This is a genomic window from Nitrospira sp. Kam-Ns4a (assembly GCF_965152595.1).
Genome location: NZ_OZ224218.1, coordinates 292,501 through 404,808 on the forward strand (window position 1 = coordinate 292,501; position 112,308 = coordinate 404,808).

Annotated in this window: 108 protein-coding genes, 2 tRNA genes, 1 pseudogene and 3 riboswitches (2 of these 114 cut by a window edge); of the genes and pseudogenes, 28 read left to right on the forward strand and 83 right to left on the reverse strand. The window is 68.1% G+C overall.

Translation table 11 applies throughout. The features are described from left to right. Positions 1-683: the 3' portion of a molybdopterin-dependent oxidoreductase gene (locus ACWHYQ_RS01455; RefSeq protein WP_447973992.1), read on the forward strand. Its footprint begins 361 nt before the window's first position; only the last 683 of its 1,044 coding nucleotides appear in the window; the start codon falls outside the window, past its left edge; it ends in the stop codon at positions 681-683. Between the two features lie 18 nt (positions 684-701). Here ACWHYQ_RS01455 and ACWHYQ_RS01460 read toward each other — a convergent pair whose 3' ends face one another. The 9 genes from ACWHYQ_RS01460 to ACWHYQ_RS01500 form a co-directional block, all read right to left on the reverse strand. Beyond that, entirely contained in the window at positions 702-1,082 is a 381-nt protein-coding gene (locus ACWHYQ_RS01460; RefSeq protein ID WP_447973993.1) for a hypothetical protein, read from the reverse strand. Beyond that, positions 1,079-1,444: a hypothetical protein gene (locus ACWHYQ_RS01465; RefSeq protein WP_447973994.1), complete on the reverse strand. Its 366-nt coding sequence runs from the start codon at positions 1,442-1,444 to the stop codon at positions 1,079-1,081. Before ACWHYQ_RS01465 ends, ACWHYQ_RS01460 begins: the two co-directional genes overlap by 4 nt. 65 nt (positions 1,445-1,509) lie before the next feature. Beyond that, positions 1,510-2,097 carry a hypothetical protein gene (locus ACWHYQ_RS01470; RefSeq protein WP_447973995.1) on the reverse strand — a complete coding sequence of 196 codons (588 nt, stop codon included), beginning with the start codon at positions 2,095-2,097 and terminating at the stop codon, positions 1,510-1,512. 241 nt (positions 2,098-2,338) lie between these two features. After that, entirely contained in the window at positions 2,339-3,442 is a 1,104-nt protein-coding gene (locus ACWHYQ_RS01475; protein WP_447973996.1) for a radical SAM protein, read from the reverse strand. A 29-nt stretch (positions 3,443-3,471) separates the two neighbouring features. Further along, positions 3,472-5,235: an aspartate--tRNA ligase gene (aspS, locus tag ACWHYQ_RS01480; protein WP_447973997.1), complete on the reverse strand. Its 1,764-nt coding sequence runs from the start codon at positions 5,233-5,235 to the stop codon at positions 3,472-3,474. Then, positions 5,232-6,152 carry a pseudouridine synthase gene (locus ACWHYQ_RS01485; protein ID WP_447973998.1) on the reverse strand — a complete coding sequence of 307 codons (921 nt, stop codon included), beginning with the start codon at positions 6,150-6,152 and terminating at the stop codon, positions 5,232-5,234. The genes aspS and ACWHYQ_RS01485 overlap by 4 nt, the downstream gene beginning before the upstream one ends. Before the next feature lie 25 nt (positions 6,153-6,177). After that, complete coding sequence (guaA, locus tag ACWHYQ_RS01490; protein WP_447973999.1) at positions 6,178-7,734, reverse strand: glutamine-hydrolyzing GMP synthase; 1,557 nt, start codon at positions 7,732-7,734, stop codon at positions 6,178-6,180. 93 nt (positions 7,735-7,827) lie between these two features. After that, positions 7,828-9,294 carry an IMP dehydrogenase gene (gene guaB / locus ACWHYQ_RS01495; protein ID WP_447974000.1) on the reverse strand — a complete coding sequence of 489 codons (1,467 nt, stop codon included), beginning with the start codon at positions 9,292-9,294 and terminating at the stop codon, positions 7,828-7,830. A gap of 93 nt (positions 9,295-9,387) precedes the next feature. Next, positions 9,388-12,351, reverse strand: coding sequence for a 6-bladed beta-propeller (locus tag ACWHYQ_RS01500; RefSeq protein ID WP_447974001.1), 2,964 nt, complete (start codon positions 12,349-12,351; stop codon positions 9,388-9,390). 175 nt (positions 12,352-12,526) lie between these two features. Between ACWHYQ_RS01500 and ACWHYQ_RS01505 the strand changes: the two genes are divergently transcribed. Next, positions 12,527-13,486 (forward strand): 2-hydroxyacid dehydrogenase, encoded by a 960-nt coding sequence (locus tag ACWHYQ_RS01505; protein WP_447974002.1) that lies wholly within the window; start codon positions 12,527-12,529, stop codon positions 13,484-13,486. A 93-nt stretch (positions 13,487-13,579) separates the two neighbouring features. Here the strand turns inward: ACWHYQ_RS01505 and ACWHYQ_RS01510 are convergent, their stop codons facing one another. The 3 genes from ACWHYQ_RS01510 to ACWHYQ_RS01520 form a co-directional block, all read right to left on the reverse strand. Further along, on the reverse strand, positions 13,580-14,395 hold the full coding sequence (locus ACWHYQ_RS01510) for an ExeA family protein (protein WP_447974003.1): 816 nt from the start codon (positions 14,393-14,395) through the stop codon (positions 13,580-13,582). Positions 14,396-14,411: 16 nt separating this feature from the next. Then, positions 14,412-16,334 carry a tetratricopeptide repeat protein gene (locus ACWHYQ_RS01515; RefSeq protein WP_447974004.1) on the reverse strand — a complete coding sequence of 641 codons (1,923 nt, stop codon included), beginning with the start codon at positions 16,332-16,334 and terminating at the stop codon, positions 14,412-14,414. Between the two features lie 172 nt (positions 16,335-16,506). Beyond that, on the reverse strand, positions 16,507-16,722 hold the full coding sequence (locus tag ACWHYQ_RS01520) for a cold shock domain-containing protein (RefSeq protein ID WP_447974005.1): 216 nt from the start codon (positions 16,720-16,722) through the stop codon (positions 16,507-16,509). Between the two features lie 275 nt (positions 16,723-16,997). Between ACWHYQ_RS01520 and lptF the strand changes: the two genes are divergently transcribed. The 5 genes from lptF to lpxD all read left to right on the forward strand — a co-directional run bounded on the left by lptF (position 16,998) and on the right by lpxD (position 22,092). Then, entirely contained in the window at positions 16,998-18,137 is a 1,140-nt protein-coding gene (gene lptF, locus ACWHYQ_RS01525; protein WP_447974006.1) for an LPS export ABC transporter permease LptF, read from the forward strand. 5 nt (positions 18,138-18,142) lie between these two features. After that, positions 18,143-19,234, forward strand: a complete 1,092-nt coding sequence (gene lptG, locus ACWHYQ_RS01530) for an LPS export ABC transporter permease LptG (RefSeq protein WP_447974007.1) — start codon at positions 18,143-18,145, stop codon at positions 19,232-19,234. A 158-nt stretch (positions 19,235-19,392) separates the two neighbouring features. Next, positions 19,393-20,646, forward strand: a complete 1,254-nt coding sequence (fabF, locus tag ACWHYQ_RS01535) for a beta-ketoacyl-ACP synthase II (protein ID WP_447974008.1) — start codon at positions 19,393-19,395, stop codon at positions 20,644-20,646. Positions 20,647-20,690: 44 nt separating this feature from the next. Then, on the forward strand, positions 20,691-20,999 hold the full coding sequence (locus tag ACWHYQ_RS01540; RefSeq protein WP_447974009.1) for an acyl carrier protein: 309 nt from the start codon (positions 20,691-20,693) through the stop codon (positions 20,997-20,999). A gap of 7 nt (positions 21,000-21,006) precedes the next feature. After that, positions 21,007-22,092: a UDP-3-O-(3-hydroxymyristoyl)glucosamine N-acyltransferase gene (gene lpxD / locus ACWHYQ_RS01545; RefSeq protein WP_447974010.1), complete on the forward strand. Its 1,086-nt coding sequence runs from the start codon at positions 21,007-21,009 to the stop codon at positions 22,090-22,092. 38 nt (positions 22,093-22,130) lie between these two features. On the opposite strand, the gene ACWHYQ_RS01550 is transcribed toward lpxD, so the two are convergent. The 38 genes from ACWHYQ_RS01550 to ACWHYQ_RS01735 all read right to left on the reverse strand — a co-directional run bounded on the left by ACWHYQ_RS01550 (position 22,131) and on the right by ACWHYQ_RS01735 (position 63,167). Next, positions 22,131-22,667 (reverse strand): hypothetical protein, encoded by a 537-nt coding sequence (locus ACWHYQ_RS01550; RefSeq protein WP_447974011.1) that lies wholly within the window; start codon positions 22,665-22,667, stop codon positions 22,131-22,133. 30 nt (positions 22,668-22,697) lie between these two features. Then, entirely contained in the window at positions 22,698-22,913 is a 216-nt protein-coding gene (locus ACWHYQ_RS01555; RefSeq protein WP_447975503.1) for a DNA gyrase inhibitor YacG, read from the reverse strand. Between the two features lie 481 nt (positions 22,914-23,394). After that, on the reverse strand, positions 23,395-24,207 hold the full coding sequence (locus ACWHYQ_RS01560; RefSeq protein WP_447974012.1) for a hypothetical protein: 813 nt from the start codon (positions 24,205-24,207) through the stop codon (positions 23,395-23,397). Between the two features lie 22 nt (positions 24,208-24,229). Next, a complete protein-coding gene (locus ACWHYQ_RS01565) occupies positions 24,230-25,234 on the reverse strand; it encodes a response regulator (RefSeq protein WP_447974013.1) in 1,005 nt (334 codons plus the stop codon). A gap of 19 nt (positions 25,235-25,253) precedes the next feature. Continuing rightward, complete coding sequence (locus ACWHYQ_RS01570; RefSeq protein WP_447974014.1) at positions 25,254-25,706, reverse strand: chemotaxis protein CheW; 453 nt, start codon at positions 25,704-25,706, stop codon at positions 25,254-25,256. Next, on the reverse strand, positions 25,675-26,388 hold the full coding sequence (locus ACWHYQ_RS01575) for a chemotaxis protein CheW (RefSeq protein WP_447974015.1): 714 nt from the start codon (positions 26,386-26,388) through the stop codon (positions 25,675-25,677). Before ACWHYQ_RS01575 ends, ACWHYQ_RS01570 begins: the two co-directional genes overlap by 32 nt. Before the next feature lie 46 nt (positions 26,389-26,434). Continuing rightward, a complete protein-coding gene (locus ACWHYQ_RS01580; protein ID WP_447974016.1) occupies positions 26,435-29,284 on the reverse strand; it encodes a hybrid sensor histidine kinase/response regulator in 2,850 nt (949 codons plus the stop codon). 16 nt (positions 29,285-29,300) lie between these two features. After that, the gene (locus ACWHYQ_RS01585; RefSeq protein WP_447974017.1) at positions 29,301-31,172 is read right to left on the reverse strand and encodes a HAMP domain-containing methyl-accepting chemotaxis protein; all 1,872 of its coding nucleotides are present in this window, start codon (positions 31,170-31,172) and stop codon (positions 29,301-29,303) included. Between the two features lie 41 nt (positions 31,173-31,213). Next, complete coding sequence (locus ACWHYQ_RS01590) at positions 31,214-31,699, reverse strand: chemotaxis protein CheW (protein ID WP_447974018.1); 486 nt, start codon at positions 31,697-31,699, stop codon at positions 31,214-31,216. 36 nt (positions 31,700-31,735) lie between these two features. Further along, entirely contained in the window at positions 31,736-32,098 is a 363-nt protein-coding gene (locus ACWHYQ_RS01595; protein ID WP_447974019.1) for a response regulator transcription factor, read from the reverse strand. 42 nt (positions 32,099-32,140) lie between these two features. Beyond that, the gene (locus ACWHYQ_RS01600; RefSeq protein WP_447974020.1) at positions 32,141-32,872 is read right to left on the reverse strand and encodes a Tll0287-like domain-containing protein; all 732 of its coding nucleotides are present in this window, start codon (positions 32,870-32,872) and stop codon (positions 32,141-32,143) included. Positions 32,873-33,125: 253 nt separating this feature from the next. Then, a complete protein-coding gene (gene cobD / locus ACWHYQ_RS01605; RefSeq protein ID WP_447974021.1) occupies positions 33,126-34,244 on the reverse strand; it encodes a threonine-phosphate decarboxylase CobD in 1,119 nt (372 codons plus the stop codon). Continuing rightward, complete coding sequence (gene cbiB / locus ACWHYQ_RS01610; protein ID WP_447975504.1) at positions 34,238-35,197, reverse strand: adenosylcobinamide-phosphate synthase CbiB; 960 nt, start codon at positions 35,195-35,197, stop codon at positions 34,238-34,240. The genes cobD and cbiB overlap by 7 nt, the downstream gene beginning before the upstream one ends. Continuing rightward, entirely contained in the window at positions 35,188-35,994 is an 807-nt protein-coding gene (locus ACWHYQ_RS01615) for an adenosylcobinamide-GDP ribazoletransferase (protein WP_447974022.1), read from the reverse strand. The genes cbiB and ACWHYQ_RS01615 overlap by 10 nt, the downstream gene beginning before the upstream one ends. A gap of 24 nt (positions 35,995-36,018) precedes the next feature. Further along, positions 36,019-37,083 (reverse strand): nicotinate-nucleotide--dimethylbenzimidazole phosphoribosyltransferase, encoded by a 1,065-nt coding sequence (gene cobT / locus ACWHYQ_RS01620; RefSeq protein ID WP_447974023.1) that lies wholly within the window; start codon positions 37,081-37,083, stop codon positions 36,019-36,021. A gap of 44 nt (positions 37,084-37,127) precedes the next feature. Further along, the gene (gene cobU / locus ACWHYQ_RS01625) at positions 37,128-37,727 is read right to left on the reverse strand and encodes a bifunctional adenosylcobinamide kinase/adenosylcobinamide-phosphate guanylyltransferase (protein WP_447974024.1); all 600 of its coding nucleotides are present in this window, start codon (positions 37,725-37,727) and stop codon (positions 37,128-37,130) included. Positions 37,728-37,761: 34 nt separating this feature from the next. Then, positions 37,762-38,349, reverse strand: coding sequence for a cob(I)yrinic acid a,c-diamide adenosyltransferase (locus tag ACWHYQ_RS01630; RefSeq protein ID WP_447974025.1), 588 nt, complete (start codon positions 38,347-38,349; stop codon positions 37,762-37,764). Positions 38,350-38,372: 23 nt separating this feature from the next. After that, entirely contained in the window at positions 38,373-38,552 is a 180-nt protein-coding gene (locus ACWHYQ_RS01635) for a cysteine-rich CWC family protein (RefSeq protein WP_447974026.1), read from the reverse strand. Further along, the gene (gene cobO / locus ACWHYQ_RS01640) at positions 38,552-39,148 is read right to left on the reverse strand and encodes a cob(I)yrinic acid a,c-diamide adenosyltransferase (RefSeq protein WP_447974027.1); all 597 of its coding nucleotides are present in this window, start codon (positions 39,146-39,148) and stop codon (positions 38,552-38,554) included. Before cobO ends, ACWHYQ_RS01635 begins: the two co-directional genes overlap by 1 nt. A 73-nt stretch (positions 39,149-39,221) precedes the next feature. Continuing rightward, positions 39,222-39,938, reverse strand: a complete 717-nt coding sequence (locus ACWHYQ_RS01645) for a hypothetical protein (protein WP_447975622.1) — start codon at positions 39,936-39,938, stop codon at positions 39,222-39,224. Continuing rightward, positions 39,872-40,996, reverse strand: a complete 1,125-nt coding sequence (locus ACWHYQ_RS01650) for an ATP-binding protein (protein WP_447974028.1) — start codon at positions 40,994-40,996, stop codon at positions 39,872-39,874. The genes ACWHYQ_RS01645 and ACWHYQ_RS01650 overlap by 67 nt, the downstream gene beginning before the upstream one ends. Continuing rightward, on the reverse strand, positions 40,996-44,814 hold the full coding sequence (gene cobN, locus ACWHYQ_RS01655) for a cobaltochelatase subunit CobN (RefSeq protein WP_447974029.1): 3,819 nt from the start codon (positions 44,812-44,814) through the stop codon (positions 40,996-40,998). Before cobN ends, ACWHYQ_RS01650 begins: the two co-directional genes overlap by 1 nt. Before the next feature lie 25 nt (positions 44,815-44,839). Then, a complete protein-coding gene (gene bluB / locus ACWHYQ_RS01660) occupies positions 44,840-45,547 on the reverse strand; it encodes a 5,6-dimethylbenzimidazole synthase (RefSeq protein ID WP_447974030.1) in 708 nt (235 codons plus the stop codon). Positions 45,548-45,581: 34 nt separating this feature from the next. Then, on the reverse strand, positions 45,582-47,117 hold the full coding sequence (locus ACWHYQ_RS01665) for a cobyric acid synthase (RefSeq protein ID WP_447974031.1): 1,536 nt from the start codon (positions 47,115-47,117) through the stop codon (positions 45,582-45,584). 2 nt (positions 47,118-47,119) lie between these two features. After that, positions 47,120-49,069, reverse strand: coding sequence for a precorrin-3B C(17)-methyltransferase (gene cobJ, locus ACWHYQ_RS01670; RefSeq protein ID WP_447974032.1), 1,950 nt, complete (start codon positions 49,067-49,069; stop codon positions 47,120-47,122). After that, on the reverse strand, positions 49,063-49,737 hold the full coding sequence (locus ACWHYQ_RS01675; protein ID WP_447974033.1) for a precorrin-8X methylmutase: 675 nt from the start codon (positions 49,735-49,737) through the stop codon (positions 49,063-49,065). The genes cobJ and ACWHYQ_RS01675 overlap by 7 nt, the downstream gene beginning before the upstream one ends. Positions 49,738-49,741: 4 nt before the next feature. Further along, positions 49,742-50,548 carry a precorrin-4 C(11)-methyltransferase gene (gene cobM, locus ACWHYQ_RS01680; protein ID WP_447974034.1) on the reverse strand — a complete coding sequence of 269 codons (807 nt, stop codon included), beginning with the start codon at positions 50,546-50,548 and terminating at the stop codon, positions 49,742-49,744. Beyond that, positions 50,545-51,303: a precorrin-2 C(20)-methyltransferase gene (gene cobI, locus ACWHYQ_RS01685; RefSeq protein ID WP_447974035.1), complete on the reverse strand. Its 759-nt coding sequence runs from the start codon at positions 51,301-51,303 to the stop codon at positions 50,545-50,547. The genes cobM and cobI overlap by 4 nt, the downstream gene beginning before the upstream one ends. Beyond that, positions 51,290-52,567 (reverse strand): precorrin-6y C5,15-methyltransferase (decarboxylating) subunit CbiE, encoded by a 1,278-nt coding sequence (gene cbiE, locus ACWHYQ_RS01690; RefSeq protein ID WP_447974036.1) that lies wholly within the window; start codon positions 52,565-52,567, stop codon positions 51,290-51,292. Before cbiE ends, cobI begins: the two co-directional genes overlap by 14 nt. Before the next feature lie 15 nt (positions 52,568-52,582). After that, positions 52,583-53,695: a cobalt-precorrin-5B (C(1))-methyltransferase gene (locus ACWHYQ_RS01695; RefSeq protein WP_447974037.1), complete on the reverse strand. Its 1,113-nt coding sequence runs from the start codon at positions 53,693-53,695 to the stop codon at positions 52,583-52,585. Between the two features lie 35 nt (positions 53,696-53,730). Next, entirely contained in the window at positions 53,731-54,693 is a 963-nt protein-coding gene (locus tag ACWHYQ_RS01700) for a sirohydrochlorin chelatase (RefSeq protein WP_447974038.1), read from the reverse strand. 25 nt (positions 54,694-54,718) lie between these two features. Beyond that, positions 54,719-56,119, reverse strand: a complete 1,401-nt coding sequence (locus ACWHYQ_RS01705; RefSeq protein WP_447974039.1) for a cobyrinate a,c-diamide synthase — start codon at positions 56,117-56,119, stop codon at positions 54,719-54,721. Positions 56,120-56,233: 114 nt separating this feature from the next. Next, a riboswitch (cobalamin riboswitch) is annotated at positions 56,234-56,421 on the reverse strand. A gap of 97 nt (positions 56,422-56,518) precedes the next feature. Continuing rightward, a complete protein-coding gene (locus ACWHYQ_RS01710) occupies positions 56,519-57,328 on the reverse strand; it encodes an ABC transporter ATP-binding protein (RefSeq protein ID WP_447974040.1) in 810 nt (269 codons plus the stop codon). 9 nt (positions 57,329-57,337) lie between these two features. Further along, positions 57,338-58,372, reverse strand: a complete 1,035-nt coding sequence (locus ACWHYQ_RS01715) for a FecCD family ABC transporter permease (protein WP_447974041.1) — start codon at positions 58,370-58,372, stop codon at positions 57,338-57,340. After that, positions 58,369-59,277, reverse strand: a complete 909-nt coding sequence (locus tag ACWHYQ_RS01720) for an ABC transporter substrate-binding protein (protein ID WP_447974042.1) — start codon at positions 59,275-59,277, stop codon at positions 58,369-58,371. The genes ACWHYQ_RS01715 and ACWHYQ_RS01720 overlap by 4 nt, the downstream gene beginning before the upstream one ends. Before the next feature lie 30 nt (positions 59,278-59,307). Continuing rightward, the gene (locus ACWHYQ_RS01725; protein WP_447974043.1) at positions 59,308-59,889 is read right to left on the reverse strand and encodes a DUF7676 family protein; all 582 of its coding nucleotides are present in this window, start codon (positions 59,887-59,889) and stop codon (positions 59,308-59,310) included. Between the two features lie 70 nt (positions 59,890-59,959). After that, positions 59,960-61,936, reverse strand: coding sequence for a TonB-dependent receptor plug domain-containing protein (locus tag ACWHYQ_RS01730; protein WP_447974044.1), 1,977 nt, complete (start codon positions 61,934-61,936; stop codon positions 59,960-59,962). A gap of 28 nt (positions 61,937-61,964) precedes the next feature. Then, positions 61,965-62,206: riboswitch (cobalamin riboswitch) on the reverse strand. A gap of 73 nt (positions 62,207-62,279) precedes the next feature. Beyond that, positions 62,280-63,167: an ABC transporter substrate-binding protein gene (locus ACWHYQ_RS01735; RefSeq protein WP_447974045.1), complete on the reverse strand. Its 888-nt coding sequence runs from the start codon at positions 63,165-63,167 to the stop codon at positions 62,280-62,282. Positions 63,168-63,386: 219 nt separating this feature from the next. After that, a riboswitch (cobalamin riboswitch) is annotated at positions 63,387-63,670 on the reverse strand. Between the two features lie 324 nt (positions 63,671-63,994). Between ACWHYQ_RS01735 and ACWHYQ_RS01740 the strand changes: the two genes are divergently transcribed. Both ACWHYQ_RS01740 and ACWHYQ_RS01745 read left to right on the forward strand, forming a co-directional pair. After that, complete coding sequence (locus ACWHYQ_RS01740) at positions 63,995-64,459, forward strand: hypothetical protein (RefSeq protein WP_447974046.1); 465 nt, start codon at positions 63,995-63,997, stop codon at positions 64,457-64,459. A gap of 59 nt (positions 64,460-64,518) precedes the next feature. Further along, positions 64,519-65,304 (forward strand): dolichyl-phosphate beta-glucosyltransferase, encoded by a 786-nt coding sequence (locus ACWHYQ_RS01745; protein ID WP_447974047.1) that lies wholly within the window; start codon positions 64,519-64,521, stop codon positions 65,302-65,304. 149 nt (positions 65,305-65,453) lie between these two features. Here ACWHYQ_RS01745 and ACWHYQ_RS01750 read toward each other — a convergent pair whose 3' ends face one another. Both ACWHYQ_RS01750 and ACWHYQ_RS01755 read right to left on the reverse strand, forming a co-directional pair. Further along, positions 65,454-67,025: a hypothetical protein gene (locus ACWHYQ_RS01750; RefSeq protein ID WP_447974048.1), complete on the reverse strand. Its 1,572-nt coding sequence runs from the start codon at positions 67,023-67,025 to the stop codon at positions 65,454-65,456. Between the two features lie 12 nt (positions 67,026-67,037). Beyond that, positions 67,038-68,750, reverse strand: a complete 1,713-nt coding sequence (locus tag ACWHYQ_RS01755) for a carbamoyltransferase family protein (RefSeq protein WP_447974049.1) — start codon at positions 68,748-68,750, stop codon at positions 67,038-67,040. 281 nt (positions 68,751-69,031) lie between these two features. Here ACWHYQ_RS01755 and ACWHYQ_RS01760 point away from each other — a divergent pair, with 281 nt between their 5' ends. Then, on the forward strand, positions 69,032-70,852 hold the full coding sequence (locus ACWHYQ_RS01760; RefSeq protein ID WP_447974050.1) for a hypothetical protein: 1,821 nt from the start codon (positions 69,032-69,034) through the stop codon (positions 70,850-70,852). A gap of 116 nt (positions 70,853-70,968) precedes the next feature. On the opposite strand, the gene ACWHYQ_RS01765 is transcribed toward ACWHYQ_RS01760, so the two are convergent. The 18 genes from ACWHYQ_RS01765 to xerD all read right to left on the reverse strand — a co-directional run bounded on the left by ACWHYQ_RS01765 (position 70,969) and on the right by xerD (position 87,511). Continuing rightward, positions 70,969-71,379 (reverse strand): c-type cytochrome, encoded by a 411-nt coding sequence (locus ACWHYQ_RS01765; protein ID WP_447974051.1) that lies wholly within the window; start codon positions 71,377-71,379, stop codon positions 70,969-70,971. 155 nt (positions 71,380-71,534) lie between these two features. Then, complete coding sequence (locus ACWHYQ_RS01770; protein WP_447974052.1) at positions 71,535-72,386, reverse strand: purine-nucleoside phosphorylase; 852 nt, start codon at positions 72,384-72,386, stop codon at positions 71,535-71,537. Positions 72,387-72,405: 19 nt separating this feature from the next. Beyond that, complete coding sequence (locus ACWHYQ_RS01775) at positions 72,406-73,338, reverse strand: RodZ domain-containing protein (RefSeq protein ID WP_447974053.1); 933 nt, start codon at positions 73,336-73,338, stop codon at positions 72,406-72,408. 10 nt (positions 73,339-73,348) lie between these two features. After that, the gene (locus ACWHYQ_RS01780; protein WP_447974054.1) at positions 73,349-74,041 is read right to left on the reverse strand and encodes a tetratricopeptide repeat protein; all 693 of its coding nucleotides are present in this window, start codon (positions 74,039-74,041) and stop codon (positions 73,349-73,351) included. Beyond that, on the reverse strand, positions 74,038-74,952 hold the full coding sequence (locus ACWHYQ_RS01785) for a PfkB family carbohydrate kinase (protein ID WP_447974055.1): 915 nt from the start codon (positions 74,950-74,952) through the stop codon (positions 74,038-74,040). Before ACWHYQ_RS01785 ends, ACWHYQ_RS01780 begins: the two co-directional genes overlap by 4 nt. A gap of 2 nt (positions 74,953-74,954) precedes the next feature. After that, positions 74,955-75,854, reverse strand: coding sequence for an S-methyl-5'-thioadenosine phosphorylase (mtnP, locus tag ACWHYQ_RS01790; RefSeq protein WP_447974056.1), 900 nt, complete (start codon positions 75,852-75,854; stop codon positions 74,955-74,957). A gap of 19 nt (positions 75,855-75,873) precedes the next feature. Continuing rightward, a complete protein-coding gene (miaA, locus tag ACWHYQ_RS01795) occupies positions 75,874-76,899 on the reverse strand; it encodes a tRNA (adenosine(37)-N6)-dimethylallyltransferase MiaA (protein WP_447974057.1) in 1,026 nt (341 codons plus the stop codon). A 77-nt stretch (positions 76,900-76,976) separates the two neighbouring features. Beyond that, a complete protein-coding gene (gene mutL, locus ACWHYQ_RS01800; protein ID WP_447974058.1) occupies positions 76,977-78,824 on the reverse strand; it encodes a DNA mismatch repair endonuclease MutL in 1,848 nt (615 codons plus the stop codon). A gap of 107 nt (positions 78,825-78,931) precedes the next feature. Next, positions 78,932-79,744, reverse strand: coding sequence for a tol-pal system protein YbgF (gene ybgF / locus ACWHYQ_RS01805; protein ID WP_447974059.1), 813 nt, complete (start codon positions 79,742-79,744; stop codon positions 78,932-78,934). Between the two features lie 22 nt (positions 79,745-79,766). Further along, entirely contained in the window at positions 79,767-81,443 is a 1,677-nt protein-coding gene (ybgF, locus tag ACWHYQ_RS01810; RefSeq protein ID WP_447974060.1) for a tol-pal system protein YbgF, read from the reverse strand. Between the two features lie 45 nt (positions 81,444-81,488). Next, positions 81,489-82,322 (reverse strand): peptidoglycan-associated lipoprotein Pal, encoded by an 834-nt coding sequence (gene pal / locus ACWHYQ_RS01815; RefSeq protein ID WP_447974061.1) that lies wholly within the window; start codon positions 82,320-82,322, stop codon positions 81,489-81,491. Between the two features lie 63 nt (positions 82,323-82,385). Next, positions 82,386-83,690, reverse strand: a complete 1,305-nt coding sequence (gene tolB, locus ACWHYQ_RS01820; protein WP_447974062.1) for a Tol-Pal system beta propeller repeat protein TolB — start codon at positions 83,688-83,690, stop codon at positions 82,386-82,388. Next, positions 83,687-84,868, reverse strand: a complete 1,182-nt coding sequence (locus tag ACWHYQ_RS01825) for a TonB family protein (protein ID WP_447974063.1) — start codon at positions 84,866-84,868, stop codon at positions 83,687-83,689. Before ACWHYQ_RS01825 ends, tolB begins: the two co-directional genes overlap by 4 nt. Beyond that, entirely contained in the window at positions 84,865-85,314 is a 450-nt protein-coding gene (locus ACWHYQ_RS01830; protein ID WP_447974064.1) for an ExbD/TolR family protein, read from the reverse strand. The genes ACWHYQ_RS01825 and ACWHYQ_RS01830 overlap by 4 nt, the downstream gene beginning before the upstream one ends. Then, complete coding sequence (locus tag ACWHYQ_RS01835) at positions 85,311-86,033, reverse strand: MotA/TolQ/ExbB proton channel family protein (protein ID WP_447974065.1); 723 nt, start codon at positions 86,031-86,033, stop codon at positions 85,311-85,313. The genes ACWHYQ_RS01830 and ACWHYQ_RS01835 overlap by 4 nt, the downstream gene beginning before the upstream one ends. 78 nt (positions 86,034-86,111) lie before the next feature. Further along, positions 86,112-86,190, reverse strand: a tRNA-Asp gene (locus tag ACWHYQ_RS01840). Between the two features lie 166 nt (positions 86,191-86,356). Beyond that, positions 86,357-86,432: transfer RNA gene (locus ACWHYQ_RS01845), tRNA-Val, on the reverse strand. Positions 86,433-86,521: 89 nt separating this feature from the next. After that, positions 86,522-87,511 (reverse strand): site-specific tyrosine recombinase XerD, encoded by a 990-nt coding sequence (gene xerD / locus ACWHYQ_RS01850; protein WP_447974066.1) that lies wholly within the window; start codon positions 87,509-87,511, stop codon positions 86,522-86,524. A gap of 183 nt (positions 87,512-87,694) precedes the next feature. Between xerD and ACWHYQ_RS01855 the strand changes: the two genes are divergently transcribed. Together ACWHYQ_RS01855 and trpS are read left to right on the forward strand one after the other, a co-directional pair. Further along, positions 87,695-89,680: a penicillin-binding protein activator gene (locus ACWHYQ_RS01855; RefSeq protein WP_447974067.1), complete on the forward strand. Its 1,986-nt coding sequence runs from the start codon at positions 87,695-87,697 to the stop codon at positions 89,678-89,680. Between the two features lie 41 nt (positions 89,681-89,721). After that, positions 89,722-90,738, forward strand: coding sequence for a tryptophan--tRNA ligase (trpS, locus tag ACWHYQ_RS01860; RefSeq protein ID WP_447974068.1), 1,017 nt, complete (start codon positions 89,722-89,724; stop codon positions 90,736-90,738). 142 nt (positions 90,739-90,880) lie between these two features. On the opposite strand, the gene ACWHYQ_RS01865 is transcribed toward trpS, so the two are convergent. Continuing rightward, on the reverse strand, positions 90,881-91,153 hold the full coding sequence (locus tag ACWHYQ_RS01865; RefSeq protein ID WP_447974069.1) for a hypothetical protein: 273 nt from the start codon (positions 91,151-91,153) through the stop codon (positions 90,881-90,883). 204 nt (positions 91,154-91,357) lie between these two features. Between ACWHYQ_RS01865 and ACWHYQ_RS01870 the strand changes: the two genes are divergently transcribed. From ACWHYQ_RS01870 to secG, 8 genes are all read left to right on the forward strand, one after another. Next, positions 91,358-91,522, forward strand: a complete 165-nt coding sequence (locus tag ACWHYQ_RS01870) for a hypothetical protein (RefSeq protein ID WP_447974070.1) — start codon at positions 91,358-91,360, stop codon at positions 91,520-91,522. Between the two features lie 112 nt (positions 91,523-91,634). Further along, complete coding sequence (locus ACWHYQ_RS01875; RefSeq protein WP_447974071.1) at positions 91,635-91,790, forward strand: hypothetical protein; 156 nt, start codon at positions 91,635-91,637, stop codon at positions 91,788-91,790. An 83-nt stretch (positions 91,791-91,873) separates the two neighbouring features. Further along, positions 91,874-92,026 (forward strand): hypothetical protein, encoded by a 153-nt coding sequence (locus tag ACWHYQ_RS01880; protein ID WP_447974072.1) that lies wholly within the window; start codon positions 91,874-91,876, stop codon positions 92,024-92,026. After that, positions 92,023-92,178, forward strand: a complete 156-nt coding sequence (locus ACWHYQ_RS01885) for a transposase family protein (protein WP_447974073.1) — start codon at positions 92,023-92,025, stop codon at positions 92,176-92,178. Before ACWHYQ_RS01880 ends, ACWHYQ_RS01885 begins: the two co-directional genes overlap by 4 nt. 228 nt (positions 92,179-92,406) lie before the next feature. Continuing rightward, positions 92,407-93,411, forward strand: a complete 1,005-nt coding sequence (gene gap / locus ACWHYQ_RS01890; RefSeq protein WP_447974074.1) for a type I glyceraldehyde-3-phosphate dehydrogenase — start codon at positions 92,407-92,409, stop codon at positions 93,409-93,411. A gap of 78 nt (positions 93,412-93,489) precedes the next feature. Further along, positions 93,490-94,695, forward strand: coding sequence for a phosphoglycerate kinase (locus ACWHYQ_RS01895; protein WP_447974075.1), 1,206 nt, complete (start codon positions 93,490-93,492; stop codon positions 94,693-94,695). A gap of 44 nt (positions 94,696-94,739) precedes the next feature. Then, positions 94,740-95,510 (forward strand): triose-phosphate isomerase, encoded by a 771-nt coding sequence (gene tpiA / locus ACWHYQ_RS01900; protein WP_447974076.1) that lies wholly within the window; start codon positions 94,740-94,742, stop codon positions 95,508-95,510. 17 nt (positions 95,511-95,527) lie between these two features. Further along, a complete protein-coding gene (gene secG / locus ACWHYQ_RS01905) occupies positions 95,528-95,890 on the forward strand; it encodes a preprotein translocase subunit SecG (protein WP_447974077.1) in 363 nt (120 codons plus the stop codon). 22 nt (positions 95,891-95,912) lie between these two features. On the opposite strand, the gene ACWHYQ_RS01910 is transcribed toward secG, so the two are convergent. After that, positions 95,913-96,827: a branched-chain amino acid transaminase gene (locus ACWHYQ_RS01910; protein ID WP_447974078.1), complete on the reverse strand. Its 915-nt coding sequence runs from the start codon at positions 96,825-96,827 to the stop codon at positions 95,913-95,915. Positions 96,828-96,930: 103 nt separating this feature from the next. After that, positions 96,931-97,398: an Lcl C-terminal domain-containing protein gene (locus ACWHYQ_RS01915; protein WP_447974079.1), complete on the reverse strand. Its 468-nt coding sequence runs from the start codon at positions 97,396-97,398 to the stop codon at positions 96,931-96,933. A gap of 174 nt (positions 97,399-97,572) precedes the next feature. On the opposite strand from ACWHYQ_RS01915, the gene rplU reads away from it, so the two are divergent. Together rplU and rpmA are read left to right on the forward strand one after the other, a co-directional pair. Then, positions 97,573-97,887 (forward strand): 50S ribosomal protein L21, encoded by a 315-nt coding sequence (gene rplU / locus ACWHYQ_RS01920; RefSeq protein ID WP_447974080.1) that lies wholly within the window; start codon positions 97,573-97,575, stop codon positions 97,885-97,887. A 19-nt stretch (positions 97,888-97,906) separates the two neighbouring features. Continuing rightward, entirely contained in the window at positions 97,907-98,170 is a 264-nt protein-coding gene (gene rpmA / locus ACWHYQ_RS01925; protein WP_447974081.1) for a 50S ribosomal protein L27, read from the forward strand. A 30-nt stretch (positions 98,171-98,200) separates the two neighbouring features. Here the strand turns inward: rpmA and ACWHYQ_RS01930 are convergent, their stop codons facing one another. Beyond that, positions 98,201-101,272, reverse strand: coding sequence for an aminotransferase class III-fold pyridoxal phosphate-dependent enzyme (locus ACWHYQ_RS01930; protein ID WP_447975505.1), 3,072 nt, complete (start codon positions 101,270-101,272; stop codon positions 98,201-98,203). Between the two features lie 243 nt (positions 101,273-101,515). Here ACWHYQ_RS01930 and obgE point away from each other — a divergent pair, with 243 nt between their 5' ends. The 6 genes from obgE (at position 101,516) to bioB (ending at position 107,249) form a co-directional block, all read left to right on the forward strand. Next, entirely contained in the window at positions 101,516-102,538 is a 1,023-nt protein-coding gene (gene obgE / locus ACWHYQ_RS01935; RefSeq protein WP_447974082.1) for a GTPase ObgE, read from the forward strand. Then, positions 102,520-103,641, forward strand: a complete 1,122-nt coding sequence (proB, locus tag ACWHYQ_RS01940) for a glutamate 5-kinase (RefSeq protein WP_447974083.1) — start codon at positions 102,520-102,522, stop codon at positions 103,639-103,641. The genes obgE and proB overlap by 19 nt, the downstream gene beginning before the upstream one ends. Before the next feature lie 92 nt (positions 103,642-103,733). Further along, positions 103,734-104,420, forward strand: coding sequence for a nicotinate-nucleotide adenylyltransferase (gene nadD / locus ACWHYQ_RS01945; protein ID WP_447974084.1), 687 nt, complete (start codon positions 103,734-103,736; stop codon positions 104,418-104,420). Positions 104,421-104,436: 16 nt separating this feature from the next. Then, positions 104,437-104,826 (forward strand): ribosome silencing factor, encoded by a 390-nt coding sequence (gene rsfS, locus ACWHYQ_RS01950; protein WP_447975506.1) that lies wholly within the window; start codon positions 104,437-104,439, stop codon positions 104,824-104,826. Positions 104,827-104,829: 3 nt separating this feature from the next. Further along, positions 104,830-106,227 (forward strand): tetratricopeptide repeat protein, encoded by a 1,398-nt coding sequence (locus ACWHYQ_RS01955; RefSeq protein ID WP_447974085.1) that lies wholly within the window; start codon positions 104,830-104,832, stop codon positions 106,225-106,227. A 26-nt stretch (positions 106,228-106,253) separates the two neighbouring features. Next, positions 106,254-107,249, forward strand: a complete 996-nt coding sequence (gene bioB / locus ACWHYQ_RS01960; protein ID WP_447974086.1) for a biotin synthase BioB — start codon at positions 106,254-106,256, stop codon at positions 107,247-107,249. Between the two features lie 215 nt (positions 107,250-107,464). Here the strand turns inward: bioB and ACWHYQ_RS01965 are convergent, their stop codons facing one another. From ACWHYQ_RS01965 to ACWHYQ_RS02005, 9 genes and pseudogenes are all read right to left on the reverse strand, one after another. Continuing rightward, complete coding sequence (locus ACWHYQ_RS01965; RefSeq protein WP_447974087.1) at positions 107,465-108,205, reverse strand: PaeR7I family type II restriction endonuclease; 741 nt, start codon at positions 108,203-108,205, stop codon at positions 107,465-107,467. Between the two features lie 9 nt (positions 108,206-108,214). After that, complete coding sequence (locus ACWHYQ_RS01970; protein WP_447974088.1) at positions 108,215-109,210, reverse strand: DNA-methyltransferase; 996 nt, start codon at positions 109,208-109,210, stop codon at positions 108,215-108,217. An 83-nt stretch (positions 109,211-109,293) separates the two neighbouring features. Beyond that, a complete protein-coding gene (locus ACWHYQ_RS01975) occupies positions 109,294-109,512 on the reverse strand; it encodes a DUF2283 domain-containing protein (RefSeq protein WP_447974089.1) in 219 nt (72 codons plus the stop codon). Next, a complete protein-coding gene (locus tag ACWHYQ_RS01980; RefSeq protein ID WP_447974090.1) occupies positions 109,509-109,751 on the reverse strand; it encodes a hypothetical protein in 243 nt (80 codons plus the stop codon). The genes ACWHYQ_RS01975 and ACWHYQ_RS01980 overlap by 4 nt, the downstream gene beginning before the upstream one ends. 110 nt (positions 109,752-109,861) lie before the next feature. Next, positions 109,862-110,746: a restriction endonuclease gene (locus ACWHYQ_RS01985; RefSeq protein WP_447974091.1), complete on the reverse strand. Its 885-nt coding sequence runs from the start codon at positions 110,744-110,746 to the stop codon at positions 109,862-109,864. Between the two features lie 135 nt (positions 110,747-110,881). Then, positions 110,882-111,166 (reverse strand): tyrosine-type recombinase/integrase, encoded by a 285-nt coding sequence (locus ACWHYQ_RS01990; RefSeq protein WP_447974092.1) that lies wholly within the window; start codon positions 111,164-111,166, stop codon positions 110,882-110,884. 3 nt (positions 111,167-111,169) lie between these two features. Continuing rightward, the gene (locus ACWHYQ_RS01995; RefSeq protein ID WP_447974093.1) at positions 111,170-111,349 is read right to left on the reverse strand and encodes a hypothetical protein; all 180 of its coding nucleotides are present in this window, start codon (positions 111,347-111,349) and stop codon (positions 111,170-111,172) included. A 202-nt stretch (positions 111,350-111,551) separates the two neighbouring features. Then, positions 111,552-111,821 (reverse strand): annotated as a pseudogene (locus tag ACWHYQ_RS02000) (site-specific integrase); the annotation flags it as partial. A gap of 3 nt (positions 111,822-111,824) precedes the next feature. Further along, positions 111,825-112,308: the 3' portion of an FtsX-like permease family protein gene (locus ACWHYQ_RS02005; protein ID WP_447974094.1), read on the reverse strand. It continues 2,117 nt past the right edge of the window; the window shows 484 of its 2,601 coding nt (coding positions 2,118-2,601); the start codon falls outside the window, past its right edge — the gene reads right to left on this strand; its stop codon occupies positions 111,825-111,827.

Genomic DNA, 112,308 nt, shown 5'->3' on the forward strand with positions numbered 1-112,308 from the left:
GGAACGCCCGGTGGCGCGGGATCTCGCTCAAGAAACTGCTCCAGGATGCTGGCGTCGAGGAGGAGACTGCAAGAGACGTGATCTTCCGCGCCGCTGACGGCTACGACGACAGTATCCCCTTTGCCCGCGCCATGCAGGACGACGTCATGCTGGCCTACCTGATGAACGGGGAGAAGCTTCCCAAAGAGCACGGCTTCCCGCTCCGGCTCATCGTCCCCGGTCTCTACGGGATCAAGAACGTCAAGTGGATTACGGAGATCGAGGTCTACAACGGCGACTGGAAAGGGTACTGGCAACGCAAAGGCTGGACCGATGACGGCACCATCAAGATCTTCTCCCGTATTGACAGCCCGGGCCATTACCAGACGCTCACGGGGCCGGAGCACATCTTCCGCGGCATCGCCTTCGGCGGCCCGAACAGCATCGCGACGGTCGAGCTGAGCTTCGACGGCGGCAAGACCTGGGAGCCGGCCGAGCTGGAGCCGCCCATGTCGCCCTATTCCTGGGTCATCTGGAACTACAAGTGGCGCCCGCCCAGGAAGGGGAAGTACCAGGTGGTTGTCCGCGCCACCGACACCAAGGGCCAGTTGCAGATCGCCGAGCTTGTCCGCCCGCAACCCGCCGGCGCCTCCGGCTACCACACGATCATCGCCGACGTAGAGTCCTTGGAGCCTCGCAGCTGACCCAGGGCGGTTGCGCGATCAGGACTCTGGCCTGAACCCGTTGGTGACACAGTAGGTCGGCATCCGCTCGCCGCCGTGCTTCTCCGATTTGTGGGTCCAGGCCCGCAGGATGCCGCGGCCATCGAAGGTCAGGACGTACTCGTCGCACCAGGACCCGGTCGTCATCCAGGTGTTTTGGCCGCCCGGCTCGATGGCGTACACCTCGTAGACCCACACGGATTCCCCCGCCTTGGTGGTTGCGACGAGCCGGGGCACTCCCAGCCGTTGCCTGACCTCTTCCTGGGTCGCCCGTCCCTCGGCGGATTGCAAGTACAGCGTCTCCTCGGCGATGAGCAGCATACAGCCGACAGCGGCTGCGACGGCCGCACCGGCGAGCCCGAGCCGGAGCAGGACACTCATTGGCCATCCATGCCACCCGGAACGCAATAGGTCGGCTGCAACTCGCCGCCATGGTAATAGGACTGATGCGTCCACTCTCGGAGCCTGGCCTGGGCGTCGAAGGTCAGGACGTACTCGTCGCACCACATCCCGCTGGAGGTGATCCGATTGCCCGGCTGCTGCTCCCGAATCTGATAGACCCAGAGCTGCTCGCCCGCCGGACCTACCTTTGTTATCGCCGGCTCTCCAAGGTTCCGTCTGACCTCCTCCTGCGTCGCCCGGCCCTCCGCTGACCGCAAATAGGTCGTCTCCTTGGGCTCGACCAGCGCGCAGGCCCCAAGCCCTGCCACCAAGGCCAACGCGATCCAGCGCCACGGCGCCATACTCGCCTCCGTTGGCGCCCCGTCGGGGTGCGCCAAGCGAGTGGCCAAGCCGCTGGCGGCAGCACCTACTCCACATAGAGGGCAAGCTGCACTCCAAGGAGCAGGAGACCAGCGGGAAGCAGGTAGGGCTTCGCCCTCCACATGATCCGCGGGCTCCCTTCTATGACCAAGCCCGCCGCGATGAAGAAGGAGGTAAGCGCGAACAGCCGGTGTTGAAGATTGACGACATCCATGCCCGGATGGTCCAGGTGCTGGTGGATGAGCAACCCGGCGCCGCCCAGGACTCCGAGCCCCGCGGCTAGATATTTCCAGGCGGGGTGGCCCTCCTCTTCCCGCCGTGGCAAAGCCAGCGTCGCGACGCCCAACGCCACCGGAATCAGCGAGAGCACGTGGTGCTGAATCCACTCGTGCGCCGTTGGCAGCGAGAAGCTTTCGAGAAAGCCGGCGGGGCCGATCGGCCAGGCTTCGAGATCGCTAAAGGTAAAGAGGAAGAGCCCCATCCCGACCCAGGCGGCGCCGATGCCGGCTCGAAACGCCCGGTACCGGCCGGCCGTGAGGCGATCCGCGAGCAGCAAGCCGCCGACCAGCAACACCCCGGCGCCCGCGGCATGGTGCATGAACAGCGAATAGGCGAGGTCCTCCTCCGGATCCATACCGGAGATCGGAAACTGCACAGCCGGCCCCGTGGAATCACGGCCACCGCCATGCTCGTGGTGGTGGCCGCCCACATCCTGCCCTGAGGCAGCACCCTCCGCGCCAACAACGAGCGCCCCTCCCAACAAGAGCCAGCAGGTACACAGAAGCGTGCCGAGAATCTTCACGACACCGACCATAGATCAACCTTTCTCCGGCCTTGCCAAGAGGCCACGAGAGCGTGCCGGGACCGCCGGCCGCTCAGAACCGCAGCAACCAGGGGAGTTCCTCGACGACAGCGCGCAACGAGCCCAGGTTCGCCGGCCGCGCCAGGGCCCTGACGGCCTGCCCAAGCTGCCCGGCCCGGAGGGCCTGGTAGGCGTCGTGGACGGACACGCCGATATATTGCATGACGCTCGAGTCCCGATAGCAGTCAATCATGCATTTCGTGCAGCCATCCCGAACCTTCTGGGATCCGTCGAACTCGTAGATCGAGCACATCGGCTTGTCCCAGTTGTGGCAGCGCCAGAGCTGCAGGTTCCAGTCCAGATAGTAGTACTGGAATCCCCCCAGACAGGGAAACCGCTGGGGCTCGCCTTTCACGAAGCGCTGCATCTCCTCGAGCGACGGGGTCGGATTCACCACCAGGAATCGCTTCTTGAGCCGCTTGACCTTCTCGAATTCCTCGTGGAGCTCCACTTCGGTATAGTTAATCAGCCCCGAGTCCGAAAAGCCCAGGAAGTTCGACCCGAGCTCGCGCAACGGGTAGGAGAACGTCACCGAATTGAACCCCAGGGACTCCAGGAACGCCGGCAGCGCGTCGTAGTCCACGAGCCGGCTCATGGTCACCGAGGCGGTGGTGTGGATCTTCAGCTCCTTGAGCAGCCGGTTGGCCTCCCGGATGCGCTCGCACACCCCGGGCAGCCCGCGGTTGCGCTCATGGGCCTCCTTGGTCGCGGCGTCCACCGAGATGATAAAGCTCGTGAGGCCGGCCGCCACCCAGTCCCGGATGCGCTCCGGCCGCAGCGTACCGCCGTTCGTCACGAGGATCACCTTCATCCCCAGCTCGGCGCCCTGCGCGATGATGGCCCCGATGTCCGGATGCAGCGTCGGTTCGCCCCCGGTCAGGACCAGGTAGCGGACCCCATAGCGGGAGAGGATGGCCAGCGCATCTAGCGCCCCTTGCTGCGGGACGTAGATCCAGTCCTTCTGCGGCAGCTTGTCCAGCGCGAAGTTGCAGAACCCACACTTGGCGTTGCAGGCGTTGTTGAGCGCAAACTGGCAGAACCCGGGCCCGCCCTCTTCAAGCACCAGGCGCAGCGTGCTGCGTCTCTTTGGGACGGCCACGGGAGATCGGGGCACCATGCCGGGCTCCTGGGTTGGGGCGTCGGCGCTCACTCGACCAGATCCAAGCGGATCCGCAGCTCTTTCAACTGATCGGGACTGACCGGCGACGGCGCCTCAGTCATAGGACACTGGGCCTTCTGCGTCTTCGGAAACGCGATCACGTCGCGGATGGAGTCGGCCCCCCCAAGGAGCATGATGAGCCGATCCAGGCCGAAGGCGATCCCGCCGTGCGGCGGTGCGCCGTACTCCAGCGCCTCCAGCAGAAACCCGAACTTGGCCTCCGCCTCCTGCTTGTGGATACCCAGCAGGTCCAGAATCTTGAGCTGGACGTCGCGGCGATGGTTGCGGATGCTGCCGCCGCCGATCTCGTTGCCGTTCAGCACCAGGTCGTAGGCCTTCGCCCGGGCCTTGAGCGGATCGGCGTCGAGCAGCGGCAGGTCTTCGTCGAGTGGCGCGGCGAACGGGTTGTGCATGAAGACGTAGCGCTTCTCGTCAGGATCGTACGCGAGCAGGGGGAACTCGACCACCCAGAGCGGTTTCCAGGCGGCCCGGTCTATCAGGTTCAATTCCTCCCCCAGCAGCAGGCGCAGCCGTCCCAGCACATCGTGGACGACGCCCGGGTGGTCCGCGCCAAAGAGCAGCAGGTCGCCGACCGCCGCCTCCGGCAAAGCCGCGAGCAGCCGCCCCGCGTCCAGAAACTTCGCGATGACCGACTCGAGCTGGCCCTCGCCGGTGACCTTGACCCAGGCGAGCCCCTTGGCGCCAAACTGCTTGGCCGTCTCACCGAGCGCGTCAATCCGGCTCCGGGGGATCGAGGCTCCACCCTTCACGATCAGGGCCTTGACGATCCCGCCCTTCGCGACCGCGTCCTTGAACACCTTGAACTCGCTCGTCGCCGCGAACCCGCTCACATCGTAGAGGGGTAGGTCGAACCGCAGGTCCGGCTTGTCGGTCCCGTACTGCCCGACTGCCTCGGCATAGGTCATCCGGGGAAAGGGGGTGGGCAGCTCGATCCCGGCTACCCGCTTGAAGACCTGCCGGATCATCTCCTCCATCAGCGACATGACGAGGTCGCGGTCGGCGAACGACACCTCCAGGTCAATCTGCGTGAACTCCGGCTGGCGGTCGTTGCGGAGATCCTCATCCCGGAAGCAGCGGGCGATCTGGTAGTACCGGTCCACCCCGCTCACCATGAGGATTTGCTTGAAGAGCTGAGGTGACTGCGGGAGCGCGTAGAAGTTGCCCGGGTTGACGCGGCTGGGCACGAGATAATCCCGCGCGCCTTCCGGCGTGCTCTTCGTGAGTACGGGCGTCTCGATCTCGAGGAACCCGTGGCCGTTGAGGAACGACCGGACCTCCTGCGTCACGTCGTGCCGGAGCTTGAGCAGCCGCTGCATCCGCGGACGCCGGAGATCAAGGTAGCGGTATTTCAGCCGGAGGGCCTCGGTCACCTCGGCTTCGTCCTCCACCAGAAACGGCGGGGTCTTCGCCTCGTTCAGGACCTGGACCTCTCGGACCAGGACCTCGACCTCTCCCGTCGCCAGATTGGGGTTGGCGGATCCCTCAGGACGCAGCGCGACGGTGCCCGTCACCGCGATGACGAATTCGCCACGGAGGGCACGGGCCCCCCGATGCGCCGCGGCACTCACCTCCGGGTTGAAGACGATCTGGGTGAGACCATAGCGGTCCCGCAGGTCCACGAAGATCACGTTCCCGTGGTCGCGGCGGCGCTGGACCCAGCCGGTCAGGGTCACGAGCTGCCCGACGTGGGCGCGCGTGAGCTCGCCGCAATGGTGCGTGCGCCGCATCATGCGTTCCTCCGCACGCGCAGGCGAGGGGCCAGAGGCGAGGGGCGAGGGGAATGTGCGACGATAGGGTCACGCAAGGCCGGCGATTTCACGCCTCTAGCCTCGAGCCTCGTGCCGCGCGCCAGGCGCTCGCGGACCAGGGCCCGCAGAGCGTTGGCCTCCCGGTCGGTCAGGTAGCGGTAGTCCCCGAGCGGGAGATCCCCCAGGACCAGCGGCCCGAACCGCACCCGCGTCAGCTTGATCACCGGATGGCCGATGTGCTCCAGCATCCGCTTGACCTGGTGCTTGCGTCCCTCATGGATCGTGACCTCGAGCCAGGAATTCTGCTCCGCCTTGCGCACCTTTTTCACGACTGCCGGAGCCGTCCGGCCGTCCTCCAGCTCCACTCCCCGCTCCAGCGTCGCGATCTCCTCGTCGGTCAGGATGCCCTTGACCTTCACGAGGTACGTTTTCGGCACGTGATACCGCGGGTGCAGGAGCGCCTGCGCCAGCGCGCCGTTGTTCGTGAGCAGCAGGAGGCCTTCGCTATCGAAATCCAAACGCCCGACCGGGAAGACCCTGAGCTTGACCCCTGCCAGCAGGTCCGCAATCGTCGGCCGGCCGGCCGGGTCGCTGAGCGATGACACGACCCCCTTGGGCTTGTTGAGCATCACGTACACTTCGGGCGGAACGGGCTTGATATGCCGGCCGTCCACCTTCACGTGGTCCCGCTGCGGGTCAATCTTCGAGCCCAGCTTCCGCACGACCCGCCCGTTCACCGTCACCCGGCCGGCCGCGATCATCTCCTCCGCCTGCCGGCGTGACGCCAGCCCCGAGTCGGCGATGGCCTTGTGCAACCGGACGAGATGCCCGTGATGGGTGATGAGTGATGAGTGATGGGGCCCGGACGTCAAGGCTTCCTGTTTTGACCTAGTACGCATCACGCATCACGCATCACTGATCACCCTACTCCCATTCGATCGTGGACGGGGGCTTGGAGCTCAGATCGTAGACCACCCGGTTGACGCCGCGCACCTCGTTGATGATCCGGCCCGAGATCTTGCCAAGCAGCTCGAGGGGCAGCCTCGCCCAGTCGGCCGTCATCCCGTCCAGGCTGGTCACCGCCCGGATCGCGATCACGTGCTCGTACGTGCGCTGATCGCCCATGACCCCGACCGTTCGCACCGGCAGCAGCACCGCGAAGGCCTGCCACAGCTCCCGGTAGAGGCCCGAGGTCCGGATCTCCTGGTCCACGATGGCCTCGGCTTGGCGCAGGATCGCCAGGCGCTCGGCGGTCACTGCGCCCAGGACCCGGATCGCCAGGCCCGGCCCGGGGAACGGCTGCCGCCAGATGACCTCGTCCGGCAGCCCTAGCTCCTTCCCGAGCACGCGCACTTCGTCCTTGAACAGCTCACGCAGGGGCTCGATGAGCTTGAGCCGCATCCGGGTCGGCAGCCCACCGACGTTGTGGTGCGTCTTGATCGTCGCTGAGGGACCCTTGAAGCTCACGCTCTCGATCACGTCTGGGTACAAGGTGCCCTGCACGAGATAGTCCACCATCCCTAGCCGCTTCGCTTCAGCTTCAAAATTCCGGATGAAGAGCCGGCCGATGATCTTGCGCTTCCGCTCCGGATCGGCGACCGACCGGAGGGCCGCCAGGAACTGCGCGGCGCGGTCCAGGACCCGGAGGTTCAGCTTGAGATGGGAGGCGAAGGTCTTGCGGACCTGCTCCACCTCGCCGCTGCGCAGCAGCCCGTTGTCCACGAACACGCAGGTGAGCTGCTTACCCAGTGCACGGTGCGCCAGCGCCGCCGCGACGGAGGAGTCGACACCGCCGCTCAGCGCGCAGATGGCCTGCTTCTCCCCGACCTCGTCTCGGATCGTCCGGACCGCCGTCTCCACATAGGAGGTCATCGTCCAGGTCGGCTGGCAGCCGCAGATGTCAAAGACGAAGTTCCGAAGGATCTTGCCGCCGTCCAGTGTGTGGGTCACTTCCGGATGGAATTGGAGGCAATAGATGCGGCGGCCGCCTCCTACCGATTTCATGGCGGCGACCGGCGAGTTCGCCGTGTGCGCGATCGCGCAGAAGCCCTTGGGCATGCGCTCGATCCGGTCGCCGTGCGACATCCAGACCTGCAGGGAGCGCCCCGACGCGACGCCTTTGAACAGGTCGGATGCGTCGTCCACCACCAGTTCCACGCGCCCGTACTCGCGGCGGGCCGCTCGCGCCACCTCGCCGTCCAGCAGATGGGTCACGAGCTGCATCCCGTAGCAGATCCCCAGGATCGGCAGGCCCGTATCGAGCAGTTGCTTCGGCACGAGCGGCGCCTTCCGGTCGTAGACACTGGCCGGTCCGCCGGACAGCACGATACCCTTGGGGCGGTGCGCGAGGATCGTCGCGAGCGGCGCGGTGCAGGGGAGGATCTGAGAGTAGACCTGCGCTTCGCGGACGCGGCGGGCGATAAGCTGGGTGTACTGGGAACCGAAGTCGAGGATCAGGATGCGATCGTGCCAGAGTTCCATGTCTCAGCCAGTAGCGAACAGCTGGTAGCTAGCAGCCAACTCGTGCGAAAGTCTCTCTCTGCGCTATTCGCTATTCGCTACTCGCTATTCGCGTTACTCCCAGTCAGTTCGGTAGTTCGGCGCCTCTTTGGTGATGATCACGTCGTGCACATGGCCCTCACGTAGGCCGGCCAGCGTCTGCCGAACGAAGCGGGCCTTTTTCTGTAGCTCGGGAATCGTGCGGCAGCCGCAATAGCCCATGCCGGACTTCACCCCGCCGACAAGCTGGTAGATCACACCAGCCAGCGTGCCCTTGTACGGCACCCGGCCCTCGATGCCCTCCGGCACCAGCTTGGACTCCGGCCGGCCCGCCTGGAAGTAGCGATCCTTGCCGCCGCGCTCCATGGCGCCCAGCGAGCCCATGCCCCGGTAGACCTTGTAGGTCCGGCCTTGGAACAGCACCATCTCGCCCGGCGACTCCTCCGTGCCGGCCAAGATGCCGCCAATCATCACCGCCGAGGCCCCAGCCGCCAGCGCCTTGGTGATGTCGCCGGAGAACTTGATGCCCCCGTCCGCGATCACCGGCACATCGGAGCCCGCCAGCGCCGCCGCGCAGTCGGCCACGGCGGTGAGCTGCGGCATCCCCACACCCGCCACCGGGCGCGTCGTGCAAATGGAACCCGGGCCGATCCCGACCTTGACGGCATCCGCTCCGGCTTTCAGGAGGTCGCGGGCCGCCTCAGCCGTGGCGATGTTTCCCGCCATCACGTCCAGTTCCGGATACTTGTGCTTGATGGCCTTGACCGTCTCGATCACGCTCCGGGTGTGCCCGTGCGCAGTGTCCACGACGACGACGTCCACCCCAGCCTTGGCCAGCAGCGGGAGCCGCTGATCGGCGTCGGCTCCGACCCCGACCGCCGCGCCCACGCGGAGCCGACCGTGCTGGTCCTTGCAGGCCTGCGGGTACCGGATCCGCTTCTCGATGTCCTTGATCGTGATCAGTCCCTTCAACTCACCCTTCTTGTTGACCACGGGCAGCTTCTCGATTCGGTACTCGTGCAGGATCTCACGCGCTTTCTCCAGGCTGGTCCCTTCCGGGGCGGTCACGAGCCGGTCCTTCGTCATGACCTGGGAGACCTTCAGGTCCATCCGGCTCTCGAACCGGAGGTCGCGGTTCGTCAAGATCCCGACCAGCTTCCCGTTCTTGGTCACCGGGATGCCGGAGATGCGGTATCGGGCCATCAGCTCGTGGGCGTCCCGGATCGTCTGATCCGGCGAGATCGTGATGGGATCGAGGATCATGCCGCTCTCGGACTTCTTGACCTTGTCCACCTCCGCCGCCTGGTCGGCCGGCGAGAGCACACGGTGGATGATCCCGATGCCCCCCTCGCGGGCCAGGGCGATCGCCAGTCGCGCCTCGGTGACCGTGTCCATGGCTGCGCTCACGATGGGGATGTTGATCGTGACGTTGCGGGAGACCTTAGTGCGGGTATCGGTTTCGTTCGGCAGTACCTCGGACGCCGCCGGCACCAGCAGCACGTCGTCGAAGGTCAACGCCTCCCGCACGTCCTTATCGAGCATCGGTCACCCCCTCAGGATGAAGACCTGCGGCGCGCGAGCATCGCAAGCAGGCGACTCTATCACAGGCGCGTCCGGGAGAACAACCGGCGCCCCCTACGAACCCTGCGGTTGACCGGATTGGTCCGTGAGCGCCGCCGCGGCCTCGGCCTCCTCGCGAAGCCGCTCCTCGCCTTCCTCGGCAGGCATGAACTGCTGGACCCGCATGTTCCCGCTGTCCACGACGAACACGCTGCCCTTCGCGTCCACCGCGATGCCGTAGGGGAAATTGAACTGCCCGTCGCCCGTGCCGAATCCGCCCCACTGGGTGATGAAGTTGCCCTCGCGGTCGAACTTCTGGACCCGGTGGTTGCCCGTGTCCGTCACGTACACGTCCCCGCGGCTGTCCACCGCGATGCCCCAGGGCGAGCGGAGCTGGCCCGCCTCCTGCGCCTGCGGGCTGCTGGCGTGTCCGGGCCCGAGCCCGCCGCCCCACTTGGTGATGAGCTGCGGGAGCACATTCGTGCTCGTGTCGAATTTCTGGACCCGGTGGTTGCCCATGTCCACGACGTAGACCGCGCCGTCCGCCGGATCCACGGCAATCCCGCGCGCGAAGTAGAACTGGCCGTCGTTCGACCCGAAGCTACCCCACGACATGATGTACTCGCCGTTCAGGTCGAACTTCTGGATCCGGAAATTGGCGCTGTCCACCACATAGATGTAGCCGCGCACCCGGTCCACCGCGATGCCCCAGGGCGAGCTGAACTGTCCCTCGCCGTTGCCGCGCGAGCCGAACTTCATGAGGTAGCTGCCGAGCTTGCCGTCGAACTTCTGGATCCGGTGATTGTTCGTATCCACCACGTAGACATCGCCCTTGGCGTCGCACGCGATGCCGGTCGGATTGTGGAAGTTCGCGTTGGCCGACCCGAAGCTGCCCCACAGCAAGATGAACGACCCGTTGTTGTCGAACTTCTGGACGCGGTTGTTGCCATTGTCCACGACGAACAGGCACCCCTGCTGGTCCACGGCAAGCCCGTACATCGGCGCCATGAACTCGCCCCCATGCAGCAACGAGGCCCCGCGGCCCGGCTTGCCCCACTTGGCGACGCAGAGGTATCCGGAGGTGTTGACCAGGATGCTCGCGCTGGCAGGCACCGAGACGTTGTTGCCCGCGTCCTTAAACCAGACATAGACCGTCTTGGGCCCATCGCCCGGGGACAGGGTCACGGGCACGGTCGCGCCAAACTTCTGGGCTGGCGGCACCTCCACCCACCCCGGCGTTCCGGCGGTCGGAGCGACCGGATTCTCGGAGATGTAGTAGGCCGCCACACCCGTATCCATGTCGTTCGCCGAGATCGTTGCGATGACGTCCGGCGAGTTCGTCATGAACGCCCCGTGGTTCAGGACGACGTTCGGGTTCTGCGGCGCGGTCATATCAATCAGGACCGGGATCGCGGAAACTTCCTCGGAGAGTGCGCTCTCCTTGCCGTCCTCGTAGACGGCGCTGAGCGCGTAGTAATACGGCTTGTCGTTGGTCAGGCCGGTGTGCGTGTACGGGCTCGTCACCCCCTCGATGCGGGTGCCACTCTGGACGGTCACCCCCGGCTCGGTGTGGAAGTAGAGATTGTACGAGACAGCCCCCGGGACCTCGAGCCAGCTCAGCGTGACCTCGGTGTCCCCGGCCTTGGCGACCAGGGCTCGCGGCGCCGGCAGTCCTTCCACCTGCTTGGCCGCGGCCTCCTTCTCCTTCTGCAGCTCCTCCTCGGTCGGGACGTACTTGATGACGCGGTTGTTCCCGCTGTCCACGACGTAGACGTTCCCTTCCTTGTCCACTGCGATACCGGAGGGGAAGTTGAGCTGCCCTTCCGTGATACCGCGATTGCCCCAGGCGCAGATGAACGTCCCGTTGCCGTCGAACTTCTGCACGCGGTGGTTGCCCTGATCCACGACGTACACGTTGCCGAGCGCGTCGCAGGCCACGCCCCACGGGGCCTTGAACTGGCCGGGCCCGCTGCCCTCTTTGCCCCACTTGGTTAGGAAGCTGCCGCGCGAGTCGAATTTCTGGACCCGGTTATTCCCCTCGTCCGCGACGAAGATGTTCCCAACGAAATCCACAGCCACCCCGCGCGGGAAGAAGAAGGCCCCGTCGAAGCTGCCGTCGCGCCCCCACTTCATCAGGGGCGTGCCGTCGGCCGCAAACTTCTGGATCCGCGCGTTGCTCGTGTCCGCGACGTAGATGTTGCCGTCCTTGTCCGTCGCGACGCCCCAGGGGACGTCGAACTTGCCCATGTCGGCGCCGCGCCAGGCGAACCCAAACTTGCCCCAGGCCTGCATACAGGTGCCCTCGGCGTCGAACTTCTGCAAGCGGTTATTGCCGCTGTCCGCGACGTACACTTCGCCGTCGGGTCCCGTCGCCAGGCCGCGCGGGTAGTAGAACTGCCCTTCCTCCGAGCTGGGCTCGCCGCCCCACCGGGCCAGGAACGTGCCGTCCTTGTCAAACTTCTGGATCGAGTGGTTGTCCGTATCCGCGACATAGATGTTCCCGTCCTTGTCCAACGCAATGCCGGTCGGCGAGTTGAACTCTCCGTCGTCCACCCCAGCCTTCCCGATGATCTGCGCCACCAGGTACGGCGAGGGGATCGCCATGACCTCCTCGGACTCGGGGCTCTCGCCCTTGGGGGTCACGACGGTCACGACGTAGTGGTAGCAGGTGCCGTTGGCGAGGTCGTCGTGCACGTAGGGGGAGGTCACGCCCTCGATGCAGGTGCCATTCTCCTTCTTCACGCCCTTCTTCGGGTTAAAGTCGGCGGCGCCGGCAATGGGTCTGGTGAGCTCGGAGAACTTGATCTGGACGCCCTTGGAGGTCAGGAAGTAGAGGTTATAGTACATGGCGTCCGGCACCGGATCCCAGGAAATGGTGACCCGGCCGTTGCCCGGCTTGGCGACCACGTTGGCGGGTGCCGGAGGCAGCTCTTCCGCCGCCTCCAGGTCGCCGGCTCCCCATTCGTCGGGGTTGCCCTCGGCCCGCAGCGCCAGACGGGCGCGGCGGTCTGCTTCGTCAGATAGCCAGTCCCTCATCATGTCCCTCATATGGTGATGGAACAGTACGGGAGGAATTCAACAAACAGTCAAGGAGTTAGCAACGCAGTCTAGCAAAGCCGTTTGCGCCAGGTCAAGGCGACGGTGACGGAAGCGGTTGTGGCGCGGGCCGGACCTCCGCTAAGATGCGCCTCTCCCCGAGCAACAGGACGCCCCAATGTGCCGCCCCACGCTCTACCTCACCCGACGGCTCCCGGATCCGGTCATGGACCGGATCCGGGAGCAGTTCCACCTGACCGCTCCCGTCCAGGACGACCCGCCGGATCCCTCCCGCCTCCGGGAAGGCCTCCGCGAGGCCGAGGCCCTGCTCTCCACGCTGACCGAACGGGTGGATGCGGTGGTGCTCGGCGAAGCGCGGCGGCTGCGGGTGATCGCCAATTATGCCGTCGGCTACAACAACATTGATCTCGACGCAGCCCGGGCACGCGGCGTGGTCGTCACCAACACGCCCGACGTGCTCACGGACGCGACGGCGGATCTGACCTGGGCCCTGCTCCTCGCGGTCTCGCGCCGGCTCATCGAAGGCGATGCGCTGGTCCGGCGCCACGGCTGGACCGGCTGGACGCCGACCCAGTTGCTGGGCGCGGACGTCTCGGGCCAAACCCTCGGGATCGTCGGCATGGGTCGGATCGGGCGCGCGGTCGCTCGGCGGGCCGCCGGGTTCGGCATGGCCGTCCGCTATTACACGCGGACCGATCCGGATCCCGCGACGCTCCAGCCGGAATGGCGCCGGGTGTCTTTCGAGCGAGTGCTCGCCGAGTCAGACTTCCTCACCCTCCACGTGCCGCTCACGCCGGAGACGCGCCACTTGCTCGACGCCGCCGCGCTTCGACAGATGCGCCCCACGGCGTTCCTGATCAACACCTCGCGCGGCCCGGTGGTGGATGAGGCCGCCCTGGTCGAGGCACTCCGGCAGGGGTGGATCGCCGGCGCCGGGCTCGATGTCTATGAAGAGGAGCCTGCGGTGCATCCCGCGCTGCGCGCCCTGCCCCAGGTGGTCCTGCTCCCGCATCTGGGCTCCGCCACACTGGCGACCCGGGTTAAGATGGGGCTGGTGTGCCTGGAGAACATTCGGGCGGTGCTCGAGGGCCGGCCGGCACCGAACCGGGTCGCCTGAAACCGTGATGAGCGATCAGTGACGGATGATGAGTGGGAGTTTCAGAAGACCCGTGGACGGCGCCTTCCCTCATCACCGTTCACTCCTCACACGCTACGGCGCGAGCGTGAGGTCCCGCGCCACGTCATGGATGAGCGGCGCCTCGATCCGGTTCTGCTTGCGCAGGAAGGCTTCCAGGAGCGCGTTGTCGCACAACGTATTGATGAGGCGGGGGATGCCCTTCGAGTACTCGCAGATCAGGGGGATCGTCTCCGGCCCGAACAGCGGATCACGGCACCCCGCGATCCGGAGGCGATAGTGCACGTAGGCCTCGGTCCCGGCGGTGTCCAGGGCGGTCAGTTTATAGCGCAAGGCTACCCGCTGCTGGAGCGGGCGGTCCAGGGCAAGCACCTCGTCGAGCTCCGGCAGCCCGAACAGGATGAACGTCACGACCTTGCGACCGTCCATCTCGATGTTCAAGAGCCCGCGGAAATCTTCCATCAGCTCGCGGCTCCGCAGCATCTGGGCCTCGTCAATCAGGACGACGGCCTTTTTCCCAGCTTCGAAGACCTCTTGGAGACGGCGCGAGAGTTGGGTCAGCAGCTCGGTCTTGCCCTCGGCCGGCTCGGCCACCTCCATCTGCAACGCCATCTTCCGCAGCATCCACTCGGACGCGACCGTCGCATGGATGACGATCAGGAGCGCCGCTTCGTAGCCGTCGGCGACCAGGTCCTCCAGCAGCCGGGTCGCCAGCGTCGTCTTCCCGGTCCCGACGTCGCCCACCAGCATGGCTAAGCCCTTCATCTGCTCGGCGGCGTACTTCAGCCGGACCAGCGCCTCGGCGTGCTGCTGGGTGTTGTAGAAGAAGCGGCTGTCAATCGTGATGGAGAAGGGATTTTCACGCAAGCCGAAGAACTCGAGCAGGGTCATCGCCGGCGCCCCTCGGCTACAGATAGGAGATCCGCCGCTTCTTGGGCTCTGACACGGCGACCGCGGGGGCTTCTGCGACCGGCTCGCCCTTGCGGGACAGGGCGGGACCCGGCTCGGTCCGGACGGGGATGCCGCACGGAGCCCGGGCGCCGCCGCGCATCCGTTCCAGCCGCTCCACCCTGACGGCCGCATCCTTGAACATCGGGATCCGGGCATAGAGCTGGACCGCCCGATCCAGCTCCCCTTCCGTCTCATAGAGCCCGGCCAATGCATAGCGCAGGGGGTCACCCGCTGTCCCCTCGCTGCGCGGGTCCCCTAGCGCGTCTTCCAGCACGGCGCGCGCCGTGCGCGCCTCGCCCCGCTCCCGCCAGCAGCAGGCCAGCTCGAGGGAGGCCTCAAGGAAAGTCGTCGGGCCGCCGACGGCGATCTGGAGTTCCGCGACCGCCTCCTCCAACAGCCCCAGACGCCGGTAGGCGGCCCCCAGCTCGAGATGCCCTTCGTAGTCGGGAGGAGCCTCCCCCGCGTCCGCAGCCTCGGCGGAAACCGGCTGGACCTGGGGCTGCGCGAATCCACCCGCTGCCGGGACTTCTTCGACGACCCCTTCGAGCGCGTCCTGCGCGGGCGCTTCCGCCGAGGCGAATGGCGCGGACACCTCCTCCTCGTCCTCCCTCGCTCCGGCCTCTTCCGCAAGCCAACGGGCCGCGCCCGAGGGGGCCGCCGCGGGCGGGGGTAGCGGCTCCGCCGCCGGCGGCGTCTCAAAGAGCGGCGCGTACCGGGTCACCAGCGCGCTCGCCGGATCGAGGAGTCTGATCTTGGCATACAACTCGAGCGGTAGGGTCGGATAATCCGGGTCTGGATGCGCCAGCAAGTGCTCCAGCGCCTTCCCATACTGGGCCGCCGCCGCAGCCGCCTCGCCGGTCTGTTCGTAGAGTTGCCCCAGCAACTCGGTGAAGACCACGCACCCGGGGTCCGCCTGCAGATACTCCCGGATCATGGATTCCGCCAGCGAAAAGTCCTGCGCGCGCATCGCCGACTCGGCCAGAAACTTGAACTCCGATTGCGCGATCCCCACAAGGCCGCGGCGCAGATGCAGCGTCGCGAGCAGTCGGCAGATCTCGGGATCGCCGGGTTCCGCGGAGAGCAGCTCCGTGAGCAGGGTCTCCGCCGCCTCGTATTGGCCCTGCCCCGTGAGGCGGAGCGCCCGATTGAGGCTGCCCTGCCGGCCGCCCTCGCCGGGCTCGCTCGGGCGCAACAGGGCCGCTGGCGCCGGCCCCGCCCCTGGCGCCTCGACCTCGCCCGGCTCTCCGTCGAGGGTGCGCAACAATTGCTGTGCCTCACGATACTCCGGCTCGATGCGGAGCGCCGAGAGACATGCCTCCCTGGCCTCGGCGGGACGTTGTTGCGCCAGGCACTCGCATCCCAGGGCCACGAAGGCCTCGGCCGCCTCCGCCCGCCGATTCTCCTGCAAACAAAGGGAAGCCAGCTTCTGCCGCACCTCCACTTGCGAGGGATCGAGGCCGACGATCATCCGGTAGACCTCGATGGCGTCGGCCGTCCGCCCTTCTTTAAGATAGCCCTTCGCCAGGACTAGGTAGTCCGAGATGGCATTGCTGAGGAGGCCGCGCTCGGCATTCAGGTCGCCGAGTTGCTTGTAGATGGTGTACCGGCCGGGATCAACCTTGAGGATCTTCTTGTATACCGCGATGGCCTTCAGGGGCGCCCCGGCCGCCTGGAAGGCGCTGGCCGCCGCCAGGTACGCCTCCACGGCTTCGCCCAGCGCGTTTCGCTTGAGGTGCAGATCGCCGATCGTGTTGTGGATGGTGCCGTCGGCGGGAGCGAGCGCGGCCAGTTTTTTCCATTCCGCGATCGCCTTGTCGTACTGACCGCGGGACGCGTACAACTGAGCGTTTTCGAGAATGGTCGTCTTATCGGGCGGCAAGGAACACGCTCCGCATCGCCCGCAGACCTAGCAGCTTTGGAGGAGGTTGTCAAGAAAGCGGCCCGGCCACTCGCGGCCCCCGCCTCGCAGGGCCCCTCAGGCCCCCAAAAGCCGGGGGGCCGCCGTCCCTGGTGACGGCGGCCCCCCGGATCGGAAGAGATTCGTGCCCGGCTCAGGAGGACGCCGGCATTTTCATGACGTTCGCCGCCTGAGGCCCCTTGGCCCCTTGGACAATGTCGAACTCGACGCTTTCCCCTTCCTTCAGGGTCTTGAATCCCTCCCCCTGAAGGGCCGAATAATGGACAAAGACATCCTCCCCGTTTTCCAACCGTATGAATCCGAACCCTTTCCGATCGTTAAACCACTTAACTGTGCCCTTGCTTCTCACAGGATCCTCCTTTCCCGAGCAACCCCACCAACAGGGGTGCGCAGACCCTCCCGGAATCCCCTATGGTCGGCGACGCAAAAAAATACCGCAGAAGGCGACCCCCCTGCGGTAGCGTGAACTGGGTAAACATGCGCATGAGCATCCCGAAAAACCGGGGGCAGCATTTAACACAGGCTCTGGAGGTTGTCAAGCAACTTTCTCCACGCTGGTCTCGCCGCGTCCGGACGCTTTCAAGCAGAAATCACAGGGCCCCTCTCGATCATTCGGTTTACAACATGTGGAAAATCCAGTATATTGCGCCATCGCTTGCCGACCGGCGCGAGGGCCTGTTGCGGAACATCCTGTCGCGGTACATCTTCACGGAACTTCTTCCTCCCTTTCTGGTCAGCCTCGGGGCACTCTGTTTCGTGATGTTGACGAAGGAGCTGCTCCGGTTGGTCGAGTTGCTCGTCTCCAAGGGGGTGGGCTTCCTCGCCGTCCTCAAGGTGTTTCTCCATCTGCTGCCATCGTTTCTCGTCCTCACACTCCCCATTGCCGGCATCATCGCCTCAATCACCGCCTTCAGCCGGTTGTCCTACGACAAGGAGCTCGTCGCGATGCAGGCGGCTGGGCTGAGCCTGAGCCGGTTGACTCGGCCTGTGCTGCTTTTCTCCTGCCTGGTGTTCGGCCTGACGTTGTTCCTGTCCCAGTGGGGACAGCCCTGGAGCAACATCTCGCTGAAGAAGCTGGCCCTGAGCCTCTTGCGCGACCGTCTCGTGCTCGCCCTCGACCGCGGGGTGTTCAACGAGCCGGTCCCGCACATGGTGATCTACGTCCCGGACATCCATGAGGGGGAGCGCGCCCCGGGGATCTTTATTGCAGATCGACGCACCCCGGGGGACGCCCGCGTGATCGTCGCCGAGAGCTACACGGTCCTCAACGACCCGGTCCGCCAGCAGGTGGGCATCCGCCTGCAGAATGGCACCATTCACGTCAAGCCCCAGGACCGCGAGCAGTACCACCGGGTGAGCTTCTCCACGTACGATCTCAAACTGAGCCTGGATCAGAGCCTCTACGCGCCGATGGAGGAGCGCCCGTCGCGCCAGGCGATCCTGGAGCAGCTTGACCGGACGGGCTGGCAGGACACCGGGGCGCGGCGGCGCCTCATGGAGCATTACAAGGACCTGGCCTTCCCGACCGCCTCCCTGATCTTCGGCCTGCTCGGCGTGCCCGTCGGGATCGTCTCGAAACGCTCCGGCCGGATCGGCGGGTTCGCCGTCGGCGTCGTGATCGTGGTCGTCTATTACGTGCTCAACGTGCTCTGCGAATTCCTCGTCACAACCTTGATCCTCCCGCCCTTCGCCGGCGCGTGGCTGCCGAACGGCGTCTTTCTGGCCCTGACCAGCGTTCTGTTCTACCGCGTGAGCCGGCGTTAACCCCGATGCGGATCCTGTTTCGATACTTGCTGCGGGAATACGCGAAGGTGTTCCTGATGTGCTTCGCGGGATTGCTGACCGTCTACCTCGTGGTGGATTTCTTCGAGAAGATCCGGCGGTTCCTTCACTACGACGCGCAGATGCTGACCGTCTTCCAGTATTTCCTGTTGAAGACCCCTGCCATCTCCCTGCAAATCGCGCCGCTCGCGGTCCTGATGGCCACGCTCCTCGCGATGGGGATCTTCTCCCGGAACCACGAGATCACCGCGATGCGGAGCTGCGGGATCAGCCTCGCCCGGATCGCGTCGCCGTTCCTCCTGTTCGCCTTCGCGGTGGCGTCGGTGTTGCTGGGCGCCACGGCGACGGTGATCCCCCTGGCGAACTCCCGCGCGGAATTCGTCAAGGCGGCCCTGATCGAAAAGAAGCAGACCCCGCGGACCTTGAAGAGCGATCACCCCTGGATCCAAATCGGGCCACGGGCGTTGATGAACGTGGAGGTCGTGGATCCCGACGGGACGAGCCTGCGGGGGGTGAGCCTCTACCAGCTCGGCCCTGGCTTTACGCTGGACGAGTTCACGGAGGCCCGGGAAGCGCGCTTCACCGATCAGGGCTGGATGCTGCTGGACGGCGTCCACTGGCGTCTGCTCCCGAGCGGCCGGCTCGACATCAGCCTCTTCGATCAGCAGCCGCTCGCCATGACCCAGACGCCCGAGGACCTCCACGCCTCGCTCGCACTGGAGCCGGAGGAGATGACGCTGCCGGACGTCCGCGACTACGCTGAGCGGCTGCGCCGCGACGGCTACAACGTGGCCCGCATCCTCACGGACTATTACGCCCGGATCGCCTTTCCCTTCGCCAGCCTGATCATGGCCCTCGTCGGCATTGCCTTGAGCCTCCGGCGCGCCGGGGTCCGCGGCGGGGGCATGGCCTTCGGCATCGGCCAGGCTTTAGTGATCGGATTTCTGTACTGGTCCACGCACTCGATCGGGATCGCGCTGGGACGCAGCGGCGTGCTCGCCCCGGTCCTCGCTGGATGGGTGGCCAACCTGCTGTTCCTCTGCTTCGGCGGGTACCTGTTCCTCCGAGTCAGACAGTAAGACACCCCCGCGAGGCACGGATTGGGACCGGCGGGACCGAGCGGCACCCGCTCCCGGCGCCCCGCGCCTCATGTGCAAGCTGCGGGATAAGTTGATTTCATGGCAGGCTTGGGGTAAAAGAAGGGCGGTCTTTGAGTCGGCGGCGACGCCAGGAGGTCATGGCCAAGCGGGTTGTCATCACCGGAGTGGGGGTGGTCTCTCCGATCGGGATCGGCGTGGATCAGTTCTGGAAGTCCGCCCTCGAGGGACGGTCCGGGATCTCCGCCATCCGGTCCTTCAGCGAGTTCCCGATAGAGGCCTACCGCTCCCGCGTCGCCGGACAGGTGCTGGATTTCACACCGACCCAGTACCTGGACTCGACCCAGGCCGAGCGCGTGGACCGGTATGCCCAGTTCGCGCTGGTCGCTGTGAAGGAGGCGATGGCGGACGCGGGGCTGCGGCTCGACCGCGAGGATCCGCACCGCGTCGGCGTCATCGTCGGTGCCGGGATGGGCGGGATGGTCATGGGCGAGCGGGAGATCACCCAGCTCTACCACACCCAGAAGCCTCACCGGGTGCATCCCAACTTCATCCCGACCATCACGCTGAACTCGGCCTCCGGCATCGTCGCCGTGGCAACCGGCGCCCGGGGCCTGAACCTCACGATCTCGACAGCCTGCTCCTCCAGCGCCCACGCCCTCGGCCAGGCACTCACGAGCATTCGGAGCGGCCAGGCCGATGTGGTCATCACGGCGGGGGCCGACGCCAGCATCACCCCGCTCGTGTTCGCCGGCTTCTGCTCGCTGCGCGCGCTGTCCACCCGGTTCAACGACCGGCCGGAGCTGGCCTCCCGCCCCTTCGATCGGGCACGCGACGGGTTCGTGATGGGGGAAGGGGCCGGCGCCCTGATCCTTGAATCCCTCGCCCACGCGCGCCGGCGCGGCGCCCGCATCTACGCGGAAGTGGCAGGCTACGGGGCGACGAGCGAGGCCTATCACATGGTGATCCCCCGCGAGGACGGCGAAGAGGTGGCCACCACCATCGAGATGGCGCTCCGCGACGCCCAGGTTCCTCCATCTCAGGTGGACTACGTGAATGCCCACGCGACCTCGACCCCGATCGGCGACGCGGTCGAGGTGCGGGCGCTACGGCGCGTGTTCCAGGCCCGCGCGGACGACCTCGTCGTGAACGCGACCAAATCCATGATCGGCCACACCCTGGGAGCCGCCGGGGCCATCGGGGGGATCGTCTGCGCCCTCACCCTCAGCACGGGATTGGTGCACCCGACCATCAACTACGAGGACCCCGATCCGGCCTGCGCCCTGCCCGGGATCTCCTCCAAGACTCAGGAGCGGCGCCTGCGAGTAGCCCTGCTGAACGCCTTCGGGTTCGGCAGCAACAACGCGGCGGTGGTGTTCAAGCAGTACCGATAGCGCCCGCGGGGGTCAGCCGACACCTGGGCCAGGAGACCTTGCGCATGCAGAACCAGTCAGCGATCGCCGAGCGAATCCAGACCGCGCTCGCCCAGTACCTCAAGCGCGACCCCGGCACGATCCAGCCCGACATGGCGTTGCGCGACGACCTCGGGCTCGACTCTATGGCCACGATCGAGCTGCTGTTCCGGATCGAGGAAGCCTTTGACCTGCAGATTCCCGACGAGGATCTGCAGAAGCTCTCGACCGTCGCCGACGTGATCACCTACGTCGAGGGCCGGCTCGCGCCTCCGCCACCGTCGAGCCCCGCTGCAGCGCCGGCCCGCCGCTCGTCCGCGAAGAAGAAGGACTAGCACCGACATGGGCGAGCCCACGACTCCGTTTCCGCTCAAACTGGGCGACCTTGCCCAGGCGATCGGCGGACGGTTGCTAGGCTCCGCCGATGCCACCGTCGTCGGGGTCTCCAGCCTGGAGGAGGCAGGGCCGTCGGATCTCACCTACGTCGCCGAGGACCGCTTCCTGAAGGCCGCGTTCGCCTCCCGCGCCGGGGCATTCGTGGTCTCGCGCGAGATTCCGACCCTCGCCCGCCCGCAGATCGTCGCCGCCAACCCGACCTACGCCTTCGCGCGAATCGTCGAGCGGTACTTCACCCGTCCCTACCGGCCGCGGGGCGTCGCCGAGCTGGTCGTCAAGGGTCAGGACGTCTCGATCGGGCCCGACGTGTCCATCTGGCCGTTCGTCACCCTCGGCGACCGCGTCCGGATCGGCGCTCGGGTTACGCTCTACCCGGGCGTCTTCGTCGGCGACGATTCGGAGATCGGGGACGACAGTGTGCTCTACCCCAACGTCACGGTCCGTGAGGGCTGTCGCCTCGGCGCCCGCGTGATCGTCCACAGCGGCACCGTGATCGGGAGCGACGGGTTCGGCTACGTCCAGCACGAGGGGCGCCACCAGAAAATCCCGCAGATCGGCGGGGTGGTCATCGAGGACGACGTGGAGCTGGGCGCCAACGTCACGGTGGACCGGGCCACCTTCGGGCACACGCTCATCAAGCGGGGGACCAAGGTAGACAACCTGGTCCAGATCGCCCACAACGTCACGATTGGCGAACACAGCATCCTGGTCGCCCAGGTCGGCATCGCCGGCAGCACGACGATCGGACACCACGTCATGGTCGGCGGGCAGGCCGGCATCACGGACCATGTCCGGATCGGGGATCAGGTGATGATCGCGGCGCGGGCGGGGGTGAACCGGAGCCTACCGTCAAACCAGGTGGTGGCGGGCGCGCCGGTCATGACCGCCGACGTGGCGCGCAAGGCCCATGCGATGATCCCGCTTCTCCCGGAGCTGCGCCAACACATCCGCGAGCTGGAACAGCGCGTTCGCGTGCTCGAGGCGCGCGCCGCCTCCGCAAGGCACAAGGCAAAAGGTAACCAGCACAAGTAACCGGCTACGAGTAGAGGCAGACCTCTGCTTGTGCCTTTTTACTTTTGCCTGTTGCCTTCTAGGAGGACTCTCCGCCAGAAAAACATTTTGGCCCAGAAGAACGCGGCCCATGGCATGGCGAAGGCCGCCAGTGCGTCCACCTGTCCGGAGTACGCGCTCCAGGCTCCTAGGCCGACCAGGAACCCTGCTCCGAGGACATAGCCCAGCGGCACAAAGCTCCGCCCCGGATGCTCCAGGGGCGGCCCGAACGGGTCCTTTTTCCCTCTCCTGGGTCCGCTCTTCGTGAAGAGCTTTTGACGCGCCGCAAAGTACCAGGGGTGCTCGTGCAGCACGTAGCGGTGGTAGCGCGTCTGCGCCCACCCGAGCAGCCCGCCCGCCAGCATAAGCCCGCTCGTCTGCATGAAGGAAGCCTTGGTATAGGTCTCGAAGAAAAACTGATAGACCAAGGCGAAGGTGCCAGCCACCAGGCAGACGAGCCCGAGCAGGCCCGCGGGAAAGAGGATGTGTTGCTTCACGTAGGCCCGAGCCCGTTCAAGCTCATCTTCCTGGCGCTTAGCGGTGATGATTTTCGGCATGACCCGTCGTAAGCGAGCGAACGTCGGCCCTCAGGACCCGGCACTCTGGTCGGACGACGGGGCGGAGTCGGCAGGCTTCTCCTTCGTCGGAATCCGGTAGCGCCCGGCGGCCCAGGCGCCGAGGTCCAGCAGCTTGCACCGCTCCGAGCAGAACGGCCGCCACGGGTTCCCCTCCCAGACGGACTCGCGGTGACAGAGTGGACATCGGATGGTCATGGGCGGATTATAGCAACCTGCTGCGAGCATGTGAATTGTGGACAGCCGACCGTTGGCCGACAGGGCCACCGGCCTTTCTTCAGCCCAGATCGGCAGTTCGGCGGATCAGACCGGCCGAGGTGCGTCCCCGTGCTGCCCGCGCAAGGCGGATCCCGCCACCCCCAAGTCTGGAGCAGGATTTCGGCTTCTCAATCCGTCGGGCTGGCCTGACGCAAGGCAGATCACGCGCCTTGTCCCGCGTCCTCCGCGCCAGAAGCCGTGACGGCCACTCGCAGTCTCGCAAGAGAGATCACCTCTGTCCACAAAATTTGGGGATGGATTGTGGATAAGCTTGTGAATCCGATGCGTCGCGGCGGAGCCTGGGCCGCAAGTAGCAAACTGCACAAAATTTAGGCTATGAATCTCCCGGGAAATCAGTCTGTTCGGCAATCTTGGGTGGGGCGGAGTCGAGCCCCCAAGATGATATAGAAGCTGCAAGCTCCGTGCTGACGGCTGAGGCGAGGAGCCGACCTCACTCGGCCGTGGTATGCACATGGGCTTCCGCCATGGACAGCAGCGCGTCCAACCGGGTCTGGACCGCCGCGACCCTTTGTGGGGGGACGGTAATCCGCCCGGCTGCTGCAATCCGGACGAAGGACCGGAGCCCGTGGAGGAAGGTTTGAATGGCCGTCGCCCCGACCTCGCCTGCCGCCGACTCTATCAGCTCGATCTCCTGAAGCACCGTCTCGGCACAGGCGGCGGCCCCGGCGCCTTCGCCGATGGCCCCCTGGAAGGCCGCGAGCGCCTGCCGGAGTGCCGGCAGGCGGGCCTGGACCTCGGTCAACAGGTGCCGATTGCGCTGCTCCCACTCGTCGAGGCGGCGCATCACGACCGGCTCGGGCTCCGCGGCCGCCGCTTCCTCATGCGGCGCGGACCGGTCACGGTCTGCTACGACGGTCGGAGCCCCTGATGCCGCACCAGTCCTCGGAACCGTCCCGGACTCCACCAGCCGCGCCATGGCAGACTGGAGCGCACTCACCCCCCTCTTCAGCGTGTCGAAAGCCGGCGACGAGGCGGGCTCCAACTCCACCTGCAACGCTTCCACGAGCGGGAGCAGGGCGAACGCCGCCTGCTCGATCGTCGGCTGCTCGACCGTCGCCGCCGAGCCGCCGAGATTCATCAAGGCCCGCTGGATGGTCGCGAACACCCCGGCCAGTCTGCCGGGCTCGCTGCAGCCTTCCAGCTCATGCAGGGCGGCCTCAAGCTGGTCCAGCCACTCCCGGGCCTCGAGGGCGAAGAGCTCCAGCACTTCGTCGAGAAAGGCGTCATCCGGTGAAGCAGCCATGGCGTGGTGCCCCAGTCCGTCTCTATGCTACTCCTGGGTCGTCGTCCCGGGCAGGCCCCTCCATGAGGAGCGGCCGGTCGCCTTCGGGCCAGAGCGAGGCGAGCCGCGCGATTTCCGCCAGCCGTCCCGCGAGCTCCCGTTCCCGGCTGCGGAGCCGGTCCAAGACGCGCTCCGTGTCCGCAAGCCGCTCCCGAAGCGCGGTCAGCTCCTCCAGCTCCCACGTGCGCTCGGCCGGCTCATCCTCCCTGATCGGCCTGGCCCGTTCCTCCGCCAGCGCCGCCTCGAGGGCGGCGACTTGGCCCGTCAGGTGCTCTGTGCGGGCCTGTGCTTCCGCCAAGGCCGTCTCAAGCTGCCCCGCACGATGCTCGACCGCTCGCAGCTCGCCGATCCGGCTGTGCAGCTCGACAATCTTAGCCTGCGCCTCGGCTAACGCCGTCTGCATCTCCTCCACCGTTTCCAGACGTCGCCTGAGATCCGTGGACCGCGCCTGCTCGTCCGCCAGGGCGGCTTCCAACTCCCGGATCCTCGCCGACGCCTGGCGAAAGGCCTGGAGCTGCCCCTCCGTGATCCGGTACACCTTGGGGGCGACGGGCGGCGGGGCCGGCTCCCTAGCCACCACGGCCCCGCCCGGTTGAACGACCGGGGCTGGCGGCGACTCTTGCGGTTTGGCGAGCAGGGCGAGCACCTGATCACGCAGGCTCGTGCCCTGGAACGGCTTCTTGACCACCCCGTCGGCGCGGCAGGAGACCGCCTGGCGAGTCACCTCCTCGTTGACGATGCCGGTGATCAGGAGGACCCGCGTGTCGGCCAACCGCGGATCGCTGCGAACGTAAGCGCAGACGTCGTACCCGCTGCGATCGGGCATGATGACGTCCGAGATGACGAGATCCGCCCGGTCCTTGGCCAGCCACGCCAGCGCTTCCTCCCCGCTGGCCACGAACACCACGTCGAGCCCCGCCTCGGCAAGCTGGCGCTCGGCCACCTTCCGGACCGTGATGCTGTCGTCGGCGAACAGGATCTTCGGCATACAGTCCCCGGTCCGAGCCTCAGCCGGCCTCGCCCAACGCCGCGAGAGAATAGAGCAGCACGTCCTGTCCTCCGATCGGGCAGACACCCAGACAATCGGGGTCCGGCGAGGCCGCCGGCCGGACGGCGGCCAACTCGACGGCGTGGATCGTCGGCAGGTCCGGATCAATCCGCAGGGCCAACGGCCCCCGGCGGTGGCGCGCGACCAGACAGAGCGACGCCTCCCCTTCCACCTGCACGCCGAGCCGCGCCGCCAAGTCGTACACCGGCAGAACCTCCTCGCCGTACCGCAGCAAGGCGTTGACGTAGGGGGTGTCGCTGGGGACCGGCATGGCCTCGGCCCACGGCCTCACGCCGCCGACCTCCTCCACCCTGGTCGCCAGCCGGCGCCCTCCAACCGAGAACAGGACGACGGCGCAGGTCTTCGGCGCCGCCGGGGTCTCAGATTTCAGCCCACGGAGCGTCTTCCCCATCGGTTGCTTCCTCGAGCACGATTCCGTCCAACGCCTCCACGCCGGCCGCCTCGGACCGCCAGCCAAGCCGGTCTGCAGGTTGGTCCGCAGGTCGGTCCAGTGGACGGGACGTCGCGCCGCCGGCCGCCGGCTCGCTCGCTCCCGTCGCGGTCGCAGCCAGCTCCAGAACGGGCTGGGCAGCCTCGGCTTCCACTGGCTGCCCCTCCCCTTCGCCAACCGGCGCGGCCTCGATCCAGGTGCCGGAGCGAGCCACCCCACCCTCGTGCTGCTCCAGACCCCAGGGGTTGATCACGAGGGCAAGCCCGTCGCCGAACAGGAACAGGCCGGCAAACCGTTCTCGCTCGGAACCCGAAAAGTGGGCGGGCAAGGGACGGATCGCCTGGGGTTCGACCTCCGTCAGCCCCAGCACCTCGTCCACGTCGAACCGCTCGGCGTGAGTGCCGGTCCCCACCAGGATCACGCTGCCGGAGCGTGCCGGGACGTCGCGATGCAGCCCAAGCCTGGTCCCCAAATCAGCGACGAGCCCATGGTCCGGCGGGCCGGGTGCAGCCTCCTCCGGCAGGCGGAGACCGCGCACGGCCTCAGCGGGGAAGGCAAACTGGCTCCGCCCGCAGGCCACGACGAGGAACTGCCGCGGCCCCGACGGCGCAGGCCCAGCCTCTGACCGACCCCGGAGGCTCATAGACGGACGCGCAGCCTTGCGCGCTCCCCCGTGACAGCTCGTGCGTTCACGCCCGGACTCCCGCCGCCCCTCCGATGCGCTGCTCGACCTCCTGGATCAACGCGCGTTCCTCCACGGGTTTGGTGACATACCCGGAGGCGCCCATGCTGAGGGCCATCTGTCGGTGCTTCTCCGCCGCGCGTGTGGTCATCACGAGAATCGGCGTCGCTTTCGTCCGCGGCCGCTCGCGGAGCGCCTGAATGACCTCGTACCCGTTGAGCTTAGGCATCTCCAGATCCGTGATGATCAGGCGATAGAGTCCCTCGGAGGCCTTGCGCAAACCATCCTCCCCGTCGACAGCCGTGTCCACCCAATAGCCGGCGCCCTCCAGCATGCGCCCGACGAACTTGCGGACGCTCAGCGAATCGTCAATCAAGAGCAGGCGCGGCACCGTGCCCGGCGCCTCCCCGACCGCCTCGGGGAACCCGTCGCCCGCCTCGGGCCCGACCAACGCCGCAGGCGGTGTGCCGGCCAAGGCTTCGACCGACCGGCCGGCCGCCAGGAGCCGGGCCGGATCGAGGACGAGCACCACGCCGCCCTCGGGATCGAGCGTCGCCCCGGCAAAGGGCGACTCTCGCAAGAGGCGGAGCGACCCCAGCGGCTTGATCACGATCTCCTGCTGTCCCAGGAGGTCGTCCACCGCCAACCCCGCCAGCCCCGTGGCTGTCCGCACGATCACGACCGGCGACGCCACGGAGGAGGCCGCCGGCGCCTGCCCCAACAGAGCGGCCAGCGTCTTGACCTCGACCGTCTGCTCCCCAACCTGGAGCACCATCCGGCCGGCGACGTCCTGCAGGACCCCAGCCTGCGGCTGGACGACCTCGCGGATGCTGGAGAGCGGCACCGCATACCGTTGCTCCCCGACCCGCACGAGCAAGGCCGCGGTGATGAGCAGGGTCAGCGGCAGCGTCAACGTAAATTTTGTCCCGACCCCCGGCTCGGTCTCGATGGAGATGTGGCCGCTCATCGCCTCGATCGCCCGCTTGACCACGTCGAGCCCTACGCCCCGGCCCGCCTGGTCTCCGACCGACTCCGCAGTCGAGAAGCCGGGCAGGAAGATCAGCTTGATCGCCTCGGCCTCAGGGAGGCTCCCGGCCAGCTCCGGCCGGAGCACCCCCAGCGCGACGGCCCTGGCCGTGATTTTCTGCAGATCCAGCCCGGCCCCGTCATCCTCCACCTCGATGACCACCGTGTTGCCCCGGTGCGCCGCGTGCAGGTAGACGGTCCCCATCGCCGGCTTCCCCTTCGCGAGCCGGACCGCGGGCGACTCGATGCCGTGCGCGACCGCGTTCCGGACCAGGTGCACGAGCGGATCCACCAACCGCTCCACCACACCTGTATCCACCTCGGTCCGTTCGCCTGAGGTCACGAGGGTCACCTCCTTGCCCGTCGCCCGCGCCATCTCCCGGACCGCCCGGCGGAACCGCGTAAACGGCGTGCCGATGGGGACCATCCGGGCGCGCGCGATCTCGTCCCGCATACCGAGGCTGAGGTGGTGGAGCTGGCCCATGTCCTCCCGCGCCTTGCGGATGGAGACATTGAGCTGGGCCATGGACTCGGCGACGTCGGCCGAGACCTCGGCGATGCGGCGGGCCAGGATGTTCACGTCGTCGTATTGGTCGAATTCCAGGCTGCCGAAGGCTGCCGTGATCGGCAGGCTCGGCAGCGCGGCGCCTTCTGCCGCGGCCTGGGGCAGCGTGAAGGCGTGTTTCTCCTCGAACGTCCGCACGCAGTCGAGCATCCGCCGCTTGCACGCCAGCACCTGCTGGGAGAGCTGCTCCAGCCCACGGATCCGCTGCTCCAGCCGGCCCCGGCTGATGACCAGCTCGCCGACGAGGTTGAGCAGCCGCTCGAGCCGCTCGCGGCTGACGCGGATGACCGCGCCCTCGACGCGGTCGCCCGACGGCGCCAGTCGGCTGGCTGGCTCCTCTGGCCGGGCCGCCGCATCCCGCCCGACGGGCTCCGCCGCGACGGCAGGGAGCGGAGCGGGCGCCGGCCCACCGTGGACGGCCTGCGCCGGCGCGGGCTCCGCGCCCGGCTCGATTCCCTTCAACCGCGCCAGGATGGCGGCGAAATCCCGCCGCGTCTCGCTCAGCTTCCGCTCGTCGCGCCGCATGAGCAGCCGAATCACGTCCACCACGCGGAAGATCAGGTCCGCCAGCGCCGGAGTCATGCCCATCCGCCCCTCGCGAATGGCGCCCATCAAGTCCTCGACATGGTGGATCAGATCACCGATCGCGGTGAACCCCACCGTGTAGGCCGAACCTTTCAACGTGTGCGCCGTGCGGAAGAGCTGCTGGATTGTGTCGGGGTCCTCACCGTGAGTGTCCAGCTTGAGCAGGGCCGTCTCGATCCCGTCCAGATACTCCTGGGCCTCGGGCGCGAAATAGGAGAAGACCTCGGGGTCCAGATGGGGGAGGAGATACGAGTCGGGGAAGGCCTCTGCCGCGGCTGCCGGCTCCACGGCGGGCCCACGCGCCGGCTCGGAGCCCGTCGCCCGAGGGGGCTCGTCCGCGTCTTCGCCGCCGGTCCGCGCGACACAGTCCAGCCGTGCCCGGATGGCCTCCGCCAGCTTACGCATGCGGGCGACGCGCGTTGGCCAGTCCGGGCCCGACGGATCGGGGAGCGCGTCGAGCAGGTGCTCCAATTCCTCGGCCAGGCCCGCCGTGACGGAAAACCCGTAAAGGGCAGCGGAACCCGACAGCGTATGGGCGTGCAGGTAGGCGTCGCGGAGGCTGCCGGGCGGCGGCAGCGCGCCGCCCTCGGGGTGCAGGGCCGCGGTGATCCGGCCGATCCCCTCCGCCGCCTCTGCCAGGAACACACCGATCAGGGAGTCCCGATGGGAATCCGTGCCCATAGTTCCTGAGCTGAGGTCAGGCGACCTTAAACTGGGCGACCGAAGCGCGCAGGCCCTCGGCCAGCTTAGCCATCTCTTCCACGGTCAGTCGGGTCTCCTCCGCGGCCTTCTGGGTCGAGGCGGCGCCCCGGGTGATCTCCTTGATGGACCGGCCAACCTCCTCGGTCGCCTCGGTCTGTTGCAGCGACGACTGGGCGATCACCTGAGCCAGCTCCGCCGACCGCTGGGCGATGCGGGAGATCTCTTGGAACACGTCGCCGGTCTTCAGCGCGGAGGCCGAGCCGGCCTCCACCGCCTGCGTCTCGTGCTCCATCGCGATGACCGCCTCCTGGGTCTCGGTCTGGATCATCTTGACCAGGTCGGCAATCTCCTTGGTCGCCTGGGTCGAGCTCTCCGCGAGCTTCCGCACCTGATCTGCGACGACCGCGAACCGCGCCCCGGCTTCCCCGGCGCCGGCCGCCTCGATCGCCGCGTTCAGCGCAAGCAGGTTCGTCTGCGCGGCGATCTCGCGGATGGTGGAGACGATCTGGGAGATCTCCAGCGACCGGTCGCCGAGCCCCTTCACCTGCTTGGCCATCCGCTGCACCGCGACGCGGATGCTCTGCATGTCCTGCACGGTCTCCTGCACCGCGGTGCGGCCCCGTTCGGTCGCCGTCAGGGTCTGCCGCGCGCTCTCGGAGGACGCCCCGGCGGTCTCGGCCACCTGCCGCATCGCGCGGGTGAGGCCTTCCACCGCCTCCAGGGTCCGATTGGATTCCTCGGTCTGGCGCTGCGCCGTGCCGGCCATCTGGCTTGCGGCCTCCCGCAGCGTGCCGGCCGACTCGTTGACACGCTCAGCCGAATCCCGGACCTGCCGCATGAGCTGGCCCACCCGCTCCAACATGAGGTTGAACGCATCCGCCAGGTTGCCGAACATGTCGGCTGTGACCTCGCCGCGCTTGGTCAGGTCGCCCTTGCTCACCTCGGACACCAGAACCAGGAACTCCATCAGGCGCCGCTGCAACTGGTTCCGCTCATCCTCGGTCTGGACCAGCTTCGTGATCCGATCCAGCATGGTGTTGAACGCCGCGGCCATCTGGCCCAGCTCGTCCTTGCCCTCCAGGCGGGCCCGGGCCTGCAGCCGGCCGGCCGCAGCCTGGGCGGCGACCTCCGCGATGTGCGTCACGCCCGTCGCGAACAGCCGGGCCAGCGCGTAGCCGATCCCCAACCCGAGGACGATCGCGACCAGCGCGCCGACCACCATGAGGCGCGTGCGGTCCGCCGCCACGACCTGCCCCGCCTCATTGAGGTCCCTGGCGACCTCCCGGACGGTGTTCAACAGCGCGCGCACCCGCTGGGTCGCCTCGCTGTACTTGCCGGCGACCTCCACGGAGATCGCCAGCGTCCCCAGGTCGCGCATCAGCGTCTGTTGCTCCGCGCTCAGGCTGGGCGAAAAGCTGTCGGTCAGGGCGCTGATCGCGCCCTCCGTCGCCGCGAAGTAGGCGTCTAGGCTCGCGGCGAGCGCCTGGTACTCCTTGGCCTCGTCCCCGCCGCTCCTCGAGACGTGCATCTCGCCCGCGGCGTAGAGCGCCAGCGGTGCGAGCGTCTTGCTCTTCAGATCCGGCAGGCCCTGGATCGCTTCGTCGAAGTCCGCCTTGCGGGTCATGCGGCCCGCCCGCAGGACGGCGTCGTGGTAGAGGCCGAGGTTGCTGCTGACCGTCCCGAGGTTGGCCAGGGCCACGGTCGAGTTCGCATACACGCTCTGCAACTGCTTGCCGAGGTCGCGGAGCCCGAGCACGCCGACGTACCCCACCGCCACGATGATGGCGCCGACGGCTGCGAAGCCCAGCATCAGCTTCGTCTGCGTCTTCAGATCACGAAACCTCTGGCGGAATCCGCGCAGCCCCATGGCTTCCCTCCATTCCACGCGAGGCGGATCGTCCCACTCGCTCAGTCCACGTCCCGTTTGTCCACACTGGCCAGCAAGGTGGGCACCTCGACCACTCCGCCCATCTGGCCGTCCATCTTCAGGAGCGCGGAGAGGAACGCCTGCGGGCCCCTCCCCTCCCGCGACGGCACCGGCAAGAGGTCCTCCTTCCGCGCGGTCCGGAGCTCCGGCACCGTGTCCACCAGCACGCCCGCGACCTGCGCCCCGTGCCGGATGACGACCGCGACGCACGGCGGCGGCCCTGTGACCGGCAGCCCGACCACCAGCCTGAGGTCCACGAGCGGCATGACGACGCCCCGGAGGTTCGTGACCCCGACCAGTGCCGGCGGCATCCCGGGCACCGGAGTGATCGTCTCGACGACGAACACTTCCTGAACGTGCCGAAGGTCCACGGCGAGCAATTCCCCCGCCACGCTGATCAGGCAGACCTGGAGCGCCGATTCCCGCTGCACCCCAGACGGTTGGGCCGACGCCAGGGACTGGTCCACGGGCTCCTCACAGACGGCCGAGCCGGCAGGACCGGGTCAGGCGAGCGCCTTCTTGATCGCCGCCAGGAGGTCCTCCGCCCTAAAGGGCTTGACGACGTACCCGTTCGCCCCCTGCTGCTGTCCCCAGAACTTGTCGCTGTCCTGGCCCTTCGACGTGCACAGGACGAGTGGGATCCGCTTGAACCGGTCGTCGTTCTTCAGATCCCGGCACACCTGGTACCCGTTCCGCCCGGGCATGACCACATCCAGCAGGATGAGATCCGGCTGGTCCACGACCAGCTTCTCCTCCAGCTTCTCGGCGCTGTTGTAGGTGACGACCGTGTAGTTGGCCGCCTTCAAGTAGGACGTGATCAACTGCGCGTCCGCGTTCGAGTCCTCGACCACGACGATCTTGCTCATTGCCGTTGAACCTCCCTCGCCTCAACCCGCAGTTCCACTGCGCTACCGGACCGGCAGCACGAGGCTGATCGCCCCGGCCAGGTCCCCTTCCTTGTACCCTTCCTTCTTCATCCCGGTGATGTCGCGCTCCCCCTTGGGTTCGCCGTGGCAGACGAGGCAGCGGGCGCCGGCGTACTCGGGAGCCATCATGCGCAGGACCGGCTTCCCGTCCATGACCACGGTCTTGCTGTATCCCTGACCCTTCGGATAGCGGGGATCGGCAAACATCTGCAGCACCTCCGCCTCGAAGGGGTCGGGCTTGTTCCCGGGATAGCGGTAGTCGAGCGCGGTCAGCTTCACGCGGATGCCGGTCCGCTGGGCGAACTTTTCGCCGGTCTTCCGCCCCCAGACCGCGGGGATGAATCCTTTGAACCCCACGCCGCGTTTGTTGATCACGGGCTGGTACTCGGCGACGACCTCCTTGCCCGCTTCCAGAAGGGTGAGCAGCAGTCTGGCCTGCGGCACCCCTGACGGCCGCGACAGGTCAATCCCGGTGGTTTCCCGGTATTTCTTGATAATCTGGTCTGCCAGAAAGTCGGAGGTGAACCCCTTCTCGCCTCTGGTGGGATCGTTGATCAGGTCCTGGTGGGCGGACACGACGCTGCGGCCAGCCTGGATCAGCTTGATCAGCAGCTCGCCCGTCTCCACGTCGGTTGCCGCCGGCGCCGGTCCCGCGGCCAGCATGACGGTGAGACAGGCTCCAACACCCTGCCAGGTTGCCATGCGGATGTTCATGGTGGCCTCCCTCGTCACATGCGTCCATCCTCAGCGTGAACCAGACTCCCTGCACCGAGATAGGGGGGCAGTCGTCTCTCTGGGTATTCTTTCTCTCGCTCACGGTCACGCCAACGTGAGGGCAGCCCGATCCGAGATCAGCTCACCCGAGGCATAAGCCTATGCCCGCCCCTCCGAGGTGTCAAGCAAAACACTGTTTGAGAACAAGGGGTTGAGGAGGATCGCGCCATCGCGCGGCGGAGTCCAGCCTCAGTCAGGGCTGACGCCCGCGGGTCAGGCTCAACAGCGGCAGGAGCCCGGCGAGCAACCGCCGGTTTTCGGCCCGGCTCCGGATGGCGATGCGAACGGTGCGCTCGTTGAGACCGGGGATCGCGGAACAGTCCCGGATCAGCAGCCCGTCACGGCGGAGCAGGGAAGCGACCCGCGCCGCCTTCAGGCCGGACGGCAACTCGAGCAGCAGGAAGTTGGCCGCGGCGGGAAAGACGGTGAGCCCGGGCGCCGCCGACAGTCGGCGCATGAGCCAGGCCCGCTCTCTCCGCACCAGGGCGAGGCTGCGTTTGGCATGCACGCGGTCCTCGAGCGCTGCTCGGGCGGCCGCCTGCGCCGGATGGTTGACGGACCAGGGAGGCTGCCGGCGCCGGAGCCGCTCAACCACCGCCGGGCGGGCGGCCAGGTAGCCGATTCGAAGCCCGGGAAGCGCGAAGAACTTTGTAAACGACCGGAGCAGCACCAGCCGTGGCTCAGCCTGCAGGCAGGGCAGAACCGACCGCTCCTCGCAATAGTCCACGAACGTCTCGTCCACGACCGTCCACAGTCCGCGACGCGCAGCAGCCCGCGCGATCCGTCCGACCGCTTCCGCCGGCAGGGCCTGGCCGGTGGGGCTGTTGGGGTTGCAGAGAAAGACCGCATCGAGCCGCGGCCTCGCCGTTCGGGCACGGCCAATGGCCGTCAGAATCCGGTCGCACGGCGGCCGGTACAGGTCGGCCCGATCGGCGTTCACGCGGGTCACCGCTCCGCCGGCGGCGGTGACCGCCCGCTCGTATTCGGAGAACGTCGGCCCGACGATGAGCGCATGGCGGACGGGCAGGGCCAGCGGGAGGAGCGCGATCAGCTCGCTGGATCCGTTCCCAACCGCGAACCAGTCCGCCGGCAGGTCGTGGCGCTTGGCCAGGGCATCCCGCAACGCGCTGCAGGTCGGGTCCGGATAATGGACGATGTCCTTCAGCGAGGACGAGAGCGCGCGCCGCGCCCCCGGGGAAGGTCCCAGCGGATTGATGCTGGCGCTGAAATCCAGGATGGTCCGCAGCGGCCGCCCGATCTCCCGCGCAGCCGCGTGGATGTCGCCCCCATGGCGGTCCTGGCGGCTCACCACGGCAATACCCACAGGGCGAGCGCGAGGGCGAGGCCGGCCGCCGTCCACATCAGCCGCAGGGCCTGCTCGATGTGGCGCGGCCGGAGCGGCTCCAGCGGCTCCCCGAGCCGGGGCCGCTCGACCGCCAGGCCCTCGTACGTATTGATCCCGCCGAGCTGGACGGCCAAAGCGCCCGCCATGGCCGCCTCCGGACGCCCGCTGTTGGGGCTCGGATGCTTGTGCCCGTCCCGCCGAAGCACCAGCCAGGCCCGCCGCAGCGGCTGCGCGGAACCTGAGACGAGCCCGGCGGCCAGCACCAGCAACCCCGCGGTCAGCCGGGCCGGGATCCAGTTGGCGAGGTCGTCCAGGCGGGCGGAGGCCCAGCCGAAGTGCCGGTAGCGCGGCTCGCGATGCCCGACTATGGAATCCAACGTGCTCACCGCTTTGTACGCCAGGGCCAGCGGGGGCCCCCCGACCGTGAGGTAGAAGAGCGGCGCGACGACACCGTCCGAGGCGCTCTCGGCCACCGTTTCGACCGCCGCCCGCACGACCTCCGGCTCCGGAAGGTCCGCCGTGTCGCGTCCCACGATCAAGCCGACGGCGCGACGCGCCTCCTCCAGCGATCCGGCTTCGAGCGCGCGCCGGGCAGCCCGGGCATGATCGGCCAGGTCGCGCGCGGCCAGCGTCGTCCAGGCGAGGAGGACGGCGGTCACGGATCCGGCCACCTCGTGCGCCCGTCCCGCGAGCCACAGGGCCACCCAGCCGGCCGCATAGGCCAGGCCCGGCAGCCCTAGCGCCAACAGCACTCCGGCCGCGCGCTCGCCGGCCGGCCCCCGCACCACCGGCCTGGCCCAGCCCTCGTACCAGGCGGCGGCGCGCCCCATGGCTCGGACTGGATGGGGCATCCAGCGCGGGTCGCCGGCCAGCAGATCCAGAAGGCAAGCCAGAGCCAGTTCGCGGGCGGTCATCGCCAGCCAAGCAGCATCGGCGCAGCCAGGAGAAACAGGATTTCCGCAACCTCGTTGGTCGCGCCCAGCGTGTCCCCAGTCACTCCGCCGCAGGCGCGCGTCCAGAAGACCGCCTGGGCCTTGCCGGCCAGCGCGGCGACCGCCAGCCCACCCAGGGCACCCACCGGGCCCGCCAGCCAGAGGAGCGCCACGCCGAGCACGAGTGTTCCCGCCAGGACTGCCCGCCAGGACAGGTGACCGAGAAACGGAGCCGCCAGCCCGCCTTCGGCCCGCGCATAGGACGCCGACGCGGCGCCGACGACCATCGCCAGGCGGCCCACCGCCGGCATGCAGACCAGCGCGGGGAGCCGGTCGAGCGGCGGCAGGGCGGCGAGCCCCGCATACCGGAGCCCCAGGGCCAGGACGAGCCCCGTGGCGCCGATCGCCCCGATGCGCCCGTCCCGCATGATCGCCAGACGCTCTTCGGGAGTGCGCCCGCCCGCGAGGCCATCCAGCGCGTCGGCCAGCCCGTCCTGGTGCAGCCCGCGGGTGAGCCCCACGAGCAGGAGGATCAACAGCGCATCCACGACCCCGCGCGCCAACACCGCCGAGAGCAGCCAGTCGCCCGCCGCGAGCCCCGCCCCCAGCAGTAGTCCGACGACCGGATACCAGCCCATGGAGCAAGCCAGCTCCTGCGGCGTCGGATCGTGGTGGCGGTGGCTCAGGGGAATCGCCGTGAGGAACTGCCAGGCGATCACAAAAGAGCGGAAGGGGTAAGGGGTAAGGGGGGCGGCGTTGGAATCCGTTTCCCCGCTACTCTTCATCGCTTCCCCCTGCCCCCGCACCCCTCACTCCTTCCCGTTGTCACGTTCCGACACGCCGGCCTCTTCAAAGGTTGCCATCTCGGTCAGGATCCGGAGCGCGGCCCGAACGAGCCCAATGCCCAGGCAGGCCCCGGTCCCCTCACCCAGCCGCAGGTCCAGGTCGAGCAGGGGCTTCAATCCGAGCCGGTCGAGGGCCGCCTCGTGCCCGCGCTCGGCCGACCGGTGCGAGGCCACCAGATAGGCTCGGCAGCGGGGCTGGAGCCCCACCGCGATCAGGGCCGCGGCCCCGGTGATGAACCCATCGAGCACCACGGGCACGCGGCGCGAGGCCGCGCCGAGGATAAAGCCCGCAAGGCCAGCGATCTCGAAGCCCCCGACCTTAGCGAGCACGTCGAGCGGGTCGCCAGCGTCGGGCTGATGCCGCGCGAGCGCCCGCTCGATTACCGCGACCTTCCGCGCATAGCCCGCGTCGTCCACGCCGGTGCCCCGGCCAGTCACCTCCGCCACCGGGCGCCCGGTCAGCACCGCGGTGATAGCCGCGCTCGGCGTGGTGTTCCCGATGCCCATCTCGCCGGTGCCCAGGAGCCCGATCCCCTCCGCGGCCGCCTCGCCGGCCAGCGCCACCCCGACCTCCAGGGCCTGCACGGCCTGGTCCCGGCTCATGGCGGGCTCGTGCAGGAAGCTCTTCGTCCCGAGAGCGACCTTGCGGGCGAGGAGCCCCGGCAGCGGGCCAAGCTCGGCGGCGACACCGATGTCCACGACGCGGACCGCCGCACCCACGTGGGACGCCAGCACGTTCACGCCCGCACCGCCCCGGAGAAAATTCAGCACCATCTGGGCAGTGACCGCGCTCGGATAGGCGCTAACGCCCTCGGCCGCCACGCCGTGGTCCGCTGCGAAGGTGTACACCGCCGCCCGCGGGAGCTTCGGCTGCGCATCCCGCGTCACCGCCACGTACCAGGCCGCCAGCTCCTCCAGCCGGCCCAGGCTCCCGAGCGGTTTGGTCAACCGATCCAGGCGGGCCTGCGCCCAGCGCCGGGCCTCCTCATCCAGTGGCTCGATCGTGCGAATCGCCTCCTCCAACGTCATGGTGGCCCCTTGGCTACAGGGTTCGTAACCGATGCGCGCGGCCCTCATTTGAGGCGCAGCGCCTGCCCGGCGACGACGAGGTAGACTTCGTCTGCAGCGGCCGCGAGCTGCTGGTTCACCCGGCCCGCCAAGTCCCGAAAGCGCCGGGCGGCCGCGGACATCGGCACCACGCCCCACCCCAGCTCATTCGTGACCAGCACGGTTCGGGCGCGCGTGTCGCGCATTGTGCGCAGGAGATCGGTGACCAGGGTGGGGATCCGTCGCTCGGCCGCCCCTCGCTCGCACAGGTTGCTCAGCCAGAGCGTGATGCAATCGAGCACGATGGCCCGATAGGCCCGCCCGTACTTCTGGAACCAGGCCGCAAGCTCCACCGGGACCTCTTCGGTTTGCCAGCCCGCGTCCCGCTCCGCCCGGTGTCGCCGGATCCGCTCCGCCATCTCCGCGTCGAGCGGCTGTCCAGTCGCCACGAACGCGCGCGCGCTTCCCCGCGGCAGCCCCTCCACCGCCAGGCGTAGGGCCGCCGCGCTCTTCCCCGAGGCCGAGCCGCCGACGACCAGGATCAGCCGGCCCCGCGACGCGGAACGGGGGACGTAGGACGGGGGACGCGGGAAGATAGGCGTCGGCCGTTGGCTCTTCGCAGCCATCACTCGTCACGCGCCCCGCATCACCAGTCCCACGTCATCGTCCAAGGTCCCGCTTCCAGAGAAACTCCGGCTCGCCCTGGGTCTTGGCCACCCAGCGGGCGAGGACAAACAGGGCGTCACTCAGCCGGTTGACGAACTTGATCACCACGGGGTCCACCGGCTCCTCGCGGGCCAGTTTGACGCAGAGTCGCTCGGCGCGCCGGCAGACCGTGCGCGCCTGGTGCAGGAGTGCAGAGACCTTCCCGCCGCCGGGGAGGATGAACTCCTCCAGCGGTGTCAGCTCCTCCTCGCACCGGTCCATGAGCCGCTCCAGCCTGGTCACGTGCTCCTCCGTGACCTGCGGCATGTTCTTAAACGAGTGGCCGGGCGCCGTGGCCAGGATACCGCCGACGTCGAACAGCTTGTTCTGGATCCAGCGCAGCTCCTCCTCCAGCCGCGCGGCTTGGGGAGACGCGGCGGCCGCCTCCGCGTTGAACGCCCGCACCACGCCGATCGTCGCGTTGACCTCATCAATCGTGCCATAGGCCTCCACGCGCAGGCTGTCCTTCCAGACCTGTTGCCCGCCAGCCAGCCGCGTCTGACCCGCGTCTCCCGTCCGAGTATAGACCTTGGTAATGCGCATCGTGCTTCTCCTTGCCGGTCCGGTCAGGCCGTCTCCGGGACGCCCACGACCTGCGGGTCCGAGAGACAGGCCGGGCAGAGGCAGTTCTGAAACCGCGCCTTGATGTGGACCAGTTGGGCCGGCGTCAGGAACACGTCTCGACACCAGCAGGCCCCCACGCCGCAGTCGAAGCCCCGGCCGCAGTGCGCGCAGCGCTTCTCCATCAGAACTCCACCCCCGGCTGGGCCTTGACGCCCTTGCGGAAGGGATGCTTGACCATGCCCATCTCCGTCACGAGGTCGGCGGCGGCCACCAGCTCCGGCTTGGCGCTCCGGCCGGTGACGACCACGTGCTGCATGGGGGGCTTAGCCTGGAGCACCGCAAGGACCTCCGCCAGGGGCAAGTAGTCGTACCGCAACACGATGTTCAGTTCGTCGAGGACGACCATCCGGTAGGCCGGATCTTTGAGATACCGGCAAGCTACCTCCCAGGCGCGCCGCGCGGTCTCGGTGTCGCGCGCCCGGTCCTGCGTCTCCCAGGTAAACCCCTCGCCCAACCGGTGGAACGTCACGAGGTCCGGAAAGACGGCGAGCGCCTGGGCTTCGCCGGTCTCGATCGCCCCTTTGACGAACTGGATCACCGCGACCTTCATCCCATGGCCGACGCAGCGGAGCACCATGCCCATCGCCGCGCTGGTCTTCCCCTTGCCCGCCCCCGTGTGCACGATCAGGAGCCCCTTCTCCAGCTGGGCCGCGGCCTTCCGGCGCTCCACCGACTCCTTGACCCGCTGCTTCTGGCTCCGGTGCTCCTGCTCGTCCACGACTCCTCGCCTCCTTTATTCCCTTAGGCGGTTGACCCGTCCGTCGCAGTACCCAGCCGGGTTACTTGAAGTTTCAATAGCCTGCGGCCCGCCTGACGTCCGGGCGGACCGCCTCGATCCGGATGCGCCCCGCCCCCGCAGCCCCCTGCAGCTCCGCGAGCCTCGCGCACACGAACCCATACCGTCGCGCCCAGCCGGCCATCAGGCCCAGCCGCACCGGGCCCTCCTCTGCATCCAGCAGGATCACCGGCAGGCCTTGCCTGGCCAGCCGCGCGAACTCGGCGGCGACCGCGTCGAGCGGAGGCACCCCGTCTAAGCCCACGTTGCTCCGCCCGTCCGAGACCACCACGATCGCCTGTTGCAGCTCGCGGGTGATGCGGGCTCGGCGTTCCGCCGCCTGCCTCGCCTCCCGCAGCGCCTCCGCCATCGGCGTGCGCCCGCCAACGCGGAGCGTGCGGCGCGCGCCAGCGAAGCTCAGCAAGGCCACCTGGTCCCGCTTGCGATAGGCTGTCTCCAACAGCCCCAGCAGCAATCCCTTGGTCAGCTCCAGGCGCCGCTGGGCGGCCATCGAGCCGCTCGCATCCACGACGAAGAGGTAGAGCCGCTCGCAGAGGGCCTGGCGGAGGGGAATCCGGAAGTCTTCGGGTCTGATCCGGACTCCTGGCCCCCCTGGTGGTCGGCCTGTCACCGCCAGCCGGGCCGCCGCCGCTCTGAGCGTCGCCGCTATGGCAAGGGTGCGGACCGGATGCTCGCTGGGAGGGCTCGCGCCGATAATAGGCCCGTAGGACACCAGGGCAGCGTGGTGCTCGCGGTGCTGCCCCCGTGACGCCCTGGCGGCTCGCGGCGCCGCAGCCGACGCCGGTTGGGGAGGTGCGTCCCGTCCTCCTCTCCCGGCTTGCGGCGATGCGGGAGGGCCATCTGCGCCGCCTCCTCCACATCGGCCTCCGCCACCAGCTCGCGCCCCTCCCAGGCCGCGAGCGCGAGCGCGGTCTTCTGGATGAGGATGTCCGCGCGCAGCCCCTCGACATGGGCCTGTGCACAGAGCTCCGCGATCCGCCGCGGAACGCCCTCGGGCAGCCGCACCCGGGGCAACCGGCTCCGGGCCGCAGCGAGCCGCTGCCGCAAGGACCGCTCTTCCTCTTCCCACCGGCTGAGGAACTTGGCAGGGTCAGCCTCAAACGCAAGCGTCCGCGCCACCACCTCCGCCCGCTGCTCCGGGTCCAGCAGCGTCTCCGCCTCGACGCAGAGCCCGAACCGGTCGAGCAACTGCGGCCGCAGCTCCCCCTCGTCCGGATTCATCGTCCCGATCAGGATGAACCGCGCCGGATGAGAGAGCGAGATGCCCTCGCGCTCCACCGTGTTGATGCCCGAGGCGGCCACGTCCAGCAGGAGGTCCACCAGGTGGTCGGGCAGCAGGTTCACCTCGTCGATGTACAGGAGCCCGCGGTGGGCTCGGGCGAGCAGGCCCGGCTCCCACCGTTTCTCGCCCCGGGTGAGCGCCCCTTCGAGATCCAGCGTCCCCACCACGCGGTCCTGGGTCGCCCCGACCGGGAGCGAGACGAACGGCGTCGGCCGCTCCTCGGTCGCCCCCGGGGTCCCGCGGGCAACGCAGGTCGGGCACCAGCCCTCGGGCGCATCGGGGTCGCAGACCAGCGGGCAGCCGGCCGGCACACTGACGGGGGGCAGCAGATTCGCGAGCGCGCGGGCGGCGGTGGACTTGGCCGAGCCGCGCTGGCCCATGATGAGCACTCCGCCGATCCGCGGGTTGATGGCGGCCGCGAGCAGCGCGCGCTTCATCCGCTCCTGCCCGACCACCGCCGAAAAGGGAAAGACCGACATGGCCCGCATCAATCGCCCTCCTCCGCGCACCCCTGCGCGCCGTCATGCTCCCGTGGCTCCCCACCGCCCCCGGCTCCGCCCGGCCTTCCAGCTCCCTCGAGGTCCAGGTACAGGTCCCGGAGCGCGCCCAGCACGTCTTCCGGCGGGGCCTCCCACAGCTCGCGATCCGCCGCTTCCAGCAGACGCTCGGCCATCCCGCGCAGGGCCCAGGGGTTGACCTCCGCGAGGAACCGCTGGACCTCGGGATCCAGCAGGTAGGCCTTGGCCAGCTCGGTGTACATCCAGTCCGGGATCACGTGGGCCGTCGCGTCATAGCCGAACAGATAGTCCACCGTCGCCGCCATCTCGAAGGCTCCCTTGAAGCCATGCTGCATCATCCCGCGGATCCACTTGGGGTTGACGACCCGCGACCGGAAGACCCGGGCGCATTCCTCCTTCAGATCCCGGACCTTCACCAGGTCCGGCCGCGAAGTGTCGCCGTGGTAGGCCGCCGGATTGCGCCCCGTGAGGGCCCGCACGGTCGCGATCATGCCGCCCTGATACTGGAAATAGTCGTCGCTGTCAAAGAGATCGTGCTCGCGGTTGTCCTGGTTCTGGACCGCGACGCTGATCGCGGCCAGCCGATCCTCGAACAGGGTGAAGGCCTCGACGCCTTCTTCCTCCGCCGTGAAGGCGTAGCCGCCCCAGGTGATGTAGACGCGCGCCAGGTCCTCGTCGGTCTTCCAGTTCCGCTCGTCGATCAGCGGGAGGAGCCCCGCACCGTAGGCGCCGGGCTTGCTCCCGAAGATCCGGTACCGGGCCCGGCGCGCCCGTTCCGCGGCCGGCAGGCCCGGCTCCCGCTCCGCGAGCCTTTGCTCGGTCTCGAGCACGTGGGCCCGCACGTAGTTCTCTTCGGGCGATTCCGGCAGCGCCGCCACCGTCCGGAACGCCTCGTCCAGCAGCCGGATCACGTTCGGGAAGGCGTCCCGGAAGAACCCGCTGATCCGGACCGTCACGTCCACGCGCGGCCGGCCCAGTGCCGCCAGCGGGATCACCTCCACGCTCACCACCCGCCGGTTCTCCCCCTGCCACCGCGGCCGGACGCCCAGCAGGGCCAGGATCTCGGCGATATCGTCCCCGCCGGTGCGCATGTTCGAGGTCCCCCAGACGACGATGCCGACCGACGCCGGGTAGGCCCCCGTCTCCCGCCGATGCCGCTCGAGGAGGGCCTGGGCGGCCTGCTGCCCGACCTCCCAGGCGCTCTCGCTCGGAATCGTCCGGATGTCCACCGAGTAGAAGTTCCGCCCCGTCGGCAGGATCGTCGCCATCCCGCGCGTCGGCGCGCCGCTTGGGCCGGCCGGCACGAACCGCCCTGCAAGCCCGCGGAGCAGGTGCACCAGCTCCTCGTCCACCCGCGCGAGCCGCGGCCAGACCTCGGCGGCGAGGAACGCAAGCGCCCGCGCCGTCCTCGGAGCCGCGCCCTGCAGCAATGCGCGGGCCAAGTCCGGGCCCGCCTCCGGCACAAAGCCTCGCGCTTCCAGCCCCGCCACCAGCCGGAGGGCGAGCTGCTCCAGCCGCTCCAGCAGGTCTCCCTGCGATCGGCAGGGGCCGTTTCCAAGCCCCTGAAGGCAGGGCGGGATCGCCTCCGGCGCGGGCCGGGCGGACTCTGTGAGCAGGGTCCGGTAGTCCAGCCCGAGGTCCTCCGCCAGCGCCCGGAGCAGGCCGGGCACGTCGCCCTGGTCCAGGCGGACGAGGGCGACCAGGAGGTGGTGCAGCGCCTCGCCGGAGGGGAGCCGGCCGAGGACGTGGAGCCCGCCCCGGATCTGGGACTCCTTGATCTGGCAGAGGTAGCCGTCCATGTCGGTGAGGAACCGGTCCAACTCCTCCTCCGCGGGCACCGCCGCGTAATTCAAGTCTCGGTAAATCTCGCTCCGCTGGACCAGCTCGAGGATCCGGCGGACCACGATCGGGCGCTTCTCGGGGTTGAGCGCGCTGACCTGGTAGTACTCGTCCATCAACTGTTCGAGCTTCAGCAGATCCCCGTAGGTCTCCGCCCGGGTCATCGGCGGGATCAGGTGGTCCACGATGACCGCGTGGGCGCGCCGCTTGGCCTGGGTCCCCTCGCCGGGGTTGTTGATGATATAGGGGTAGAGGTTCGGCAGCGGGCCCAGCGCGATCTCCGGGTAGCAGGAAGCGCTGAGCGCCAGGCTCTTGCCCGGCAACCACTCCAGGTTGCCGTGCTTGCCGACGTGGATCACCGCGTCCGCCCCGAACACCTCGCGGATCCACTGGTAGTAGCCCAGGTAGAAATGCGTGGGCGGCAAGTCCGGGCTGTGGTAGATCGCCGCGGAATCCTGCCCGTAGCCGCGCGCCGGCTGGATGCCGACGAAGACCTTGCCGAAGAGCAGGCCCGGGATGGCCAGCCCCCGCCCGTTGTGCAAGTGCCGGCCCGGCGGCGCGCCCCAGCGGGCCGCGAGCCCCGCCTGCACGGAAGCCGGCAGCGCCGCGAACCGGCGGCAGTAACGCTCGTCCGCCAGGGTTCCGACCGCGGCCTCGAGCTGGGCCGCCGTGACGAACTCTTCGTCCTGCGTGCACCGGTCGATCAGCGCGTGCATCAAGGCGTCGCCGCTCTCCGGTAGGGCACCCACATCGTAGCCCTCCGCCGCCAGCCGCCGGAGAATCGCGAGCACGCTCGCCGGCGTGTCGAGGCCGACCCCGTTGCCGATCCGCGCGTTCTTGGACGGGTAGTTCCCGAAGAGGATGGCGACCCGCTTCTCGTGGTTCGGCAGGCGCCGCAGCCGGGCCCAGTTGAGCGCGAGCGCGGCGACTTGGTCCACTCGATCCGGCACCGACCGGTACCGGTGCAGCGACACGTCCAGCGCCTCGCTCCGCGCCGCGCGCTCCTTGAAGGACACCGCGGCGGAGATGATCCGGCCGTCGAACTCGGGCAGCGCCACGCTCATCGCCAGGTCCCGCGGCGAGAGTCCATGGCTGGAGGCCCGCCATGCCTCCGCCGAGCCGGTGCTGAAGGTCGCCTGGATCACCGGCACGTCGAGGCGGGCAAAGGCACTGGCCATCCGATCGTCGAGCTGCGCCATCGTGAAGGCCAGGGTGGAGATCACCGCGTCTACCGCGGGACGACCGTCGCGATCGAGGAAATGCTCGCGGATCGCCAGCGGCATGCCGGTCTCGTCGGTCTCCTTGAGCGAAGGGCAGAAGACGGCAACCGCCTCTGCCCCGCGCGCTCGGATCGCCTGCACCAGCGCGTCCACCGGCTCGAGGTTCCCGGCCATCCAGTGCGCGCGATAGAACAGGAGCCCGATCCGCGCGACGGGCGCGGCGACCGGCGGGCCTGGCGACGCGTAGCGCCCACAGTCCGGGACCGCCGCGGGCGGCGCGGCGCCGTAGCGGGTCCCGAGCAGCGCATCCGCGAGGAACCGGAGGCAGTGCGCCAGGTTGTCCACCCCGCCGTGCGCGAGGTAGGCGGCGGCCCGGGCCAGGACCGCAAGCGGCACCGTGCTGAGCCTCGTGAGGTCGGGATCCAGCTCCCGGTCCCCCGGCAGCGCCAACAACATCCGGCCCTCTCCGCGGCACCGCTGCGCGAGCAGGTCCAGCTCGTCGTGAAAATAGGCGCGGCCGCCGAGGACCCGCGCGACGACGATCCGGGCCGGACCCAACAGGCCATCCAGCGTCCGGCCGACTCCTCCACCTTGCTGCAGCTCCGCCAGATTCCGCGCCCGCACCTTTGGAAATCCCTCCGGGAGCAACCGCACGGCACGATCCAGCGCAAGGATGTCCGTATCCGCCGTCGTGAGAATGAGGATTTCTGGGCCGGTCCTGTCCGTCATGCTGTTCCCGCGCGCGCCTCGCTGGCTACCGTCGTCCATTGCCTTGGCTCGCCGGGCTGCCGTCGTCGGCTTGCCGCTGCCCCCATCGCTCATAGAAGGTCAGCGCCTCGACCGGCAGCCTGGCCCGCCAGCCGGCCTGCTCTAGGTCTGGCCGCGCGCCGAACTCCGCGACATAACCCAGGCAGAGGTAGGCAACGACCTTGACGGGGCGGGGAATGCCCAGGAGCCGCTTGAGCGCCTCATAGTCCAGAATGCTGACCCAACCGACCCCGATCCCCTCGGCCCGGGCGGCGAGCCAGAGGTTCTGGATCGCGCAGCAGGTGCTGTAGAGGTCGGTCTCGGGGACCGTGGCGCGGCCGAGCACGTGCGGGCCGCCCCGCTGTCGCGTGCAGGTGACACACAGGTTGACTGGGGCCTCCTCGATCCCTTCGAGCGTCAGGCTCCGGTAGAGCCGCGCCCGCTCGCCGCGATAGCGTCGCGCCGCCGCCGCGTTGGCCTTGAGAAACTCGGCCTTGACCGCGCGCTTCGTCGCCGCGTCCCGAACGACGAGAAAGTTCCACGGCTGCATAAAGCCGACCGAGCCGGCATGGTGGGCCGCGCGCAGTAGACGGTCGAGCACGTCGTTGGAGACGGGCGTGGGGAGGAAATTCCGCCGCACGTCCCGGCGTTCGAAGATCGCCCGATAGACCGCCGCGCGCTCGTCCGCTGAAAACCGTCCGTTCGCGACTTTCATCGCCGATCCATTCTTGCTGGTCCGGTGCAACCCTTCACAAGCCGAGGAGCCGAGCTACCGCCCGCAGGTCCACGGCCCCGGCTACCACCTCGGCCAGCTTCTGCAACCCCTGGCCCCGCCTCATCGCATAGGACGGCCCCGGCTCGTCGGGACAGGGCCGGTCCAGCCAGCGGCTGAGGAGACACTGCCGGAACCGGTCGTTCTCGAAGAGGCCGTGGGCGTAGGTTCCCCAGACCCGGCCGTCCGGGCTGCGTGCGCCGTCCTCTGAGCTTGCAGACCCGGCGACCGTTCCGGAGCGCGCACGTACGAGGAACGCCGGCGCACAGTCCGACGCCCGCGTGGTCCGGCCCAGATGGATCTCATAGCCGCTGAGCTCGCCGAGTTGGTCGGCGTGGGTCGCACAGACCCAGGGCCCGGCCGGCTCACATCGGATCGGCAGGGTCTGCTTGACCCGCTCCAGCACCGTGTCCACTGGCAGGAGCCCGAGCCCTTCCGCCTCTCCGCCCGTCGTTTCCATCCCGTAGGGGTCGTCGATGCGCCGGCCCAACATTTGATAGCCGCCGCAGATGCCGATCACCCAGCCGCCCTCCCCGGCGAGGCGCCGGATCGCCCGATCGAGGCCCTGCCGACGCAGCCACGCCAGGTCCTCCATCGTGTTCTTGCTGCCGGGCAGGATGGCCACCCGACAGGCCGCAAGCTCGTCGGGGGCCGTGACGAACCGGACCGCGACCTCCGGCTCCGCCTCGAGCGGGTCCAGGTCGGTGAAGTTGGACAGGCGTGGCAGGCGCGGCACGCCGATGGCGAGCCGGCCGGATTCCCCACCGTTCGGCCGGCATCGGTCGTCCAAAGCGACACTATCCTCTTCGTCCAGGCGCAGATCCGGAATGTAGGGAATGACCCCGAGGACCGGGACGCCCGTGCGGCGTGCGAGGGCCTCCAGCCCTGGCCCCAGCAGGGAGCCGTCGCCCCGAAACTTGTTGATCAGGAAGCCCGCCACGCGCTGGCGCTCCTCGGGTTCGAGCCATTCCAGGGTGCCCAGCAGGGCGGCGAAGACGCCGCCCCGGTCAATGTCGCCCACGAGCAGGACTGGCGCCCCAGCCAGCGCGGCGACCCTCATGTTCACGATGTCGTGCGCCTTGAGGTTGATCTCGGCCGGGCTCCCCGCCCCCTCGATCACGACGACGTCCACCTGCGCCGCGAGCCGACGGTAGGCCGCCTCAACGACCGGCCACAGCTCCTCCTTGTACTGGTGATAGGCCTTCGCGGCCATGGTGCCGACGGCCCGGCCCAACACGATCACCTGCGAGCCCGTTTCGGAGGTCGGCTTGAGCAGTACCGGGTTCATCTCGGCCTGCACCGGCATCCGCGCCGCCTCGGCCTGGAGTGCCTGGGCCCGGCTGACCTCTGCCCCGTCGGCCGTCACGAAGGCGTTCAGGGACATGTTCTGGGCTTTGAACGGGGCGACCCGCAGGCCCTGGTTTGACAGGATGCGGCAGAAGGCCGCCACGAGCAGGCTCTTGCCCACGTGCGAGCCGGTCCCCTGGATCATGAGGGCCTTGGCCTGCGCCATGGTTACCGATCTCCTTCGGCCACGCGGGCCCCCTCGCCAACTTGCTCGCTGGTTTGATCGCGGAGCTCCTCGCAGCGTCGCGCGGCGGCTGGATAGCCTCGCGACGTGACGAGCCGGTCTCCCAGGACGCGGGTCGCGCAGCTTCCGATGAGAATCGTCGTTTCCATGTCCACCTCGCAGGTGGGCAGGTTCGCCAGCGTCGTGACCAGGGTCCGGCAGCCCGGCCGGCCAGCGCGCGTGACGACGCCGACCGGGGTCGCCGGGGGCCGGTGCTCCAACAGAATCCGGCAGGCCTCGTGGAACGGCTGCGTCCGGCTTGCGCTCTTGGGATTATAGAGGGCGATGACGAAGTCGCTCTGGGCCACCGCCTCTAGCCGCCGCACGATCTGCGGCCAGGGCGTGAGCCGGTCGCTCAAGCTGATCGCCGCGAAATCGTGCATGACGGGGGCCCCGAGCAAGGCCGCGCAGGCCGACAGCGCGGTGATCCCTGGGACGACTACCACCTCGACCCCGGAGGCCGGCGCCCAGCCCTGCGCCGCGAGGACTTCAAACACCAATCCGGCCATCCCGTAGATCCCGATGTCGCCGCTCGAGACCAGCGCAACCGTTCTGCCCGCCATCGCGAGCCGGACAGTCTCCCCCGCCCGCTCCCGCTCCTTCGTCAGCTCGCCGGGGATCACCGCTTTGCCGGTGAGCAGGTCGCGGATCTGGTCGAGGTAGCGGCGGTAGCCGAGGACCGTGTCCGCTTGGGCCAGCGCCGCGAGCGCCCGCGGCGTCAGGTCCGCCCGGTCGCCGGGGCCTAGCCCCACGAGCAAGATGCGCCCTGGTGAGCGCGGCCAGTGCGTGCCGCGCGCCACCGCCACGGTCACCCGGCCCTGCCGATACTTCGGTACGACGAGCGTCCCCCGCCCACTGGCCAACAGGGCGGCTGGCTCGGCCACCCCAGGCGTCCCCACATGCCGCTCGACGAGGGAGGAGGGCGTCGGCCCGCCGCCCGCACGGAGCTCATGAGCGTGGTACCAACGCAGCGGTAGCGCATGCCGCTCGGCGAAGGTCAGCAGCCCAGTCTCATCCCGTTTGTGCGCGAGGCTTGCCACGACGCGCAGGCTCCCGAACGCCAGCCCGTTTCGGGCCAGACAGGCATGCACGGCGTCTTCGATCTCTTCCGCAGTCACCCCCCGTTCACACCCGATGCCGAGCGCCAGCGTCCGCGGCCGGTAGAGGACCAGCGGGGGGCGCGGGCTGCCGGGCCACCCCTCGAGGATCGCCGGAAGAGCCCGGTCCGAGATAAGAACCGCGGCCGCATAGGAGCCTGGCTGGACGGCGGCCAAACTGGTGACGAGCGTCACGTGGGCAGGCAACGGCTCCTGTCGCCAGGCTGGCTCGCCGGCTTCCTGACAGATCAGCAGCGGCTCGCCGTTGACCAGCGCCGCCATGGCCGCGGGAAGTCCTTCTTCCTCCTCCAATCGCCACCCAAACTCCTGTCCCAACAGATCCAACGCGGGCAGCCCCAGGCTCTCCGACGCCGTGGTGAGGACGGGCGCCGCGCCGAGGACCGCGGCGACTGCCTGGGCCATAACGTTGGCGCCGCCGCGATGGCCGCCGAGGAGGCTGATCACGTGCCGGGCCTCGTCATCCACAACGAGGACGCCGGGATCCTCCTGTTTCCCGCGCAGCAGCGGCGCGAGCACCCGCACGACCACCCCCGTGGCCGCAAAGGCGATCAGGAAGCGCCCGGCGGCGAACAGCCTGGCCAGGAGCGACCCGATGGGCTCCCGATAGGCGCAGACCATGGAGGCCTCGGCCGCGGCGGCAAACCGTGCCGGGACATAGAGCGACGCCCCCGGAGTCGCGGCGAGGAGCCGCCGTCCCTGCTCGGCGCCGCGGCGGGTCACCGTGACGATCGCGACCTGGTCCCAGGCGATGGGCTTGTCGGGCTTCTGCCTCACCACAGGCTGCCTCCCTCTAGGGGACCGGGCGGCGATGCCTTGGGCACGTCACGGGCCGCGAGCGTGAGCAACTGATTGACGGCCGCGACGGCCACGGCGCTCCCTCCCTTCCGCCCACGGCACAGGATCGCCGGGACATCCGTCTCGCACAAGCGTTCCTTCGCCTCGGCGGCCAGGACGAACCCGACCGGCATCCCAATCACGAGCGGCGGCCGGATCCGCCCCGCGCGGATCAGCTCGACCACCCGGATCAACGCGGTCGGCGCGTTGCCGATCACGACGACCGCATCCGGATGCTCCACGGTCACCTGCTCGATGGCGACGGCGGCACGGGTCGTGCCCGCCTCGACCGCCTGGCGCCGCACCGCCTCGTCCCGGATCACGCACCGGACCTCGACCCCCAGCCACGCGAGCAGGTCCTGCCGCAATCCCGCGGCCACCATCTGCACATCCACGACGAGCGGCCGCCCCTGGCGGAGCGCCTGCAGGCCAGCCTGGACGGCTCCCAAGCGGAACTCCGTCGTCCGTGCAAACTCCAGGTCCGCCGACGCCTGCACCATGCGCGTGACGATCTCGAACTCGTCCGGAGCAAACCCGTGTACCCCAATCTCGCTCCGGATAAGGGCGAGGCTCTCCGCCTCGATCGAATCAGGCAGCCGCCGAAAGGCCATCGGCCTATTCCCCTCCCTTCGCCCGAACCCCGCGCCGGTACAGGTGCGAAAACGACGGATCGTAGAGCCGGGAGCGGGCCTCGGCCCGGCTGTCGGCGCCGAAGACGCGGCCGACCAGGATCAGGGCCTGGCGCGTCAGCTTCGCGGCCCGGACCTGGCCAGCGATCGTGGCCAGGGTTCCGCGGAGGATCCGTTCGTCCTCCCAACTTGCCCGGTAGACGACCACGACCGGCGTGTTCTCCGGATAGCCGCCGGCGCGCAGGTCGCGGACGACCCTGGCGAGATGGCCGGCGCTGAGGTAGAGCACGAGTGTGGCCCCATGTCGCGCCAGCTCCTCCAGCGCTTCCCCCGGCGGCATGCCTGTCCGGCCTCCGGCGCGGGTGAGAATGACGGTCTGGGCGAGCCCCGGCCTGGTCAGCTCGGCGCCGAGCGACGCCGCGGCGGCGGAGACGGCGCTGACGCCCGGTATGAGCTCATAGGCGACCCCCGCCTCGGCCAAGCGTTCCATCTGCTCGTGGATCGCCCCGTACAGCGACGGGTCGCCGCTGTGCACCCGGACGACACGCTTGCCCGCCCGGGCCGCGGCGACCATCAGCGCCGTGATCTCTTCCAGGGTCATCGAGGCGGTGCCCCGGACCTCGGCCCCCGCCTTCGCATAGCGCAGGATGCCCGGGTGCACCAGCGAGTCCGCGTACAGTACCACGTCGGCACGGGCCAGCCGTCGCCGGCCCCGGACCGTGATCAGGTCTGGCGCCCCCGGCCCCGCGCCGATGAAAGAGACCACCGTCGGCTTGCCCACGGGTTTGATCACGAGCCGCCTTGCGTGCTCACACAGGATGCCCGCCGAACGGCGCGCGTGCGACACACTAGTACCGTTGCGAAATAGGACAGCGGCTGGCCGACCCTGGACCGCAGGTCCCGGGTGATCCGCTGGTCCGGCCGGCCACATTCCTCCACAAGCACCGCCGCCTCCGTTAGGCCGAGCCGGTCCAGCCGCGCGACGAGCGGCTCGTAGGCGCTCCGCACCTTGAGCAGCACGACCGTGTCGAATCGGTCGAGAACCGCCTCGATATCGTCCAGCCCGTCCGTCGCCGAGAGGACCGCGAGCCGCTCCGTCCGGCGCGCGAGCGGGACTCCCGCCGCCGCGGCGCAGGCCGTGACGGCCGAGACCGCCGGGACCACCTCGATGGACAGATCCGGCAGGGTGCGGCGCGTCCGGTCCAGGAGGTCAATGAACGTGCTGAACAGCAGCGGATCCCCCTCCGTGACGAAGGCGAGGTCCGTCCCGGCCGCGAGCAGCGCCACGGCCTGGTCCGCCGCCGCCTCTCTGGCCGCCGCGATCGCTGCCTCCGCCCCCAGCATGGGATAGGGCTGGAGGATCAACTTCTGGCGGGGACGGATCCACCGGCGCACGATCCCGAGCGCCACGCTCGGCCGGTTGGTGCTGTGCGGGACCAGCACGGCTGGGACCCGGCGCAGCACCCGGACCGCTTTGAGCGTGATCAGGTCCGGATCGCCGGGCCCCACGCCCACTCCGTACAGCCGCCCCGGCCTACGTACCTGCACCAGCAGCCTCCTCCGGTCTCAGGCCCGGTCCGCCCCCGCGGCGAGCCGCGACGAGATAGACCGGGTTCAACGCCTCGAGCCGCAGCGAGCCGGCGATCGGCACGCCCCGCGCAAGCTGGACCTGGAGCACCTCCGGCGTTGCGCCCGCGGGCGCGCACCAGGCCAGGAACTCGCTCAGGTGGCCCAGGACGACCAGATTCGCGACCAACCGGCCTTCCGGCGCGAGCCGCTGCCAGCAATGGGTGAGCACGGCTGTCAGCTTGCCGCCCGTCCCGCCGATGAAGACGGCCTGCGGGTCCGGCAGCCGGGACAGGACATCCGGCGCCTCGCCCTCCACCACCGTGACTGAGCCGGCGCGGTGCCGCGCCAGGTTCGTCCGGAGACAGCGGAGCTGCTCGGGGTCCCGCTCGACCGCGAAGATGGGCGCGCCCGGCATCCGTCGCGCCAGCTCGATCGAAACCGCTCCTGCGCCGGCGCCGACGTCCCAGACCACCCAACCAGGCCTGGCTCCAAGGGCGGCGAGGACCAGCGCCCGCACCTCTCGCCGCGTCACCTGGCCCCGCCAGGTCTCGAGCGCCGCCTCGTCCACCTCGAGCGCCTCTCCGCTCGGCAGGCCTTGCCCAGACACCGGTTCGAGAATCAGCAGGACATTCAGCGGATCGAACCGATCGGCCGCAACAGCGCGCAAGGTCCCCGCCGCAATCCGCTCGCCGGCTTCGCCCAGCCGCTCGGCGACAACCGTCCGGCGGTCCGGGCTGCCGGCCGCCAGGAGCGCCGCCGCGACGCGCGCCGGGGTATTCACCCCGTCCGTGTAGAGGGCCACCTTCGGATGGGACAGGGCCGCGGCAACGACGGATTCGATCGGCCTCCCGTGGGCCGAGAGGATGAGCGCGTCATGCCACGGCACGCCGATCCGGGCGAAGGCGGCCTGGACCGCGCTGACCTGCGGGACAATCTCCAACCGGTCCGGCCCCAAGGCCCGGGCCAGGGTCGCGCCGATCCCAAAGAGCAGCGGGTCTCCCGAGGCGAGCACGACGACCCGCTTGCTGGGCGCGGCCCGCAGCCGCTCGACGATTTCCAGCACGTTGTCCGTGATGGGCCAGCGCTCCCGCCCCACCCCCGGCAAAGCGGCGAGGTGGCGTGGGGCGCCGCAGAGGATCTCCGCCCTCTGCACACGGCGCCGGAGGTCCATGGACCAGCCGGCCGGCCCGCCGGGCGGCACCCCGACGACCAGGATGCGCTCATTGGCTCCCCTCGCGGTCATCGCCTTCCCCTCCCCCTACCGGTCCGCCCCGGCCGGACACTGCACGAGCAGCGTCCCGTCGAAGTCGAACAGCAGGACCCCGACGGCCAGCCGGTTCTGCACGTAGGTGCGACATTGCGCGATCACCTCCCGGCAGAGGCCCTCCAGCACGGACGTCGCGCCAGCCGCCAGCACCAGCTCGCCGACATGCCGCGCCGTATTCGCGGCCAGGATCGCGTCGCGGAGCGTCCCGGTCGCCCCGTAGCGCGCCGCCAGTTCGGCCAGGAATTTCGTGTCCACCCGGTTGCCGGCCGCATGGGTCTGCATGAACCCCTGCGCGATCTTCGAGAGCTTGCCGACCTGGCCGCTCAGGGTCACACGGCTGATCCCGGCCTTCACGCAGGCCTTGAGCGCCGCGCCGGTAAAGATGCCCATCTCGACGAAGGCGATCTCCGGCAGATCTTGCCGCACCGCCATGGCGAACCGCTCGGTGGTGCCTCCGGTCGAGAGCACGACCTCGCGGCAGCCGCCGGCCGCCGCGACGTCCACGGCCTGGACGACGCTGGCGCGCCAGGCCGCCGTGGAGTAAGGCCGCACGATCCCGGTCGTCCCCAGGATCGAGAGCCCGCCGACGATCCCCAGCCGCGCGTTGAGCGTTTTCTTCGCCAGCCGCTCGCCATCCGGGATCGAGATCGTGACGGTCAGGCCCTGCTCGCGCAACCGGGGGCCGAGACTCTCCTCGACGACCGCCGTGATCATCCGCCGCGGCACCGGGTTGATCGCCGGGCCACCGATCTCCAGCCCCAATCCTGGCCGGGTCACGGTCCCGACGCCCTCGCCGCCGGCCAGCTCGAGCCCGGGCTCCGCCCGCCACCGCAGGGCTGCCCGGATCTCCGCCCCGTGCGTGACGTCCGGATCATCCCCCGCATCCTTAACAATCCCGCACGAGACCTGCCCGTCCGCGACGACCCAGTTGACCGGCGTGAACGTGGCGTCCCGGCCAGCCGGGAGACGGATCGTCACCTGCGACGGGGGCTCGCCGCCCAGCAGTACTTGCAGCGCCGCTTTCGTCGCCGCCGTCGCGCAGGCTCCGGTCGTGAACCCGGTCCGCAGACCCCGACGGGACCCTGGAGGCCGGCTCTCTTCCATGGCCTCACCCGGCCCGAGGCGAAGACGCCCTCCTCTTACCCATGGTGGAACTGGGTCCGCGGCCCGTGATGATGCCCCCCGTTTCCGGCTTCGCCATGGCGCTCGTCCGAGGTGCGGCTGCGGAGCCCGTGGTGATGGTCCGTCGCGATGGGCGCCCCGCGGTCAGCCTCGAACCCCGGCAGCGCCGCCCGGTACTTGCAGCAATCACAGGTCATGAGTGCGGGCCCGTCCAGCAGCTCCTGCAGCCGCAGCGTCAGGGCTTCGACCAGGTTCGGATGCACACCCAGGTGACGCCCGCACCGGATGTCCACGGCGCCGGCCCGCGCGGCGAACTCCGCCGTCTGTTGCGTGATCCGTTTCACGAGGATGCCGGTAAACAGAAAATAGGGGAGCACGATCAGCGCCTCGCACCCCAGCCGGAGACAGCGGGTCAGGCCCTCCTCCAGCGTAGGGGCCGTCAGGCCGGCAAAGGCGATCTCGACGGTGGCCAGCCGGCGCCCCTCCCAGAAGAGCCGCGCCACCTTGGCGACGTCACTGTTGGCGTCCGGGTCGCTGCTGCCCCGCCCGACGAGCAGCACCGCGGTGCGGGCGCGGTCCGGCAGCGGCCGGCCGTCCTCGACCTCGCGCAGGCGCTCATCCAGGATGGCGGTCAGCAGCGGGGTGATTCCCAGATGCCGGCCGTAGCGAAACGTGACGTGCGGGTACTGCTCCCGCAGATACCGGATCGCCGCCGGAACGTCCGTCTTCAGGTGGGAGGCGGGCACCAGGAACAGCGGGAGCACGAGCACCTCGCGGACGCCCTGCTCGACCAGCTCGGCCGTCGCATCCAGGATGGAGGGCTCGACGAACTCGAGGAAGGCCGGCTGCACCACCATCGGGGCCCAGGCCCGCTGCACCTCGGTCAGGAACGAAAAAAACTCGGCCATGCCGTCGTCGTCGCGCGCGCCATGGAACACCAACAGGACACCCGTGGTGCGCGAGACTTGGATTCTGCTCATGCGCGTCTCCCCTCCCTTGCCTGAGTTACGACAGACGGCCGCCCGGCCGCGACGCCCCGCCTAGCCCAACGGTCTCGACCAGGTGCCTGGCTACCGCCGGATTGCTGGCGAAATGGATGTGCGTGTAGGACGCCAGGGTATTGCCGACCAGATACCCGTCCGGTTTCTCGGTCCCGCCCCGCTCGCGCGCGATCGTCAGCGCGGCGGGCACGTCCTTGTGCAGCTTGAGGGTGGAGTAGTGGAACTCATGTCCCCGGGTCACCGTGCCGCTTGCGCCCAGCACACAGGCCCGCTCGACCCGGACCAGGGTGTAGCCCAGGCTCAGCCGCCGCTTGGTCATGACCGTTTGCGCCGGGAGCACGCCGCACATGGGGAGCACGGCGCCGTCGCTCCGCACCAGGCTTTCGCAGAGGTACATCAATCCTCCGCACTCCCCGTAGATGTGTCCGCCGGAGTCGGCAAAGCGCCGGATCGCCGCACGCATCGCCGTATTCTCTGCCAATCCCTTCGCGTGCAGCTCTGGATAGCCCCCGCCCAGGTACAGGAGGTCGGCCGGCGGCGGGGCGGCGTCTCGCAGAGGGGAGAACGGCACGAGCCGGCAGCCGAGATGCGCGAGCAGGTCTAGGTTGTCCTGATAGTAGAAGTAGAAGGCCTCGTCCCAGGCATAGGCGACGACCGGGCCCCCCGATGCAGTCGCCGGCCCATCGAAGCAGCGCGGTGGGCGCGGGGGCAGGGCCGGCGCGCTCCGGGCGATCTGGACGATCGCCTCCAGGTCGAGCGTCTGCTCCGCTAACGCGACGATCTGCTCGTGCGCCCGCTTGATCTTGGGGCTCTCCCCGCCCGCATAGAGCCCGAGGTGCCGGCTGGGGATCGCGACCGTATCCGACTCCCGCAAGGTGCCCAGCACCGGCAGGCCGGTGAGCCCGCCGATCGCCTCCCGCAGGTAGTCCTCGTGCTTCGCCGTGCTGACGCGGTTGAGGACGACACCGGCGAGCCGCAGCGCCGGATCCAGCTTCTGAAAGCCCAGCGCCACGGCGGCGGCGGACCGGGCCATCGCCCGCGCGTCCATGACGAGGAGCACCGGCGCCTGGAGGATCTTCGCGAGGTGCGCCGCACTTCCCCGCTCATCGAGCCCTGAGGCTCCATCGAAGAGGCCCATCACCCCCTCGATGATCGCGAGGTCGGCCCCCGCGGCTGCGCGGTGGAAGAGCTCCTGCACGACCTCCTCGCCCATCAACCAGGTGTCCAGGTTGCGTGAGGTCCGGCCGGTCACGGCCTGGTGGTGGGTCGGGTCAATGAAGTCCGGCCCGGCCTTGAAGGGCTGGACCGACAGGCCCCGGCGGGTCAAGGCTCCCATGAGCCCGAGCGCGACCGTGGTCTTCCCGACCCCGCTGTGCGTGCCCGCAACGACCACCCGTGCATCCATGGCCCGTTTTCGCTCTCAGACGGCGGACAAAAAAAATCCCCAGGGCGGACCGTCCCTGAGGATTGCACCCGGCGTTTCAATCCTCTGCCACCGGCTCCCCACCCCACGGAGGACCGGAGGTCGAGGTCGGGGGAGGTCTTCTGGCTCTTGGATCCTCCTACTCCCCGCGCCTTCCCGCCCGCGTCGGCGGACAGTGGCTGTGGCGGGTTTCGTCCCCAATTACAGCGGCGGGACCGCGAGGGCCTCTCACCCTCTTCCCTGTTCTTTCCCTTCCGGGAAACCCCCAGACCGTCGAGGCCTATGTCGAACGGAGGCACTCTACTGCCCTTGGCTTCCGCTTGTCAACGGAACGCCGCACCAACCCGAGTCGCTCCCGCGAGGCGTGGCGGGCCCTGGGGTTCATACTGAGTCTATGAGCTGGTCCGCGACGTCCAGCACCGTGATCGCCAGCCCGCCCGTCAGCGGATCGGGGGCGACGCGGGCGACGATGCCGAAGACGTCCGCCAGCCGCTCCGGCGTGAACACCTCGGCGGGTTTGCCTGCCGCGACCAGCGCGCCCCGTTTGAGGATCAGCACGCGATCGCAGAACCGGCTCGCCATCTGGAGATCGTGCAGGGCGGCGACCGTCGCGATGCGCTCGGTCTCGACAAGCTGCCGCACCAGCCGCAGCACCCGGAGCTGGTGGGAGAGATCGAGGCTGGCCGTCGGCTCGTCGAGCAAGAGCAGCCGGGGCCGCTGCGTCAGCGAGCGGGCCAGCACGACCCGCTGCCGCTCGCCACCCGACAGCTCGGTCATCAGCCGGTCAGCGAGCGCGGTGGTGTCCGTCTCGCGCATCGCCTGGCGGGCGAGGGCGTCGTCCTCCGCGGTGAGGGGCTCGAACCGCCGGCGGTGCGGAAAACGCCCCATCAGGACCACATCCAGGACCGGAAAGGCGAAATCCACCGCGACCGCGGTCTGGGGGACCACGGCCACACGCCGCGCCACCTCTCGCTGGGCCAAGCGGGCGAGGTCCGCGCCCTCGAGCAGCACCGCCCCGCCCGACGGCTCCAGCAGCTTGGCCAGCAGCCGCAGCAACGTCGTCTTCCCCGCGCCGTTCGGACCGACCAACCCGATGAACTCACCGGGCGCGATGGACAGGTCCACCCCGTCCACGAGCACGTAGCCGTCGCAGACCTTCCGGATGTCTCTGGCTGTGACAATCGCGTCCACGTGATTCCGTTAGACTGCCTCGGTCCGCCGCCGGTGGCGCTGGAGCAGGACCATGAAGAACGGTGCCCCGATCGCCGCCGTGACGACCCCGAGCCGCAGCTCCTCGGTCGGCACCGCCACCCGCGTGAGGAGATCCGCCCAGATCAGAAACACGGCGCCGGCGAGGAAGCTGGCGGGCAGCAAGACCCGATGGTCCGGCCCGAGGAGCAGTCGGACGATATGCGGCACGATCAAGCCGACGAAGCCGATGATCCCGCTCACCGAGACCGCCGCGCCCGCGACGAGGGCGGTCAAGGTCAACAGCCAACGCCGGAGCCACGGCAGGTCCACACCCAGGCTGCGCGCGCCCTCCTCCCCCGACACCGCCAGCACGTTCAGGTCCCGGGAGAAGAGCAAAAGCCCCAGACAGCCCGCCAGGACCGGCCCGCAGACCAGCCCCACGTGCGGCCAGCTCCGTCCGTCCAGCCCCCCGAGCAACCAGAACATCATTTCCCGGAGCACGAAGATGTTCTGCGCAAGGCTCAGGAGAAAGGAGGTCATGGCCGTCAGAAACGCGTTCAGCGCGAGGCCGGCCAGCAGCAACGTGGCGAGCGGCGTTCGCCCGTGGGCTGAGGCGAGCCGGTAGATCGCCAGCGTCGCACCACCGGCCCCCGCAAACGCGAGCAGCGGCACCGCCCACAGGTACGAAGCCGACAACCCGAAGGTGAGCGCGGCCACCGCGCCGAGTGCGCCCCCGCTGCTCACCCCGATGATGCCGGGATCGGCCATCGGGTTGCGGAAGAGCCCTTGCAGGACCGCCCCGGTGATCGCCAGCGCTCCGCCGACTAGGAGCGCCAGCAGTACCCGCGGCAGCCGGAGCTGAAACACGATGGCGGCCTGGGCGGGCGAGCCGGCATCCAGATGCACGCCCGGCAGCGCATCGAGAAACAGCGCGACGACCGTGCGGAGCGGCACGTCCACAGAGCCGATGGCCGTGGCGCCGATCACCGAGCCCAGCAGGAGCACCTGCAACCCCAGGAACACCGCGCCGGTCCGGCCCGTCACATCGAGGCTCCCGCAAAGGCCTCGGGATGCAGCAGGCGCGCCAGGGCCTCCACCGTCTCGGCGACATGGTGGGAGGAGGTAACCAGGAGCCGGCCGGGCAGCAGGTACACCCGGCCCGTCGCCACCGCACGGCTGTGCCGGAAGGCCGGATGGTCCCGCAACGCCTGGGCGAAGCCGGGATCCCGTCGTTCAGTCTGCCGCATCACGATGACCTCCGGATCGCCCACGACCACCTGCTCGAGCGACATCTTTTTCCAGCCGGTGATCCCCAGAAGCCCGGCGAGATTCTCTCCGCCAGCCGCCTGGATGACGTCGTCCGTGATCGTGCGGCGCCCGGCGACGAAGCCGCCGGCGGAGTAGGAGAGGACCCGCGGCCGCGGCCGCCCGGCGACCCGTCGCGCGACCGCCGCCAGCCGCCCGTCCATCTCGGCGACCAACTCCTCGGCTCGTTGCGGCCGCCCCACAGCCTCACCCAAGGTCCGGATCAGGTGGCGAATCCAGTCGAGCGACTCGAAGCCCTGGATCCGTACCGTCCGGATCCCCAGCGCCTCGACCTGTCTGACGATGTCCGCCTGGTGCCCGCCGATGGCCAACAGGTCCGGCTGGAGGCTCAGGATGCGCTCGACATCGCCCTTGAGGCGGACCGGAACCCGCTCGGCCCGGATGACCACGTTTGAGGCCTGGGGGTCGGTCGCCAGATAGCTCAGCCCCACGAGCAGGTCCGGCGCCAGGTCGAGCAGGATCTCGTCGCTCGTGATGTTCACAGAGAGGACACGGGCCGGGCCTGTCCCCGGCGCTGGACGGCCGGCCGGGGCGGTCGGGGTGGTGCCCGCCGTCCAGGCGACCGTCGCCAATCCGCTGAACAGCAGCAGACCGCCTATCGCCGCTGCACCTGGGCTGCGCATGGCCTCCATCCTGTACCAGCCGGCTATCCGCTAGTGGCCGGCCGGGGCCGCGGCCTCCTGCTCCTCGGGCATCCAGGGAACCGCCCCTGGCAGATACTTCACCCGCATCTCGTTCCAGAGGGCCAGCCGGCTCCAGTCCGGTTTCTGCGGCTTCATCCGCTCATTCAAATAGGGATTCGGGAAGAACACGGTCAGCATCTGCTCGCCGGCCCCGTTCCACATCCGGAAGCCCCAACTCCCGCCGGCACAGCCTCGCCCCAGACTCCGGAAGAAGCCCGCCTTGGAAGCCCGCCGGATCCGGGCCAGCGCTTCGGGAGTCGGGTTGGCCTTGGTGCCGCGATGCTCCCCGAGGCAGAGATGAAAATGCCAGGGGCCTAGGTCCACGGTCAGGTACCCATCCAGCATCGAGACCTTCTGCGGCGGCGCCGTGAGCCGGATCTCGAACACGGCGCCTTGGATGCAGGGGCCGAAGACGATACGGGACCAGTGCGTTTCGAAGAGGTCGCGGAGGAGGCCCAGCAGAGCCTCCTCCGTCGGCTCCATGTACTCGTAGTGATAGCGGGCGCCATCCTGCTCCTCGATCGTCTCCGTGCGATAGCCCTGTGTTGGCATGGACCGCTCCTTTCAGGTTGCATGGCGGCCGCAGGCACCGGCGCCCGGTCGTCGCAGGCCGCGTGCCCGCTCAGCCGAGATCGAAATTTACCTTGACGCCCCCATAGATCGAGCGGATGGGCGTGCCGAAGAATAGGATCTCTTCATACCGCCGATCAAACAGATTGTCCACCCTCGTGTACACCTGGACCCGCTTGGTGAGATCATAGGTCGCGGCCAGGTTCCAGACATCGAAGGCCTGCAGCTTCTGGGCATTCAAGGCGTCGTTGAACCGCTCGCCCATGTACCGGAACTCGACGTTGACGCGCAGGGGCTCTATGGGCTGGTAGCTGACGACCGCGCTCCACTGGTTGACCGGCCACTGCGGCAGACGGCGTCCCACGTTCCGCTGGAGGTCTCTGGTGATCGTATAGGTGTACTGGCCGTGGAAGTCCAGGCTTTTTATCCAGGGCAGGTCCCTGGCCAGCACGACCTTGACGCTGCTCTCCCACCCCTGGGCCTTGGCCAGGCCGATGTTCTGCGCGCAGAACCCCGATGAACTGAGGGGGCCGCAGACCGCCGGATTGAAGACCGAGAGGATCAGGTTCCGGTACCGGGTCCAGAAGTAGCCCGTGCTCAGCGTCACACGTTGATCAAACAGGTATTGGTCCACCCCCGCATCGAGGCCCTGACTCTTCTCCGGCTGCAAATTCGGGTTGCCGAAGCCGGGGAAAAAGAGCTGGTTGAGCGTGGGGGCCCGAAAGCCGGTCGCATAGCTCCCGCGGAGCTTCGTCCCCGTTTCCTTGTGCAGATACCCGCCCGTGACCCGATAGGTGGTGGCGTTCCCGAAGACGTTGTACGCATCCTGCCGCAGACCGGCCGTGCCAAACACGCGATCCCAAAGATCCAGTTGCGCCTCGGCGAACCCGGCATGGGAGGAGATGATCCGATTCGTAAATCTCGGATCGTTCTCCCCCTGCTGCTCCCGAAACTGGTAGCCGGCGGTCACGAGCAGCGGTGGGGCTACCTGAACGTTGTGTTGCCATTCGATCCGGTTGCTCAGCAGGTGGATCGTCACCGGCGACCCGGATGGCACGCCGGTCGCGCCCGTCCTGAGGTCCCGAAAGAAGGTCCCGGGGTGCGAAAAGAGCTTCTCCTGATACCGGCCCGCCGTGAGCTTTTGCTTCCACCAGTCGGTGAAGGGCTGCCGGTAGGAGCCGGTGAAGACATACTGATCCCGCCGGTTGATGGCGCCGAGGACATCGGCGGGATTGGCGCCGTTGAAGCCGTCAATGTTGAGCAGACTCTGGAGCCAGCGGACGTCAAAATCTAGCCGCCCCTCCTTCGGCAGGGCGACCCCCAGGCGGCCGGAGCCCTGCCAGTTATGGAAGCCGTCCCGCTCCGTCGCCCCGCGGCGGTAGTTGATGGCCGAGAACGAGGTGACGTCCCACCGGGTGAGCGTCGCAGAGACGTCCACCGGCCCTTTCTGGCCGCTGAGGCTCGCCCCTTCCCGGAGCGACTGGAAGGAGCCGTATTCCTGGAACGCGCCCAGCTTCGGGGGACCCGTCCCGCGCTTAGTCGTGATGTTGATCACTCCGCCCAGCGCGTCGGAGCCCCACAACATGCTCTGGTTGCCTCGGAGAATTTCGATCCGTTCGATGTTGTCGGTGGTCAGGCTGCTGAAGTCAAAGGAGCCGGCGGTCGCGCTGTTGACGATCGCCCCGTCAATCAGCACCAGGGTCTGCTCGGGGTTGCCGCCCCGCATCCGGGCGGTCGCCAACGTACCCGGCCCGCCGAACTGAACGAAGGAGATTCCCTCCGCGAACCGCAGCGCCTCCGCCACGGTCTTGAGGCTCCGCCGTTGCAGCTCTTCCCCGGTGATGACCTCGACCGCGCTGGTTAAATGGCTGACGGGCACCTCCGTCTTCGTTGCGCTGACGACGACGTCCTCCGTCTTCACGACCTCTCCCGACGTCTCGGGATCTTCCGCAAGTCCCACCCCGGGCCACCCGATGACAGCCAGGACGCCCCACAGGCTGGCGACACAGGCCCACGCAACACCCGCCATCGTCCACCTCCCTTATGCTCGAAGGGCTGAGTGGAAGAGTCCGGCGGTCGGGTCTCCTGACTCGCGGATCGTCGCGCGCCCGCGCCTTCCCGTCCCGGAAACGAACAGCCGGCAGCACACAGCGAGCAGCTTGGCTTGCCGCTCGCTATGCGCCACTCGCTATGCGCTTAAGGAACAGTGGCTCCCGTGCGGGCTTGCTCCCCGCTTACAGTGGCGGCACCGTGATGGCTTCGCACCATCTTCCCCGTCACCGCCGGACGTTCCTCTATGCTTCCTTCTTGATATCCCCTCCTGTTGGTTGCATCGTACGCGATCTCGACAAAGCGAGGTCGGACCCGCTCCCTCAGTTTCCACTCGCTGGCTCGACATCGGGGTGAAGCAGTCTGGCTAGCGTCTCCAACCCCTCGACCAGACGGGGGCCCGGGCGCGTCAGCAGCTCGCCAGGGACGCGGAACACCCGGCCGAGCCGAACGGCGGCAAGCTCTCTCCAGGTGTCCAGCGGAGGCAACTCACCGGGCCGCTCCGGCTCGTGGGTCCCCAGCGCCAACACGATGATTTCCGGGTCCTGCTGATGCACCTCATCAAAGCCGACCGGCACGGCGTCCCCGCCGCGCGCCACGACATTGGCGGCGCCGGCCCAGGTCAGCAGGTGATGCGTCAGGGTCCCCGCCCCGATCGCGAGCGGCGGCGCAGCCTTCACAAGACAGAGGACCCGCCGCCGGGGCAGGGACGCGGTCTGCCGTTGGATCCTGGCCGTCCGTTCCCGCAGGACTGCAGCCAGGGCGTCGGCAGGGCCGGACCGTCCGACCATCCGGCCGATCGTCTGGATTTGGGCAAACACGTGTTCGATGGTCCGGGCATGCAGGACAAAGGTCGGGGCCTTCAACCGCTCCAGCGCGCTCATCAGCTCGCTGCCCAGTCCCTCTTTCGGACAGAGGACAAGATCGGCCCGCAGATCCCCGATCGCATCCAGGGCCGAAGGCAAGACGCCGACCTTGGGTTTCGTCTGGACATCGGGAGGATAGTCGCAGGCTTCCGCGACGCCGACCAGCAGGCTGCCAGCACCGATGGCATAGAGAATCTCCGTGGCCCCGGGCGCCAAGGAGACCACGCGGCCCGGTGGGCTCGCCAGGTAGATCTTGCGCGTCAGGTCATCAACAAACGTACGTGACGCCAGGTTCGCCATAAACGGCATCCCGGTCAGGATGCCCTGCTGCCGTCGTTTCTTCATAAAGAGCGGTCAGCAAAATCGCTGGCAGCCAATAGCCAATAGCCCAGGACCGCTAACCACGGCCGCTTCGCTACTCGCTGCTGGCTCCCAAAATAAAAAATCCTCAAGGCCTACCCAGACCCTGAGGATTGCATCCCGTTCTTCATCCTCATCCGTTCCCCAGCCCTCGAGGGAAGGAAGGTCATTGCCCGCGCCACCGGCGCCCCAAAGAAGAGGCAGCGCGGCGCAGGGATCCGGACAGGTCTTCTGGCTTATGGGGTCTTCGGCCTACTACCCGCGCCTTCCCATTCCACCAGCGAACAGCCGGCAGCAACTAGCCAATAGCTTTTCTTCTTCGCTCGCTATTTGCTACTTGCTGCTCGCTTTAGGAACAGTGGCTGACTGCGGGGTTCGTCCCCATTCACAGCGGCGGGACCGCGAGGGACTTTCACCCTCTTCCCTTAGCCCGGTAGCTATGTCGCTGGGAAGCCACTCTAGGGGAGGCCCGCAAGGCTTGTCAAGGGCAAAGAAATCCCGGCGTCAAACGCGCAGAAATTGCTCTGGAGGAACCAATTTGAACAGAGGCGACCGCAAGGACCCGACGTGTAATCGGAAGAATACACTGCTGCCGATCCCCTTGGGCCTCCGGCAGTTACCGCAGTTCGGGGTTCCACTGGTACATGCCTTGCCCACTTGGGCCGTAACTCCACCAAGGGTCGGATGGGAGCTCCTCTATGCAAGAAAGTCCCCGTTCGAGCAATCCCCACGGTCATTGTCACCCTGGGCCTTTGCATCATGGCCGTGGAGGGCGGCCGGGCCCTGTGGTTCGGCTCAGGCAGCGAGCCCCCGTGCGCCGGCAGAAGATCCTCAACACCTACGCGCGCTACTATCAGGCCCTGATCCGCGCCTCGGAGTCCCCGCCCGGTCTCCCGCCGCGGCTCCAAGACGCGGCGAGCTCGCCGCGCCGCGGACTCGCCGAGACACTCCTCTCGCCGATCGAGACGGCGAGCCTAGAGGAGCCGCAGTGGAAGCCGCACCTGCTGCGACTGGCCGAGACGGACGCCCGCCTCCGGTTAACGACGCTCAAGGCCACGCTGCTCACAACGGCCAGCCGACAGCCGATCCCAGTCCGGGTGGCGCAGGCTGGCTCCGCCCTGTTCGACCCCTTCACCGGCCTGCCGATGCTCTGGAACCCGGAGAAGGGCATCCTCTACAGCGTCGGGAAGGACCGGCGAGACGATGACGGCGACGCCGGCCTGGACATTGCGATCCGCATCCCCCTATCCAGCCGCCTCCCCCATTCTTGCAATTGAACGGCGAGTCGGGTAGGCTGACCTCCCCGTGTCATGCACAAAAGCAGGCTTGCAGCAACGTGGCGGGACCTCCAGCGATCGGGCCTGACCGGTCCGGGCAGCCCGCGCTGTCCGTCATCATACCGGCCTACAACGAAGCCGTTCGGATCCTGCCCTACCTGACGGCCGTCTGCACCTATCTGGAGGCCCGCGGCGCCCCCTACGAAGTGCTCGTCGTGGACGACGGCAGCACGGACAGCACGGCGGCGCTCATCGAGGAGTTCCGCGCAAAAGAGCCGAGGGTCGGACTCCTGCGCCTGTCCCGCAACATGGGGAAGGGCCGCGCCGTGCGCACGGGCGCCCTGGCGGCGCGCGGTGGCCTGCACCTGATCGCCGATGCGGACGGCGCCGCCCCGATCGAGGAGCTGGAGCGGCTGGAAGCCGCCCTTCACGAGGGCGCCGACCTCGCCATCGGCTCGCGGTTCCTCGCCTCCCGCGACCCGCGCTACCGCGTGCGGGCCCGCTGGCATCGGACCGTCCTGGGGAATACCTTCAACTGGGTCGTGCAGCGGCTGGGGATTCCCGGGATCACCGACACCCAATGCGGCTTTAAGCTCTTGCGAGCGGCCGTCTCGCAGAGCCTGTTCTCGGTCGCGCGGATTGACGGGTACGGCTTCGATCTGGAGCTGCTCTACGTCGCCCAGCGGTGGGGCTACCGGATCCGGGAAGTCCCGATCAACTGGAGCGACCAGCCCGGCACGAAGGTGCGGGTCCTGCGGGACGGGCTCGCCATGTTGCGGGAGATGCTGGCGGTGCGGCGGAACGACGCCAAGGGGCTGTACGCGAGCCGGACAAACGGACAGTAGATGGAACGGATGCGTGGCGAGCGCAGCCTCATGGCGGGACGTGGCCTGGATGGAGGCCAACCCGGGTGCCGCGAGCCGTTCCGGTGGTCCGAGCAGGCGAGCAGTCAACCATCGCACGCGCGCCGGTCGTCAGCCGAAGCTCTTCGGCCTCATGCCTTGAATCGCACAAAGATCCTGACCTTTGCATCCCCGTACACTTCCCGCCAGCCAGGCGCCTGGACCAATGCCCCGTCCAGCGGCGTGCCCCGCCCGACCAGCGCCCAGTCCACCCGGTACTTGTCCAGCACCCTCAGGTCCGGGGAGGCCGCTCCCGCCAAGGCCATGTAATCGCGAAAGATCCACCGGTCGCCGACCCGCCAGGCCGGCATCCGCCCGTCAATGAAGATCTTCTCCTCCGGAAGCCACCAGAGCAGGAATCCCCCGTAGCCGTAGTCGTTGTACAGGCGCACGCCGAGCCGGTGCCGATTCGCGCGGACCCACTGGATGGCCTCGATGGGGTATTCGGTCTGCCGGAAATACTCCGCCGGATGCAGCCCGCACTGGACGACGTGGACCAGGTGCTCCGGTCCCAACAGCCACATCCCGGCCGCGACCGCCAGTGACACGGCGAACTGGGCCAGCTTCCTGCGTCGGACCGTCGCCGCGGCAGCGAACCGCGCTCGTGCCTGCAGCGCCACCCCCGAGAACGCCTCGGCGACCAGCGGGGCGCTGAGCAGGAGGAAGAGGAGGACGTTCCGCCAGTGGCGGAGGGACAGCAGGAGGAATACCGCCAGGATCGCCCAGCGGACCGGCTCCACCCGCCGGTAACCGAGCAGACAGCTCAGCGCGACCACAGCCAGGTAGCCGAGATAGGTCGCGCCGGCCTTGGTCGCCAGGGAGACCGGCTGCCACTCGTGCAGCATCTCGATCATGAACTGGTCGGATAGCGAGAGGGCGATCTCCTCATGCAGCCGCCATCCGTACGGATTGATGAGCGTCACGAGCGCCGCGACGACGCCGACCCGTGCGAGATGGCCGAGCTGCGGCCAGGCGAGGACCGGCTCGTCGAGCCGACTCGCTAAGGCGGGCCAGCGATTTGCCGCGAGGCGCACCGACGCCGACACGATGAGGATCAGGGCAAGCGCAAAGAGGCCGGCCGTGAACCCGCCGTGGAGGTTAGCCCACAGGAGGAACAAGGGCGGCACGACCCAGAGGTGGGACCGCCGGCCCGCCTGATACACGCGCCAGAGCTGGAGGAGCACCGCCATCCCTAGCAGAGTGACCATCTGGGTCCGGGCCCCCAGAAAGGGCAGGGCCGCCCACAGCGCACCGGCGAGGGCGATCAACCGGGCCGTGTGCCCAGCCCGCGCGCCGACCATGACGAGGCCGAACGCTCCGGCGGTGACCGCCCCGAAGAAGAGGATGACCCCGAGCGGCCCGACTGGCCCGAGCCCGCGGTAGATCAGCCCCAGCAATCCGTCGGTCAGCCAGGCGTGTTCCACCCAAGGCCAGTCCGGCACTGTGTGGGAATAGGGATCCGTGGCAGGCATCCGCCAGCCGTTGGCGAGCAAGTCGAGCCCGGCACGGAGGTGCCAGCCGAAATCTGGCTCGAACAGCGGCTGCAGAACCAGATTCAGAATGAACAGGAGGAGCAGGGCGTCGAGGGCGGGGAACAATGGGGATGGGGATAGGGGATGGGGATGAATCTCCCGAACGGACGCGCCCCTCTCCGCTTTACGCATCACTCACACGCTTCACGCCTCGCGTCCGCCTGGGCGTCGGACGAGGAGGTTCTCCAGCACCAGCCACTCCACCTCCGTGCGCTGGAAGCAGCCTACCGCTTCCTCCGGCGTGCAGACGATTGGCTCATTCACGTTGAAGGAGGTGTTGAGGAGCACGGGGACGCCGGTCCGCCGGGCGAAGGCCTCCAGCAACCGCCGGAACCGCGGGTTAGATGCCCGGTCCACCGTCTGGATGCGGGCGGTCCCGTCCACATGCACGACCGCCGGGATGATCCCCTTGGCCTCCGGGCGGACCGGCACCGTGAAGAGCATATACGGCGAGGGCCCCCACAGGTCGAAATACTCCGCCGCTCGTTCTTCCAAGACCGCCGGAGCGAAGGGCCGGAAGTGCTCCCGACGCTTGACCTTCGCGTTGATCAGCTCCCGCATATCCTCCCGCCGTGGATCGGCGAGCAGGCTGCGGTTCCCCAACGCCCGCGGACCCCACTCCATCCGTCCTTGAAACCAGAATACGAGCCGGCCTCTCGCCAGCTCAGCGGCCACCCGCTCGACCAGTTCGTCGTCGGCCAGGGCCTCAGCCATGAGGCCAGCCCTCTCGACCGCGCGCCGGCAGGCCTCCGCGTCGAAGCTGGGGCCCAGGTAAGCATGGGGCAGCGGCGCTCGAGGGGCGCCGAGCTGCACGGAGCGCCAGAGCGCGGCGCCCAGCGCCGCTCCCGCGTCCCCGGCCGCCGGCTGGACAAACACCTCGCGGAATCCCAGCTCGCGCCGGATCCGACTGTTGGCGACACAGTTGAACGCGACCCCGCCCGCCAGGCAAAGCCGGTCGACCCGGGTCTCCCGCTCGAGATAGCGTGCCAGATGCAGGAGCGCCTCCTCGAGCACGACTTGCGCGCTGGCCGCCACATCCCGGTGCCGCTCGGTCAGCTCCTCCCCGGGCCGCCGATTCGGCCCGAGGAGCCGGAGGAGCGCGGGCACGAAGAGGCCGACGCGGGCGAGATGGAAGTCCAGCAGCCGGACGTTCAACCGGAACTCGCCCTCCGGCGCCAGGCCGAGGACTTGTTCCCTCAGGACCTGCGCGAACCGGGGTTGTCCGTAAGCCGCGAGCCCCATCACGATGTACTCGTCCTGGTCCGGGGTAAAGCCGAGGAAGGCGGTGATCGCGGCGTAGAACTGGCCGAGCGAATGCGGGAGCGGGATCCGCTTGAGCACCCGGATCTCCGACCCCTCGCCGATCCCCAGCAGCGCTGTGTGCGACTCCGAGGCACCGTCCACGACCAGGATCGCCGCCCGCTCGAACGGCGAGACGAGGAAGCTGCTCGCGGCGTGACAGACGTGATGGTCAAGAAAGACGGGGCGCGGTGAGCCGGGCCCGAAGGCCGTGCGGAGCTTCCGGGACAGGAACGCCAGCTCGGCCCACTCGTGGGAGAGCCGCTCCAGGCTCCGTTGGCCCTTGACTCTGAACAGCGCGGGCGAGCGTGCCATCGCGCCCAATGCGAGCGCCGCCCGTCGACCCAGCACCCAGTACTTCCACGGCACCGCGATCTCGTCCACTGCGGCGAGCCCGACCCCGGTCTGGTCCAGACAGGAGCGGATCGCTCGGAGCGGCAGCGCCCTCACGTGCTTGATGCGGACGAACCGTTCTTCCTCCGCCGCAGCGACGACCTGCCCGTCCCGCACCAGGGCGGCCGCCGCGTCACGCAGATTGAGCAACCCGAGCACCAGCATCACTGCCCCCGCGCCAGAAGCCGGACGTTACGCCGGTAGCATAGAGAAACCGGCGCAACCTGGCAAGGCCGACGGCACTCTCCGGTTGCATTCGGAGCGGGATTTCGGTACCGTGGCCAGACGGCTGGACGGAATCTCTGGTCTCTAAGGATATGGCGCCTAGAGGAACCACAAGGACCGGGCGTGAGACACCGGCCTGGACGCACCGAATAGGCCTGCGGCGGCTCGCTATCTTGCTGCTTCTCCTGTCGCTGATTGGACTAGCCGGGAGTTGCAAGAGCGTGGAGAAGCATCTCCTGGGAAGGCATGAGTTGCCCGACATGGGGCCGCCGCTCCCCGTTGCAATCAAGATGGAGATTGACCCCGCGCTCCCCGCCGCCCGGCTCCAGTACGTGGACGCCTGTAACCACCCGGGCGAGATCCGGATCGGGGAAGATCTGGAAGCGATGCTGCTGGAAAGCGCCCACCAGACCTTCAAGACCGTGTATTTTGCCGGCCAGGAGCCGCCTTCGGCCAAGCCGGACATCACGGCTCGGATCACCCTCCAGCAATCCGGGCTGAAGATCAATACCGACAACGTCTATGACCGCCTGCCCGCGGAGCTGACCCTGGAAGCCGGCGTCGCCTTCTACGATTCGTCCGGCAAGCTGCTCGCAGAGCAGCCGCTCGCTGTGACTCACAAGGATAAGCTCCTGCTCGAACCGACGCAGCACCGCTGCGCCTATGTCTCCGTCCAATCGTTTGCGAATGCTGCCGCCATCGGGATCGCCTCGCAGTTCATGAAGCAGGCCCGCGAGGTCGTGAAGCCGACCGCCCCCGCCGCAGCGGCACCAGGAGCGGGCCATCCGGAAGGAGTGGCGGCCGCTCAGCAACCCGCCGAACCGGCCGCCCCGGGGGCACCGGGGCTCGCCTTCAAGGCCACGCTCCTGGACGAGAACGGCAACCTCATCCTGGAGGGCGGCGAACGGGTGCGCCTGCGGGTCGACCTCGTCAATGCGGGACGCCTAGCCGCGCGCGACGTTCAGGTCACCGTGAGCGGGACGCCAGCCGTCGTCGCACAGTTTCCAGCCTCGACCCTGCCCGTCGGCACGCTCCAGCCCGGCGAGTCCCGGTCGGTCGAGTTCGCGGGGACCCTGCCCCCGTCGCTCCCGTCGCAGCGCGTCGAAATGAAGATCGCGCTGTCCGAGGCCAGCGGCCTCGTCGGCCTGCCAGCCACGCAGGTCCTCGTCGCCGCCATGCGGCCCGCCCGTGAGCCCGCGCCGGGTCCGGGCGCCGCGGCGCCGCGGTTCGACGACGTGGATCAAGTCCCGGCCGCGCCGCCCGGGGTCCAGCAGCCCCAGCTCTATGTAGTCGCGGTTGGGATCAGCACCTACCGCGACCCGCAGCCATTCACGCGCAAGTACGCGGCGGCGGACGCCGAGCTGGTCGCCGCCTACTTCCAGGCGTTGGGTGGGGTCCCGGCTGCCAACGTCAAGGTCCTCCGGGACAAGAACGCGCTGCGGCCGGATCTGGAGGAGGTGCTGCTGGACTGGCTCCCCTCCCGGGTGACTGAGCAGTCGGTTGTGATCGTCTATTTCGCCGGCCTGGCGACCGCGTCGCCTTCCGGTGACGTCGCGCTCCTGCCGTACGAAGCCGGCGCGAACGGGACAGCCCGGCTCTATCCGCTGAAAGACCTGGCCGCCGCCCTGGCGAAGCTCAGGACCCGACAGGTCCTCTTGATCTTCGACGGACCGACGACCCGTCCCTCGGGTGCCGGCAAGGGACCGCAGAAGGCATTACGCTGGGACGCCGGCGGGAACCATCCCGCCCGCCTGATCGCGTCCCCAGGATTCCAGCCCGCGATCGAGCCCGACACGGTGCGGCACGGGCTGTTTACCTACTACCTTATTCGGGGGTTGCGGGGGGACGCGGACAAGGACGGGAACGGCGCCGTCACGGTGGGCGAGCTGGCGGCGTTCCTCACCCAGACCGTGCCGTCCGCCTCGCGCAGCACGTTCAAGCAGGAGCTCCAGCCGCTCGTGCTCCCCTCGCTACGGGCCGGCCACCCGCTCGCCGGCCTCACCCTGACGCGGCCGGCTGGCGCGGTGTCGGCGGCTCGCTGATGCTCCTGCCGCAGGACACCGGGCTTGCAACCTCCTCGCGGAACCATTGGCAAACAAAAAGAGCAGAGGGGAGACTCCCCTCTGCTCTTTTCACCGAGCCCGCCTCGGACCCGTCGCTACTCGACGTTCTCCTTGCAGAAGCTCCGCTCGTAGTTGATGATCGTCCAGGCCTCTTCCTCGGTGATCGCAGCCGGGATCAGCGGCACCATCCCGGTTCCCGGGCTCCCGTTCTTGATCACCCAGAACAGCTCACCGTCCTTCCGCTTCTTATGGAACTTGCAATTGGTGAAGTTGCGCGGGCTGGGATTGAGGATCTGGCCCGCCGGGCCGTCCCCCTTCCCCTCCTTGCCGTGGCAGTTGAAGCAGGTGCCCTTCCCCTCAAACAGCGCCTTGCCCTTGGCCAGATTCTCAGGGGTCTTGGGAATGGGATTCTTGAGCTTCTTCGCTTCGGCGATCTGGTCGGGCGGCACCCGGGGCTTCAGGGGATCCCGCTCCTCGGCCACGGCGACGGTGGACGCGACGAGCATGAATGCTGCTAAAAGACCAACGGACCTCGAAATATACCGCATCACAGCTCCTCCTTTCTTGGATCAACGAATGGGCCGGAATTCGGCGAGGCGTCTCCTCAAGGGGCCGCACTATAGCAATGCCCTCCCGCCTTGTCAAGCCGGCTCGCGGGCGCTCAGCCCGTGGCAGTCTCCCCTAGACGCCCCAACAGGCTGTCCATGAGCCGGCCGACCGTGCCGACCCGCCGTGCGGCCTCGGCGAGGACCGCCCCGTGCGCGCCGGGACCCTGGGGGGTCCCCGCTCGGTTCGTCAGGACCGCGAGGCCCAGCACCTGGAGCCCCCAGGCCCGGGCGACGATGACTTCCGGCACGACCGACATGCTCACCGCCTGCGCACCCAACCGCTCCAGCATCCTGGCTTCGGCGGGGGTTTCGTAGGTCGGCCCGGACACCCCGGCGAGGACCCCGCGGCGCAGCCGGATACCCAGGTCGCGCGCAACCCGTTCCGCGAGCTCGCGCAGCCGCCGGTCATAGGCGTCCGCCATCTCGACGAAAGGGGAGGCGTCCGGGCCCTCAGGCCCGACCCCGATCAGCGGGTTATCACCCATGAGATTCAGATGGTCCTCGAGCACCATCAGCCCTCCCAGCTCCGCCTCATCCAGCGCTCCCGCTGCGCAGGTGACGATGAGGGTCCGGATCCCCAGGGCGGCGAGCACCCGGATGGGCCGCGTGACCGCCTCCAGAGAATGGCCCTCGTACCGATGGACCCGTCCCTGCAGGAGGGCGACGCCGGGCCCGCAACGATCGGTGATGACCAGGCGGCCCGCATGGCCTTCCACCGAGCAGACGGGAAACCCCGGGATGTCGGCGTAAGGAATGGCGAGCCGCACCGGCGGCCACTCGGCGTAGCTGCCGAGCCCGGAGCCAAGGACGATGCCGACCTGCAGCCTACAGGGAAGTCGTGGGGCCAGATGCCGGACGGCCTGGTCGACGAGGAATGCCGGTGGGGGATCGTGGGCATTGGTCATCGGACAGGAAGAAACTGCGCTACCGTTTGAAGAGGATATCCCGCGCAACTCTGCCGCTGGGACCAAAGGGACCTTGAGGCACACCGTTCAGCTCAACCCGCACCCCGCCCGCATTCCCGAGCGTCAACAGAAGCTTGTCCGCCGCCTTCCATCGCACGCGCTCGCCCGGTCGAAGCAGGGCTTCCTGCGGGCTTTCGTTGTCCACCTGGACCACGACCCAGCTCAGCTCGTGCGCCTCCAGCTCCAACACCAGCGGACCTGACATCCCGGCGAGCTCGTTCTCCACGCCGGCCCTCACCGCCGACGAGGCGGCCGGCCCTGACGAAGTCGAGGCGTCCCGCGAGCCGCCGGCTCCCGGCTCGCGTCCGGCCGAGCCGCTCGCCTCCCCGCTACGCGGTTCGCCCAGGCCCTCGGCCCCGAGCACAGGCTCTCTCGGAAGCTCTGGAGAGGCCAGCGTCGCCGGGCCGGGCACGGCCGACTGAGCCGGCCCCGAGCCGGAGCGGCCAGCCCTGAACTCCGAGTGCCGAGGCTCGGACAAGGGCGGGGCTGTCGCCGGAGGCGGAGCGACGGCGGACTGTTCCCGGGTCAGCAGCAACAACAGGCCCAGTAGCGCCACTCCGACCGCTGCCGCGAGCACTTTCCGGTTGGCCTGTCGCTTGCGCTCGTCCTCGGCCTGCTTGCGCCGGAGCCGCTCCAGGTCTGCCTGTTTGTCATAGAAGGGCCCGGCTGATTCCACGAACCGGCGGAGCGCCTCCTCCTCGTCCAGCCCCAGAGACTGCGCGTAGGACCGCACGAACCCCTTCACGAAGACCTGGTCCGGCAGCTTGGCGAAGTTGCCGTCTTCCAGCGCCCGTAGGAAGTCAGGATGGATCCGGGTCTTGACGGCGATGTCCTCGAGCGTGAGCCCCCGCGCTTCACGGACCTGCTTGAAGTATTCGCCCACTGGTTCCATGGCCTCTTCGCTACTGCTCCTGCTTGAGCCGCTGGAGGAGCTCATCCGCCAGCTTCCCGTATTCGCCGTCCTTATCGAGGCTGGTCACCCGCATTAGCGCCTCCCGGGCCTTGCGGCTGTACCCGAGCCGATAATAGGCCCGCCCCAGCTCGAAGTTGAGCCGGGCCGGCGGGACGCTCGCCGGGTTCACGAGCATGGCGTCCTCAAAGGCGCGCGTCGCGCCCTCCATGTCGCCTTCGTGTGCCAGGGCCAGCCCGAGGTGGAACCAGGCCAGATCGGGCGTCACGTAGAGGGGGTTGCTCAGGGCCCGCCGGTAGGCCTCGATGCCTTCGCGCCACCGGTCCTGCTGCACGAGCATGTGCCCTAGGTACGTGTAGGCCTCGGAGTAGTCCGGGTCAATCCGCAGGGCGGTCCGAAACTCCTGTTCGGCCTGTTGGAGCTTCCCCTGCTGGGCGTACAGGTGTCCCAGGTAATAGTGCGCGTCCTTGTGATGCGGATTGAGCTGCACGGCCTTCTGAAAGTTCACGAACGCCTGCTGGGGATTGCGGGTCAGGGCCGCCAGCCCTTCCTGGAAATGGCCGTCCGCCCGCTTGATCGTCTCCTGCTGCTCGGTGCATCCCGATAGCGCGCCCGCCACGACCAGGCTCGCCACCGCCAGGCCGAACCCCCACCGCCGCACCGGAATCCCTCCACCCCCGCTCATGTCAGATCCTCGAAGTGGGTCAGCCGCTTGAACGCCCGGAACCGCTCCTCGATCTCCTTGTAATCGAGCGCGCGCAGGCGGTCAAGGCTGAACGCCTCGACCGTGAAGGAAGCCATGACGCTGCCAAAGATGATGGCCCGGCGGATGGCGGCCTGCGACAGGTTGCCTGTCGCCGCGAGGTAGCCCATGAACCCGCCTGCGAACGTGTCTCCCGCGCCCGTCGGATCCTTGACCTCCTCCAGCGGAAACGCGGGGGCGCCGAAGATCTCCTTCTGGTTGAACATGAGCACGCCGTACTCCCCGCGCTTGATGATCAGGTGCTTGGGCCCGCGCGCGAGGATCGCCCTGGCCACCTTGACGAGGTTCGGATCGCCGCCGAGCGCGCGGGCTTCGCCGTCGTTGATGATGAGCACATCCACCTGCGCCAGCGTCCGCCACAGGGCCTCGCGCTTGCGCTCGATCCAGAAGTTCATGGTGTCGCAGGCGACCAGGGTGGGCCGCCGGACTTGCCGCAGCACATCGAGCTGCAGCTCGGGATCAATGTTCGCCAAAAACAGCATGTCCGGCGTGCGGGAGGCCTCGGCCACCTTCGGGCGAAAGGTCTCGAAGACGTTGAGGCGCGTGTCCAGGGTGTGCGCCTCGTTGAGCTGATACGTATACTCCCCCTTCCACCGGAAGGTCTCCCCTGGCCGGCGCTCCAGCCCGGCGAGGCGCACGCCGCGGCTGCGCAGGAACTGGAGGTGCGCCTCGGGAAAATCCTCCCCGACCACCGCGATCAGATCCACGCTCGTGAAGTAACTCGCGGCGGTCGCGAAGAATGTCGCGGATCCGCCCAGCGCTTCCTGCACCTCCCCGAACGGCGTCCGGACCGTGTCGAGCGCGACCGAGCCGACGACCAGTAGCGTTCCCATCTTCACCGGACTCCTTTCGTGGAGGGCAGATAGCGGCCGACGAGCAGCGCGAGCCGCCGCTTCGTTGCGGTCGGGATCCGATCCGGCGCCGTCACGATGGCCTGCTCCAGCGCGCGGGCGCAGGGACAGGCCCGCGGCTCGCCCGCGACCCGCACGGCGGCGCGCAGGATGCGCTTGGCCAGCGCCACGTTCCTGTGCAGCGTGTCGAGGATCATGTCCACCGTCACGGCCTCGTGGCTCTCGTGCCAGCAGTCGTAGTCGGTGACGAGCGCGAGCGTCGCGTAGCAGAGTTCCGCCTCGCGGGCCAGCTTAGCCTCGGGCAGGTTGGTCATCCCGATCACATCCACCCCCCACTGCCGGTAGAGCAGGGATTCCCCGCGGCTGGAGAACTGGGGCCCCTCGATGCAGAGGTAGATCCCACCTCGGTGCACCGTCGCACCAGCCTCCTGCGCCGCCTTGAAGAGCGCGGCCGACAAGGCCTGGCAAACGGGGTCACCAAACGCCACGTGGGCGACGATCCCGCCTTCGAAGAAGGTGCTCGGGCGCCGCCTGGTGAGGTCCACAAACTGGTCCGGCAGCACCACCTCGCCCGGCCGGATCGCCTCCTTCATACTGCCCACGGCGCTCACGGAGAGGACGCGGCCGACGCCGAGCGCTTTCAGCGCGTACAGGTTCGCCCGGTAATTGATCTCGCTCGGCGACAGCCGGTGTCCCCGGCCGTGTCGGGACAGAAACGCGACCCGCACGCCGTCCAGCGTCCCGAGGATGAGCGCCTCGGACGGCCGCCCAAACGGCGTCGTCATCCGCAGCTCCCGTACCTCGCGCAGCCCCTCCATCTCATAGAGGCCGCTCCCGCCGATGATCCCAATCTCGGCCTGCGGCCGCGTCCGCTTCGTTGCCATACGTACCTGTGTCTCGCTCTTAGGCCCGTCCGGCCGCCGGCGCACCCGCGCCCACCCCGATCGGGACGGCGCCCGCGAGCCGGGTCAGAAACGCCCCGATCTCGCCCAGGATGCGTCCCGCCGCCTCCTCGACCGTGTCTTGCTCGCCGAGCGTGATCCAGATGATGCCCGGCTCCTTGCGGAACCAGGTCAACTGCCGCTTGGCGAACCGCCGTGTGTCGCGCTTCAGCCGCCGCACGGCCTCCCCGTAGTCGTACTCACCGGCGAGGAACCCTGCCATCTGCCGGTAGCCCAGCCCCTTCATGGAACTGAGATGCCGCTCATAGCCTTGGGCGAGCAGGTGTCGCGTCTCCGCGAGGAGCCCGCGGGCGAGCTGCGCGTCCACCCGTTCCTCGATCCGCCGGTAGAGCGCCGCTCGGTCACGGATCAGCCCAAGGAGGAGCGGCGTGAACGGCCGCTCCGCGAACCCATGTGCCCGGTGTGCTTCCGAGAGAGGCTGGCCAAGGAGGTGGTGGACTTCCAGTGCCCGGATGATCTTCACCCGGTCGTGCGGGTGCAGCCGGGCCGCGAGCGCCGGATCCACCGCGGCCAGCCGCCGATGCAGGGCCTCATCCCCATGAATGCACGCTTCCTCCTCCAGGCGGGCGCGCAGGGCCCAATCGGCGGAGGGCCCGTCCCAGAGGCCCCGCAGGAGCGCCCGGACATACAAACCGGTCCCGCCCACCACGAGCGGCACCAGCCCCGCCTCATGCAGCCGCGCGATCTCCGCGAGGGCCTGCCGGCGGTAGTCGCCGACGTTGAAGGGCTGATCCGGCTCGACCAGATCAATCAGCCGGTGCGGGACACCCTCCCGCTCCGCCAGGGCCGGCTTGTCCGTGGCGAGGTCCATGCCCCGGTACACCTGGCGAGAGTCGGCCGCCAGGATCTCCGTGCCGAGCGCCCGAGCAACCCGGATCGCCACCCGGCTTTTCCCCACCGCGGTCGGGCCGACCAGCACAACCAGCGGGCGCAGCCCTCGAGCCAGCAGCAAGGAGACGAGGGACAAACAACAGCGAAGAGTTCCAGGGGGTGAGTCTTGAGTTGCAAAGTCCTTCATAACCTCAACACTTCGTTATCCTCGCCTCACTCCCGCCCGAAGATTTTCGCCAACTCGTCCGCCGGCAGGCGGAGCGCCACCCGCCGGCCGTGGGGACACGTCATGGGCAGCCCCTCGCGCACCCAGTCTTCGATCAGCCGTTTACTCTCGGCCGCCTCCAACGCCCGGCCAGCCCGCACCGCGCCGTGACAGGCCAGCGACGCCAAGACCGGCCGGACACGCGCCTCGAGCGACGACAAGGCGTTCCACTGAGCCAGGTCCTCGACAAGGTCCTGGAGGAGCGCGGCCACATCCAGCCGGCCCAGGAGCGCAGGCGTGCTGCGGATCACGAAGGCGCAGGCGCCGAACGGCTCGACCTCGAGGCCCAAGCCAGCCAAGTCCTCGAGGCGGTCCTTGAGCAGGATCGCCTGGTGGGACGGCAGCTCGACGGTCTCGGGAATCAGTAGCGGCTGCGTCGCCATCACGCGATCCTTCCAGGTCCGCCACAGCCGCTCGAACAGCACCCGCTCGTGCGCCGTGTGCTGATCAATGACTTGGAGCTCGGGCCCGACCTGGGCCACGAGGAACGTCCGGCTGACTTGGCCCAGCGGAACGACTTCCCACTCCATGCCGGCTGCGTAGCCAACCGTCGGATCCCGAACTGTGTCGCCTCGGGCGCGATCCGCCACACCAGCGCCAGACAGCGCCACCTGACGCCGCACATCCGGTGAGCCGGCGCCAGGCGGGCCGCCGGCTGCCTGGTCTAGCGCTTCCGCCGGCGCCCTGGCCATCGGTCCGTCCGGCGCAGGAGCCGCCGTCTCGTCGCTCATCCGCGCGGCCAGGCTGATGCCTGGAGCCCACAGCCCCCGTGACGACGGGCCCGCATCCGCCGCCAGGCCCAGCGCCTCCCGGACGGCCTGCCGGACCAGGTGATGCAGCCGCTCCTGCTCGGCAAAGCGGACTTCCCGCTTGGCCGGATGCACGTTGACGTCCACACGGTCGGGCTCCACCTCCAGGAGGAGGACGAACGCGGGGTGCCGTCCCTTGGCAAGCGACGTGCCGTACCCGTCGTAGACCGCGTGGAGCACGGTCGGGTTCCGCACCCAGCGGCGGTTCACGAAGACGTCCTGGAGGGTCCGGCTCGTCCGCGCCCCGACCGCGCGCACGATGAAGCCCTCCACGGAGCATCCGGCTCCCGCCGCCCGGACCGCGACTGCCTGGTCAAGAAACTTCGTCCCGTGCACCTGACCCACCCGTTGCTCGTGCGACGGGGCCGCGGGATAGTCCAGCACCGGCTGCCCGTTGTGGAGCAGCTTGAAATGGGTCTGCGGCCAGGCCAGCGCGGCCTGTTGCACCGTCTGGCAGATGTGAGCGAACTCGGTCGCGGGGGTCTTCAGGAACTTCCGGCGGGCTGGCGTATTGAAAAACAGGTCGGCCACCTCCACCTGCGTTCCCGGCGGGGCGGCGGCGTCCTCGACGCGGGTCACCGCGCCGCCCGCGAGGAGCAGCCGCGTGCCCACCGGATCCTCCCGGCGCGCCGTCACCAGCCGCACCTTCGAGACCGCGGCGATGCTGGGGAGGGCCTCGCCGCGAAACCCGAGCGAGGTGATCGAGCCCAGGTCCCGCTCGGACCGGAGCTTGCTCGTGGCGTGCCGCTGGAAGGCGAGTTGCGCGTCGGCCCGACTCATGCCCTCGCCGTCGTCGGTGACCCGGATCAGCCGGCGGCCGCCATCCGCCACCTCAACGACGACGAGCCGGCTCCCCGCATCCAGGCTGTTGTCAATCAGCTCTTTCACCACCGCGGCCGGACGCTCCACGATCTCGCCGGCGGCGATGCGGCTGACGACGGCCTCCGGCAGGATCCGGATCTTGCTCGTGGCGGCGGCGACGGTCATGGGGCTCTCTCAAAAAACTCGGCGCGACGTCCTGGCAGCGGACGCCGCGCCGGCTGAATCGAACGGGCAGGAGCGGGCGGGACCGGCGACAGCCGACGGCGCGGCAGTCATCGGATCTCGGCCAGTTTATTCTTGGCCAGCTTGGCCTCGTCGGAGCCGGAGAACTCTTCGATCACCCGCTTGAGCAGCGTCCGCGCCTTCTGCGAATCGCCGATCTCGGCGGCCGACAACCCCATCTTGAAGAGCGCCGGCGGCACTTTCTCGCTGCGCGGGAAGCCGGTCACGACCTTCTCGAACGCCTGCATGGCCCGAACGTAGTCCCGCTTGCTGTAGTAGGACTCGCCGATCCAATAGTGCGCGTTGGGCGTGAGCGAATTGCCGGGAAAGTCCTTGAGAAACCGCTCGAAACCGGCGATCGCCAGCTCGTAACGGCCGTTCAAGTAATCGTTATAGGCCAGGTTGAAGGCCGAGGTGGGCGTGATGCCGGTCATGCCGGGCAGCGGCAGCGGCTCGGGCTCGCTCGGCGGCGCGGCGGCCTTCCCCTCGCGCGGCCCCGGTGCCGGCGGAGCGGCGGGATTCGCCGCTGCGGGCGGCGAGGGGACGTCCGTCCGGGCCAGCCGACTCTCGAGCTCCTTGACACGCACCGCCAGCTCGCTGAGCTGCGCCCGCAGTTGCTCCGTCTCCCGTACGGCCTCGGCGGCCGACCCGGCCCTGGCCGCGGGCCTCACCTCCAGCTTCGCCTCGAGCGCCTGGAGCCGGCGATCGAGCGCATCCTTCTCCTTCTTGCTCTGATCCTGCAACCGGGTAAGGTCGGTCCGCAGCTCGACGAAATCGGAATGCTTGGCGCACCCGGCCGCCAGGGCCACCCACAGGGTCAGCACGGCTGAGAGCAAGACCAGGGACACCCCTTGCGGCATCATGGCACCCTACACGATCGCGCCGTCACGGCGACTGTTTGCTCTGCCTCAGCCGATCCATGGCCTTGCTGGCCTCGGGACTCTTGGGATAGCCCTCCACGAGCTGCCGCCACGCGGTGTAGGCCTGCTGTCGCTCCTTGAGTGCCAGGTAGGCGTAGCCTTTTTTGAGCAAGGCCGCCGGCACCTTCTCGCTGGCCGGGTAGGCGGTCTGAACCCGGTCGTAAGCCTCGATCGCCCGCTGGAACTTCTTCTGGCCATAATAGCATTCGCCAAGCCAGAACTGCGCGTTCCCGGCCAGCGTGGAGCCCGGAAACTGGGCCAGGAATCGGGTGAACCCTTCCTGGGCCCGGACGAAGTCGCCCTGCTTGTACCGGGTCATCGCTTGCTCGTAGGCCTGCCGGTCGTCGAGGCTCGCGGGCTGCGCCGGCGCGCCGGCTTCCGCAGCGGCCACAGAGCCGGATGCCTCCGCGGCGGCGAGCGTGGCGCCGCCCGGCGCCGCCTCGGACGTCTGTCCGGCCGACGGGCGAGCGTGAGTGCCGTCGCCCGATTGCTGTTTGGCCGGGGGTGGCCCGGCTCGGGTCCCCGCCTGCCGGAGCTGCTGGAGGGTGTCGTGGACCTCCTCGACGCGCCGACCGTGCTCGCGCACCTGCGCGTCGAGCGCCTGCAGGCTCTTGAGGAGGCCTTCGACCTGCCGGTCCTGCTCCTGCATCCGCTCGTTGACCGCCTGCACGAACTGGGCGAGCTGCCCGTGCAGGGTCTGCAGGCTCCGGCTCGTCTCGTCGAGCCGCTGGTCCTGCCGGTCCAGCCGGGTCTGGACCTTCTGCGTCAGGTTCTTCAGGTTCTCGACGAGGCTGGCGTAGTTCTTCTCCACACGCACCAGATAGTCGGTGGTCGTTTTGGCGTCGGCGTTGACCTTGGCGGCCAGCACCTCCGTCTTCTGCGCCAGGGCCTCTGTCCGCTGGGTGAGCTCGGTCGCCTGCCCGGCCGCCCGAGCGTCCTGCTGTACGAGCTTGTCTCCCAATCCATCGAGGGCCAGCTTGAAGTTGGCGAGCGCCGCGTTTAGCGAAGCCAGTTGCTGCTCAAGCTGCTTGGCCTGGGTGCTCACCTGGCTCCGGGCCTCCTCGATCGCCCGGTCTTGTCCGTCAAGGCGCGCCTCCACTTTCCGGGTCAAAGAGGTCAACACCTCCTGCAGCCTCGCCACGTCCTGCTGCAGGCGGTCGCGGTCGGCTTGCTGGGCGGCCGCCTGGTCCTTGACCGCCTTCTCCAGCGAGGCGAAGCGCTGCTCGTCCGCTGCCGCGTTCTTTCTCGTCAGCGCTTCGAGCGAGCCCGCCCGGTGCTCCAGGTCCTCCAGGCGGGTGCGGAGGAGCTGCACCTCGTGCGCGTTGCGATCGGCCCGGTCCAAGATACTCGGCAGGTCGGCGTCACGCAGGCTCTTGATATCCTCACGCAAACTGGCGCGGGCCTCGTTCACGCGCCGTTCTGCCTTTTCGCTCTCCGCCTTGATCTGCTTCGTCGCCTCATCAACCTGCCTCTGGATCTCCTTTTCGCGCTGATCCAGCTTCTTGATCTTGGCATCCAGGTCGCTGCTGACCCGGCGCAGGTCGGCTTCCTGCGCGAGACAGCCGGACAGGAACACCGCGGCGAGGGCGCAGCTCCCCGCCGCAACGTGCGACCAGCACCCGGCTCGGCGATGATCCGGCATGCTCACTCGGCTCTCCTTCACGCAGACGGACGCACGCTTGCACTCCTACTCGGCACTGAGCACGACGTGCGCCCGCCGGTTCTGCTGGTAGCAGGCCTCGTTGTGCTCCTTGCAGAAGGGCCGTTCCTTCCCATAGGAGACGGTCTTCATCTGCTCGGCCTTGACGCCCAGCTCCATCAGGTAGTTCCGGGCCGCGGCGGCCCGCTTCTCGCCGAGCACCATATTGTAGGCCAGCGTGCCGCGTTCGTCACAATGGCCTTCGATGACCACGCGCTGCCTCGGATTGCCCTTTAGCCAGGCCGCGTCCTCCGCCAGCGCCTGTTTGCCGGCCTCCGTGACCGTCCAACTGTCGAAGGCGAAGAAGACATCCTGGAGCCCGGCCAGCGCCGTCGCCCGCTGCTCGCGCTCCATCTCACGGGTCCGCTCGCGCGTCGCCTCCCCGAGGTCGGCCTTGGCGACGAGCATGCCGGGATTCACCCGTTCCTCCGCCGGCGCCTGCCCGGGCGGAACCGGATCAAGACCTCTGAGGCGGCCCGTCTCCGGGGCCGCGCCAAGCGACGGCTCCCCCGCCGCCTGCGCCACCTCCTCCTGTCGCGGCGCCGAGGTCGTCGGCGCGCTCGCCTCCCCGGCGTTGATCGGCTCCGGCAACGCTGGGGCTGCGACTCCCGGCGCGGCCGTCTCCAAAGGCGCAGCCGTCTCCATGGACCCGGCCGGACGCGTCGGCGAGTCCGCACGAGCGGCTGCCTTGGCCTTCTTGGCCTGCTCGAGCGAGGCGGCGTCCGCTCCCGCCTGAATCTCCTTCTTGCTGCAGCCCGACGCAACCAGCAGCAACATTCCGATCGCCCCGATGAGACATGCGCAGTGATACCGTGCGTCCATTCCCCCTGCTCCTTGGTATGAGGTTAACCGACCTCCCTCTTGGCGATGGCCCGCCATCGCCCGTCAGACCGGCGACCAGGCCGGCGAGCTGTGGTGCGTGCCCCCGGAGGTCAGCCGTTCGATGTCTCTCCCGTCGCGATTGATCATATAGATGTGGCTCTTGCCCTCGGCCGTCGAGCTGAAGACGAGGTGGCGGCCGTCCGGGGCCCAGGCCGGCGAATCATCCACCCCCGTGCCGGTGGTGATCTGCACGCGCTTCTGTCCGTCCGGGCTGATCAGGCACAGTTTGTATTGCCGGTCCGGGGTCCGGCAGATGTACGCGATCCAGTCCCCTTTGGGCGACCAGGCGGGCGCCGCATTGTAGTCGCCCTCGAAGGTCAGCCGCCGGACGTTCGAGCCGTCCGCTGCCATGAGGTAGATCTGCGGCCCGCCGCCTCGATCCGAGACGAACGCCAGCTCGCGGCCCGAAGGTGCCCAGGTCGGCGAGAGGTCCCCAGCCGGGTGGAACGTGAGCCGCTGGAGCGCCTTGGTCTGCAGGTTCAGGAGGTACAGCTCGGAGTTGCCGTCCCGGCTGCTAGCGAACGCGAGGAAGTTGCCGTCCGGCGAGGGAGCCGGAGTGATGTTGAGGCCCTCGGTGGAGACCAGGACCGTGCGTGCGCCTGTGGCCAGATCGAGCCGGTGGATGTCCTGCTTGCTGCGCGACCGGTAGCTCGTGAAGATCAGGGCCCGCCGGTCCGGCGTCCAGTGGGGCATCAGGTTGATGAAGCCGTCGGCCGTGACCTGCCGGGGCCCGTAGCCGTCGTAGTCCATGATGTAGAGCTCGCGGCTGCCGCCCTGCTCGGAGACGAAGGCGATCTTAGTGCGCGCAATGCCCTGTTCGCCGGTGTACCGATAGACCAGCTCGTCGGCGAAGCGATGCGCCATGAGACGAAGGACGGCGGGCGAGCCGACGTAGCGCTTCCCGAGGGTGGCATCGCTGCTCGCCCCGTCGTAGACGTAGCCGTCCATGACCACGTCGGGCTCCCGCGGTGCCACCCTTCCCCAGACGAGCACGGTCACGCCCTTGTCTGCAGCTTGCTTGAGCAGGGACGGCTCCGGCTGGGCCGCGCCGTTTGGCTGGAGCCCGAGCGCCACGGCGTCCGTGACCGCGAAGACCAACGAGCGGCGGAGGTCCGCCTTCAGCACCTCCGCCACAAGATCGCCCGGCCGTTCCCTGGCCCCCCCGTCCAGGAACCACAGCACCCCAATCGGAATCTTCTGGAAGTCGGGCCGCGTCGCCTCCAGAAACACGTCGGACACGCTGCCCTCCACCGCCCAAGCGGCCCCGGCCGCAAGCGCCAGGCCTGCGACGATCAGCCACCGCTTCATCCTTTCCCCTCCTGCTCCCCAACCGTGAAGCTGAAGTGCGCGTCCAGGTACGGCTCCGTGAGGGACGACGGGAACGGCGGCAACGGGAGCGCGGCCTTGATCGCGCGGAGGCCCGCATCGTCGTAATAACCGTTCCCCGAGGTCCGCTCGATCTCGACCGCCGTGACGCTCCCCGTCCGGTGCAGGCGGAACCTGATGACCACCTGCAGCGGCTTCCCGGAAAGGTTCACCGGCGGCGCCGTCCACAGGGCGCTGATCTTGTTCTGGATCAGGGCCAGGTACTGGGACAGGGCGGAGTTCGTCCCGGCGACCTTGAGCGTCGTCTGCGGCCGCGTGACCAGCGGAGGCCGAGCAGCCACTGCGGACCGGGCCTGGGGCTCCGCTGGAGCCGGGCTTGGCCGGGTCTGGGCGGGCGGCGCGGCCTGCAACTGCTTGGTCACCTCTTCCAGCAGGGACGAGCGCGGGCGCACCGGCGCGGGCGTCAGCTTCATGGGCACAGGGACTGGCACGTCGGGAACCTGCGCCCTACTCAGCAGTGCCTGCACATCCTTCTCCAGCGGGGAGCTTTCCGGCTTACGGGCCGGAGCCTTCGCCATCGGCGAGGCAACGGGGGCGGCTTGCATCTCTTCGAGCTTCGGCGCAGCCGGCGCCTGGAGCCCCCGCAGCAGGTCCCCCAGGTCGTCAGACGGCACCTTGGTCGGCGGGACTTGTCCCGGTGCGGGCGCGGCCACCACCGGGGTCGCGATCGGGGCTCGCGGCTTTACCGCCACATGTGGCAGAAGCGCCACAGGGGGGGCCGGGCGCGCAGGTGGCTCCCTGCGGGCCGAAGATGCCCTCACCGGCGGAGCCGGAGCCAGGACCGCGGGAAGCGGCGTCGGTTTGGCGACCGGTGCGGGAGCAATCGGGCTCGGCGCCGCCTTGGCTGGCTGGGGGGACAGAGCCACCGGGGCCAGCTCCGGTGCTGGCGGCACGGTCGGCGCCAGGGCCGGGGCCGGCAGGGTGACCAGGGAGACCTGATAGGAGGCCAGGGACTCCTGCACCTTCGGGTTGATCCGGACCGACAGCGCGACAGCCAGCAGACCGAGGTGCAGCGCGAGCGACAGCGCTAGCATACGTGCGACCGGCCCGCGCGGCGCCTCGAAGCCCTCCTGCCAGTTGAAGAACGACTGGGCCGTCATGACTTTCTTGCGGGCGCGATCGGCGACGGCTCGGACACGCGCTCGGGGCCCGCCGGCTCCGTCACCATGCCGAGCTTCTCGATCCCGGCGCGCTTCACCCCGTCCATCACCTGAACGACCGCCCCGTAGGGCACGTCCCGGTCGGCGCGCAGGTAGACGGCGACGTCCGCATTGCGGAGCCTGGCCTCGCGCAGCCGCGCCTCCAGTTGCTCGATGCCGACCGGATCCTTGTCCAGGTACAGCTTCCGGTCCCGCTCGATCGTCAGAACAAGCCGCTCCTCGGGCTTGATCGTGTTGCTCGTCGAAGTAGGCAGCTTGATGTCCAGGCCGCGGTAGAGCATCGGGGCCGTGACCATGAAGATGATCAGCAGCACGAGCACGACATCCACGAGCGGGATCACGTTGATCTCGGCCAGGAAACGGCGGTGGCGGGCCTCGAACATCATGGGCGCACCTCCGCGGCCCTGGCCCGCAGGGCCAAGGCGCTCAGCAGCTCGGTCGTGAAGGCCTCCAGGCGGAAGGCCGCTTTCCGGATATGGCTGAGGAAGTAGTTGTAGGCGATCACGGCGGGGATGGCCGTGAACAGCCCCGCCGCGGTGGCCACGAGCGCCTCGGCCACGCCGGGCGCCACGGCACCGATGCTGGCCGTGCCCTGCACCCCGATCTCTTGGAACGCGTTGATGATCCCCATGACCGTCCCGAGCAGGCCGATGAACGGCGTCGTGTTTCCGGTGGTTGCCAGGAATGGGAGCAGGGCCTCTTGTTTAGCGATCTGTCCGTGCACAAGGTGTGCCGCAACCCGGTCCAAGTACTGCCGGTCAATGGTCGGCTGCTCGGACGGCGAATCGCCCAATCCTACCGGGAGGGCCGTCCGCAGGAGCCCGTTGTCCTCGGGTACCGCCCGCTCGAGCACCCCTAGGCACACCGCGGCCATCGGGCTGGCCGGGCAGCGCCGGGCATGTCGGCGGACTTCGTCGAGGTCCTGGTCGCGTCCGTAGGCGCTCAGAAACCGCCGGTCCTCCCGATCGCTGATCCGGAAGGCTCGCCATTTGTACAGAATAATCGCCCAGGAAGTGACCGAGAAGAGAAAGAGAATGAGAAGAACGACCTTGGAAACCGTCCCGAGTGAGTCGAAGAGGCCCGTGGGAGCCTGATGAAATGCCATTATGCTAGTCGTCCCCCTCCTTTCCAGATGTGCACCGCGGTCGCGCGAGCTTTGCTACCTACTTGCGCAGGGGAGCAATGGCGGGGCCGACGGGATTTGAACCCGCGACCTCCAGATTGACAATCTGGCGTCCTAAACCAGGCTGAACGACGGCCCCATAACAGGCAAGATAAAGCGTTCGGGATCAGCGCGTCCGGCTCGCCACGGCGGGCCGGGAAGAAGACACGATCACATGAATCAGAGAAAGACTGCGCTCTGCGCTCACAGAGGCACGACCGGGTCGGAGCCCCAACCGGAACCTGCGTCCGCGCCAACCGCGCCGCTGGTAGGCGGAACAGGGATCGAACCTGTGACCTCTGCCTTGTAAGGGCAGCGCTCTCCCCACTGAGCTATCCGCCCGAAACCCTTGCCTTCCAAAAGCTTGCACATCCTAACAAGTCCGCCTGTGCTTGTCAACCGCAGCGGCCGGGTCGTCACCCCGCCGACGATCACCGCATCGGACGGGAAAGCCGGTCGGCGGGGCGGCTCGCACGCTTTCGGGGAAACAGCCGCTCGTGGAGGCGCTTGAGGCGCTCCCGCTCGACGTACGTATAGATCTGCGTGGTCGAGATGCTCGCGTGCCCGAGCATCGCCTGCACCGCGCGCAAGTCGGCGCCGCGCTCCAGCAGGTGGGTCGCGAAGGAATGCCGGAGCATGTGCGGGGAGATGCGTCGCAGCACCCCGGCGCGGCGCGCCCGCGCGCGGAGCAGTTTCCAGAACCCCTGCCGGGTCAGCCGACGGCCGAGCCGCGTGACGAAGAGGCTGGAGGACGACCGGTGCCTGAGCAACCGCGGGCGCGCCTGGTCCAGGTACGTACGGAGCCTCGCCTTCGCCTCGTCCCCGATCGGCACGACCCGCTGTTTGCTCCCCTTCCCGACCGGCAACACGTAGCCGACCTCCAGATTCACCTGCGACAGCTCCAGCCCGACCAGCTCCGACACCCGAAGCCCGGTTGCGTAGAGCAGTTCCAGCATCGCCGCGTCGCGGACGTCCTCGGGGCGGGCGCCGGCGGGACTGTCGAGCAGCCGCGCGACCTCCGCCTGCGTGAGCGTCTTCGGCAGGCGCGACCACCGCCGCGGTGCGCTGAGCCCGTCCAGGGGATTCTCGCCGACCAATCCCTCCTGGCGGAGGAACCGGTAGAAGCCGCGCAAGGCCGCCAGGCACCGCGCGGTGGAGGTCGGCGAGAGCCGTGCCCGCCGCAAGTAGGCGAGGAGCCCGGGGGTCGCGGCGCGGGTGAGCGCGGCGGGGTCGTCCTGCCCGGTCGAGACCAGGTAGGCGCGCAGCTTGTCGAGGTCCCGCCGGTAGGCCTCGATGGTGTTCCGCGAGAGGCCGCCCGCGACGCGGAGGTCGGCGAGATACCGGTCCACCAGCGCGTCCAGGCGCGAGGGCTCGCGCGCCAGGCGGCGCGCCTCCTGCGGAGCTCGTGGCGGCGCATTCATGGCTCGGTTCGACTCGGGTCTCCTGCGTAGGGGTGCGAGGCGCGCAGGTCGCCGCCACTATAGCGGAGCGCGGTCCGGAACACAACCGCAGGGACGCAGGGGCTCGGCGCAACCTTGACACCTCTCGCCCCCCTTGCCTATAGTAGCCAAGATTTCATCGAGCGCCCGCGATGACGGGAGACCATGCCCAGCTCAACGTTACGACAGCGGCGTGTCCAGTCCACGTCCGCGTGGGCGCTGCTCGTCCTGCCCGCAATCCTCTTCGCGCCCTCTGAATCCTGGGCAGCGGCGACGCTCGCCGCCGCCCAACCATCCGAACGCGCCGAACGGGCTGAGCCGACGGCCCCGACCCAGTCGCCCCACCCTGCGGCTCCGACGCGCGCCATCGAGCAAGCCAAGGCCCTCCTCGACGCCCGTCAGCAGGACGCGGCGATCAGTCTGCTGAAAAAATTCCTGGAGGCCAATCCGCGGTCCGAGGACCTGGACGACGCCTATCTGCTCCTGGGAGCTGCGTTGAACGCCCGCAAAGACTACGCGGAGGCCGCCGCCGTCCTCAAGGCGCTGCTCACCGAATTCCCAGGCTCGGAACTGGCGCCCCGGGCGCGGGTGCAGCTCGGCCTCGCCCTGGCCAGCTCGGAGCGCTACGACGAGGCGCTCGCCGTGCTGGCTGAGGCTCGGACGGCGACGACGGAGCCGGCGCTGTTGCGGGAGATCCTGAAGACCATCGGCGACGTTCAGCTCAAGAAGGGCGAACCGCTCCGCGCGATCCAGGCCTGGAAAGAAGAGGCGCAGGGGGCGCCCACGGAGGAAGAGCCCACGATCCGCGACCGCATCCGCACCCTCGTCCAGCAGATGGACAAGAAGACTCTGGGGCATGTGCGGGACGCCTACCCGTCGGAGTATCCGGGCGATCTGGCCCTCATCCGCCTGATCGAGCTGCATCAGGCGCAGGGTGACGACTTCTTCGCGGAACGGCAGATCCGCCTGTTCCTGAACCGGTTCCCGTCGCATCCCTATGCGGCCACGGCCGCGGACCTGCTGCGGTCTTTCAAGGCCAGGGCTAAGGCGAGCCAGCACGTGCTCCTGGCTGTCCTGCCCCTTTCCGGCCGCCTGGCCCCCTACGGCATGGAGGCGCTCAACGGCATCCGGATCGCGCTCGACCGCACCAAGGACGTCCCTGGCATGCCCTCGATCGGGCTCGTCGTCAAGGACAGCGAAAGCGACCGGGCGTCCCTGCGGGCGGAGCTGGCGGACCTGCTCGCCGAATACCGGCCGCTCGCGGTCATCGGGCCGCTCCTCTCGCGCGAGCTCGCGTCGGTGGCGGGCCTGGCCGAGCAGGCGGAGGTCCCGTTCATCACGCCGGGCGCCACGCTCGCCGACGTGCGCCGGTATGGCACCTACCTGTTCAGCACGGCCGTGACGTTCCCCCTCCAGGCGGACCGTATGGCGGCCTACGCCATGAACGCGCTAGGCTATCGCCGCTTCTGCGTCCTCTACCCGGAGAGCGCCTACGGCCAGGAGCTCGCCCGCCTGTTCAGCCAGGAGGTCCGGCAACGAGGCGGCGAGATCATCGCGATGGAGTCCTACAAGGAGACGGACACGGACTTCGGGCCGCAGATCCGCCGGATCAAGGAGGTAGACCTCCGGAAGTACGGCACGGCCGAGACCACGACGACGAGCAAGGGGCTGCCTCGGGTGCTCTACCAACCGGGCTTCGACGCCGTGTTCGCCCCGGGCGACGCCCGGCAGATCGCCTTGATCGCCCCGCAGCTCCAGTTCTACGACATCAAGGTGCCGCTCCTGGGGAGCGTCGGCTGGAACACGCCGGACTTCCTGCGGATCGCCGACCGGTCGGTCGAGGGGAGCCTCTTCGTGGATGGGTTCTTCCTCGACAGCCCGTCTCCGCCGATCCGCGAGTTCGTGGACCGGTACCGGCAGCGCTACCGCGCGAACCCGACGCTCTTCTCTGCCCAGGCCTACGACGCGGCGCGGCTGGTGCTGGAGGCGATCCAGCGCGGCGCCACCTCAGGCCGGGCGATCCGGGACTCGTTCATGCGGGACGAGTGGCCGACGCTCGGCGGCCCCGCCCGGTTCGGACCGGACGGCGCGCTCCACCGGCGGCTCTTCGTGATTCAAGTCAGGCAGGGCCGGTTCATCCAAGCCGACTAGCGCGCGTGGATGACGGTGCTTCAACAAAGAGGATCGAGCCCATGACCCCACCGGCACGGCAACGAGTCCTGAGCGGCATGCGCCCCACCGGCCCCTTGCACCTGGGGCACTTGCTGGGGACACTCGACAACTGGGTGGCGCTACAGCGCGCCTACGACTGCTACTTCTGCGTCGCCGACTGGCACGCTCTGACCACCAGTTACGAGGATACGGGCCGGATCAAGGACTACACGCGCACGGTGCTGACCGACTGGCTGGCCGCGGGCCTCGATCCGAACCGATCCACGATTTTCATCCAGTCGCACGTCCCGGAGCACGCCGTCCTGCATCTCCTGCTCTCCATGATCGTCCCCATTCCCTGGCTCGAGCGGAACCCGACCTATAAAGAGATGCAGGAGCAGCTCAAGGAGAAGGACCTGCACACGTATGGCTTCCTGGGCTACCCGGTGCTGCAAGCAGCCGACATTTTCCTTTATAAGGCCGAGTTCGTGCCCGTAGGCAGGGACCAGTTGCCGCACCTGGAGCTGACGCGCGAGATCGCGCGCCGGTTCAACAGCCTCTATCGGCCGGTGTTCCCAGAGCCCAAAGAGTTGCTCACCGAGTTCGCCAAGGTGGCGGGCACGGACGGACGAAAAATGAGCAAGAGCTACGGCAACACGATTGACCTGTCTGACCCGGAGCCGATGGTCCGGCAGAAACTCAAGACGATGGTCACGGACCCAGCGCGCGTCCGGCGGACGGACCCGGGCAACCCTGACGTCTGCCCGGTCTACGATTTCCATAAGATCTTCTCCACCCCGCAAGTCCTCGCGCAGGTGGACCGCGAGTGCCGGACCGCCGCGATCGGCTGCATCGACTGTAAGAAGCTCGTGGCGGACCGGATGGTGGAACGGCTGACGCCGATCTGGGAGGCGCGGGCGGCGCTCGAGGCGAAGCCCGGCCGGATCGAGGAGATCGTTGCGGAGGGAGACCAGCGCGCGACGGCCATGGCGCGGGAGACGCTGGAAGAGGTCAAGGAGGCGATGAAGATCGGGGCCGGGCTGGGATGGACGGGATGAGCCTGCTCAGGCTCATCCCGTCCATCCCAGCCCTTGAAGGAGCGCCTGGGGAGCAACGGCCGGAGCGCAACGCGGCCCCGCCCGAGGCCGCTCCAACAGCGAACCGGCCTATGTCACTCTGACGGAAAAAGGTTTGAGGGGGTTAAACAGAAGCCATCGGGGCTTCGATGGGGATGAGCCGCTTGTGGATGGGATCAACTCCAAGGGCAAGCGTTTCGAGTATGGTCGCGCCCAAGAGCACGAGCGAGCCCGGCCTGCTGCACAAGATTGTTGCGGTCTCAACACCGTTGCTCGCGATATCGGCCTTAGCCACGGGCACGACGTCCCTTGTGCCATCGGCGTAATAGACGGCCCGCGACCCCGACGGAACAATCCTGATCCGGCCAACCAAGTCTGACGGAACCTGCGTGAACATGGCCCCAGTGTCTACCAGCCCCTCTAGCTCAAGCTGCTGGGCTGGCCGGACCGGATGCCGGACACGAATTTGACGGAGAAGGTGCCCATAGCGACCTTGATTGTATTCTCCCCCTTGCCGCTGTCAAAAGCTTCCTGGCTGGACTCGTCCTCTGTAAGGGTATAAGAACTACGCATTCCAGCCTTTCACCCGATGAGGCAAGCCATGCCACGACTTGCTCCTGTCTTGTTGCTTCTTGCCCTTCCCCTCGCCATTCCCCTGCCCGCCCACGCCGACACCAAGGTCCTGACCGCCGAAGCGACCTACACGATGGGCGAAGGCGAGACCATGACCTTCGCCGAGGCCATGGCACTCCAGAAGGCCAGGTAGATCGCCCTGGAACAGGCCAGCACCTACCTTAAGTTACACGAAGGTCCAGCACTACCAGCTCACCGCCGACGAGATCCAAACCATCGCTGGCGGCATCCTGCAAGTCGAGGTCTTGGAGCAGAACCGCGAGCTGGTCGGCGACGGCGTGAAGTTCTTCGTGAAGATCAAGGCGACGGTCATGACCGACAAGGTGGCCGAACTCGCCGAGCGGATCAAAGGGAAGACCTTTCAGAGGAATACAAGAAGTTGCAGGAGGACACCAGTCTGAGTAAAGAAGGCTCTTCAAGAAATCGTGTGGGTAACTGACTGCGGTTGCGCTATGCTCGGGGCCCCGAAAGGAGGCGCCGAGCGATGTGGGACTTCGAACGCTCTCAAGCCGTGCTGGGGCTGCAGGCCCCGTGGACCGTGGCGAACGTCGAGCTGGATGTGACGGGGCAGCAGGTGACCGTCACCGTCGAGGCCGGCCCGGGGCCCTCTCCCTGCAGGCGAACCTCCCCCGCGTGAGCGGTCCGACCCATGGGGTCAAGCAGATCGCGGTGCCTTGGGCGGAGCCCGGCCGTCAGTTCCCCGCCTGGTTCGAGCGCCTGGCCATTGACTTGCTCCAGGCGTGCTCGGTCAAGGGGGGCGGCGGGGCTGCCGCGCATCACGTGGGATGAGGCCTGGGGCATCAAGAAGCGCGCCGTCGCTCGGGGGCTGAGCCGCTGAGCTTTGACCTAAAGATTGCGGAAGCCCCCGGCTCTTTGCCACAAAGACAATGCGCTCGGACGTTGTCGCGCGCTTCCCCTTCCGACGGGTTGACTTCTGTTCTTCGCCTGGGTACTATGCAACCCTCTTCGCCGGTCGGACAGGCGCCCGGCTTTTTTCTCACGGAGCATCACGCGCACATGGCGATTCGCATCGGGATCAATGGCTTCGGCCGGATCGGCCGGAACGTCTTTCGGGCCGCGCTCGGCGACCCAGACCTCGACTTCGTCGCGATCAACGACCTCACCGACGCCAAGACGCTCGCGTACCTCTTAAAATACGACTCGGTGCACGGCACCCTCCACGCCGATGTCCGCGCGCAGGAGGATGCTCTCGTCGTCAACGGGAAGACGATCAAGATCCTGGCCCGGAAGGACCCCAAGGAGCTCCCCTGGAAGGACCTCGGCGTGGAGCTGGTGATCGAGTCCACGGGCCGGTTCACGGACCGCGAAGGGGCGAGCCGCCACCTCTCGGCCGGCGCCGCGCGCGTGATCGTCACCGCGCCGGCCAAAGACCCGGACGTCACGATCGTGCTCGGCGTGAACGAGCAGAGCTACGACCCGCGCGCGCATACCATCATCTCCAACGCCTCCTGCACGACGAACTGCCTGGCGCCGGTCGCCAAGGTGCTCCTGGAGCACTTCGGCATCAAGCACGGATTGATGACCACGATCCATGCCTACACGAACGACCAGCAGCTTCTCGACCTGCCCCACAAGGACCTGCGCCGGGCCCGGGCGGCGGCGCTCTCGATGGTGCCGACGACCACCGGGGCCGCGAAGGCCCTGCACCTGGTGCTCCCGCAGCTCAAGGGCAAGCTGGACGGCATGGCCATCCGCGTGCCGACGCCGAACGTGTCGCTGGTGGACCTCACGGTCGAGGCCGAGCGGGACGCGGACGCCGCGGCGGTCAACGCCGCTTTCCGCCAGGCGGCGGAGGGCCCGCTGAAGGGGATTCTGCAGTACTCCGAGGAGCCGATCGTCTCCGTGGACCGGAACGGCGATCCCCACTCCGCCACCGTGGACGCGCCGCTGACCACGGTGCAGGACAAGCGCCTCATCAAGGTCATCGCCTGGTACGACAACGAGTGGGGCTACTCGTGCCGGGTGCGCGATCTCGTCAAGTTTCTCGTGTCGAAAGCGTAACGGAAGCAGCTTGATAGCCCCGCGGCGGTCGTCCGCTGGTGTCGCCGGACACGTGCCCGGGTGGAAGGCCGCGGACTTATGAACAACTATATCCGCAAGCGGACGATCGAGGACCTCCAGCTCTACAACAAGCGCGTGATCATCCGGGCAGACTTCAACGTCCCGCTCGACGACGCGAACCAGATCACGGACGATACGCGCATCCGTTCGACCCTACCCACGATCAACCGGGCCGTGGACGAGGGCGCCAAGGTCATCCTCTGCTCCCACCTCGGGCGCCCGAAAGGCCAGCCGAACCCCAAGCTCAGCCTCGCCCCAGTCGCCCGGCGGCTGCGGCGCCTCCTGGGGAAGGAAGTCGTCTTCGCACCGGACTGCATCGGGCCGGAGGTGGAGGCACTCGTTGCTCAGATGAAGCCGGGCGACGTGCTGCTGCTCGAGAACCTCCGCTTCCATCCCGAGGAGGAGCGGAACGACGAGACCTTCGCCCAAGCGCTCGCCTCGCTCGGGGATGTCTACATCAACGACGCGTTCGGGGCGGCTCACCGGGCCCACGCCTCCATCGTTGGCATCACCAAATACATCAAGGAGGCGGCGGCCGGGTACCTCCTCAAGAAGGAGATCGAGTACCTGCAGAACGCGGTGGCCGACCCCATGCGGCCCTTCGTGGCGATCCTCGGCGGCGCCAAGGTCTCCGGCAAGATTGACATCATCGAGAACCTGGGCAAGCGCGTGGACAAGGTCATCATCGGCGGGGGCATGGCCTTTACGTTCATCAAAGCCATGGGGCTGGAGATCGGCAACTCGCTCGTCGAGGACGACATGCTGGATTTCGCGCGCGGCGTCCAGGCGCACGCCTTCTCCCGCGGCGTGAAGTTCTACCTGCCCGTGGACTGCGTGGTCGCGCACAGTCTGGAGCCGGGCGCGGAGACGAAGATCGTCCCGATCCAAGAGATCCCGAAGGGCTGGTACGGGCTGGACATCGGCCCGGCGTCCGTCAAGCTCTTCAGCGAGGCGGTGCAGAACGCGAAGACCATTCTCTGGAACGGCCCGATGGGCATGTTCGAGGTGGACGCCTACTCGCGCGGGACGTTCGCGCTGGCGCACGCGGTCGCGAACGCCTACGCGCTGACCATCGTCGGCGGCGGCGATACGGCGCTGGCCGTACACCGCGCCGGCGAGTCGGAGAGTATGTCCTTCATCTCGACGGGCGGTGGCGCAGCGCTGGAGCTCCTCGAAGGCAAGGAATTGCCCGGCCTCGCGGCGCTGCCGGACCTGGCCGCCTGATTGAGCTTACCCACCCCGACGCCAGCCCTTCCCCGGAGGAGCCCGTGCGCCGGCGCCTGATCGTAGGCAACTGGAAAATGAACAAGCCGCCGTCAGAGGCGGCGGCGTTCGTGCGCCAGCTCGTCGAGCTGGTCCCTGCGAGGCTCTCGGTCGAGGTCGTCCTCGCGCCGCCGTTCACCGCGCTGCAGGCCGTCCGCGACGCCCTGCCCGCCAGCTCACCGTTCCAGCTCGGTGCGCAGAACCTCTTCTGGGAGGACCGGGGCGCTTACACCGGCGAGGTCTCGGCGCCGATGCTCGCAGACCTTGGCTGCCAGTACGTGATCCTGGGGCACTCCGAACGGCGGCGACATTTCGGCGAGACCGACGCGGGCATCAACAAGAAGGTCCGGGCCGCCCTGCGCCACGGGCTGCGGCCCATCCTGTGCGTCGGGGAATCGCTGGCCGACCGGGAGAACGATCGGATGGAGTGGGTCGTGACGACGCAGCTCACGCAGGGGCTCGCCGACCTGAGCAAGGATGAGGTCCGGACGGTGACCCTGGCCTACGAACCGGTCTGGGCGATCGGGACGGGCCGGGCCGCGACCCCCGAGCAGGCCGATGCCGTGCACCGGCTGGCGCGCAACCTGTTGGCGGAAACCTGGGGAGCCGAGGCCGGCGACACGGTGCGGATCCTCTACGGCGGGAGCGTGAGCCCGGAGAATATCGGCGGGTTCCTGGCCTCCTTCCATGTGGACGGCGCGCTGGTCGGGGGGGCTTGTCTGGACGCCCGGGCCTTTGCTAGAATCATCGCCGTTTCGCAGCCGGCGGCCCGCTAACCTGATCGGAGATCCGGATGTACACCCTCGCAGTCGTGATCCACATCATCGTCTGCTTTCTGATGATCGCCGCCATCCTACTCCAGGCAGGCAAGGGGGCCGAGATCGGCGCTGCCTTCGGGGGCTCCAGCCAGACGGTCTTCGGCAGCCGCGGACCCGGCACCTTCCTGAGCAAGGTGACGGTCGCCGCCGCCATCATTTTCATGCTCACGTCCCTGGGCCTGGCCGTCCTCTCGAAGGAGCGCACCTACTCTTCGACCGTCATTGACTTAAACAAGAAGGAGTCCTCCTCAGCTCCCGCCGCCCAGCACGACCCCGCCACGCACGAATCGTCCCGGCCCCCATCCGGCGAGCCGCAGCCGTCCCCCGCAAAGCCGTAACGAGAAGCTGAGGCCAAGGTCTTCAGACGCGCGTCAACCAAGCGGCGTGGGCAGGATCTTCGCCGCGGACGATCTGGAAGAAGGCCCTCTGCAACTCCGTCGTCACGGGGCCGGGCGCACCCGTCCCGACCGTGCGGCCGTCAATCTCGCGCACCGGCGTGACCTCCGCGGCAGTGCCGGTCAGGAACACTTCGTCGGCCACATACAACGCGTCGCGGGTGAAACGCTCCTCGACCACCGGGATGTTCCGCTCCCGGGCAAGCTCGATGACGGAGTTCCGGGTCACCCCTTCGAGGATGGAGGTGAGCGGCGTGGTGAGGAGCCTGCCACGGCGGACGAGAAAAATGTTCTCGCCCGTGCCTTCTGCGACATAGCCGTCCGGATCGAGCAGAATCCCCTCGTCGTAGCCGTCCGCCTTGGCCTCCTGCTTGGCCAGGATGGAGTTCACGTAATAGCCGGAGACTTTCGCACGGGTCATCGTGACGTTCACGTGGTGGCGCGCGAAGGATGACACCCGGGCCCGGATCCCCGTGGTCAGCGCCTCTTCGCCGAGATAGGTGCCCCAGCGCCACGCGGCGATCGCGACCCGGATCGGATTGGCGCCCGGATACAGCCCCATCGCGCCGTAACCGATGTACACGAGCGGCCGGATGTAGCAGGCGTCGAGCCGATTTACGCGCACGGTCTCGATGATCGCGTCGGTGATCTGCTTCTTGTCGAAGGGGATCTTGAGGTTCGTGATGTGGGCGGATTCGAACAGGCGGTCCACGTGCTCAGGGAGACGAAAGATCGCACTCCCGATCTTCCCCTTGTAGCAGCGGATCCCTTCGAAGGCGGCGAGCCCGTAGTGGAGCGAATGGGTGAGAACGTGGACGGTCGCTTCCTCCCACTTGACGAAGGAGCCGTCCATCCAGATCTTCTCGCTCGGCTGGAGCATCGTGGTCCCGCGCCGGCCACTATAGCAGCGGCTTCGAAGGATCGTCAAGCAACTGCGGGCGGGATCGCCGGGCGCCGCCCTGCGACACGACCGGGCGCGACGTTCACTTCGCGCCGCTCTTCACGGGCACACCAAGCACGCACCAGATGCGCCGCGTCTGGGACTTCTGTTCGGTGGCAGCTTCCCCGCTGAAGAAGCTCACATGCCAGGCCACGATCTCGTCCTTCTCCGAGGGCGTCGCCGACCAGTACACGGCGGACCGAATGTTGGTGAACGGATGGCCCTGGGGCAGCGCAGGGTCTCGCTGGTCCGGGTCCACCAGCGTTTTCAGCTCCTCGACCGTCGGCGCGCGCCAGCCCTTCTGGCCGCCGATCGTCTTGCCGGCGCAGCGCGCGATCGCCGCGCCCCACACCTCGTGCGCCGCGTCCGGCTCCCGTTCCCAGACGAGCCCGGTGCGATTGTCCTTGACCGCGGCGCCGTCGAAGACGAGGGTGAAGCGCTCCTCCGCAGCCAGGGCGGCATTCCCCAAGAACACGGACAGGCTGAGAACGAGGACCACGGTGTCGCGCATGGTTGGGTTCCTCCGGTACAGCGGGTGAAGAGAACCGTATGGTAGAGCCGCTGGCGCCGCCGCTGCAACTCTCGCGTCGGAGCCTCCAGCCGGCAGGCCGTCGGCGCAGGGCCGCGCGCTTGACAGCCCGGACAGGGCCGTGATACATAAGCCCGCTCTCTTCAAGGAGGCCCCATGTACGCGATCGTCGAGACCGGGGGCAAGCAGTATCGGGTCGTGCCCGGTCAGGTGCTCAAGGTCGAGAAACTCCCCGGCGAAGTCGGCGGGATGGTCGAGCTGACCCGCGTCCTGCTCGTATCAGGGCAAGACGGCGTCGTGATCGGACGCCCCCAGGTCGAGCGCGCGCGCGTCACCGCGGAGATCGTGGCTCAGGGCCGCGCCCGGTCCATGATGATCTTCAAGAAGAAGCGGCGGAAGAACTACCGGCGGACCAAGGGCCACCGGCAGCCTTTTACGCAAATCCGCATCACCGACATCGTCACGGCGTAAGCAGCGAGGGACAGCAGCCATGGCATCCAAAAAAGGTGGCGGGTCGTCACGGAACGGGCGGGACAGCAATCCCCAGTACCTCGGCGTGAAGGCCTACGGCGGCGAGCGCGTCAAGGCAGGCGCCATCATCGTCCGGCAACGCGGGACCAAGTTCCATCCCGGCTTCAACGTCGGCCTGGGCCGCGATCACACCCTGTTCGCCCGGATTTCCGGCGTGGTCAAGTTCGAAGGCGGCGACGCCCGGCCGAGGGTCAGCGTCTATCCCCCCCAGCAGACTTCCTGAGGCGGGCCTCCCGGCCCCTGCATCCTCCCTTCACCGTTCGGCCCGCAGGGCTCTGAGGCGCGGTTCGCTCAGCACGCGGTCGAGTGCAGCGGTGAGCCAATCCGCGTCCCCCTTCGTGAAGCACATGGGCGGCTTGATCTTGAGGACGTTGTGCGCGAGGCCGTCGGTGCCCACCAGGACGCCGTAGTCCTTGAGCCGCTCGGCCACGTAGGCCGCTTCTCTGCCCGCCGGTTCCCGCATCTCCCGATCCCGGACCAGTTCCACGCCCAGGAACAGTCCCGTGCCGCGAACGTCCCCGATCCACGGGTGCCGCGCCATCAGGCAGCGGAGCGCATCGGTCAGATAGGCGCCGACCGCGAGCGCGTGCCGCTGCAGTCCCTCCCGCTCGATCACATCCAACACCGCCAGGCCGACCGCGCAAGACACCGGATTGCCGCCGAACGTGTTGAAGTACTCCATCCCCTGATGGAAGGAGGCGGCAATCTCCGGAGTCGTCACGACGGCGCCGATCGGATGGCCGTTCCCCATCGGCTTGCCCATCGTCACGATGTCCGGTACGACGCCCTGGGTCTCAAAGCCCCAGAAATGCGTGCCGACCCGGCCGAACCCGACCTGCACCTCGTCGGCGATGCAGACCCCGCCCGCCTCCCGCACGAATCGGAACGCCGCCGCCAGGTAGCCTGGCGGCGGGACGATCTGCCCGCCGCAGCTCGGCAGAGACTCACACAGGAAGGCTGCCACCCGCCGGCCGGCGCGTCCGATGCGCCTGACAGCCTCCCCCACGTGCGACGCGTACCGGGGGCCGGCGTCCCGCGCCTCGCGGTAAGGCCCGCGGTAGCAGTCCGGCAGGGGCACCGTCTGGACATGCGGCGCGGCGCCGTCCCCCCCCGGTCCCGCAAACTTGTAGTGGCTGAGGGCCACGAGCGTCCCCGTGTTGCCGTGGTAGCCCCCTTCCACGACGATGTAGTCCGTCCCCTTCGTGTGGGCCCGTGCCAGGCGCAGGGCCAGCTCGTTCGCCTCGCTGCCGGAACAGACGAAGTAGCAGACTCGCAGTGGCGCCGGCAGGGTCGCGACCAGGCGCTCCGCGTACTCGACGAGCAAATCGTGCACATACCGGGTGTTCGTGTTGAGCCGAGCCATCTGCCGGCGCGCCGCCTCGACGACGGCGGGATGGCCGTGGCCGACGTGGGCTACGTTGTTGGTCGCGTCCAAGTACCGACGGCCCAGATGGTCATAGAGGTACTGTCTCGCTCCCTGCACAAGCATCACGGGCCGCTCGTAGGAGACGCGCAGGTTGGGCCCCAGGAACCGCCGGCGCGCCTCCAGGACGGCGTCGGGGCTCCGGCCACGCGGCGCCGCGACGACGTCGGGGATCTGCGCGATCAGGTTTGGATTGGGACAGAGGTTCAGCCAGAGCGCGCGGTCCCGCTCCGCGCAGACGCCGGGAAACGTCCCAGCGTGGTCCAGCAGGTCGGTGATCAGTTGAACGTGCAAGTGCGGCGGCCAGCCTCCGTTCACGGCGGAGTTGCCGACTCTCCCGATGCGAGCTCCCTTCGCGACGGCCTGGCCGGCACGTAGGCCATCCAGGGACTCGCGGTCCAGGTGCCCGTAGAGCGTGAAGAATTCGAGCCCGGGCTCCGGCTCGTGCCGGAGGATGACGGTCGGGCCATAGTCCCCCGGTGCGCTGTTATTGCGAAAGCTGTGCACCGTGCCCGCCAGCGGCGCGAGAATCGGCGCACCCGGCGCCAGGTTGAGGTCGAGCCCCAGGTGCACCGTCCGCCATTCCTCCACCTCGGTCCCAGGGGGCTGGTAGTCCTCTCCCAAGTAGATCAGGCGCGGCTCGTCGTAGCGCCCGATGCCCAACCCGCCGCCGGCCTCCTGGACCCGCCGGTCAAGGGCGGCCCGCATGGCCTTCGGATCGGCCGGGTCGGGCACATCAAGAAGGTCGGTGCCGCTGGGGGCCAGATCAAAGGGTACCGGCTTCTGCCGCCGCACGTCCGGCTCGGTCAGCGGCCCGATGGCTTCCCGGTGCATCTCCAGCCAGCGCACGACCGCTCCAGTCCTCGGGCAGGGCGAGAGCCCGCAGGCGCGGCGGAGCGCGTAGTGGAGCAGGCGCGGGCTGATCCCGGCAAGCCGGACCAGAGCCGCCCAGGCCGGTCCCTCGGACACGGTTAGGTAGGGGTTGTCGGGACGGCGCTGCCGGCCGACCGCCGACAGGGCCACGCTCACGCAGAGCCGCATGGGGATCAGGGCGGGCAGCAGCTCCATCTCCGCTTCGGACAGGGGGTTGACGCGATGGTAGCCACCGACCACCTGGGCGGCGGCGAACACGGGGTCGGTCTTCCCGAGCAGCGCGTAGGCGGCGCAGACGGCCACCTCGAAGAGCAGGCAGGACTCAATCAGGTCCCCGAAGTCCAGCAACCCGGTCGCTTCGCCGCCCGCGCGATCGAGCCCGGTGACCAGCACGTTGTAGTCGTTCCCGTCGTGATGAATGACGCTGGTCCGCAGGCCGGACAGCGCCGGCTCGACCGCTTCGACGAACCGTCGGTGGAACCGCTCGACGAGGGCGCGCCGGTCGGGATCGGCGAGGTGCGCCAGGTTGGCGGCGACCACCGAGCCGGCCCGCCTGAGATCCCACGGGATCTCCCGCTTGAGCGCCGGGTGGGAAAAGCTGGCCAGGCCCAGGTCCAGCCGTCCGAACAGCGCGCCCACGCTTCGCAACAGTCCGGGGCTGTGCGGAGCAACCTCCACGAGCAGGTGGCCGGGCACGTAGGTCAGCACGCGGACGAAGTGGCTCGTGCCGGAGGGGCCGGCCACCGTGATGATTGGCTCGCCGGCCGGGGTCTCCCGCACACGCGGGCACCGCACGGCGGGCACGTGGCGGGCCACGTGCTCGAGCGCCGCGTTCTGCGCCTCGAGCACCGCGCGGGATTCCGCCGCGTTGGCGATCTTGAGGACGTACTCGGGCCCGGCGGCTGTCTCGAGCAGAAAGTTCTGGTCCCGCTCGCTCGGCAGCGGCTGCGCCCGAGCTGCGATCCCATACCGGTCTCGGGCGATCGCGACCGCGTCGGCAACGGTCAGTTGCGGCGTGGGATCAACCATCGTGGTCACGGCGCCAGGCTTCTCCCGGAGTGCGATCATCTCCCAAAGCGGCGGGCCTTCGCAAGGGGTGCGGGTCAAGACGCCGGCTGCAGGCCCCTGCGCCGGCCGCAGGCCCCTGCGCCGGCCGCAGGCCCCTGCGCCGGCCGCAGGCCCATTTGCCATCCCAGCAGGTGAAAGTTATACTGTCGCCCCACGGTGAGGAACCCCAGGGCGGTTCCAACCTGGCAAGCTGCGAGCGGGACGATGCTCTTCGTTGACGAGGTCCGGATCTTCGTGAAGGCGGGCGACGGCGGGAGTGGGGTGTGTTCATTCCGGCGGGAGAAGTACGTGCCGCGCGGCGGCCCGGACGGGGGCGACGGCGGAAACGGCGGAAGCGTCGTCCTGGTCGCCTCGCACCGGCTCACGACGCTGCTGGACCTGCGCTATCAGCAGCACTACCAGGCCAAGTCCGGCGCGCCCGGAGAGGGGAGCAACCGCCATGGCAAGACGGCGCCCGACGTGGTGATCCCCGTCCCCGTCGGCACGATCGTCCGCGACGACGAGACCGGGGAAGTCCTCGCCGACCTGACCGAGGACGGTCAGTCCTGTGTCGTGGCCCGCGGTGGGCGCGGTGGGCGCGGGAACGCCCACTTTGCCACGCCGACGAACCGCGTCCCGACGCGCGTCGAGCCCGGCACGCCCGGCGAGGAGCGCTGGCTCCGGCTGGAGCTGAAGCTGCTCGCTGACGTGGGGCTCGTCGGCTTGCCGAACGCCGGCAAGTCCACGCTGATCGCGGCCGTCTCGGCCGCCCGGCCCAAGATCGCAGACTACCCCTTCACGACACTCACGCCGAACCTCGGGGTGGTCTCCTGGGCCGAGGACCGGAGCTTCGTCGTCGCGGATATCCCGGGGGTGATCGAGGGCGCGCACGAAGGCAAGGGGCTGGGGCTCCAGTTCCTCCGGCACATCGAGCGGACCTCCTTCCTGCTCATCTTGGTGGACGTCTCGGAATGGGCCGCCGCGGATCCCGTGGCGAGCCTCGAGACCCTGCGGAAGGAGCTGGCCGCGTACGACGCCGCGCTGGCCGAGAAGCCCTTCGCGGTCGTGGGCACGAAGCTGGACATTGCCGATCCGGCCCGGTTGGAGAAGCTCCGGTCGTACTGCAAGCGGAAGCGGCTCCAGTGCTTCGCGGTCTCGGCGGCCGCGCGCCAGGGGCTGGACGAGCTGATCAGGTTCACCGGCCAGCAGGTTGACGCCTTGAGGGCGCCGTGCGCGACCAGATCCTGAGCCAGGTCAAGCGGCTGGTCGTCAAGATCGGGAGCAGCCTGGTGGCTTCCCGCGACGCCGGGCTGCGGCCGGACCGCATCGAACGCCTCGCCGAGGACATCACCGCGCTCAAGCGGGAGGGGCGCGCCGTCCTGATCGTGTCCTCGGGCGCGATCGTCTCTGGAATCAAGAAGCTGGGGCTCCCGAACTACCCCAAGAGCCTGCCGGTCAAGCAGGCAGCCGCGGCCGTCGGCCAGAGCCGCCTCATGTGGGCCTATGAGAAGGCCTTCGAGCGGCTTCACCAGCAGGTCGCGCAGATTCTGCTGACGCATCAGGACCTCGCCGACCGCCGCCGGTTCTTAAACGCCCGCCACACGCTGACCGCGCTGCTAGACTTCGGCGTGATCCCGGTCATCAACGAGAACGACACGGTCGCCGTGGACGAGATCCGGTTTGGCGACAACGACCAGCTCGCGGCGGAGGTCGCCCATCTCGTGGACGCCGACCTCCTGGTGATCCTGTCCGACGTGGAGGGGCTCTACACGGAGGATCCCCGGAAGAACCCGCAGGCCGCCCTGGTCCCACTGGTAGCCGACATCACCGAGGAGGTCGAGGACCAGGCCGGCACCGCGAGCAGCTTCGAGGGAACCGGCGGGATGGCGAGCAAGATCAAGGCCGCCAAGAAGCTCGCCGCGTTCGGCGTGCCGACGCTCATCGTCAACGGCCAGCGGCCGGGCCTCCTGCCCGCAGTCTTCGGGGGGACCGAGGCCGGGACGCTCATCTTGCCCAAGTCCCGCCGGTTCAGCAGCCGCAAGCACTGGATCGCCTACACCTTGCGGCCGAAGGGCACGCTGACGCTGGACGACGGCGCGGTGGAGGCGCTGAGCCAGCGCGGCAAGAGCCTGTTGGCTTCGGGCATCGTCGCGGTGGCGGGCGTCTTCGGCCCCGGCGACGCGGTGAGCTGTGCCGACCGGCACGGGAAGGAGTTCGCCAAGGGGCTCGTGAACTTCTCCTCGGAAACCCTGAGCCGGATCAAGGGCCTCAAGACCGCCGAGATCAGGAAAGCGATCGGCCAGCAGGAGTATGACGAGGTGATCCATCGGGACAACCTGGTGATTTTATAGCGGGCCGCGAAGAGCGAATGGTCAAGAGCTCCGAGGTCCTTGTTCGGTCTGCAGGCGGCTCACGGCTCGCTGTGAGCTGCTCGCTGTGATCTATGCGTATCGGCCTCTTCGGTGGCACCTTCAATCCCATTCACCGGTGCCACCTGCGCGTCGCCGCCGAGACCCGCGACCGGCTCAAGCTCGATCAGGTCCTCTTTATTCCCTCCGGTGATCCTCCCCACAAGCCGGCCGGCGACCTGGCCCCGGTCCGGCACCGGGTCGAAATGGTGCGGCTCGCGATCGCCGGGGAGCCGTCTCTGGCGCTCTCCGAGATCGAAGCCCGACAGACGATGAAGTCCTACTCGATCGCCACCGTCCAGACGCTCCGGCAGACGTTGCCCGCGGACAGTCAGCTCTTCTTCATCGTGGGGCTCGATGCCTTTCTCGAGTTTCCAACCTGGCGGGAGGCCGCCCGGCTGCGCGAACTCTGCCATTTCGCGGTGATCTCCCGGCCCGGCTCCCTGTTCCGGTCCCTGGCCGGCCTAGCGCTGCTCCCGCCGCTGGACCCGGCCGCGCTCGCCGCCCTAGACGCCGGAACGCGCGACCGGCTCGACCTCCCACTCACGCCCGAGACCAGCCTCACCCTGCTCCGGCTCCCCCCCTGTGAGCAGTCGGCTTCGGAGATCAGGAGCCGGGTGAAACGCGGGCTCAGCATCTCATCCCTGTTGCCGGCCTCGGTGGAATCCTATATAATTCGACACAACTTATATCAGGAGGGAACCGATCGTACCGGACTCTAAGGCGAAAGCCCTCACCATCGCCGCCGCGACCCTCGAGAAGAAGGCCGATGACGTCCTGGTGCTGCATGTTGCCAAGCTGACCTCCGTCGCCGACTATCTGGTCCTGTGCTCCGGGGAGTCCGAGCGTCAGGTGCGAGCGATCGCGGAGCACGTGGACAGCACGCTGTCCCGACGACGCATCCCTCCGCTGAGCATCGAGGGTCTCACCTCCGCTCAATGGATCTTGATGGATTTCGGGGACGTGATCGTTCACGTGTTCAAGTCCGACGTGCGCGAGCATTACGCGCTGGAGAAGCTGTGGGCCGACGCGAGACGGGTGCGCCTGCCGATCCAGGGGCCGCCCCCGGCGCCCGCCCCCGTGCGCACGCCCGTGCGCCGGTCCGCCCGCTCGCGGAATCAGGGGTAGCCGATGCTCCGGTTCATCATCACCTTGTTCCTGATCATCGGAGCCAGCTTCATCTACGTCTACTTCCATGAGCTCAACCCCGAGACAATCACCTTCCGCACCAGCCCCACGACCGCCTTCGAGATCGGCACCGTCTCGCTCATCCTGCTCTCCATAGCGGCGGGGGCGCTGGCGGTGACCCTGCTGGTAGGCGTGCGCGAGACCAAGCACTTCATCCTGAACTGGCGCAGCGCCCGGCTCCGCCGGCGCGAGGAGCGGGTAGAGGCCCTCTACCGCGAGGGCACCCACGCCTACCTCTCAAAGCGCACGGCCGAGGCCATCGGCCTGTTCCAAAAGGCGCTCGCGCTCGACCCCAACCACATTGACTCGCTCCTGTGGCTGGGGAACATCTACCGCTCGGAACACAACTACCAGGAGGCCATCCGCCTGCACCGCACCGCGCGCAGCCTCGACGAGCGCAACGTCGAGGTCCTGCTCGCTCTGGCGAAGGATCTCGAGGGCGCGAAGCGGTTCGAGGAGGCCCTGCAGACGCTCCAGGAGATCCTGCGGCTGGACCAGGGCAACCTCACCGTGCTGCTCCGCAAGCGCGACCTGTACATCCGGCTGGAGAAATGGGCGGACGCCCTCGACATCCAGCATCGGCTCATGAAGGTCAAGCTCTCCGAGCCGGACCAGCGCGCCGAGACCCAGATGCTTGTAGGGATCCTGTACGAAGTCGGGCGCCAGTTCCTGGAGCGCGGCCACCCCGACAAGGCACGCCCCTACTTCCGCGGAGCCATCAAGCGCGACAAGAACTTCCTCCCCGCCTACATCGGCCTCGGCGAAATCCTGATCCACGAGGGCAAGACCAAGAACGCGGCGGAGATCCTGGAGAAGGTGTACAAGAAGACGGGGAACATCATTATCCTCCATCGCCTGGAGGAGCTATGCCTGGAGATGGGGGAGCCAGGCGAGATCATCCGGATCTACCAGGAGGCCCTCCAGCGCGATCCGCACAACGCCGTGCTGAAGTTCTACCTGGGCAAGCTCTACTACCGGCTCGAGATGATCGACGACGCCTTCGACCTCCTCCAGACGCTGGAGGGCCCCCAGGACCAGATGGCCGACTACCACAAGATCATGGCAAACCTGTACTTGCGGAAGCAGCAGATGGAGGAGGCCGTCCGGGAGCTCAAGAAGGCGCTCGGGTTCAACAAGCGCGTGGTCGTGCCCTACGTCTGCAGCGCCTGCCAGGCAGAGGCGGCGGGTTGGTCTGGGCGCTGCCACCGCTGTGGCCGCTGGAACACCTTGGTCGCACTGCCGTGGGTGGACACCGCCCGGCCAGAGGCCCACCGAGACGAGCCGGTGGCGACGCCGTCCGTCCCCTACCATGGCCTGGCCTCGCCCTTCGAAACGGTCTGACCAGTCCTTCACACGGAGACAACGCCATGCCTGACTTTCAGGGATTCGCCGACAAAGCGCTGCGCGACGAGGTCTTGACGCACGGCGAGTGCCGCGCCGTGCTGAACGCCCCCGACGAGCGCCTGCTGGAGTTGCTGGACGCAGCGTTCAAGGTGCGGGCGCGCTACTTCGGCCGCAAGGTGCGGCTCCAGATGCTGCTGAACGCCAAGAGCGGCGCCTGCCAGGAGGACTGCCACTACTGCTCGCAGTCCGCCGTGTCCACCGCGGAGATCGAGCGGTACGGGTTGCTGCCGAAGGAGCGGATGATCGAAGGGGCTCGCCGGGCGGCCGCCGCGAAGGCGCAGCGGTACTGTATCGTCATTAGCGGGCGGAGCCCGCTGGACCGCGAGGTCACCGAGATCGGCGAGGCGGTCCGCGCGATCAAGCGCGAGATTCCGATCCAGGTCTGCTGCTCGCTGGGCCTGCTCGACGAGGACCAGGCCCGCCGGCTCAAAGCGGCCGGCGTGGACCGCATCAACCACAACCTGAACACGAGCGAAGCCTACCACGGCGAGATCTGCACGACCCACACGTTCGGCGACCGGCTACGGACGATTCAGCACGCGCGGGCGGCCGGGCTGGAGATCTGCTCGGGAGGGATCATCGGCATGGGCGAACGCGACGAGGACGTCATCGATCTCGCTCTGGCGCTCCGAGAGGTGCAGCCGCACTCTATCCCGCTCAACGCCTTGCATCCGGTGCCGGGCACACCGCTGGCGCACTGCCGGCAGCTCACCCCGCAGCGCTGCCTCAAGGTCTTGTGCCTGTTCCGGTTCCTGCACCCGCGGACGGAGATCCGGGTGGCCGGCGGCCGGGAGTACAACCTCCGCTCGCTCCAGCCCCTCGCGCTCTACCCGGCCGACTCGCTCTTCGTCGGCGGCTACCTCACCACGCCGGGGCAACCCGCTCCGGAGGTGTGGCAGATGATCACGGATCTGGGGTTTGAACTCGAGGTGGAGTACAAGCAGCCAGTGGGGAACTGACACGTTTCGTTTCGAGACCCATCCTGGCCCACCACGGTTGGTCTTCCGGCCTATTCCCATGGGTACGCTCACCGACCCGCTGTCGAGCGGCCGGCCCTTCCTGATGCTCGACGATGGTGATTCTTTCTGACGCCGGTCCGTCCAACGCGCCGGTTCAGCGGCGGGCCGCGCAGCGGACCGTCAGGTTCATCCTGTTGTTGGACGGCTCTTCAGCTTCACATCCGCGTCCTGGAATAGGCGATGGCACGCGCTACAAGACTCTCTGCGAAATTCGCAAAGCGTAATTCCCGGCACGGTTCTGAGAATGCTCCATTCCGGCCGGCCTCGCTCGGAGACAGGATGAGACTGGCCGCGTCGTAGAGTCGCTCGCGCACCATCTTTGTGAGGAGGATCTCGTATCGCTTTGCGTACGAGGCATCGCGGAACTCATCAAACACGGGGAAGTGGGGCTGCGCCACGGCGATCGGGCGCATGGAGCCGGGGGCCTCCTCCAAGAGCATCATGTAGCCGAGCCATGGCCGTGGTGAGCCCTGGAAGGCACCCTCGCGGAAGGCGGCCCAGAAGTCGGTTGCGTTTCCAAGCGCCTCTTCGGTTCGGTTGTTGTAGTTGTTACCGAACGAAGGTCCTACCTGTGCCTTGAACTCCACGGTGGCGAGCAGGCGACCGTCCACGACAACGACAAGATCCCACTGCTTCTCTGCTCGGTAGTAGCCCGGCAGTTCAACCCGGCGGCGCCTGTGGACAGCGGTGTCGCTGACTCCAGCCTCCACAATCAGCTTTCGGATGAGATCGGCAAATCCGTCGAGGTGTGCCCCGCCTGTAACAGCGCTCCGCGCCCCTCGGTCCCGTTCTCCGGTCTTGCGACCCTGAGCCTTCGCCTGCCGTTCCCGGGTGCGCCAAAAGTGGCGAACGGCTCGCTGGATTTCCTGGACCAGATGATCATGGGTCCGCGCCATCGCTCACCGCTAGCGCTTATGGGTTTCCACGACGACGGAAGAGAAGAGTCCCGTGCTCTCATGCCTGATGCGTCGTTCAGCTAGATCAAAGTAATGTTCGTCCACCTCGCAACCAATGCTGTGGCGACCGCAACGCGCAGCCGCAGCGTTCGTGGTCCCTGTCCCCATAAAGGGGTCGAGCACTGTGTCACCCACGAAGCTGAACATCCGGATCAGCCGCTCGGCCAGCTCCATGGGATAGGGGGCGGGGTGCTCGCGCGTGGAAGCACCGGTCAATCCCGTCCAGATCTGCTGAAACCAGCGCTGGTAGTTCTCCATCGAGATCACGCTCAACACGCGCACGGAAACTGAAGGCTTGCGGTAGCCACCGGGCTTGCGCTGCATCAGGATAAATTCAATGTCGTTTTTGATAACAGCGTTTGGCTCGTAGGGCTTTCCGAGGAATCCCGCTGATCCGTTCTCGACCTCGTAGGCGGCGTTCGCGATCTTGTGCCAGATGATCGGCGCCAGGTTATCAAAGCCGATCCGTCTACAGTGCTCCTGGATGGACGCATGAAGAGGAACCACAGTATGCCGACCGTCGTTCTTCCGACGGGAGAGGCAAACGTCGCCGACCACGCAGATCAAACGGCCGCCAGGGACAAGGGCATCGAAACAGTGCTTCCACACCCGGTCGAGTTCGCGCAGGAATGTCTCGTAATCCGCGATCTCGCCGAGCTGTCCCGCGGAGTGGCGGTATCGCTTGAGGGTCCAGTAAGGAGGCGACGTGAGGACGAGGTGAACAGACCGTGGCGAGAGGTCTAACATTCTGGAATCGCACAGATAGAGCGCATGCCGTGTGGGAAGCGACCGAACGGCGTTGTCGATGAGGCTCAGCAGGCGGTGGTTCTTCGCAATAGCCGGAATGGCAGTCTGTGGGTCATGAAGCGACCGTAGCTCCTCGGGAACCCACCGGTCGAGGTCAGAACTGGAGTTCTCACGGTCGGTCGCGCGAACCCGGCTCATGGTCGTTACCGATGCCCCCGTTTCACCTGCCGTCCAACGCAAAGCTCAGCCGTCGCTGGAAGCCATCGGCCTGAAGCGCTGAGTTAGGCAGAAATAGTCTGCACAATCAGCGGCAGCCTGCTGAGTGTAAGCTGCTTCAGCTCGACCTTTCGGCTAGCATTGTCGATGTCGATACCCACAAGATGTCCTTCGGCATCGTAATCAAGAACAATGCCTTCAGAAATCTCCCGGCTTTCGACGCTTGGCCGCTCAGAAAGGTCAATATACAGCGAGTCGGTATCGGGATAATAATTGAGCTTCATGGTTTGAACCCTCTGTCTGGAAAAGCGTTGTGAATCGTCACCTTGTCTTCGAGGGTGATAACCCTCAATATCCGTCCCTCCAGTTCCTCGATGTGGCCCCAAAACCGGTACCGGTTCTTTTCCTGATGTTCACTTCTTATCGGGTTGTCTAGAACCCGAATGCACCACTCCCTCTTTAGGTACGGACGCTTCCGCAAAACTTCCTTCTCGAAATAGTCGGTAAACTTGTATCGGGCCATCAATCACACAATAGGGCTTTCTCATGCCACTGGCCAGCTTCTGCCTAACGCTCCGGATAACCTGCGGGTCGCGAAGCGGACCGGCAGGTTCATCCTGTTGTTAGACCGCATCATTCCTTCGGGATGAGGAAGTACACAGGTCGAATGGGTAGCAATCGTCGTTGCACTTCGGGGATCCGGTCGTAGTGCTCCACCCAGAGATCGAAGAGTCGTTTCAGATCGACGAGCATGATGCGTCGCTTCTCCTGGCGCCGCGTCTCGTCTTCCGCCTCGCGTGTAAATCCTCCGGTGGAGATGAAAAGCCCCACGTCTCCCTCCCCAAGGAGCGCGAGCAGCGACCGCACGTCGTTGATTGTCGTCCTGTCGCTCCGCCGCTTGACCTGAACCTTGATCCGAGGCCCCTGAATGCCGAGGGGGTCTGTGTGGGCAATGACGTCGATGCCCTTATCGGGGCCCGGGGGTGAAACCCACGCCACGTGGTAGCCCATTGCCCGAAGAAGGCCCGCGACGAGTTCCTGGAAATCGTACGCGTTCATCTGTTCCAAGTGTTCCTCGATCTCGGTCCACGCTGCTTCTTCCGCTTCTTCGAGGGTCGTCGCGGCGTCCGGTGAGCCTTCGTCCACAGGGGTCCCGGGTTCCTGAGTCTGCTCGGCCACCCACTCGCGGTACAGCCTTCCTGCTTCCTTCATGAACTGTTCCGGGTCCACAAACTGCTCGTACGCTCCGCGACCTGCATCTGTGAGTGTCCACAGGCCCTTGTTCTTCACCAACCATCCGGCCTTGACCGGGCCGATCGTGGAAAAGCGCACGATTTTCTCGTAGCGGCGAACGTCTGGGCGCCGCGGGTATGTGGTCTTCTCGAACTCGGTTGGCGGGACGGTCTCAACGAGTTTCTCGAGCACGACTTTCGCCGGTAGGCCCTCTGGGTGAGCCAAGAGCAGCTTGAACACACCCCGCACTAACTCTCCGCTTCGACGACGCGTTATCTCTGCCAAGTTCAGCCTCTCTTCGGTGGCACCGTGAACTGCGGCCTAACTATAGATTATGTGGTTCTGTATAAGACCCCGGATGGGTCCGACGGCAGTATAAGCCCCCGTCGGGTTCCCCGCAATAGAGCTGCGCAAACTAGCCTATGAGATATGGCTTTTCCTCGGCGGAGCCTTATCCGTGGGAATCTTATCGGGTTCCGCATAAGACCCCTGGTCAGTTCTGGCCGAGATGGTTCGAATGTCATAGCCGTCCTCAAGCACGTGTGTGGCAAATAAGTGGCGGAACGTGTGGCAGGTGGCGTGCGTGGCGATCCCCGCCTTGCGGACGGCGTCCTTGCCAGCACGCTGGACGGCGGACTCATGGATGTGATGGCGTCCCTGTTCGCCGGTCTGGTGATTCACCCACCGGTGTGCGGCGGGGAACACGTATTACCAGCGCCAGTCGGCCGCGGCGCTTGGGTCCTTGCGGGCCAGGGTCTCCGGCAGGGACGCGCGGCCCCATCCTTCCTGCAGGTCGCGCTCGTGCATGGCCCGGACCCGTTTCAGATGCGCCTGCAGCGGCCCTTTGACGACCTGGGGCAGCAGCGCGCACCGTGATCTGGTTGGCATCGAAGTCCACTTCCTGACTGCGTAGGCGCAAGCACTCCATGAGGCGAAGGCCTGCGCCGTCCATCAGGCCCGCCATAAGCCGATACTCGCCCTGCAACTCGCCGATCACGGCCCAAACCTCCTCTCTGGACATCACCACCGGAAGCCGACGGGGCTTGCGAGCACGGATTAAGCCTTCGAGGGGTCCAATCCCCCGGCCGAGCACGTGCCGGGAGAGGAACAGGATCGCACTCAGTGCCTGCGTTTGCGAGGAGGCACTCACCCGTTCCTTCCGGGCGAGGTGGCTGAGGAAGCCGTTGCAGTCCGCTTCAGCCACCTCCCCTGGAGGACGTGCACGATGACGGGAGAACCGCCTAGCCCAATGGCCGTAGGCGTGCTCGGTCCGACGGCTGGATGTCGAGAGCGCAAGGCGTCGCGCAAGCGGCTCGCCGACAAAGAGAGCCAGCCAATGACTGAGAGGCGAGTTCCGCAGGCCCTATTCATACCTCAACCCGTCCACGACCGGCTGTCGTGCGGCCCACCGCGCCGGGACGTAGCCGGCAACCAGCGCCGCGACCAGCGCCAGCGCAACAGCCTCGAGCAGCAACCCCGGGGGCAGCAGGAACTGGATCGTCCAACCGAACGACTGCTTGTTGATCACCTTGATCAGCAGCACGGACAGCGCCAGTCCCCCGACGATGCCCAGCAGCGCGCCCAATAAGCCCAGATAGCAGGCTTCCCACAGGATAAGCCGGCGGAGCTGCACCTGGCTGGCCCCCACCGCCCGCAGCGTCGCCAGCTCGCGTCGCCGCTCGAGCACGGAGGTCAGCAGCGTGTTGACGATCCCGAGCAGCGCGATCGCCACCGCAATGACCTCCAGGGCGTAGGTGACGGTGAAGGTCCGATCGAAGATCGCGAGGATCTCCCGCTTCAGGTCGGCGTTGCCAATGACGACCAAGTGCCCCTGCCGGCCGACCCGC

What these genes read in the sequence shown, in the direction of transcription:
- ACWHYQ_RS01460 (WP_447973993.1), bottom strand. Translation starts at nt 1,082, where the DNA reads ATGAGTGTCCTGCTCCGGCTCGGGCTCGCCGGTGCGGCCGTCGCAGCC.
- ACWHYQ_RS01465 (WP_447973994.1), bottom strand. Translation starts at nt 1,444, where the DNA reads ATGGCGCCGTGGCGCTGGATCGCGTTGGCCTTGGTGGCAGGGCTTGGG.
- ACWHYQ_RS01470 (WP_447973995.1), bottom strand. Translation starts at nt 2,097, where the DNA reads ATGGATCCGGAGGAGGACCTCGCCTATTCGCTGTTCATGCACCATGCC.
- ACWHYQ_RS01475 (WP_447973996.1), bottom strand. Translation starts at nt 3,442, where the DNA reads ATGGTGCCCCGATCTCCCGTGGCCGTCCCAAAGAGACGCAGCACGCTG.
- aspS (WP_447973997.1), bottom strand. Translation starts at nt 5,235, where the DNA reads ATGATGCGGCGCACGCACCATTGCGGCGAGCTCACGCGCGCCCACGTC.
- ACWHYQ_RS01485 (WP_447973998.1), bottom strand. Translation starts at nt 6,152, where the DNA reads ATGCGTACTAGGTCAAAACAGGAAGCCTTGACGTCCGGGCCCCATCAC.
- guaA (WP_447973999.1), bottom strand. Translation starts at nt 7,734, where the DNA reads ATGGAACTCTGGCACGATCGCATCCTGATCCTCGACTTCGGTTCCCAG.
- guaB (WP_447974000.1), bottom strand. Translation starts at nt 9,294, where the DNA reads ATGCTCGATAAGGACGTGCGGGAGGCGTTGACCTTCGACGACGTGCTG.
- ACWHYQ_RS01500 (WP_447974001.1), bottom strand. Translation starts at nt 12,351, where the DNA reads ATGATGAGGGACTGGCTATCTGACGAAGCAGACCGCCGCGCCCGTCTG.
- ACWHYQ_RS01505 (WP_447974002.1), top strand. Translation starts at nt 12,527, where the DNA reads ATGTGCCGCCCCACGCTCTACCTCACCCGACGGCTCCCGGATCCGGTC.
- ACWHYQ_RS01510 (WP_447974003.1), bottom strand. Translation starts at nt 14,395, where the DNA reads ATGACCCTGCTCGAGTTCTTCGGCTTGCGTGAAAATCCCTTCTCCATC.
- lptF (WP_447974006.1), top strand. Translation starts at nt 16,998, where the DNA reads ATGTGGAAAATCCAGTATATTGCGCCATCGCTTGCCGACCGGCGCGAG.
- lptG (WP_447974007.1), top strand. Translation starts at nt 18,143, where the DNA reads ATGCGGATCCTGTTTCGATACTTGCTGCGGGAATACGCGAAGGTGTTC.
- fabF (WP_447974008.1), top strand. Translation starts at nt 19,393, where the DNA reads ATGGCCAAGCGGGTTGTCATCACCGGAGTGGGGGTGGTCTCTCCGATC.
- ACWHYQ_RS01540 (WP_447974009.1), top strand. Translation starts at nt 20,691, where the DNA reads ATGCAGAACCAGTCAGCGATCGCCGAGCGAATCCAGACCGCGCTCGCC.
- lpxD (WP_447974010.1), top strand. Translation starts at nt 21,007, where the DNA reads ATGGGCGAGCCCACGACTCCGTTTCCGCTCAAACTGGGCGACCTTGCC.
- ACWHYQ_RS01550 (WP_447974011.1), bottom strand. Translation starts at nt 22,667, where the DNA reads ATGCCGAAAATCATCACCGCTAAGCGCCAGGAAGATGAGCTTGAACGG.
- ACWHYQ_RS01555 (WP_447975503.1), bottom strand. Translation starts at nt 22,913, where the DNA reads ATGCTCGCAGCAGGTTGCTATAATCCGCCCATGACCATCCGATGTCCA.
- ACWHYQ_RS01560 (WP_447974012.1), bottom strand. Translation starts at nt 24,207, where the DNA reads ATGGCTGCTTCACCGGATGACGCCTTTCTCGACGAAGTGCTGGAGCTC.
- ACWHYQ_RS01565 (WP_447974013.1), bottom strand. Translation starts at nt 25,234, where the DNA reads ATGCCGAAGATCCTGTTCGCCGACGACAGCATCACGGTCCGGAAGGTG.
- ACWHYQ_RS01570 (WP_447974014.1), bottom strand. Translation starts at nt 25,706, where the DNA reads ATGGGGAAGACGCTCCGTGGGCTGAAATCTGAGACCCCGGCGGCGCCG.
- ACWHYQ_RS01575 (WP_447974015.1), bottom strand. Translation starts at nt 26,388, where the DNA reads ATGAGCCTCCGGGGTCGGTCAGAGGCTGGGCCTGCGCCGTCGGGGCCG.
- ACWHYQ_RS01580 (WP_447974016.1), bottom strand. Translation starts at nt 29,284, where the DNA reads ATGGGCACGGATTCCCATCGGGACTCCCTGATCGGTGTGTTCCTGGCA.
- ACWHYQ_RS01585 (WP_447974017.1), bottom strand. Translation starts at nt 31,172, where the DNA reads ATGGGGCTGCGCGGATTCCGCCAGAGGTTTCGTGATCTGAAGACGCAG.
- ACWHYQ_RS01595 (WP_447974019.1), bottom strand. Translation starts at nt 32,098, where the DNA reads ATGAGCAAGATCGTCGTGGTCGAGGACTCGAACGCGGACGCGCAGTTG.
- ACWHYQ_RS01600 (WP_447974020.1), bottom strand. Translation starts at nt 32,872, where the DNA reads ATGAACATCCGCATGGCAACCTGGCAGGGTGTTGGAGCCTGTCTCACC.
- ACWHYQ_RS01615 (WP_447974022.1), bottom strand. Translation starts at nt 35,994, where the DNA reads ATGAAGAGTAGCGGGGAAACGGATTCCAACGCCGCCCCCCTTACCCCT.
- cobT (WP_447974023.1), bottom strand. Translation starts at nt 37,083, where the DNA reads ATGACGTTGGAGGAGGCGATTCGCACGATCGAGCCACTGGATGAGGAG.
- cobU (WP_447974024.1), bottom strand. Translation starts at nt 37,727, where the DNA reads ATGGCTGCGAAGAGCCAACGGCCGACGCCTATCTTCCCGCGTCCCCCG.
- ACWHYQ_RS01630 (WP_447974025.1), bottom strand. Translation starts at nt 38,349, where the DNA reads ATGCGCATTACCAAGGTCTATACTCGGACGGGAGACGCGGGTCAGACG.
- ACWHYQ_RS01635 (WP_447974026.1), bottom strand. Translation starts at nt 38,552, where the DNA reads ATGGAGAAGCGCTGCGCGCACTGCGGCCGGGGCTTCGACTGCGGCGTG.
- ACWHYQ_RS01650 (WP_447974028.1), bottom strand. Translation starts at nt 40,996, where the DNA reads ATGCGGGCCATGTCGGTCTTTCCCTTTTCGGCGGTGGTCGGGCAGGAG.
- cobN (WP_447974029.1), bottom strand. Translation starts at nt 44,814, where the DNA reads ATGACGGACAGGACCGGCCCAGAAATCCTCATTCTCACGACGGCGGAT.
- bluB (WP_447974030.1), bottom strand. Translation starts at nt 45,547, where the DNA reads ATGAAAGTCGCGAACGGACGGTTTTCAGCGGACGAGCGCGCGGCGGTC.
- ACWHYQ_RS01665 (WP_447974031.1), bottom strand. Translation starts at nt 47,117, where the DNA reads ATGGCGCAGGCCAAGGCCCTCATGATCCAGGGGACCGGCTCGCACGTG.
- ACWHYQ_RS01675 (WP_447974033.1), bottom strand. Translation starts at nt 49,737, where the DNA reads ATGGCCTTTCGGCGGCTGCCTGATTCGATCGAGGCGGAGAGCCTCGCC.
- cbiE (WP_447974036.1), bottom strand. Translation starts at nt 52,567, where the DNA reads ATGACCGCGAGGGGAGCCAATGAGCGCATCCTGGTCGTCGGGGTGCCG.
- ACWHYQ_RS01695 (WP_447974037.1), bottom strand. Translation starts at nt 53,695, where the DNA reads ATGGAAGAGAGCCGGCCTCCAGGGTCCCGTCGGGGTCTGCGGACCGGG.
- ACWHYQ_RS01700 (WP_447974038.1), bottom strand. Translation starts at nt 54,693, where the DNA reads ATGAGCAGAATCCAAGTCTCGCGCACCACGGGTGTCCTGTTGGTGTTC.
- ACWHYQ_RS01705 (WP_447974039.1), bottom strand. Translation starts at nt 56,119, where the DNA reads ATGGATGCACGGGTGGTCGTTGCGGGCACGCACAGCGGGGTCGGGAAG.
- ACWHYQ_RS01720 (WP_447974042.1), bottom strand. Translation starts at nt 59,277, where the DNA reads ATGCGCAGCCCAGGTGCAGCGGCGATAGGCGGTCTGCTGCTGTTCAGC.
- ACWHYQ_RS01725 (WP_447974043.1), bottom strand. Translation starts at nt 59,889, where the DNA reads ATGCCAACACAGGGCTATCGCACGGAGACGATCGAGGAGCAGGATGGC.
- ACWHYQ_RS01730 (WP_447974044.1), bottom strand. Translation starts at nt 61,936, where the DNA reads ATGGCGGGTGTTGCGTGGGCCTGTGTCGCCAGCCTGTGGGGCGTCCTG.
- ACWHYQ_RS01735 (WP_447974045.1), bottom strand. Translation starts at nt 63,167, where the DNA reads ATGAAGAAACGACGGCAGCAGGGCATCCTGACCGGGATGCCGTTTATG.
- ACWHYQ_RS01750 (WP_447974048.1), bottom strand. Translation starts at nt 67,025, where the DNA reads ATGCGTAAAGCGGAGAGGGGCGCGTCCGTTCGGGAGATTCATCCCCAT.
- ACWHYQ_RS01755 (WP_447974049.1), bottom strand. Translation starts at nt 68,750, where the DNA reads ATGCTGGTGCTCGGGTTGCTCAATCTGCGTGACGCGGCGGCCGCCCTG.
- ACWHYQ_RS01765 (WP_447974051.1), bottom strand. Translation starts at nt 71,379, where the DNA reads ATGCTCGTCGCGTCCACCGTCGCCGTGGCCGAGGAGCGGGATCCCCTG.
- ACWHYQ_RS01770 (WP_447974052.1), bottom strand. Translation starts at nt 72,386, where the DNA reads ATGACCAATGCCCACGATCCCCCACCGGCATTCCTCGTCGACCAGGCC.
- ACWHYQ_RS01775 (WP_447974053.1), bottom strand. Translation starts at nt 73,338, where the DNA reads ATGGAACCAGTGGGCGAATACTTCAAGCAGGTCCGTGAAGCGCGGGGG.
- ACWHYQ_RS01780 (WP_447974054.1), bottom strand. Translation starts at nt 74,041, where the DNA reads ATGAGCGGGGGTGGAGGGATTCCGGTGCGGCGGTGGGGGTTCGGCCTG.
- ACWHYQ_RS01785 (WP_447974055.1), bottom strand. Translation starts at nt 74,952, where the DNA reads ATGGGAACGCTACTGGTCGTCGGCTCGGTCGCGCTCGACACGGTCCGG.
- mtnP (WP_447974056.1), bottom strand. Translation starts at nt 75,854, where the DNA reads ATGGCAACGAAGCGGACGCGGCCGCAGGCCGAGATTGGGATCATCGGC.
- mutL (WP_447974058.1), bottom strand. Translation starts at nt 78,824, where the DNA reads ATGACCGTCGCCGCCGCCACGAGCAAGATCCGGATCCTGCCGGAGGCC.
- ybgF (WP_447974059.1), bottom strand. Translation starts at nt 79,744, where the DNA reads ATGATGCCGCAAGGGGTGTCCCTGGTCTTGCTCTCAGCCGTGCTGACC.
- ybgF (WP_447974060.1), bottom strand. Translation starts at nt 81,443, where the DNA reads ATGCCGGATCATCGCCGAGCCGGGTGCTGGTCGCACGTTGCGGCGGGG.
- pal (WP_447974061.1), bottom strand. Translation starts at nt 82,322, where the DNA reads ATGGACGCACGGTATCACTGCGCATGTCTCATCGGGGCGATCGGAATG.
- tolB (WP_447974062.1), bottom strand. Translation starts at nt 83,690, where the DNA reads ATGAAGCGGTGGCTGATCGTCGCAGGCCTGGCGCTTGCGGCCGGGGCC.
- ACWHYQ_RS01825 (WP_447974063.1), bottom strand. Translation starts at nt 84,868, where the DNA reads ATGACGGCCCAGTCGTTCTTCAACTGGCAGGAGGGCTTCGAGGCGCCG.
- ACWHYQ_RS01830 (WP_447974064.1), bottom strand. Translation starts at nt 85,314, where the DNA reads ATGATGTTCGAGGCCCGCCACCGCCGTTTCCTGGCCGAGATCAACGTG.
- ACWHYQ_RS01835 (WP_447974065.1), bottom strand. Translation starts at nt 86,033, where the DNA reads ATGGCATTTCATCAGGCTCCCACGGGCCTCTTCGACTCACTCGGGACG.
- xerD (WP_447974066.1), bottom strand. Translation starts at nt 87,511, where the DNA reads ATGAATGCGCCGCCACGAGCTCCGCAGGAGGCGCGCCGCCTGGCGCGC.
- ACWHYQ_RS01855 (WP_447974067.1), top strand. Translation starts at nt 87,695, where the DNA reads ATGCCCAGCTCAACGTTACGACAGCGGCGTGTCCAGTCCACGTCCGCG.
- trpS (WP_447974068.1), top strand. Translation starts at nt 89,722, where the DNA reads ATGACCCCACCGGCACGGCAACGAGTCCTGAGCGGCATGCGCCCCACC.
- ACWHYQ_RS01865 (WP_447974069.1), bottom strand. Translation starts at nt 91,153, where the DNA reads ATGTTCACGCAGGTTCCGTCAGACTTGGTTGGCCGGATCAGGATTGTT.
- ACWHYQ_RS01870 (WP_447974070.1), top strand. Translation starts at nt 91,358, where the DNA reads ATGCCACGACTTGCTCCTGTCTTGTTGCTTCTTGCCCTTCCCCTCGCC.
- ACWHYQ_RS01880 (WP_447974072.1), top strand. Translation starts at nt 91,874, where the DNA reads ATGTGGGACTTCGAACGCTCTCAAGCCGTGCTGGGGCTGCAGGCCCCG.
- gap (WP_447974074.1), top strand. Translation starts at nt 92,407, where the DNA reads ATGGCGATTCGCATCGGGATCAATGGCTTCGGCCGGATCGGCCGGAAC.
- ACWHYQ_RS01895 (WP_447974075.1), top strand. Translation starts at nt 93,490, where the DNA reads ATGAACAACTATATCCGCAAGCGGACGATCGAGGACCTCCAGCTCTAC.
- secG (WP_447974077.1), top strand. Translation starts at nt 95,528, where the DNA reads ATGTACACCCTCGCAGTCGTGATCCACATCATCGTCTGCTTTCTGATG.
- ACWHYQ_RS01910 (WP_447974078.1), bottom strand. Translation starts at nt 96,827, where the DNA reads ATGCTCCAGCCGAGCGAGAAGATCTGGATGGACGGCTCCTTCGTCAAG.
- ACWHYQ_RS01915 (WP_447974079.1), bottom strand. Translation starts at nt 97,398, where the DNA reads ATGCGCGACACCGTGGTCCTCGTTCTCAGCCTGTCCGTGTTCTTGGGG.
- rplU (WP_447974080.1), top strand. Translation starts at nt 97,573, where the DNA reads ATGTACGCGATCGTCGAGACCGGGGGCAAGCAGTATCGGGTCGTGCCC.
- rpmA (WP_447974081.1), top strand. Translation starts at nt 97,907, where the DNA reads ATGGCATCCAAAAAAGGTGGCGGGTCGTCACGGAACGGGCGGGACAGC.
- ACWHYQ_RS01930 (WP_447975505.1), bottom strand. Translation starts at nt 101,272, where the DNA reads ATGGTTGATCCCACGCCGCAACTGACCGTTGCCGACGCGGTCGCGATC.
- obgE (WP_447974082.1), top strand. Translation starts at nt 101,516, where the DNA reads ATGCTCTTCGTTGACGAGGTCCGGATCTTCGTGAAGGCGGGCGACGGC.
- nadD (WP_447974084.1), top strand. Translation starts at nt 103,734, where the DNA reads ATGCGTATCGGCCTCTTCGGTGGCACCTTCAATCCCATTCACCGGTGC.
- ACWHYQ_RS01955 (WP_447974085.1), top strand. Translation starts at nt 104,830, where the DNA reads ATGCTCCGGTTCATCATCACCTTGTTCCTGATCATCGGAGCCAGCTTC.
- bioB (WP_447974086.1), top strand. Translation starts at nt 106,254, where the DNA reads ATGCCTGACTTTCAGGGATTCGCCGACAAAGCGCTGCGCGACGAGGTC.
- ACWHYQ_RS01965 (WP_447974087.1), bottom strand. Translation starts at nt 108,205, where the DNA reads ATGGCGCGGACCCATGATCATCTGGTCCAGGAAATCCAGCGAGCCGTT.
- ACWHYQ_RS01970 (WP_447974088.1), bottom strand. Translation starts at nt 109,210, where the DNA reads ATGAGCCGGGTTCGCGCGACCGACCGTGAGAACTCCAGTTCTGACCTC.
- ACWHYQ_RS01975 (WP_447974089.1), bottom strand. Translation starts at nt 109,512, where the DNA reads ATGAAGCTCAATTATTATCCCGATACCGACTCGCTGTATATTGACCTT.
- ACWHYQ_RS01980 (WP_447974090.1), bottom strand. Translation starts at nt 109,751, where the DNA reads ATGGCCCGATACAAGTTTACCGACTATTTCGAGAAGGAAGTTTTGCGG.
- ACWHYQ_RS01995 (WP_447974093.1), bottom strand. Translation starts at nt 111,349, where the DNA reads ATGCCAACCAGATCACGGTGCGCGCTGCTGCCCCAGGTCGTCAAAGGG.